Consider the following 115,343-nt stretch of genomic DNA (forward strand, 5'->3'; position numbering starts at 1 on the left):
ATTCGGTGGGCTGAGGGCAAGGTGGAGGTGTCGGGCATGATTATCTCTCATTGCGCTTTTTGCGGTTGTTCCCGCATGAGTGGCGCCGCCGAGCCCGTGCTGGATGAGGAATCATGGTCCTCATAGGGTTGACAGTACCTTAACGGCAAATAAGGGGGGGATATGGCCTTCGCCGCATATCATAAATATCCCATAACTATCGCTCAGACCGCCGTTTCGCCTCCCTTCGGCCCCCAGAAGATGGCCCAGGTCACCAGATCGCTGGTGAAGTCGACGAAGCGATGGTTGGTGTCCGCCGGAACGAACAAGACGTCACCCGTCGCAAAGCTGTGCGGCGTATCCTTGATCATCAGGGTGCCTGAACCGGCCATGACGACGTAAAGCTCGTCCTGACCGTGGGTTGTCTGGTAGTCCTGGCCACGCGGCGCGAAGACAATCACCGACATGGTCCCATGCTCGAACATCGTCTTGTCCCATACACCTTCCGGCCAAGCCGGCGTTGCGGCCAGGGGCAGATGTGACAAGGCCGATTTCAGGTCGATGCGCATGGGCGTGCCGTTAGTATAGGTGCCAAACCGTTATTGTCGTCAGATATCATGCGGAAGATCTATCCGCCAGAAGTGGGTAGCGACACCTTCGACACCGAAATCATTGTCATTGACGACCAGAATCGTGCGCGGGTCCAGCATGACGACGCCCTCCAGGTCCGCGTCGATGTCGGGGAAGTCGTCGGTCGTCAAAACCAGGGATTTCGCCAGTTGCGGCAGGGGAAAATCCACCTGATCGGCGGCGCTTAGCTCTTCGACGGTTGGCCGGGTGGTGACATCAAGATGGGCATGGTCGATAGCGCATCTGGCATCCAGTGTGACCGTGTAGAATTTGCTGGTCGCAGAGCCGCGTTCCAGCACCAAGAGCCTGTCGGGCCCAAGACAGACCAGTTCACTCACCTTCAGGTCCGCCCGATGGAAGGCGCCAAGCGCGCAGTCGCGTCGAAAGCTCGCCGGCTTGTCGAGAGGATAAAGGAATTGCGCGGCCACGGCGCCGGTCTGCGTGGTCAGTTTCCAGATCCGAACGTGGCGGCCGTGGCGATGGGCCCGCTCGTCCGGATGCGCCAGGGGGCTTTGAAAGGCGACATAGAGCCAGGCATCATCAGGCGACAGAGCCACCGCCTCAAAACCGCGGTTGAATTGCCGCCGCCCCGCGATCGCCGGCAGAGCTTCGATGACTGGATACTCAGCGTTGTCGAACAGATGCCCGTAGCCCTGCGGCACCCAGCGAACGACAACCGTCCCGTCTGGCGCGACACGCAGCAGTGACGGGCCATATTCGTCGGCGACCCAGAAGGTGCCGTCAGCCATCGCCGCGATACCCTCGCTGTCGGCGCCGGACGGATCCGGCGCGACAGAATTTCCGTCAAGATCGATGGCGGTTTCGCCCAGACCGTTGGCAATGGGCAGACCTGAAATCGCCTTGCCGTTTCGATCCCTGAGCGGGAGCGTGCGCACACAGGTGACGGTGTCGCCATCAAGGCGCAGTTCAGATAGGACCGGCCCAATGGTCGGAATCGGCATGACCTTGATGCCGTCGGTCCCGGCCAACGCTTTCAGGTGTTTCAGGCCGTAGCGCTTGACGGCGAGCGGCACTTTGAAGTTGGGCCCGCGATCACCGATGGCCCAAATCCGGTTCGGTGGATCGCCAGGGAGTCGGGTCAATCCGGAGCCTATACCGCGCACGACTTCGAGCACGCCACCCGGCAGGTCGATCCGGTCCATGATCTCGTCTGCGAAATCAAGCGGTGTAACGCGAATATGCGGAAGGGATTTGACGGTCATTTGGAGGGGCACAGCCAGCGATTAAAGGGCAGAATATCAATCGCACACTTGCCGCGCAGAAAGAAGGTGAACCCGCCGAGTGAAAAAAACAAGGAAACGCACGTGGCAGAGAACCCGGGGCGGTTTCCTGACGTCCTGATTTTCCGGCGGTGTTGAGGACCTTCCGGCGTCATTGTGCGGTTGACCGGCGGTCCCGGCGGTGAGTAAGAAGTGAGTAAGACAAGTAACGTGGTTATCGGCGTATTAAACTGGCAAGCTGTCCGGAAAGGCGGCTTGGCGCAATTCGGAGCTCCATCATGCGTGTAGTCTGTATCCTCGCCGCCCTGATCACCCTTTCCGGGTGCACGACCCTGCCGCAACAGCAGGCCGCGGTCGAGACCTGGACGCCTCTGTTCAACGGAAGAAATCTCGACGGCTGGACCGTCGCCTACGCCAATAAGGCCGTTGACAGCCGCCCGGCTTCCGCTCTGTTTGAGGTCGCGGACGGCGCCATCCACGCCTATGCCCAGGACGTTGCCGGTTCGCCGCAAAGCCAGGCCTATATTCAGACTGTCAGCGACTACAGCGACTATCACCTGCGGCTCGAATACCGTTGGGGCGAGAAGAGGTTTGCACCGCGCGTCGATGTGGTCCGCGACGCCGGCCTCCTTTATCATGTCTATGGCGCGGCGCCCGAGGCCTGGCCGCGCGGCGCCGAGTTTCAGATTCAGGAAGGCGACACGGGCGATCTCTGGGCCATTTCCACGCGCGTCAGCAGCACGACCGACCCGAAAACCGGACTGTACGCCGCGCCGGAAGCGGGCGGAATGCCCGTAACCGTGGGGGCCTATGACGGTTTTGAACGGGTCCGCCATGCGCAGCTGAACCTCGAAAAACCGGATTGGAACACAATTGACCTGATCGTGCATGGCGACAGCGCTGTGTACATGGTCAACGGAGTCGTCAATATGAAGGTTACCGACATTAAGTCCTTCGACACCGCCAGCCAGTCCTGGGTTCGTCTTGACCACGGCAAGATTGCGCTTCAGGCCGAATACGCCGAGGTCTATTACCGTAACATCGAGATCCAAAAACTCGCACCGTCGGCACCCTGAACCTGTGTTCACCGATTACCACGAATACGGATTACGGATCGCGGAATTACGGTGCAGTCCAGCCCCGGCCGTCTTTATGGAGAAAAAATGAATCTCTCTCCCTTCGTCGCCACGACTTCACCAAATTCTACGGCTCCAGCCTTAATATCATAGCTCACATAGTACGTTACCGAATTCTCAAGACAATCATCAATTTGAATACGTATCGCATCATTCAATTTGCCTGTTATTCTATCTGTCAATTTTACATCTGAGACTATGCCGACAGTATCAGCTCCTCTGTAGGCAGGTAAATTTTTTATATATTCTATAAGAGAAGTTATAACATCTTCAGATTTAGGCATAGCTTCCGAAGTGATGGCTTGTACATGAACAATACCCCCCTTTGCCATTTTCACTACAGCAAAAGGAAAAAACTCACCGCTTTTCTCGAGAAAATGCGCCGCAGTATCTATTCCTTCCTGCAAGAGATCGTCCATATCGGATTTACTCATCGTGCTTCCTATCAATAACCGGCTTTATTGAGATCTGCCTCACTGATCTTAATTGGGCTGCCTGGATTCAAATGAGCCCTAAGCAGCGGTGTGCTAACGGTAGTACGGCTGTCGATGATCACATCGACCCTTCCAGGGCGACCGTCACGGGTAACATGCGCAGCGTCATCCAATATTAGCGATGTTAGCGATTGCTGTTGAACATTCTTTGTCTCAGCCATGTAACGTTGATCAATGGGTTCAAGATGATCTGGAACACGAAACGTCTTCTTACCAGACGCTGATGGTATCCGCGTAGTATTTTTCGGAAGTCCGGTCAACTCGGTTGACGCCTGCTCTCCGACGCGCCCGAGTGCACCAAACGAACTCTCTGCGGCTACAATTCACCAAGCACCTTAGAAGAGTCTTCTGCATAGTTCGCCCTTAGCTCATCAAATCTCGGATTCCATTCCCCGAATCCTCTTAGTGCTTTCAAGGCGTTCTCGATTCGAATAGGCGCAACTACATTACGAAAACGGAGCACACTTTCTTCTTCGTCGGATGCAATCCTAGTGACAGTCCGATCGCGCGATTCTACATACATATGCCCCCCTTGCTCTACCTTGTACGCAGGTTGAGGGGTAGAACCGAGATTTTCCTTAACACTACCAATAATCGGCCAATCACCGTTATAAATCTTGGCATCCAGTGAAAGCGCAGAAAGTAATGGGCTGAGCCTGCAAACATCCTGTGGCTTGGCGTCGCGCACTGTTGGATAAGTTGCATCATAAATAATCAGGTATAGCTCCCCCTTCCAATCGCCCGCAACCTGACCGATTCCAAACGCCTCGTCACTGACCGGCACCAAAAATACATCGCCTAACATTGCTTTAATACTCATCTCGCCCTCATTGTCGTCTCGGTTCTGGCAACCCAAGGGTTGGCCGTCGAACGGCACCAACCGGATCCTTAAGATTAGAAACTAACGGAGATTTCCGCGCTAATACGCCCCCGGTCAAGTCCTGTACTCCCAAATGTTCAGCAATATCCAAATCCACGCCCGGATTCGCACGAGTGTAAATTGAGGAAGAGAATAAGGGGTCAGAGACAATTGCGGACGCTTATAGCAGTGGCATTTGGCCTTCCAGCGGCATCTCCTTCACCTGTTTTTTTCGCGGACGGCCCCTCACCGGCGGCTCAACCCGACGTCCCAGCGCGGCTTCGATCTGCCGGCGGAACCGGTCGCTGCCAGCAACCCATCCTCGCTGAGCCGAATCGCGTAGGGCGTCGACAATCTCCTCACCCAGTCCTTCGTCAAAAAGCGCCCGATACTGCGCCTGACGCGCCAGTTCCGTTGCGCCAAGCGCTTGATAGACCTGATGCCCGGTGATCAGCGAATTCCCCGCCCCCAGCGCATTGGCGCCAAAACTTGACCACGGATAGTCGTCCGCCGACACGACCATGCGCGCTCGCACTGGATTGGCTTCGATATAGCGATAGCACGCCATGACATAGTCTTCGGCATCGACGATCGTTGATTTGAAACGCCCTTCCCATAGAGTGCCGGTTCGCCCATAGCTCCGATTGATGTAGCCCACATAGCGACGACCGAGCGACTGCATAAGCTGGCCAATGGTGTCGTCCCGGCCCGGCGTAATCAGCAGGTGGATATGATTGGTCATCAGCACATAGGCGTGCAGCGCGCAATCGTATCGGATCAACCCGTCCTTGAGGTCGGCCAGAAACATCTGCCGGTCAGCATCACTGAAGAAAATAGCCTGCTTATTGTTACCGCGCTGAATGACGTGGTGCGCTTGCCCGGCAAGCGTCAGACGAGGTGCGCGCGGCATGATATTGTCTCCCGGTTACAGGCAAAATATTTGACCGATAGCCGTGTAGAAGTCAATAAATGACTCTGACCCCTTTTTTCGCGTTCAACAAGCCGGGCAGCATATTCCGCTGAAGCGTATTGAATGCCGCGATCGGAATGGTGAATAACGCCTGGCGACGGATTACGGGCCAGGATGGCCATATCAAGCGCCTGAACAGCCAATCGGGCTTCCAAATGATTGTCGAGCGCCCAACCGATGGCCTTGCGCGAATACGCGTCGAGAACGATGGCCAGATAAATGAACCCCTCACTCAGCCGCACATATGTGATGTCGGCAACCCATAACTGATCCAACCCGGTCGGAACCAGGCCGCGGGCCAGGTTCGGCACGATCGGATAAGGATGACGACTTTGCGTAGTCGGTGGCGCAAACGGATGCCGGCGCAGGCTCAGCAAGTTGTCTTCCCGCATTAACCTGAGTACGCGCTTGGCGTTGACCACAGTCCCTTCCTCCCGCAGGCGCCGGGTGATGCGCCGATAGCCTTCGAATCGGCGCTGCAGCGCCAGCCGCTGAATACGATCGCGCAAGTCGGCGTCTTCACGTGCCGACAGTTTGGGTTCAAGCCAGCGATAGTAGCTGGCGCGGGAGAGGCCCGCCGCAGCGCACAGATGTTCAACGCTCGTTGTTTCGCCTTGCGGTTCCTGGCGCGTCATTTTTTCGATGACGGCAAACAGGCAGGTGCGTCGTTCGACGGGCGCGTCTCGTCCCATGACCGCAAGGCTTCGCGAAAAAAATGGAGATCAACCTGCTGGCGTCCGACCAGCCCCTCAAGCTCAGCGATCCGCATTCGCGCTTTGGCGAGCTCTGCTTCCGGTCCCGACAGCGTCTCTTCGACCTTTTTCCGTCGGCCTGGTTTGGGCCCTCGCTTTTGGTTCAGGCCTGCAAGGCCATACAAACGGTACGCGGCACGCCATTCATACAGAGATTTGCGAAGAACGCCGGCTTCCTTGGCCAATGAAAGCACGGCTGCACCGGCCTCCAGCCGAAGAACCAGCTTTTCCTTCTCTTCTGTCGTTAAAACACGAACGGTATTCATCAGGGGGCTCCTTATAGAAGCCTTGTCACCGAAATTATTGTGTCTCACCTAAGGGGTGCAGTCCAATATCATGTCACCGTAATCGATATCATGTCACCTTAACCCTTCGTGTTGGGGCTTTAAAAGCTTGATTACATAGCTTGAGCGGGCCCTCAGTTTCGTCCCGAGGTTTTTCCTGGCACGGCAAGCGATGGACGACTGTGATTATGCCCTGCCGGTTTAACCGGCGCAGTCGCCGCAATGTCACCGAAATTATTGTGTCTCACCTAAGGGGTGCAGTCCAATATCATGTCACCGTAATTTACCGTAATTTCCGCGCCATATCACCGTAATTACCTTTTTCTTGGTTCCAGATCCCCAATATTTATGCCAAGTAAAAGGTACCATCACCCATAACTCAAAGTTTTTTCTCACTGAAATGCAACGCGTGTTAAACCATCGCTGGGATTTGTCCGAGCAAGAAGCCGAAGCGAAGCAGAGCGAATTAGCAGGACTGGTTGAAACAACGGATCGTTTGAATCCGATCGAGACTGTCGCCGGCGTTGATGTGGCCTATGACAAGAATAGCGACCAGCTTGTTGCCGCTGCCGTTGTTCTAAACGCCGAATCTTTGACAGTTGTCGACTGCGCCATCGTCCAAGATGTGGAACGATTTCCCTATATACCCGGTTTGTTTTCGTTCCGTGAGTTGCCGCCTTTGGCTAAGGCGCTGGAACAGTTGAAAACCACACCAGATTTGATTGTTTGCGACGGACAGGGCATCGCGCACCCTCGACGCTTTGGGTTGGCCTGTCATCTGGGTGTGCTGTTCGGTGTACCAACCATAGGCTGCAGCAAAACACGATTGGTTGGCGACGCTGCAGAACCAGGAAATATTCGTGGCGAGATGTCGATTTTGGTCGATCGCGGCGAGGTCGTGGGACAGTTATTGCGCACACAGACGGGCGTTAAACCTGTCTATGTATCTGTGGGCCACAGAATATCCCTGGCCACGGCATGTGAATGGATTCTTAGATTGACACCGCATTACCGATTGCCGGAAACAACTCGCTTAGCTGATCAGACCGTCAATAAACATCCGACGACTACCGGGGGCTCAAATCTCGGCAATATGCGTAATTGATCTGCGATAAACCGACGGATCACCACTTGTTATTATTCAATCATACACTTCCCTCAGCCGTAAGCGCGACCAACAAGGGGCGACGGCAACGCCGGAATTTTGGGAACGTATAGATCAAATAAAATTCTCAAAGGCAGCTCAATAGTCACATACCGAAATTATGAAATCTCCATTCCGGATCTTTGGCGCTTTCTCTAGTCTCAAGTAAAAATGCGTAGTTTACTCCCGACTCCGGCCCAAGGGTTCGATTGACACGTTCGATTCCATCTTCTGCCCACTCGACATATTTCGTTTCGATCCCGAACTCATATTCGGATAAAATATGGACCGCACCATTCGGATACCAAAATGTCATTGCCCCATGCGCTACCCCCCTTGAGAGCATTTTTTCCGTTTTTATTTGACCATTTTGATACCATTCACGCACACAGCCATGAGGAAAGCCGTTCTTGAAAGAAGCTTCATAAGAAAGCACGCCGTCAGGATAAGTATCAAACACAACACCCGTCACAGGCAAGTTCTCATACATCAGAGCATCATCGTCATTTTCTAATAAATCTAGAGAGAGTCTCATATTAATGCCCGTCCAATTTTGACATAATTACTCGCCCGTATCGTAATGCCGACGGATGAAATTTTACTCCATCAGTAATAAGTTCACAATGCGGGCATCGGGGAACGGCGCCCCCCAGTTTTTCCACCACCCTAGTTCGTAGTTGTCCACTGTTGATAGTTCGAACAACGAAGTCTTCTAATGCGGCGCCAGGACGTGCGACCATCGCGTCAGCCAGCGCATGAATCTCGGCATGAGTCCCCGCTCCTGATGTTTTTACATAAACTATACTTTTTTTCGCCACACTTACTGCTTCCTTAAGGGCCGCTGTTAAATTTTCTGGAGTAAAAAATTTATTTGTTCCAAAAAATATCTGACCAGTTTTACTATCCATCACCCCAGCTAAGACTGGCCCCATAGCATTATAGTGCTGTTTAACGGTCGTAAGACCTTTACTTAACTCGACGAATTTATCCTTAAGAGCGGCACTTAAATTGATTTTTAGATTTGCCAATTTACCGGCTTCGCTAGTCTGACGGATCCCCATCTTTTTTAGAGAGCCTATCTCGTTTAGCAATGCCTCGTCAACGAGAGGAGTCGTTGCTGCGGGTATCTCTGCCGAATGCGCAACCAATCCTTCCAGTTGAGATTGCGCGATAGCCTCCCCAGCACTTGTAATTCCACTCGCCGCCTCTGCGTGTAGGACAACATTATCCACTGCGGCAAGTTCAAGTACCCCCTTGGCTGCCAGTGCCCCCTTAGCGGGAAGTACTAAAAGTGACGCTGCAAATCCTGTGCTTGTACCGACGGCCGACATAATGGGCGATTTTGAGTAATAGCTGGCATCCAGTGCATTTTGCATACTGAGGTTGTGCTCATATTCGGCGGCACCGCGGCTGGACATTAGCGCCGCAAAATTATTAGCTAAGCCTCCGGAAGCGCCATTGGCTAGTGTACGCATAAAACCGTTGAGGCCGTCCCCAGTACGCTCTTGGAGAGATACCTCTCGAATGGTATCTGGTCGGTTCGCGCCTTCAGCATCCCATTGATCCAGGGTGGTACAGGTTTGAGTCCAAGCAGAGCACAGTATATCACCAGCCTGCCATGTTCCGGCCCGTCCAGACGGCCCGGCCCTCGTATAGTAGTCCCATTTGTAACCAGACTTGTCTTCACCCTTAATCCTAAGCAGATCAGGCGTCGATAAAAACGTCTCTTGCGTAACTGCTACATCATACGGGTCCGATGTTGGGCGTGAGTCAGACGCGTCTAAGCTTGTTCCTACGATTAGGGGTAGATTTGTTACAGTTACATGGCCATTCGGCGATGGAGTAATTTGCGGCCCGTCGTCTGCCGGTACCGCCTGTAAAATTTCTTGAGCAGGCGAAATTGATTCACCGCTCGGTCCTGTCACGCCGCCGCTCTTCGCATGGGAAATTTGACTGGCTTGTGAACGGCCCGTGGCTACCTTGCCAGACGCACGTCTCTCCTCATACGCCACACCAATCCACTGCCCAACCCGGTTACCGATCGTGCCCACCATGCCGCCAACCGCATCCGGCAGGGCTTCGCGAAGGCTCTTGCCGAAATCCTGGCCGGTCAGCAGGCTCTTTGTCGCCGCACTGGCCAGTAGATCAGCCGCACCGGTCAGAACGATTCCTGTCTTCCATCCCCCTCGTGCCGTGACCTCACTCATCGGTACGCCCTTAGGGAGCGTACCATCGATATTCAGGCCATCGACCCAGTTTTGCGCACCCAGTACCGCGGCGCCGGAGGCACCCGCAACGGCAACGGACGTCCAGTCGAATTTCTTTTGTAAGCCGTAAGCCATGTTCGTGCCCTGGTGAACAACACTGGCTTCGGCAGCGTAGATCGCGGTGTTCAGCAATTGGCTACCGGTGTCGGGAAACGGGACATACTGCATAAGGATAGCAGCAGTGCGAGCTGACTGGAGCTCTTTCAAACTGAATTTGGACTGGTTACCGACAGCGATTTCGACAACCTGATGTGAAACATTCGATGCTTGGGCGGCAAGTACGGGATCGTGCGTAACGTAGAGAACCGCGACATAGACTACCACCGACACAAACAGGGCGATCATATCGCCGATCTCGCCACAGCCGTGTTGTTTCACCGGCGGTTGCGGCTGGGTCGCGTTGGTATTGCCCTGGGCTTCGTTGGGGTCGTACGGCTTGAAGGTCGTGGTGTTGTTATGGACGTTGGTCGTCCTGCCCGGAACGGTCAGCCTCTGGCCGGCATCCAGAGTCACACTGGGGTCCAGGCCGTTGGCATCGGCCAGCAGGTACCACAGGCTGCTATCACCCCACAGGTTCTGGGCGACGGACTGCAGGCTCTCGCCGCCTGTGGCCGTATAGCTCGAGCCCGATTGATCCACCGAAGTAGAGTTGTACGCCTCGTAATTGGCGTCGAAATTGGCATTGAGCCCGACCACGGGTGTGGCGGTGTTGAAGTAGGTCCACGACTGCGTCACGCTGGTGGCATTGGCCTGGTCGTCGGCCAGTTGCTGGACATAATCGACACGGCTTGCCAGCTGGTCAGTGCCGACATCGCCGATCGAATGGCTGTTGAGATAGAAGAAGCTGCGCCGCGCGCCCGGCAGATAGACGCCCGCCAGCGTGCTGTAATTTGATTCCTGGCGCGTCAGGACCTGGCCGAAGATATCGTTCTGGTACACCACATTCCGCTTCACGCCGGTATCGGCAACCTGGGTCAGGTAGCCGTTGACGTCGTAGGTATTGGTCGATGTCCCCGTGCTGGCACCGGTCACCGTCATGCTCGCCGACTTGGCGCCCGCCCACCAGGCGTAGCTGTAGACGGCCTCCGTCGTATTGTTGGTCGTGGAGCTCCCCTGCACCCGCGTCTGGTCGGTTTTCGAATGGATCAGGACACCCTGGTCGGCACCGGTATAGGTCGATCCCACCAATGCGCGGTAATCGTTGTGAATGACATTGGTAAAGGTCGTGGCATTCCCATCGGTCGTGCCGTTGGTGACGTCGGTTTCATCGATGACGCGGTTGTCGCCGTCATAGGTCATATTGCGGGTCAGCAGGACGGTTCCGTCATCCTTGTATTCGACATAGGACCGCATCCGGCCCAACACGTCGGTGGTGCGGCCTATTCTGTAGGCGATGTTGCCGCCGGTTGTCGGGATGAGGTTGACCGCGTAGAGATAGCCGTCGGTGGTGTAGTTATAGTAGTCAGTATGGCCGTCGGCGGAGACCGTATTGACGCGTTCGCCACGCGGATTATAGGAAATGGCCGTGCCACCGGTGATGGCGTTACCCACCAGGCTGCCCTTGGTTACGGTAAAGCGGTTCATGACGTCGTATTTGTACCAGTAGGCCGTCGTGCCGCTAGCGCCCTTCTGAGTGTAGGTGCTGATGACGTTTCGCCGGTTGCCTTGGGCGTCGTAGGCATAGGTGATGCGCGTCTGGCTGTCCTTGTACTCGGTCACCCGGTTCAGTGCGTCATAGCTGATCGCCGCGTTCTCGGCATAGACCGGTGACGCGCCCAGGCTGTAATAGATCTCCCGCGTACGGTTGCCGTTGCCGTCATAGACATAGAGCGACTTCATTTGCGACACATTGTCGGTGATGGCGGCGACCTGGCCGGTCGCCGTGTAGCTATAGTCGATCGACTGGCCCGCCGTGCTGGCCTGGTGGGTCACCTGGCCGGTCAGGTTGTAGCTGAAGGTGGTCGTGTGCCCGCCCAGGTCCTGGTTCGTCGTCACCTTGCTGAAATAGTCGCTGGTGACCGAGGAGGTCCGCCCCCAGTTCGTCGTGGTCAGGGTCCAGGCGCCGGCATTCGTCTGGCCGGCCGTCACCTTGCCCGTCGCTGTCATCGCCGTCCATGTGTAGCCGTAGCCGGTCGTCTGCCCGCCGAAGGTGACAGTTGAGGACACCCGGCCCTGCAGGTCGTAATCCGTCGTCTCGCTCTGGCCGGTCAGGACGTTGTTGGTATGCTTGATCCGATGACCCAGCCCGTCATAGACATAGGTGTCGACCAACTGCGACGGACCGTAGGTAAAGCTCAGTTCGGTGCCCGTCCGCGTCGGATGGGCGACCGTCAGCAGGCGGTTATCACCGTCATAGGTATTGGTCGTCAACGCGCCGATTGTGTCGATTACCGTCAGGACATTGCCGAAAATGTCATAGCCGTTGTTGATGACACCCCAGTCCGGATTGTACTGCGTCTTGACCAGGGCCTCGGCCCCGCCATAGCCCGTGCCGGCCAGCAGGATCTGCGTGGTCAGGTTCGAATTGGCATCGCGATGGCCGACCAGGCGCCCGGACTTGTCGTAATAATAGATCTCCGTCGGATTGGCCGTCGTGGAGACCGCTCCGGTCTCGCTGACCACACTGACCTGCGGTCCGGCCTTTTGTGTCAGCTTGCCCAGGTCGTTATAGGTGAAGGACGTGGTTTTGCCATTGGCGTCGGTCTGGGTCAGGATATCGCCGAACGCATTGAAGGTCTGAAAGCTGTCGGTATAGGCCGCCGGCAAGGCCGCGGTCGACAACTGCCACAATCCGCTGACCGGCACCACTACTGCTGCAAAGACCGGTACGGCCGTGAAGGCGCCAGCGGCCGCGGTGCCGCCGGCATTGAACGTCAGGCTGCCGGCCTTGGCGTCGAGCACGCGGGTCCCGGCCGTGGCAAGATACTTGATCTCCCAGCTTGAATTGGCCATGCCGTTGAACGGCGCCGCCCGCGTGTCGCATGTGAACCCGCCGGCAACGACGGCCCCGTAGGAATCGTAAAGCGCTGCCATTGGGATGGCTGTAAAATCGCCGCTGGAACCGCTGACCCGTACATACAGGGTAAGCGCCGTCGTCATCGGATCGACACCCTGGATCTGCAGGGCGGAGCCGATAGTGTTCGAGTAGACATCCGTCGTGTACGCGCCCGACGCGTAATAGGTTGTCGGGCTCTTGAGTGTGGTCGTCGAACTGCCGGGGCCGTTCTGATAGACCTCAACGGTGTAAAAATAACCTTGCGTGGTGTTGGATGCCGGGAAAGTCAACCATTCATTCGCCAGGTCTAGCGAACCCGCAGGGCGGACAATATCCAGCGCTACCGATGGAGTGCTGGAAGTGCAAGTTATCTTGGTATGGATATCCCCGTTGCCGTTGATCAACGTCATCTGCTGCGTACTCAGCCTGACCAATATGTTCGGATGATAGGTGCTACTTTGCCCACCGCCGTAATTGACTTGGGTTACGGTCACGGTGTTCGGCGCCACCTTGACATCACTGACGCTGGTGATCGTCCCGTCGAGATTGACAGGGGCCGGCCGCTTGACGTCGACCAGTTCGTTGCGGCTGTCGTAGAGACTGATGATCCGGGTCGTACCCGTGGCCGCGAGCGCAGCCGTGAGATCGGCTACATTACGCAGATCGGTCGTGCCCAGGCTTTGCAGCACCAGGGTGGCGTTGCCATTGTCGTCATAGCCATAGACCTTGGTCACCCCGCCGTCGGCATTGCTGCGCCACACCCGGCCGGCCGCGTCATAGTCCGAATATTCCTGCGCCTTGGCCAGGACACGCCCGGTATTAGTCCCGCGCGCGACGACGTCGCCATAGGTGTTGTAGAAGGTGTCGGTCGTCGTGTCGCCGACAACCCATTGCGTGCCATTCCAGGAGCCTTTTGCGCTGGAGATGACCCGACCCAAAGCGTCATAGGTCGTCAGGTCCGCCTCGGCAACTATAGTGGTGTCCGACTTGACACGGCCGTAGCTTGCCAGGGTTACCTGTCCATTGGCGTCATAGTAATACCCGATCGCAAACCCTGTTGCATCGGTCTTGAGTGTCAACCGCCCGCCCGCACCGTAGGCATAGGTCGTCGTTTCAGTTGTCGACGTGCCATAACCGGCGATGGTCTTTAGGACATTGCCCAGACCGTCATAGGTGGTCAGGGTCGTGTTGGCATTGGCGGCGCCCGTAGCGGTCGTCATCTTTGCCACCCGGCCGAGATTATCGTAGAGATAGGTGGTGACGTCGCCCGTCGCCTCCTGCTTGGTGAGTACCTGGCCGAGATCGTTATAGGTGAAGTAGATCGTGACGTCGGCATTGGTCGTCGTGGCTACATTGTAGGTGTTGACGGTCGCGTAGTCGACACCGGTCCGCGTTTCGCTCAGGCGCTGACCGTTATGGTCGTAGGTAAAGGTCGTGGTGCGGTCGGCCGCGTTGGCGGTCGGCGCCGTCGGTGACGTGCCGCCGGCAGTGAACGGTCCCGCCAGCGCGGTGGCGTACTGGGTCTGCGACGTCACATTGCCTTCGGCGTCCAGCGTGTAGGCGGTCATATAGCCCGCCTGATCTACCGTCGCCGTCTTGCGGCCCAGCTTGTCGTACCAGGTATAGACGCTGTTGCTGTTGGCGTCGGTCTGCTTGATGACATTGCCGTTGAGATCATAAGCCATGGAACTCGTCAGAGCTTCCAAGGACGATGACCAGCTACCGTCTGTTATGTTCCCTTTGCCGGTTACAATGACCGCAGCGCTGGTAATCGTTGAGGTCAGTTGGCGGTTGGCCTTGTCGTAGGTAAAATCGGTCTCGCGGTAACTGGTGGGATCGGGTATCGGCGTCGGTGGTGTGGTTCCTCCGGCAGCCGGATCGGTCGGTGGCGTAAAGGCAGTACCATAGATCCGCTGCGACAGCTGGTTGTGGTTGGCGTCCCAGGTCCAGGTGGTCAGGGCGCCCAGGGCATCGACCTGCGCCGTTTTGTCGTTACGCAGGTTGTAATAGCTCCAGGTGACGGCGCCATTGGCGTCCTTGACACCGATCTGGTTGCCGCGCTTGTCATAGACGAAGCTCTGGGTCGGTATCACGCCCGCCGTCTGCACGCCCGCGCTGGAGGTGACCGTGACCGCATCGCCCTTTTGCTGGATCAGTTGGTCGATCTTGTCATATACATAGATCGTGTTGCGCAGCACAGTCGTGATAGTCCCGACCGTCTTGCTCTCGATCATCTTGGTGCGATTGCCGAAGGCATTATATTCATAGGTCGTGGTCGTCGCTGGCGCGATCATCGAAGCGGGATCAGTCGCGACTTCCAGCACATTGCTGGCAGGCGTGGCCTGCGTCAGAAGCAAGCCGCGCGTGTCGTAGGTGTAGGTTACCGTCGCATTGGCGGCATTCAGCATCGTCAGGCGGTTGCCGAAAGTATCATAGCTGTAGCTCGTCGTCTTGGTCTCGCCGTTGGTGCTGGTCAGCACGCGGCCGACTCCGTCGTGCGTAAAGCCGGTGACGTTATCGATGGTGTTGTTGGTCGTAACCGTCGGCGGATTCGTGGCGGAGATGTTGGTGAGATCGACCTTGGTAAAGCAGCGCCGAACCGACTTGATTTCGCCACTCAGGTCGTAATCCGTCTTGGTCGCATAGCCCTCGGTATCGATCTGCAGGGTCTGGCGGCCCAGGCCGTCATAATAGAAATAGCCGGCATTGTTGTTCGGATCGGTGATCTTTACCACGTCGCCGAAGGCATTGTAGTCGGTATAGGTTGTCGCAATGAGGCTGCCCGCCACATCGCCCGTCGGCGTGGCCACGCTCTTCACCCGGCCATCGGCGTCATAGCTGTAGTTCGTGACATATCCCTTGCCATCCGTTGCGGTCTGTTGGCGGCCGAACGTGTCGTAACTGGCGTAGGTGACCAACTGGTCAGTTCCTGTGTAAGGTGCAAATAGAGTGGTCACCTGGTCGTTGCCGTTGAAGACCCATTTTGTAATGACGACGTCAGCGGTTCCGTAGGCATTCCACACGAGGTTTTTGCGGCCGAACGTGTCGTAACCCTGCCGCATCACTATGCCCTGCGGGTCGGTGACAAAGGTCAGACGGCCCTCATTGTCGTAGGCGTAGTTTGTGGTGTTGCGGTCGTTCGTCGCATCGAGGTGCCCCGCTATCCAGGTCACCATGTCGGATGGCTTGGGGGCGGCGATTTCGGATGTGCCGTAGACGGTCGCATACTGGACCGTCTTGGTGACGCGGCCGAAGGTATCGTAGGTCGAGGCCGTGACGGCGCCGGCCGGATCGATGGTGTAGGTCAGGCGCCCGTCGTCATAGACCGCGCGCGTCATTCGGTCCTTGGCCGCGACCGTGTTGCCGGCAGCCCAGGTCTGCATGTCGGAGAGAAGCCGGACTCCGGTCACCGACGTCGCCAGGGTGGTCGAATACTGGACCGTCCGCGTCACCCGGCCTGTCGTGTCATAGCTATAGGCCGTCACGGCGTTCGTCGCATCGATGACAAAGGCCTGTTGTCCGGCGGCGTCATAGGCGTAGCGCGTCACCAGGGTTTGCGCCGGCGTTGCCGTCAGGTAGCGCGTCGCCTGGGTGACGCGGCTGTTCTTGTCGTACAGGTAGTCGGTTCTGTAGCTGCCGGCATCGATCGAATAGCTGAGGCGGCCGGCGGCATCGTAGCTGGCAGTCGTCGTGCGGCTACCCGCCGCATTGGCCGCGGTCCACGTGGCCAGGGTGGACAAGGCCTGCCCGATCGGCAGCAGGACGGCATACTGGACCGTCTGGGTCACCCGGCCATCAGCGTTGTAAATATAGGCCGTTACGGCATTGGTCGCATCGATGGAGTAGGTCAGGCGTCCGGCGGCGTCGTAAACCGCCCGCGACGTCAGGTCGCTGGTGCTGATATTGGCGGGGGTGGCGGCCCAGCCCTGCATATAGGACAGCAGTTGCGGGCCGGTTTGCGCCGTCGGGAACTTGACAAACGACTGCAGCGTCTGGGTGACCTGGCCATTACCGTCATAGCTATAGGTCGTCACGGCATTGGTGGCATCGATCGTATAGGCAACGCGACCGGCGGCGTCATAGACCGTTCGTGTCACAAGGTCGCTGGCATTGGTCGCCAGCGCCTGCACAGTGGCCAGGGTCGGCTGCGTGGGCGGTGATCCGGTCGTCGTAAGTTGGGTAAAATAGCGATAGACCTGGGTGACCCGGTCATCGCTGTCATAGGTGTAGGCGGTGACCGAGGCGGCTGTCAGGCCCGACGTGGCGCAGACCGGATCCATGGCGTAGATCACCCGGCCGTCGGCGTCGTAATACGAGAAGGTATAGAGGTCCTTGATCGTATTGTTGGCGGGCGTGTTCGCCCAGGTCGTCAGGTCGGACAGCCACTTGACGCCCGTCGCAGTGAAGGCCGTCGAATACTGGATCGTCTGGGTGACATTGCCGTCGCCATCATAGAAGCAACGCGTCACCGCACCGGCGGGATCGATCGCATAGACCAGGCGTCCGCCCAGATCGTACACCGAGCGCGTCACCAGATCGAGGGCGGCATTGCCATTGGCACCCGCCCAGGTGTTCATATCCGCGGCAACCAGGTTTCCACCCGTGCCATAGGTGGCGGCATACTGCACCGCCTGAACAACCCGGCCTTCATTGTCGTAGGTGTAGCCGATCACGGCGCCGGTCGGATCGACGACATAGACCTGACGGTTTTCGGCGTCGTAGGCACAGCGCGTCTTGTTGTTTTCGGCGTCGATCTTCGAGATGACATTGCCGTCGGGATCGTACTCGTATTGGGTCTTCAGATTGAGGCCGGCAGGATTGATGGCCTGTTGAGTCAGCCGTCCGACGGCATCGTAGGTGTATTGCGTAACGACATTGGCCGGCGACGTCACCTTCGACACGCGCCCGGCCACGTCGTACTCCGTAGTCGTGGTCAGGTTGAGCCCGCCGACGACCGAAGTCAGGACACGGCCATCGCGATCATAGGTATAGGTCGTGACGACATTGTTGGCATCGGTCGTCGTCTTGACCTGGCCCTTGCCGTCATAACTGGTGTATGTCGCCAAATCCTTGGCGGCGTTGGTATTGGATGTAACCCAGGACGTCATGTTGGCCAGGGTCTGGGTCTGGGTCGTCAGGTTGAAGGCCGCATAAACGACAGTCTTGGTCACCCGGTTGGCGTTGTCGTAGGTATAGGCTGTTACAGCACCGATCGGATCAATGACATAGGCGAGACGATCAGCAACGTCGTAGACATAGCGCGTGACATGGTTCAACGCGTCGGTTGCGGAGATCACTTTGCCATCGTCGTCATAGACGTATTTGCTGGTGAGGTTCAGCTTGCCACTGCCCGAATCGACGACCGTCCTGACCGTCTGGCCATAGGCGTTGTTGGTCGTGACCGTGGAGATGTTGTTCGGATCCTTGACTGTGATCTGGCGATCGAACAGGGTGTAGTCGTAGTTGGTCACCGCCCCGGTCCGGTCGCTTGATGTCACCACATGGCCGAAGCCGTCATAGGTGAAGCCCGCGCTGTGGATCAGGGCGTCGGTCTGCGTCTTGATCTTGCCGGTACGATAATAGTCGGTCGTCCGGATGCTGCTATTGGCGTCGGTTACCTGTTTGACCTGGCCAAAGGCATTGTAGAGATAGCCGGTGGTCAGGGCCAATCCGCCGACGTCCGCCGTCGAGGACTGCAGCAGGCCGCGACGGGTGTAGACCATATCCGTCCTGACCGTCACGGAGGCCGGCAGCGGTGCAGTCTGGCGCTTCACCTCACCAAAAGCGTTGTAGAGGTAGAATGTCGACCCGCTGACCGTGGATGTCTGGTAGTCGATGACTGTGACAACCTGACCGGCGACATCGTAATCCGTATGGCTCTTGCTGTCCTTGGCGTTATCCGTTGTGATCAGGCCCGTCAGGGACCAATCCCCCCCGCCGGCCAGGCCCGCCAGGGCGACCGGCGTGACATAGGTGAGGACATCGCTCTTTTCGCTGAATGTGGTGTAGACATACTGGACGACGCCACCGGTCGCATCGACCTGGTAGGTCAGGCGGTTGTCCAGGTCATAGAAGAACAGGGTTTTGTTGCCATTTGGGTCGCGCTGCGAGATCAGCCGCCCCCAGGTGTCGTAGCTATAGGTCGTCCCGTAGGTCGTGTAGACATTGTCGATCTGGGTCGCGGTTGGGCTCGCGCCCAGGGCCGCCAGCGCCACCGAGCCGATGCCGTCCAACCGTCCGGTCACACGCCCCAGGCTATCATAACGCGTACTGGCCGTACGGCCATCCGCCCCGCCGGCTTCTGACGTCGAGCTGCCCGTACTCTGGCTGACCAGGTTGTAGACACTGTCGTAACTGTAGGTTGTCGTTTCAGCAACGCCGCCCGTGAGAAGCTGAGGCCGGCTCGTTGCCTTGATATGGCCTTCCAGGTCATAGGTGGAAGTCGTGATTTCTGTCTTGGTCGGCACCGGGAGGCCGGTCAGGGCCGGCGCGACGGTCGGATCGACAGGGGAATCGCCGAAGCGCGTGACCGTGTCTTTGTAGGTCGTGGTGGTGTAGGTCCGACTGTAGGTTGTGACATAGCCTTCGCCATCGACACTTGCCGCCAGCATCCCGGCGTCATCATAAAGGAACCAGTTGTTGATGTCCGAAGCCGCATCCCCCAGGCCGCTGGTCAGCTGCGCCAGGGTGCCACTGGCCCGATAGGTGGCATTGGTCTGGGTGGCATAGGCAAGCGTGCGGATCTTCTCCCCGGCGCCGTCATAAAAGGTCCTCGTCAGATAACCGTCGCCGTCCAGAACCCCGACCACCCGGCTGTCCGCGTCGTAGAAGACGCGCGTGACCCGGTCATCGGTCGCATTCACCGACACTGCGACCGCCATGGCCGGCAGGAAGGTCTTGAAGCCGGTCACTGTCGCCGCTGCCAATGCCGTGGCATAGGCCGTCGTGGTGACCAGGCGATCCGCCCCGTCATAGGCATAGGTGGTCACGTCCCCCAGGCCGTCTATCGTCTGCACCATGCGCCCGTCGGCATCGTAGATCGTCCAGGTCCAGCGGTCATCGCTTGCCGAAGCCGTTGGCGTGACGGCGGACAGGTTGACCGAGGCATTGGCGTTGGTCGCATTGTAAAGCGTTGTGATCTGCGCCGCCGACAGCTTGTTGGCGTAGGCGATCGTAGCGATCACCTGGCCACTCATATTGTAGCGATAGACGACGATCGTACCGTCGGCGGCGACATCGGCCACCTTTCGGTTCAGGTCGTCATAGACAAAATAGGTCGAGCGCCCGCTCACATCCGTCGCACTACCCGGGTTGGACAGGTCCGTCGTCCGGATCAGATTGCCGTTGGAATCGTAGACATAGATCGTCTTCGCGGTCACATCGGACCCCCAGGCGGTGTACGCGATCAGATTACCAGCCAGGTCGTAGGTCGAGGTTCTAGTAGTCGTGTTATCTCCCAGAGTTACAGTCGCCCTGGCCCCCGTTGTTGTGCTGTCATAGATGGTTTTCGTCAGCACGCCGTTAAAGTCGGTGACCTTCAACACCCGCCCCAGGCCATCATAAACGAAAGTTTCCTTCGGCAGGACATTCGGATCCGTCATGGCCGGCGTCGACAGGAAGCGCTTCACCAGTTGCCCGACCGAGTTGTAGACGTAGTTAGTCGTCCTGGCCGTACCTGCGCCCGTAGCTTCGGTATCGTTGTTCTCGGCGGTATAGGTGGTCGAGGTCAGCAGCGCGCCGCGCGCGTCGTAGGTCATGTCGGTGCGGTGGGCGACCAGCTTGCTGCGGCCTGCCGCCGTCGCCCAGCTGTACATGGCCGCGTCGGCCGGATTGACCGCCGTCGAATAGATGTCGTTGACCGGGTCGGTGTATTGGACGACGCCGGTTTGCTGGCCGTAGCTGTTGTAGATGTAGCGCGTCACCTCCCCCACCGGGCTGATGACATAGGTCAGGTGGTTCTCGGCATCGTAGACATAACGCGTTGTCAGCGGCGTCGCCGGATCGGCATAGTCGGTCTTCGTCAGCAACTGGTTGTTGCTGTTGTAGGTGTAAAGCGTCTGATTGCCGAAAATGTCCGTCTGGGACAGCCGGTTACCATTGGCATCATAGGTATATCTGTAGGCTGGCACCTGTACGCCACCGTCAACCACGATGGTCGGCTGGGCGATGGCGACGTTTAGCGCCCCTGTGCCGTCGGCTGTTGCCTGAACCATCAATTCTACATAGACGGTGCCTGCCGGCGCGGTGCCGGACACTGTGGCAAATTTGGCCGTCGCCACGCCACTGGCGCCCAGCGTGCCGTTCAAAACGACATTGGTGAGGGCTGTGCCGACAGCCACGCCGCCGGCATCGCGGAACTGCGCGAAAATCGTGAGCTGACTGGCGCCCGCAGTGGCGGCGTAGAGACTTACGGTCACTGTCTGACCTGGATTAACCGGCGTTTGCCCCTGGACCGATTGTCCCAGCCGCATCACCCAGCCTGCAGCCGGTGTTGCGGTTCCTGTTGTCCGGCGATAGACGCGGACTCCTCCGTCGATCTCAGTCGTCTGGGTCGTGGCAACGCCACCTGTGTTGGCAAGGTCAGCCCAATAGGTCTCAATATCGCTGAACAGGGGGTCGCCAGTCGGACCGCTGTAAAGCAGGTTGCCATTGGCATCATAGCTGAAATACTGCGACTGCGGTGCACCGCCCGCGGAGGCGGCCGGCGAGGTCAGCTGGGTCAGCCGCTTGTTGCTGTCGTAGACGAAGGTCGTAACGGCCCCTTGGGCATCGGTCACCGTCGTCTTGCCGGCGGCATAGCTGAAGCTCGTGACACTGGTGACGCCTGCCGCGACCATCTGGGTCAGGGTCGACACGGCATAGGCCGAGCCTACCAGGACATAGGCGATGTTGAGTTGACTGGTAATATTCCCGACGCCTTCGCGCTCGACAATCGACGCGATCCGGTTGGTGGTCCCGTCATAGGTATAGGAGGTGGTGTAGATATAGTTGTCGGCGATTGTATTGTTGGCGGCATCCGTATCGGCCGGCGTCAGGTCGATCTTCACATCGGTGAGGCGGTTGGATGTGTCGTAGTAATAATAGGTCCGTGTCTGGGTCAGGCTTGCCGCGACGTGGTAAATCGTATTGACCAGATATTGGCCGTTGCTCAGGACATAGGTAAAGTTGGTGGTTTCTCCATTGGCCGTAGAAATCGTCGAGACCAGGCCGTTGCCGTTATAGGTGTAGGTCAGGGCATTGCCGTCGGAGTCAGTCGTCGATACCAGGCGACCGTTGTTGGCGCCGTCATAAACCTCGACGATCCGGCTCTTGCCTTCGGTCCACGTCCATTTGTTGTTCCCGGCATTGAAGGTCAGCGTGTCGTAGGCGCCGTCCGACTCGTTGCCGACATAGACGTTCGCCTGACCGCCATAGCTGGCGTAAAATGTATAGAGGACCTCGGAGCCGTCGGCGCCGTAATGCTTGGCCGTGCTGGGATCGCTGTTGACGGTCCCGGACACGAGCCCAACGCTGCGCAGGACGCTTTCCCGCCAGCCGTTGCCGCTGGCGACCTGGCTGTTGTAGGTATTTGTGATGACATCGTCGGGACCGCGGCCGATCAGAATGTCGTCGACGCTCTGGACAACCAGATTGCCCGTGGCGGCATTGACTGTAACATTGGTCCCGGCCTGGCCCAACCGCGCCGACCCAACTTGCCCACGGCTGCCTAAAACCGAACCGGAGCCCAAGACAAGACCCAGGCCTGCGCCCGTTACAACTGCTACCATAAACTCAATCCCCTAACCTGCCGGCCTTCGCCATACCGCTACACCGATAAGACTCAATCGGAAGATTTCGGGATTTGTTTAGCGGCCATAATGCCGAATTTGTTGATAACCCAACAAGCTATTGAAATAAAAGAAAATTAATTTTTGAAAATATCTTTTATCAGCGGCAGTGTACCGTCGTTCACACCTATCTAGTCCAGATGTCGTTTGGGGCTCTGTGACAGGACGTCGACGGATTTGATCATGCCCGGGCCGGTGATCTTGCTGAATTCCGCTGTGACGGCGGTCTTGAACTTCGGCTCGTCCAGTTGATCGCTGCGGTCGGGCTTGCCGAAGGAGACGCGATGGGCCAGACGAACCAGAGCATCACGGAACATCGGCTCCATCTCACGGAACTTGCCTTCCGGCGCCGTCATGGTCAGGTTTATGCGGATGGACAGGAACAGGTAGTTGACCACCTGACGATCGTGCATGACCGGGATGCCGATCGACGCCAGGCGAACCGACGGGTCGCTGTTGCCCTCCTTCTTCCCCTCCCCGGCAACGGCCGAAGGTGCTGAGACGAACAGGGACAGGCCAGCGCAAAGCTGACCAGCAAGCAGGAAGCGGCGATTCAAGGTCACAGGCATGACCCTATTTTGCCGTAAGACCCTTAACAAAAAGCCCTCCTGCCGGAGGGCTTTTCGCTTTCACCACGGCCTTTTGTGCCTTACCGGCGGCCTTCGTGCCAGTAACCGTCGTCATCATACCATCCGTCGCGGTTGCTGCGGCCGGAGCGGTATCCGCGGTCATAGCCGTCGCGATAGGCTTGACGCGTCTCGACCGAGTCGTAATAGTCACGGCTGGGGCGGCTGTTGTAGTAGACGACGCCATAACCGTCCGGTGCGGGCGGCGGGTCGTAATAGCCGTTCTCGTAGGAATAATACTGGCCATTATAGCATTTTACGCTGTTCTTGCCGGCGTTATGGCCGATCGAACCACCAATCACCGCACCGCCGACCGTACCCAGGCCGCGCTCGTTCTTCGAAACCTGGCTGCCGATCGCGCCGCCGATGATGGCGCCGATAATGGCACCCTTGTGGCCGGCGTCCTTCTTGCGTTGATAGCAGTAGCCGTCATAGTCCTGCGCCATGGTGGCGGCCGGGAGCAGCAGGGCCGCGCCGAAAACGGCAACCGCCAGCTTTGTACCGTGGGATAAGAATGTCATGGTCGGGTCCTTTCATTAGTAGCGGTTGCGACGGCTGGTGTCATAGCTGCTGTGCCAGACGCCATAACGGTCGTAATAGCCCTCCCGGTAGGTCGAGCGGCGGTAATAGTATCCATCGGCGTGGTAGCCGCGATCCATACCGTTCAGGCGGCGGTCGTAGTTGTCGCGGTCATGATAACCGTCGCGGTATCCGTCGCGGTAATCACCCTGACCGCCGTCCCGGCCGCGGCCATAGCCGTCGCCGTAGCGGTCATAGCCATTGCCGTCTTCGTAGCGCTCATAGCGGCAGTCGACGCTGTCGTCGCCCGCGCTGCCGCCCACCGCCGCACCGACAACCGCGCCGACGGGGCCGCCGACGGCGCCACCCACAACCGCGCCGGCCACGACACCGCCACCGGTGGCCTCCTGGTCGCGATCGTAGCAACTTTCGTTATGATAATAGGTGTTGTCATAGTCTTGCGAATAGTTTTGGGCAGCGGCTGGCAGAGCGAATGCGGCCGCGATGATCACCCCTGCTGCTGCGGATAGAGTCCAGATACGCGTCATTGAACCAAACTCCGATCTGTATCGAAGCCAATGGGCCTCGCCTTATGGCCCCAAGGTTAGGCTCAGGCCATCACCTGCGCAATTTGGCTGAACAGCGTATTAACCATTGTGGCGATAAGTTTTCTGCAAGAAAAAAACCCTCCGGATTTTTGATCCGAAGGGCGAGTTTACCGGGAGAAACCTGGGAGATCAGTGGCGGTCATGGCCATTGTGGCGACCATTGTCGTGGTGATTCCGCTTGTGGTGGTTGCGCTGGCCGTCGTGCCAGTTGCCATGGTCATCGCGCCAGCCATAGGGGTTCTGACCGTCATCGCGCCACGCGTCCTGGTAGCCCCAGGGGCCCGGGCTGGTGTGGTGATAGCGATCATAATAGACGGTCGAATAATAGGTCTGCGGCGGGCGCTGACGATAATAAACCGTGGTGTAACCGGACGGGGCCGGCGCCGGATCGTAGTACGAACCCTGATAGGAATAGTATTCGCCGTTATAGCATTTGACGCTGCTCTTGCCGGCCTGGTTGCCGATAACGCCGCCGATAACCGCACCACCTACCGTACCGAGGCCGCGTTCGTTCTTCGACACCTGGCTGCCGACCAGGCCACCAATCACCGCACCGATAATCGTGCCGTTGCGTTGGGCTTCCTTCTTCTTGGCATAGCAGTAGCCGTCATAGCTACGCAGGTCGTTGTCCTGGGCCATGGCTAATGTCGGGGCCAGCATGGCCAGGGTCAGGCCGGCAACGGTCATATAGAGCGGAAATTTTTTCATGATAACGCCTCCAGCGTCTGGCCTATGAGTACTGGAGGTGGAAGCCTCGGACAATCCGATCAGGCGGCGGAATCGATATGGTCTTTGTAAATTTCCAATAAACAGGAAATGTTGCGGTTGCGAAACCGGCGTTCAGAGCGGGTGTTTGAAACCCTTGTCCGAGACCTCGATGCGGCGACCATCCGCCCACAGTTCGGCGCCGGCCGGCGTATCTTCCGACAGGCCGAGACAGGTGCCGATTTCATAAAATCCCGACATGATCAGCGCCCGGGCGCCTGCGTCGTCGGCTGTGCACAGTATCTGATAATCGTCCCCGCCGGTCACCAGTTCGACCGGGCTGAGACCGGCGGCAATGGCGGCCCGCGCCGCCAGCGACGTCGGCACCTTGTTGAGGTCAAGGCGGATCATCAGCTTGTTGGCCCGCGCCATATGGTCGGCGTCGGCCAGGAGCCCGTCGGATACATCCATGCTGGCGCGCGCGTGGTCACGCAGGGGAGTAATCAAATCAAGACGGATTTCGGGCAGATGATAGGATTCGATGACCTCATTGCAATCGGCATGCGATACACCGACCAGCAAGCCCTGCAGCGCTTTCAGGCCGAGATAGCCCTGGCCGATATAGCCGCTGATCAGCACCTTGTCGCCCGGCCGCGCCCCAAGGCGGGACAGGGCGCGACCTGGCGCCACGCGGCCGAAAATGGTCATGGAAACGTGCAAAGGGCCATAGGTCGAGACCGTGTCGCCGCCAAACAGGTCAAGACCGAAGCGGTCCTGCTCGATCTTCAGGCCGCGGACAAAGTCCTGCTTTTCGGAATAGGTGGTGCCGCGCGGCCAGGCGGTGACCAGTTGATAGCCGAAGGGTGTCGCACCCTTGGCGATGATATCCGACAGATTGACGCGGATCAGCTTGCGCGCCACCAGGTCGAGCGGATCGTGTTCGAAAAAATGGACGCCGGCGACCAGGGCATCGGTACTGATGACCAGATCGTGGTTGGCATCGGCGGCGATGACAGCGACATCGTCCATCAGCCCCCTCGCCTCGCGGCTTAAGCCCGCCAGCGGCTTGAACAAATGATCGATGATGGAGAACTCGTCGTGATGCTCACTCATTAGCGAACTCCGCCATGAAAACAGTCGAGTTTACCCCGGATAGGGGAATTTCTAAGTGCAAAAAGCCGTGAACGTAAGGAAGAAAGTGCGCCGCCCGGCGCTTCGCGCCACCCTCCCCGCACGCGGGGTGGGCAAAGTAAGACACTACCTCAGCAATTTCACTTACTTGCGGGCGTCCTTGGCAACGCCGTCGAGGGCGGCATTGACAAAGCGGGCCTCGGTTTCGCCGAAGAAGGCCCGGGCGATTTCGACATATTCGTTGATCACCACTTCAAGCCCGACGTCGGGACGGAACTTCAGCTCCCAGGTGCCGGCGCGCAGGATGGCGCGGACCGTCGTGTCCAGCCGTTCGAGCCGCCAGTTGTTGGCCAGGCGCCCCGTAATCAGCGGATCGATCACGCCCTGCTCTGCGACAATGGCGCGCGCACCTTCGGCAAAGAAGGCTTCGTCGGCCGCCGCCAGGGGTTCGCCGTCGAGGTCGCCATCGAAACGGTAGTCGGCAAATTCGCGGATGACGGTTTCGACGCCGGTGCCGGTCAGCTCCATCTGGTACAGGGCCTGGACCAGGACGAGACGCGCCACGGTGCGGGCGCGCTTGTCGCGTTGGGTCAGGGACTTGACTTGCGGCGTGTTGAGCTGATCGATCACGGCCTTCAGGCTGGTGGGTTTAGGTGCGTCGGTCATACCGAGCCCTCCATCAGCGACTTGCGCAGGCCGATCATGGTCAGGCAGACCTTGGCGACCGTACCACCCTTGTCGCCTTCCGAGCGACGGGCGCGGACCCAGGCCTGATCCTCGTCTTCGACCGTCAGGATACCGTAACCGATCGCCAGGCGCTGCTTGTAGCTCAGGTCCATCAGGCCGCGCGCTGATTCATTGCAGACGTAGTCGTAATGGGTCGTGTCGCCGCGGATAACGCAGCCCAGGGCGACATAGCCGTCATAGGCGCGGCCCATCGGGCGATGGCCGGCGTCTTCGGCCATGGCGATGGCGGCGGGAATTTCGAAGGCGCCCGGCACGGTCACGACGTCATAGGCGACGCCGTGCGCATCCAGCGCGTCCTTGGCGCCGGCCAGGAGTTCATCGGCAATGTCGTCGTAGAAGCGGCTTTCGACGATCAGAAGGCGGAGCGGATTTTCCTGAGACAAGCGAGTCGTCCTGTTGAAAAAGAAGGGAGTGCGGCTCCATAGCGCTTAAAGGCTTTGCGACAAAGCCAAATCTCACGCAACCGGCGAGCTACAATGTTTTCCAATCGATAATGCTTAAGCCGTAACCCTCAAGCGCAGCCGGTTTCGGTCGCGTGCCGGACAGGGCGATCATGTCGCGTACCCCGAGATCGAGCAGGATCTGGGCGCCGACGCCGTAGTCACGCAAACCGCGGCTGGCGGGCCCGGTTTCGCTGTCGCCGAAGCGGTTGGACAGGACCTTCGGATCCGGATCGCGCAGCAGAACCATGACCGCCGGTCCATCGTGTTCGGCCATCAGATGCATGGCTTTTTCGACATAGGACTCACGCGTGCCCATACCCAGGCCGGCCAGGACGTCGGAAGCGATATCGAGCTGATGCATGCGAACCAGGGTCGGCTTTCCGGCCTGCGGCATCTGCGTCGCCAGGGCCAGGTGTTCGGAGCCGTCGAGCTGGTTACGATAGACGAACAGCCGGAACTGGCCGCCCCATTGGCTGGTAAAGGGCTGTTCCAGGACGCGATCGACGAAGCGTTCGGTGCGGCGGCGATAGGCGATCAGGTCGGCTATGGTGCCGATCTTCATGCCGTGGAGCTGGGCGAATTTGATCAGGTCCGGCAGGCGCGCCATGGTGCCGTCGTCATTGATGATCTCGCAGATCACCCCGGCGGGATAGAGGCCCGCCATGCGCGAGATGTCGACGGCGGCTTCGGTATGGCCGGCGCGGACCAGGACGCCGCCTTCGCGGGCGACCAGTGGGAAGACGTGGCCCGGCGAGACGATATCGCGCGAATCCTTGGTCGGATCGATGGCGACCGCGATGGTATGGGCGCGGTCCTTGGGCGAGATACCGGTCGAGATGCCGTCCTTGGCCTCAATCGAGACGGTGAAGGCCGTGCCGTTGCGCGCGCCGTTGTCGTGAACCATGGGCGGCAGACGCAGGGTTTTCGAACGCTCACCGGTGATCGACAGGCAGATCAGGCCGCGGGCAAAGCGCGCCATGAAGTTGATGACATCCGGCGTCGCCATCTGGGCGGGGATGACGACGTCGCCCTCATTCTCGCGGTCTTCGGCGTCGACCAGGATATAGGGACGGCCATTGCGGGCGTCTTCCAGGATATCCTCGATGGAGGAGATCGGGCTGTCGAGATCGTTGGGGACGCTGTGCAGGGGCATTTCAGGACTCAGTTTCAAACCAGCGGGCTGCATAGCGCGCCAGGCGGTCAACCTCAAGATTAACAACGCCGCCGACGGCTGTCTGCGACAATGTGGTATAGTGCCAGGTGTGCGGAATGATGTTGACCCCGAACGTATCGCCTTCAACCTCGTTGATGGTCAGGGATATCCCGTCCAGCGCCACCGAGCCCTTTGGCGCGATAAAGCGATGCAGCGGCGCCGGCGCGCGGAATTTGAGACGATAGCTGTCACCGTCCTTGGTCACGCTGAGCAACTCGGCCAGGCCGTCGACATGGCCGGAGACGATATGGCCGCCCAGTTCGTCGCCGATCTTCAACGCGCGTTCGAGATTGACCTGGGTACCGACCTGCCATTGGTTGAGGTTGGTGACATTGAGAGTTTCATTGGAGACGTCGAGGTCGTAGCCGTCTTCGCGGATGGTGACCACAGTCAGGCAGCAACCGGCATGGCTGATCGAGGCGCCGAGCGCGACATCGGAAAGGTCGAAGCCGACCTTCATGGTCAGGCGGACGCCGTTCGGCGATTTATCGAGGGCAGACACTGTGCCCATGCTGGTAATAATGCCCGTAAACACTATGTCCTCAACCTTTTGCGCAACGAAGCGAAGATTATTTCCCCACAGATTAACACAGATTTTCTCAGATTTTTCAGAGCTCCGGCCTGCACCTAAGGCCGCATAGGCCAAAAAGATCGCTTCGCGATCGACAGTCATGCCAAAGCCCGACCTGTCAAAATAGCGAACTGAAAAATCTGCGAAAATCTGTGTTAATCTGTGGGCAAAAACCTTCCTGCTTACGCCAATTCATAACTTTCCCAGAGATCATCTCCGACCGATTGGACGCCCAGACGCGTAAAGCGGTAGATCTGGTCCAGGCGATCGAGGTTGAGATGCCCGATGACCGGCCGGGCATCCCCGCCCAAGATGGTGCTGCTGCGGAACCATTCAAGCCGGTCGACATAGCCCGCGCGCAGGAAAGCCGTGGCCACCACGCCGCCGCCTTCGACAAACAGGCGCTCGATGCCATGGTTGTAAAGCGCGTCCAGGGCCGCATCAAGATCGACGCGCTGATGCTTTGACGGCACCTTGATCTGCTTGACCTGGGCCGCCAGCATTTCGCGCGACAGGTCCGACGTTGTCACGACATAGGTCGGGATAACCCGCGCCGTCTGGACCACCTTGGCGTTCAGCGGAAGACGCGCCCGCGAGTCCAGGATAACGCGCGTCGGCTGATAGCCTTCGTAGCCCTGAAGACGGACGGTCAGTTCGGGGTCGTCCTTTAGCGCGGTCTCGATACCGACCAGGACGGCGTCATGCCCGGCGCGAAGTTCGTGGACGCAGCGCCGAGCCTCTTCACCGGTGATCCAGCGGCTTTCACCGGCGGCCGTGGCAATGCGCCCGTCAAGCGTGGTCGCCAATTTCAGCGTGACCTGCGGTCTCACGCGTCGTCCGTCGGAGAAAGGTCTTGCTCGCCCAGACCCCGATCGATGCGCGGCGGATCCTTGAGCATTGGATTGCCCTTAGGCGACAGGGTCTGCGGCGGCTGCTCCAGGATCTTGTTCAGGCCCTCATCGCCGAGGAACTTGGCGAAGTCCGACGTCTCGCGGAAGTCACGATAGACCGAGGCGTAGCGGACATAGGCCACAACGTCGAGAGAACGCAGGGCTTCCATCACCAGGCCGCCGACGGTTTCCGACGCGATGTCGGTTTCTCCCATGCTTTCCAGTTGACGGACGATGCCCGAGACCATCCGATCAATGCGATCCTGGTCAACAGGTCGCTTGCGAAGCGCAATCGAAACCGACCGCTCAAGCTTCGAACGATCGAAGGGCGTACGACGCCCCGAACGCTTGACGATCATCAGATCGCGCAGTTGCACGCGCTCGAACGTGGTGAAACGCCCGCCGCATTCGGAACAGGACCGGCGACGGCGAATGGCGCCACCGTCTTCCGACGGCCGTGAGTCCTTCACCTGGGTTTCGGGATTACCGCAAAATGGGCAGCGCATGCTTGTCCTTGAGGCCGTCTAGGGGGGCCGTCGCCGTGTTTCAATCAGCCGTATATGGGGAACTGATCGGTCAATTGCTTGACCTTGCCGCGAACGGTTTCCTGGACGGCCAGGTCGGGTTCGCCGCTGTTCGACGCCATGCCGTCGACGACGTCGGCGATCAGGTGGCCGATGGCGCGGAACTCGGCTTCGGTAAAGCCGCGCGTCGTACCGGCCGGGGTGCCGAGACGGACGCCCGAGGTAATGGTGAAGGGCTGCGGGTCGTAAGGGATGCCGTTCTTGTTGCAGGTGATGAAGGCGGCTTCTAGGGCGGCTTCGGTCGCCTTGCCGGTCTGGCCCTTGGGGCGCAGATCGACCGACATGACGTGGCTGTCCGTTCCGCCGGTGACGATGGCCAGGCCGCGCTCGATCAGCGTGGCGGACAGGACCTGGGCATTGGCGACGACCTGCTTGGCGTAGGACTTGAACGACGGTTGCAGCGCTTCGCCGAAGGCGACAGCCTTGGCGGCAATGACGTGCATCAAGGGCCCGCCCTGCAGGCCCGGGAAGACGGCCGAATTGATCTTCTTGCCCAGGGCTTCATCATTGCTGAGAATCATGCCGCCGCGCGGACCGCGCAGCGTCTTGTGTGTCGTGGTGGTGACGACATGGGCGTGGGGCAGCGGATCGGGGTAAGCGCCACCGGCGACCAGACCGGCATAGTGGGCCATGTCGACGAACAGATAGGCGCCGACCGAATCGGCGATTTCCCGGAAACGCTTGAAGTCGATCTTGCGGCTGTAGTTCGAAGCGCCCGCGATGATCAGCTTGGGCTTGTTGGCCAGGGCCAGTTCGGCGACCTGGTCGTAGTCGATGACATTCTCGCCCTCGGTCACGCCATAGGGCACGACCTTAAACCACTTGCCCGACTGGTTGGCGGGCGAACCGTGGGTCAGGTGACCGCCACAGGCCAGGTCCATGCCCATATAGGTGTCGCCGGGTTGCAGCAGGCTGAAGAAGACAGCCTGGTTGGCCTGGGCGCCGGAGTGCGGCTGGACGTTGGCGAAGTTGCAGTTGAACAGCTGCTTGGCGCGTTCGATGGCCAGCTTCTCGACCTCATCGACATATTCGCAGCCGCCATAATAGCGTCGACCGGGATAGCCTTCGGCGTATTTATTGGTCAGGACGGAGCCTTGCGCTTCCAGGACGGCCTTCGAGACGATGTTTTCCGACGCGATCAGTTCGATCTGTTCCTGCTGGCGGTGCAGTTCGCCCTTGATGGCGTGCAGCACGGCCACATCGGCATTGGCGAGGTCGTTATGGAAAAAGCCTTCCGGCCGGAAAGACGAAGCATTCGCGGGAGCGTTCACGGGCACATCCTGTGGCTTGCATGGGAAAGAGGAATGACGCAGCGTTTACGCCGATAGGCCGCCGGGGGCAAGGGCTTAGCCGACACGATAGAGCATCAGACTACGAATCTGAGGTTCGGTGTCCCGCTCAGGTGCCGAAGAAACCCCAACCGTCCGCCCTGCCCTCGCACGTCACGGCCAACGCACCCAGTTTTTCCTCGATGTCCGTAATGACTTGGCATGTGGGAATCATCACGGTGGTAACGGTGACATCCCAAGGGAGGTCGAGATCGTCAACCTCCTCGACTTCAGTCTTGAAACCCTGCTGCTTCGCTTGGCCAGCAAAAATTTCCGCCATGGCTTTGCTACGGAAGATGAAAGAAAAATCGACTGCGCGCGGGCTCGAGAGTTCCACTCTTTGGGCAACAAAGTCCTTCAAGATTGCCGCGTTCTCTTCAAACAGCGTCATACGCTGATGCCAGGCTTGCCCGGCTTCTTGCCGGCTAGCTTATTCTTCAGCTTGAGCACGGCCAGGCGCTTGACACCTTCGGGATCGTTCAGCGGACCGATGGCCACGGCCTCCTCCGCGGTAGCCGCGTCGATTGCCGTGCATTTCAGATAGGCGCCGTTGCGCTGAAGTTCGAGATAGATCTCCGACATGGCACTAAATGTGGTGTGACTCACCGTTTCGCGCAAGTCCGCAGACGCCTCAGGGGGCCTAGGCGACCGCCGGCATGCGGGCAACGTTGCAGTGCGTCCACAGCTTGTCCATGGCCTGGACCAGATGGTCCATCATCTTGTCGTCGTGGTCCGGCGACGGCGTGAAGCGCAGGCGCTCGGTCCCCTTGGGTACGGTCGGGTAGTTGATCGGCTGGACATAGATGCCGAAGTCGTTGAGCAGCACATCCGAGATCATCTTGCAGTGAAGGGCCGAGCCGACAAGGACCGGGACGATATGCGACACCGACGGGAAGACCGGAATGCCGACCGATTTGAAACGCGCCATCAGGGTCTGGGCGCGTTCCTGATGGGCGATGCGCTTTTCGTTGTGGGCTTTCAGGTAACGCACACTGGCAGCGGCACCGGCCATGATGGACGGCGGCAGCGATGTGGTGAAGATAAAGCCTGACGCCCAAAGGCGGATGGCGTCGATAATATTGGCATTGCCCGCGATATAGCCGCCCATCATGCCGAACGCCTTGCCCAGCGTGCCTTCGATAATGTCGATCTCGCCCATGATGCCGTCGCGTTCGGCGACACCTGCCCCGCGCTCGCCATACATGCCGACCGCGTGGACTTCGTCGATATAGGTCAGGGCGTGGTACTTCTTGGCCAGGGCGACCGTGGCGCGGATATCGGAGATATCGCCGTCCATCGAATAGACCGACTCAAAGGCGACCAGTTTCGGCGCATCGGCCGGCGCCGCGGCCAAAAGCGATTCGAGGTGCTCAAGGTCGTTGTGACGATAGATATGACGTTCGCCGCGGCCGTTGCGGATACCTTCGATCATCGAGGCGTGGTTGAAGGCGTCGGAAAAAACGATCAGGCCCGGCAATATCTTGTACAGGGTAGACAGTGCTGCTTCGTTGGCGACATAGCCGGAGGTGAAGACCAGGGCGGCTTCCTTCTGGTGCAGGTCGGCCAGTTCGGCTTCGAGGGCATTATGGTAGAAGGTCGTGCCGGAAATATTGCGTGTGCCGCCAGAGCCTGAGCCGACTTCATCAATCGCCTTATGCATGGCGTCGAGCACGACCGGGTTCTGGCCCTGGCCGAGATAATCGTTGGAACACCACACCGTGACGTCCTGTTCGCTACCATCGTCGCGAATCCAGGTAGCCTGCGGAAACTGACCGCAGTGACGCTTCAGGTTGGCGAACACGCGGTAACGGCCTTCGGAACGTACCCGGTCGACAGCAGCCTCAAAAGCGGCATTATAATCCATTATCCAACTCCGGCGCCGGTCCCGCGGCACTGATATCTCACTTTTCGAGCCGAAATAGCCCGCCAAGCCTGTACATACAAGACGCAGCCGTCTTAAAATTCAACGACTGGTCCATTTATACAGCAGATTTTGCCAGTTTGTGGCAAATCGCTGTTAAATGCCAATGCAATTTATGATGCCTTTTGTCGCAGGACCTTGATCGATGTCAAAAGTTGGAAAAATCTGGATCGGACTCTTTCGCGGTATCAATATCGGCGGCAACCGCATGCCCATGAAAGACCTGGTCAAGCTTATGGAAGCCCATGGCATGACCGATGTGAATACCTATATCGCCAGCGGCAATGTCGTCTTCCGCTCGGACAAGAGCGAAGCCGAACTGGAGCAGGAGATCCTCGATCTGGTGGAGGCGAATTTCGGCTTCAGAACCAAGTTGGTACTGATCGGCCACGAGCGCATACGAAAATTGATGGCCGCCAATCCGTTCAGAGACCACGAACACAAGGGCAAGGCGCAACACGTCTTCTTCCTCAAGGCGCCGGCCAGCAAGGTCGACAACGACCGCATGCAGCAATTGAAGGCTGAGTCGGAAGACTATGCCCTGACTGACGAAGCCTTCTACTTCTATGCACCGGACGGGATCGGCCAGTCGAAACTGATCGAAAAGCTGGGCCAGTGTATTAAGGCCGACATGACAGCCCGCAACCTGAATACCGTCGAAACCCTGGCCGATATGGCGCAGGACCTTGAAGCCAGGGCCTGATCGGCCTAAAGCGAGCCACATGAGCTACAATCCCATCCTTGCCCCCTTCCCTGCCGGCCGGCCGCGCCGCCTGCGCCAGTCCGCCTGGGTCCGCGACCTGGTCGCCGAGAATCGCCTGCATGTGTCAGATTTGATCTGGCCGATCTTCGTCCACGATCGCGACGTCGCGCGCGAGCCGATCACGTCCTTGCAGGGGGTCGATCGTCTCAGCATTGCCGAGGCGGTGAAGGAAGCAAAGGAAGCCCAGGCCCTGGGCATCAAGGTGCTGGCCCTGTTTCCGCATCTCGACGAACGTCTGCGCACGGCCGACGCCAGGGCCGCCATCGATCCCAACGGCCTGATCCCGACAGTGTGCCGCGCCATCAAGTCCGAAGTACCGGACATCGGCCTGCTGGTCGATGTGGCGCTGGACCCCTATACCGATCACGGTCATGACGGGCTTCTGGTCGACGGCAAGATCGTCAATGACGCGACGGTCGAGATGCTGATCCAACAGACCCTGGTCCAGGTGGCCGGCGGCGCCGATATCGTCGCCCCATCGGACATGATGGATGGCCGCATCGGTTCGATCCGCATGGCGCTGGAAGCGGCCGGCCACCAGGATACGTTGATCATGTCCTACGCCGCCAAATACGCTTCGGCGTTTTACGGGCCCTATCGCGATGCCATCGGCGTCAAGGCGCTGAAAGGCGACAAGAAGACCTACCAGATGGACTCGTCGAACAGCGACGAAGCCCTGCGCGAGGTCTCGATCGATATCACCGAAGGCGCCGACATGGTCATGGTAAAGCCCGGCCTGCCCTATCTCGACATCGTGCAGCGCGTATCGGAGACTTTCCGCGTTCCAACATTTGTTTACCAGGTCAGCGGCGAGTATGCCATGATCATGGCCGCCGTCGAAAAAGGCTATATGGACCACGACCGCGGCGTCATGGAAACACTTCTGGCCTTCAAGCGCGCCGGCGCCGCGGGCATACTGACCTATTTCGCTAAACACGTCGCCCAACTGTTGAAAGCCTGAATATCATGTCCGCCAAAAACGACCTCCAGCAGGCCCTGGAGACCGGCAGCTATGTCCGTCTCAATCTCGAAGACGGTGGCCATGAAGGCTTTGTCATCGGGTTGAGCAACAGTTTCGTCATGCTTCAGGCCATCTATGAATGGCAGGACTACGGCGCCATGGTCATCCGCCTCGACGCCGTCGAAAGCTGCGACGTCTCCGAATACCAGCAGGATCAGTTGAAGATCATCGAGTTCAACAGCGTCAAGCGGACCAAGCGCTACGGCTGGGTTAACCTGACCGGCTTTGAGGCCCTGTTCAAATCGCTGGCACCGAAAAACAAGTTCGTCGTCCTGTCGATCGACGACGAGGCCGAGGTCGGACTGATCAGCGAAATCACCAACGACGCTGTGACCTTGAAAGCGGTCGATCCGGGCGGCAACTGGATCGATGAGGCGGAGGAATGCCCCTATGATGACATCGTCTCGGTGCAGTTTGACGACAATTACAGCCGCGTCCTGCAACGCTATGTCGAACGCAGCCCATCGCTGAATTGAGCAATCGGTCACATCCGATCAATTATAGACAAAATCGCTTGACGAATTGTGCTCGCCGGACATTATAACCGCTGCCGGGGAACGAAACATCAAGCGGGGGCATCCATGCCTGGATTCAAAATCTGTGCGTCGGTCCTGTGTACCATTCTCTGGCTAACCGCGGCAGGGGCATCGGCGCAAACCGCGCCGCCGGCAGCTTCACCCCAAACGAGCGCCCCTGACACAGCGACCAAGGGTGACGAAGCGCCCGACGCCACGACGGTCACTATTCTTGGCAAAAAGCAGCGCCGCGACCGCCAGCAGGTCCGCATCGATACACGCAGCGCCGGATCGTGCGGTTTCGCGCGCGGTTATAATGCAGCCGACGATGAGGTGGTGCAGAACTATCTCGACGATTTCGGCGGCCGCGACAGCATCAACCAGGACGACTTCGGCAATACGACGACGGACGACGACGGCACGACGACCAGCGACAACAGCGATCCGCTGCGCCCGGGCGCCCAGGTCCGCGACACCAGCCCCAACGGCAATGCCACCCAAAACAGCAGCAACGCCGATCCGAACAGCAATTTCGTCTCGAAGGAAGCCGGTGGCTGTACCTCGGCCGACGTCGCCTTTGCCGCCGGCCGCAACTATATCCTGCGCAAGGACCATTCGTTGCAGGACGCCTATGACGCCTTCGATGCCGGCGACTACGTCAAGGCTATCGACCTGTTCAAGGCGTCCTACAGCAAGATCGGCTACGACCAGGCGGCCTTTATGGTCGGCAAGATGTATCTGTCGGGTCTGGGCGTCCCACGCGATACGGCCCAGGCGATCGTCTGGTTGAAAAAGGTGGCCGAAGCCAAGTTCGCGCCCGGCGACGAACAGGGCTTCGATCCCGCTGCACCCTACGATATGAGCACGCGGTCCGACGCGACCATGACCCTGGCCAAGATCTACATGATGGGCTGGGACGTGCCGCGTGACCCGAAGGAGGCGCGCAAATGGTACGCCCAGGCCGATAAGGTCGGTTACATCCCGGCCGCCCATCTTCTGGGCAAGATGTATCAGAGCGGCTATGCCGGCGAGAAGAGCCTGAGCAAGGCCATGACCTATTTCGACAAGGCCGGCCATGCTGGTTTTACGCCATCACAGTATGAATTGGGCCTGATCTATTATGATGGCGAAGAGGGCGTACCGGAAGACCGCAAGATCGCTGCGCAGTGGCTGATGGCGGCGGCCAGCGGCGGTCATCCGGATGCCTTATACGAGGTCGGGCGGATGTACGACATGGGCGACACCCTGCCCCAGGATTCGCAAAAGGCCCTCGTCTATTACAAGGACGCCGCGTTGAAGGGCCAAGCCGAGGCGCAGAACGCCTTGGGCACCTATTTCTATTCCGGTGAGATGGTCGGCAAAGACCTGGGCGTGGCGCGCAAATGGTTCGAACTGGCGGCCAAACAGGGCCAGGTCGACGCCATGTTCAACCTGGCGGTCATGATCGCCCACGGCGAAGGCGGCAATAAGGACCTGGCGATCGCTTATGTCTGGTTCAAGCTGGCGGCGCAGGCTGGCCACGACAAGGCCGACGCGGCGGCCCGGGCTTTGGAGCCACAGATGACGGCCGAGGACAAGGCGACGGCGGCGAAGGTGCTGAACCCGGCATGAGGTTTACGCTACCCATTCGGCTGTAAATCCGTCATGGTGTGGGTGAGATGACGACAGACATTCGCGATACCGAAACCTACGCCATTATTGGCGCGGCGATGGAAGTCCATCGCATCCTTGGTCATGGATTTACGGAAACGGTATACCAGCACGCTTTAGCCGTGGAATTCGGCCTGCGGAACTTGCCATTCAGGCGTGAAACGCCCTTACCCATCACATATAAGCACACGGTTCTGCCATGTAGTTTCCGTGTTGATTTCATCTGCTTCGAAGCCGTACTTGTTGAGATAAAGGCCCTTCCCGCCCTCACGCCTATCGAAGACGCTCAGGTCATCAATTACCTGAACGCTTCCGAGATCAGCAAAGCCTTGCTGATCAATTTTGGCACGCCTAGTCTGCAGCATAGGCGACTAATTGTTTAATCGCACGGACGTCGGGATTAAAGAAAGAGATTTTTCCCACAGATTAGCACAGATTTTCACAGATTATTTTTCAATATTCTTTCGTCGACCAACGAGGTAATATATTGATCGCGAAGCGATCTTTATAGATTTAGTGCGGCGTGCACCAAATCTAATCTGTGAAAATCTGTGCTAATCTGTGGGAAAAATTCCTTCCTTATCTTACAAACAATGCCCGGGGATCGCTATCGACTGTCGATCCATCGCTACGCGTGGCGCGGATCGTCAGTTGGTGATTACCCGGTTTCAACGACCCAGCCGGGAAGTCGAATTCATACTGCACCTTCGGATAGTTGGGATCGTAAGCCAACACGTCCGGCGCCAGGACCGCCCGTGGATCGACGGCATGTGGGTCCAGGCCGTAATGGGCCGCCGTCACAAACTGACCATCGATCAGCACATCGACCGACTTGATGCCAATCGGATCGGCCGCCATGCCGAAATAATGGCCCTTGTCGTCGTGCCCGAGGAACTCGGCACGGAACGGATGGGCCAGATTGACCGCCGGCAGCAGCGCACATTGGCCCGTTACCGCGACCGGTGCCGTCCGCACCCGCGCCGTATACATATGCAGGGCGACCCGGCCCGGTGGCAAGGTCGTGACGCTAACCGGCTCAACCTCGTCGAACAGGCCGCAGATCGCCTTGTAGAAGGCCGCCTCATCGGCGTCATGATAGACGAATTCCGGCTCGGTCAGGATCAGGACGACACCCTTGCCGGCCTGCCCCTGCATGAGCGCAGCACGATCGAGCCCCCACTTATGGCGCGCCTGGACAAAGCGCGTCTTGATGTCGTCGGGATCGTCCAGCGTGTAGACGCGCCGGCCCTTGACCGCCGGAAACTCGATATGGACCGCGCTGGCGTGACCGTTGGAAACCAGCGCCGGCTCAGCGCCGAAGCGTGCCTTCGCCCGCGCCACCGCCTTGGCCAGGTCGGGCTCGATCAACAACCAGTTCTCGCTCTTGTCGGTGCTGAAGCCGCGCAGTTCCGGCGGCATCTGCAAGGCGTGCGAATTGATAAACATGATGATCGTGATCAGAACGCCCAGCAATACCGTGACCGTGGGCGCCACAGCGACCGCGATGACGCGGATCAACCGTCCACCGGACGAAGTCGCCTTGTCGACCCAGCCGGTCAGGACTTCGGGCGCAAAGGCCAGCAACGGTACAAAGGCCAGCCACGGCCAGTGCGGCATGATGCGCTTATTGACGAAGGCCTGAAGGCAATAGAAGACGAAAATGCCGGCGCCCAGCCAACCCAACAGGGTTTCCGGCCTGTCGCGCCGGTCCCAGATGGCCAGTTTGGCGCCAAAGGCAAAGGCGATGAAGAAGACCGGATTGGCGATACCGAACTGGGTGAACAGGAAGCTGAAGACATAGGTCGGGTAGAATTCGAACTTCGGCCGATTGAGGATATGGAACTGCACGGCCGGCCAGTCATTGAGCGCATTGTAAGCCAGGGCCGGCAACAGCCCCAGGGCGGCGATCACTGCCGTCACGTAAAGGCCGGGACGCTTCCACAATTGCCGGCCGACCGGAGAGGCCACCAGGAAGACGACCATGGCAACGCCCGGAATGATAAACCGGTAGTGGACCAACAGCCCCAAGGCGCCACAAACGCCCGCCCAAATCCACCATTTAAGTTTATCTTCAAGGATGGCACGCAACAGGCAACCAGCCATCAACGGCAGCAGAAGTTGCAGCCCCCCCTCCGGATAGAAGATCGGTCCGTTGTTGGTGATCGCAGGACAGAGCAGCGAGATGATCGCCGCCCAGATGGCGTTGCGCTCGCTGGTCGCCGGTTTGGCCATGAAATAGACGGCAAAAGGAATGGCCGTGGCGATCGCCAGGGCGACAATGCGCAACGGAAGGATCGACCAGCCGGCGATCGAGGTGATCAGCCGCGCCAGCCACGGATAGCCGGCTGGAATATCGGGATAGGCCAGGTCGAGATACTGGCCCGACATGACGAAATGCGCCTCGTCCCACAGCACATTGGTGATGGTCGAAACATAGAGCTTCCACACCGTCAGCAGGGCCAGCAGGATCAGGCCGGCACGCAACAGTTGACGATCGTCGCCGATCAACTGGCGCTGCGGTTGCGCTGTCGGTCGCTCGGCGTTCAACTCGTAAAATTGCGTCATGGTAGGGGTTTGCGCCTGGCTTCCAGCCGGGCATGCAGCGACGATGTATCCCACCGCGCACCGCCCATGGCTTGGACCTCGGAATAGAATTGATCGACCAGAGCCGCCAGAGCCAGATGGGCGCCATTCGTGCGCGCCTCGTCCAGCGCTATCCCCAGGTCCTTGCGCATCCAGTCGACGGCAAACCCGAACTCGTACTTGCCCTCGCTCATCGTGCCCCAGCGGTTCGACATCTGCCACGAACCGGCCGCACCGGCCGAGATGGCGTTGAACACCAGTTGCGGATCCAGATCGGCGCATTTGCTGAAATGCAATGCCTCGGCGATTCCCTGGACCACGCCGGCGATGGCGATCTGGTTGGCCATCTTAGCCGTCTGACCGGCCCCCGCCTCGCCCAGCCGGGTAATCGAGCGCGTATAGGGCTTGGTCAACCTTTCCACTTCCAGAAAACGAGAAACATCTCCGCCCACCATGACGGAGAGCTGGCCGTTGACCGCCCCCGCCTGTCCGCCCGACACCGGCGCATCAAAAAACGTCACGCCGCGTTCGGCGCAGGTGACGGCCAGTTCGCGCGCCAGCTTGGCCGAGGTCGTGGTGTGGTCGATGATCATACTGCCCGATTTGAGGACCGGAAGGGCCGCGGTCACAACCTCGCGGACGTCGTCGTCGCGCCCGACACACACGATCAGAGCATCGACGCCGCAGGCGGCATCCTCGATCATCGTCTGTGCCGTAGCCGCATTCGCCCATGCCCAGTCCGCTGCCTTGGACGGGGTGCGATTATAGCCGATAACTTCGTGGCCGGCCTTGGACAGGTGCCCCGCCATCGGCCCGCCCATAATCCCCAAACCTGCAAAGCAAAGCTTCATGCGACGCCGCCGATCTGGCCGTAGCGGCCGCGGAAGAAGGTCAGTCCGCCGACATCGGGGTTCATGTCGAACTGCGTCACCTGACCGACAATAACAAGATGGTCGCCCACCGGACGGGTTTCAAAAACGTCGCAGGCGATGAAGCCGATGACGTCGCGCAGGCGCAACGGATGTGTTTCGCAGATCAGCATCTCTTCCGGGACGATATGGGCATTTTCGCGGGCAAAGCGGCGCGACAGGTCTTCCTGGCCTGCGCTTAAAATATTGACGCCAAACTTCATCGCGGCGGAATAGACGGTGTAGCGGTGCGCCTTGAAATCGATGCACCACTGGATCAGAGGTGGTTCAAGCGAAACCGAACTGAAGGAATTGGCGGTCATGCCCAGGACGTGACCTTCGACGTGGTCGGAATCGGCGACCGTCATGACGCAGACGCCGGTGGCGAAACTGCCCAGGGTGTGCCGCAAGCTCTTACTGTCCATTTCGATCCTCTTGCTCCCACGCCTAAAGGGAGCGCGCCTCAAAGGCAAACGAAAAAAGCCCGAAAACGCAGCGACTTCAACGCGGTCTTAACCTTAACCGGCCTAGGGTGGTGCGACCTGAACTTGAGAGCGCTCTACCCGCATGGCCAGCCGCGACGCCCCGATTGTCATCAAGAAGATCAAGAAGATCAGCGGTGGCGGCCACCACGGCGGCGCCTGGAAGGTCGCCTATGCCGACTTCGTGACGGCGATGATGGCATTCTTCCTGCTGATGTGGCTGATCAACACGACCTCACCCGAGCAAAAGCGCGGCGTTGCCGATTATTTTGCGCCTGCCAATGTGTCCCAGTCGACGTCTGGCTCGGGCGGCATTTTGGGCGGCACGGCACTAGGCACAGACGGCGACAAGAACGAAGGCACCATGTCGTTCATCGAACAGATGGCGCCGAAACCGCCCGACACCCAGGACCGCGACGGCCAGAGCGACGACGCCGGCCAGCAGGCGACCACGGGTGCACCGTCTGAAACCATCGACGATGCCCAGGCGAAGGAAAAGCAGGCCTTTCAATCGGCCGCCGAATCGCTGCGCCAGGCCTTGCAGGACATGCCGGAACTGGCCGAACTGTCGAAGAACATACTGGTCGACCAGACCCCGGAAGGCCTGCGCATCCAGTTGATCGACCAGGAAGGCCGGTCGATGTTCGGCGAGAATTCATCCGTGCCAAACGATCGCGCCAAGCTGTTGCTGCGCGCCGTGGCCAAGGTAATCAACAATCTCCCCAACCGCATCAGCATCACCGGCCATACGTCGGGCGTGGCGGGTCAGTCGGGGCAAAACCCGAAAGACTGGTCGCTGTCCATGGGCCGTGCGGATCAAGCCCGCGCCTTGCTGCAATCGGCGGGTATCGACGACGACCGCATTGCGCAGGTCCAGGGCAAGGCCGCCAAGGAACCGTTGTATCCTGACGACCCCTCCCTGGCTGGCAATCGTCGCATCGCTATCGTTCTTCTCCGGGAAGCACCCGTGCTCCCCCAAAACCCTGCCCTATAACCCGTTTCTGTAGAGTCTCTTTTGATTTGGCCCTTGCCCCGTGTTAGGATTTGGGTTCAACTGATCTTCTGAGAGTCTCCGGCGCGCAGCCCGGTCAAAGAGTATGCAAGGCCATGAGTGAGCATTTTCCCGGTCGCAAGCTCAGATATTATCTGACCATCCCCGGACCGTGCCCGTATCTCCCTGGCCAGGAGGAGCGGAAAGTCTTCGTTCACCTGCCTCCGCTCGAAGCCATCAGCGTCAATGATCAACTGTCGGCCATCGGGTTTCGTCGCTCCCAGAACATCGCTTATCGGCCCGCCTGCCAGACCTGCCGCGCCTGTCAGAGCGTGCGCATCCCGGTCAAGCGCTACGTCATGTCGAAATCCGACCGCCGGGTGATGAAGGCCAATACCGACCTCACCAAGGCCTTTGTCGAGGCCGAGGCAAGTCGCGAACAGTTCGAACTGCTGCAAAAATACCTGAAGGCCCGCCACCCCGACGGCGGCATGATGGATATGAGCTGGCCCGACCTGGTCGCCATGATCGAGGACACCCTGGTCCGCACCCATCTGATCGAATATCGCCTGGACGGACAACTGGTCGCCTGTGTCCTGGTCGACGCGCTGAACGACGGCCTGTCACTGGTTTACAGCTTCTATGATCCCGACATGATGACGCGCTCTCTGGGCCGCTTCATCATTCTGGATCATGTCGACCAGGCCGTGCGCGCCGGCTACGACTACGTCTATCTCGGCTATTGGGTGAAGGGTTCGCCCAAGATGGATTACAAGGCGCGCTACCAGCCGCTGGAAGGCCTGACCGATCTCGGCTGGCAAACCATCCAGGGGTCAAAGGTTCAGGACTGAACGACCTGACTGTATCAGCCCCAGGCCCACCACCAGACGAATGGCAAGGCGGCAAGGGCCGTGGCGACACTGATCAGCAACGGAATGGCGGCGCGCAAACCGGTTTTCATGCCGCCGACCGTGGCGGCAATTCCCGCCTTGACCAGCGTATTAAGCAGGACGGGCGCGGCCAGTATAAGCCCAGCCATCCGGTCATCGAGACTGCCCATGGGAAGCCCGCCCATCGTCATGATGGCCGAATCAACGTCGATGAAGCCTGAGATCGTCAGCACAGTCGCCAGGCCGCCGCTGCCGAATTGATGCTGCATCCAACGTCCCAGTAGCGACAGGCACATGACCAACCCTGCCAGGAGCAACGCCGGGCCGAATTCGAAAGGATTGCGGACAGGCAGGGCCTCCGCCTCGGCTTCGGCGGGCTTGCCGGCCAGGCGCAATAGCCACACGACACAAACCAGGCTCACCAGTGCAGCGGGGCCGATCAACATTGCGAGCGTTACCCAGGCAAACGGTGCAAGCAAGGCCGTCAGGATCAGCACGCGCACAAACATGACCGCCGATGCTATGGCGATCCCGGCAACCAGTACCGGGCTACGGCCAGGGTCTGTCCGCAATCTCGCCGCCAGGGCTCCGGTAACCGCTGTCGAGGAGACAATGGCGCCCGCCGCGGCTATCGCCAGTATTCCGCGTGATGGGCCAAACGCCTTGCCCGCCACATAGCCACCCAACGAAATGGCGGATACGAAAACCACAACCAACCAAAGCTGGCGCGGGTTCCAGGCATCGAAGGGGCCGAATGCCTGATTTGGCAGCACCGGCAAGATGGCCAGCGTGATCAGCGCAAAACGGGCAATGGCCTGGACCTCAGCCTCGCTGAGTTGGCCAATCCAGCCGTGCAATTGGCGTCTCGAAGCAAGGATCAGGATGGCAACGGCTGCAATCACTGAAGCCAGGACGCCCTGCCCCACCGCTGCAAACATCCCGATGGCCAGGGTCAGAATGCCGACCAGGGCCGTGGTCGCACTGATATCACCGCTGCGCGAAGCATCTACCCAGTAGCCGATCAGTAGAGCGACGATGGCTCCGGCAAGGATCAGGATCGCCAGCCAGGGTATCGACTGCGACCAGGCTTCTCCCGCCATTCCACCCGAAAGACCCAGGATCGCGAAGGTCCGTATGCCGGCCACGCGCGTACCGTCCGGGTCGTTGCGGTGCGACCAACCCCGTTCTATGCCGATCAGCAAACCCAGCGCGAGCGCGAGTCCGACGCCCATAAATGGCGCTATCAGCATGAGCAAGGCATTTGACATGGCGCAATCATGCGCCATGTCATACGGGTGTCAATGATTACCAGACCATTTGGCTGGTGACGTCGGCCGTCACAGTGTTGAGCACGGTGATGCTGTTGCCGCCGCCAAGCGTAATGACGGTATCGGCGCCGACCTGAGTGAAAATGATACCGGCGCCATTGACCACACCATGAGCCAGGGCATGGACATTGATCCGGTCGTTCTGTGCCGCGCTGAAGTCAAGGATCTGGTCGATGCCCGATCCCGCGCCAAAGACGAACTGATCCGCCCCCAACCCACCGGTCAGGCTGTCGTTGCCGGCGCCACCGGTCAGCAGGTTGTTGCCCGACGTGCCACTCAGGTGATTGTTGAGCCCGTTGCCAACGCCGTTGATATTGTCCACACCGGTCAGGATCAGGTCTTCGAAATAGTCCTTGAGCGAATAGGACACAGACGCCCGAACCTCATCGATACCGCCGGCGTCGACGCCGCCCAGCAGTTCGGAGATGCCCATGGCGGCATTATCGACGATATAGGTATCATTGCCGCCGCGGCCGTAGAGCTTGTCTGCGCCGCCGCCGCCGATCAGGAAGTTGGCCCCGGCATTGCCGTAGATAGTGTTGGCCAGGGCATTGCCAATGCCGTCGATGGCGGCGCTGCCCGCCAGAGTCAGGTTCTCGACATTGTCACCCAGGATGTAGGTGACCGCCGACTGGACCGTGTCTGTGCCGGCATTCAGCCCTTCGATCACCACGTCGCCGATGTTTTCGACGATATAGATATCATGGCCTGCCCCGCCGCTCATCGTATCGGCGCCGGAACCGCCGTTGAGAATATTGTTGCCGGAATTGCCGTTCAGCATATTGGCCAGGGTGTTGCCGCTGGCATTGATATGGGCTGTTCCGGTCAGGGTCAGGGTCTCGATCGACTGGGCATTTGTCAGGGCGAAGGTCACGGAGGAGAGCAATGCATCGCTGCCCTGATTGTTGCCTTCCGTGACGATATCGCCGGCATTGTCGATGACATAGGTGTCGTCACCCGGCCCGCCCGCCAGGGTATCGGCGCCGGATCCACCATCGAGGCGATTGTTGCCGGCATTGCCGGTCAGTGCATTGGCCAGGTTATTGCCCGTGCCGTTGAGGTCGCTGGTCCCGGTCAGGATCAGGGCTTCGATATATTGCGCGCCCAGGCTGTAGGTGATCGAGGCCTTGACTGTGTCGGTGCCCTGGCCCGTCCCATCGCGGACGATGTCGGCGATATCATCGACGATATAGGTGTCATTGCCCAGTCCGCCGGTCAGGCTGTCGCCACCCGCCCCGCCATCGAGGACATTGTTACCGTCATTGCCGGTGATGATGTTGACCAGGCCGTTGCCGGTACCGTTGATATTGGCCACACCCGTCAGCAGCAGGCGCTCGACATTGTCACCCAGGGTAAAGCGCACGGATGACTGCACCTGGTCCACACCGGCCGAAGCTGCTTCAATCACCACATCGCCGAGATTGTCGACGATATAGACGTCGTTGCCCGTCCCGCCCATCAGGGTATCGGCCCCGGTCCAGCCATCGAGGACATTGCTGCCGCTGTTGCCGGTCAGCACATTACCCAGCCCATTACCGGTCGCCGTCAAGCCGGCCGTGCCCGTCAGGGTGAGGTTCTCGATATATTGGCCTCCGAGATTGAACGACACGCTGGAGAGGACGGTGTCATTGCCCTGGTCCTTCACTTCCTTGACCACATCGCCGGCATCGTCCACGACATAGGTATCATCGCCCAGGTCACCGGCCAGGGTATCGGCCCCTGCCCCGCCATCGAGGCGATTGCTGCCGCTATTGCCGTTGATCAGGTTGCCTAGCGCGTTGCCCGTACCATTGATGTTCGAGGCACCGGTCAAGGTCAGGTTCTCGACAAACTGGCCCAGGACATAGTTCAGCGAAGCCAGCACCGTATCGCTGCCAGCACCATCAGCCTCAACCACGCTATCGCCAGCCGTGTCGACATAATAGGTATCGTCGCCAGCGCCACCGGTGAGGGTGTCCGAACCGGCGCCGCCGTCGAGGCGGTTTCCAGCCGCATTGCCCGTGACGGCATTGTTCAGGCTGTTGCCCGTGCCGTCGATCGCCGCAGAGCCACCAAGCGTCAGGTTCTCGACATTGCCGCCCAGTACATAGCTGACCGACGCATTGACCAAGTCGGTACCCTCGCCGCCGATTTCCGTCACAAGATCGCCAGCGGTGTCGACAATGTATGTGTCATCACCGGCTCCACCGCCCAGACTGTCCGCGCCCAGGCCGCCGACAAGGCGGTTACCCGCCACATTGCCCGTAATGGTGTTGCTCAGGCTATTGCCCGTGCCATCGATCGCCGCAGTGCCGCCCAGCGTCAAGTTCTCGACATTGGCGCCCAAACCGTAGCTGACCGAGGCATTGACCAGATCCGTGCCTTCGCCGGCCAGTTCCGTTACAAAGTCGCCGGCTGCGTCGACAGTATAGGTGTCATCCCCGCCAAGACCAGCAAGGGTGTCAGCGCCGGTTCCACCGTCAAGTCGATTTGCAGCGGCATTACCCGTGATGGTATTGTTCAGGCCATTGCCCGTGCCATCGATCACCGCCGAACCGGTCAGCGTCAGATTTTCAACATTACCGCCCAAACCGTAGCTGACCGAGGCATTGACCAGATCTGTGCCTTCGCCACCCTGTTCGGTAACAAGATCGCTCGCGGTGTCGACAATGTAGGTGTCATCACCGGCACCACCGCTCAGACTGTCCCCGCCCAGGCCGCCGTCAAGGCGGTTACCCGCAACGTTACCCATGATGGTATTGTTCAGGCCATTGCCCGTACCATCGATCACCGCCGAACCGCTCAGCGTCAGATTTTCAACATTACCGCCCAACACGTAGCTAACCGAAGCACTGACTAGGTCGGTGCCTTCGCCGGCCAACTCGGTAACAACGTCGCCCACAGTGTCGACAGTGTAGGTGTCATCCCCGACGCCGCCGCTCAGACTGTCCGCACCGGCCCCACCGTCGACCAGGTTATGACCAGCATTCCCGATCAGAACATTGCCAAGTCCGTTGCCGGTCGCCGTGAGATCGGATGTTCCGGCCAGAGTCAGATTCTCGACATATTGGCTCAATGCAGAGCTTATCGAGGCAACGACGGTATCAATCCCATTGTTGTCGGCCTCGACCACACTGTCGCCAATGTTGTCGACAGAGTAGGTGTCATCCCCGGCACCACCGCTCAGACTGTCCGCCCCCAAGCCGCCGTCAAGACGGTTACCCGCGACATTGCCAATAATGGCATTGTTTAGGCCATTGCCTGTGCCATCGATCGCCGCAGAGCCACCCAGCGTCAGGTTTTCGACATTAGCGCCCAGCGCATAGCTGATCGAGGCATTGACCAGATCGGTACCTTCACCGCTAAATTCGGTCACCAGATCAGCGGCATTGTCGATCCAATAGGTATCATCGCCTGCCGCACCGATTAGATTGTCGGCACCGCCGCCTCCATCAAGCCGGTTGCCTGCACCGTTGCCCGTAATGATGTTGTTGAGACCATTACCTGTGCCATCGATCGCCGCAGACCCACCCAGCGTCAGGTTCTCAACATTGCCACCCATGACATAGCTGATCGAGGCATTGACCAGATCGGTACCTTCACCGCCAAGTTCGGTCACCAGATCTGCAGCATTGTCGATACTATAAGTGTCATCACCAGCGCCACCGGTCAGGCTATCCGCGCCAATTCCACCATCCAGGACGTTATGGCCGCTATTCCCGATCAATCCATTGTCCAGACCATTGCCGGTCGCCGTCAGATTGGCCGCTCCCGTCAGGGTCAGGGTCTCAACAGACTGGCTCAGCCCATAGCTCACCGACGCCAGGATAGCATCGTTCCCATTACTATCGGCCTCAACCACGGTGTCGCCAGCACTGTCGACAAGGTAGGTATCATCGCCGGCAAGTCCGGCAAGCGTGTCTGAACCCGCGCCACCGTCGAGACGGTTCGCGCCCACATTACCGGTGATAGCATTGTTCAGATCGTTGCCCGCGCCATCGATCGCCGCGGCGCCACCAAGCGTCAAGGTCTCGAGATTGTTGCCCAGAACAAAGCTGACCGAGGTATTGACCAGATCCGTACCTCCACCACCCAGTTCCGTCACCAGATCGGCGGCATTATCGACCCAATAGGTATCGTCGCCAGCTGCGCCCGTCAGGCTGTCGGCGCCCAAGCCGCCATCCAGCACATTGCTACCCGTGTTACCGGTCAGTCCATTGGAAAGCGCATTACCTGTCGCCGTCAGATTGGCCGTGCCCGTCAGGGTCAGGTTCTCGACAAATTCGCCCAACCCGTAGCTCACCGACGCATTGACCAGGTCATTGCCGCCATCGCTGGTTTCGACGACGCTGTCTCCTGCGCTGTCGACATAATAGCTGTCGTCTCCACCCAGGCCCGTCAGAGTGTCGCTACCCACGCTGCCGTCCAACCTGTTGCCTGCCGAATTGCCCATAATGGCATTGCTCAGGCTGTTGCCTGTACCGTCAACGGCCGCAGCACCGCCGAGAATGAGCGTCTCGATGTCGCTTCCCAGAACGTAACTGACCAACGTATTGACCAGATCATTCCCTCCGCCGCCCAGTTCGACGACCAGATCGCCGGCATTATCGATCCAATAGGTGTCGTCACCCGCACCACCCGTCAGACTGTCCGCGCCCACGCCACCGTCGAGACGGTTACTGGCCGCGTTACCCGTAATGGCATTGTTCAGGCTGTTGCCCGTACCATCAATCGCGGCCGCAGCCCCCAGGGTGAGATTTTCGACGTAGCTACCCAATGCGTAGCTGATCGAGGCATTGACCCGATCCATGCCTTCACCGCCCAGCTCGGTCACAAGGTCGCCAGCATTATCAACCCAATAGGTGTCATCCCCCGCACCACCCGTCAGGCTATCCGCACCCACGCCACCGTCGAGCCGATTGCCGGCTGCGTTACCCATGATGGCATTGTTCAGGCCGTTGCCGGTGCCATCGATCGCCGCCGCACCGTTAAGCGTCAGAGTCTCGACATTGTCGCCAAGGACAAAGCTTACCGAGGCCAGGACCATATCATTGCCGCCACCAATGCCCTCGACCACACTATCGCCGGCGCTGTCGACCGAATAGGAATCGTCGCCAGCCAGGCCGGTCAGGGTATCGCTGCCCACGCCACCATCCAGCCGGTTACTGGCCGCGTTACCCGTAATGGCATTGCCAAGACCGGTGCCCGTTCCATCGATCGCCGCGAGCCCGCCAAGGACAAGATTTTCGAGATTGTCGCCGAGGGCAAAACTGACGAGGCTGGTGACCAGGTCGGTGCCTTCATTGGCCGCTTCGTTCACCACATCGCCGGCAATATCGACGAAATAGGTGTCATTGCCGGCAAGTCCGGCCAGGGTATCCACACCGGCTGCACCGTCGAGAACGTTATCACCGCCATTGCCGGTTATAAGATTGGCCGCCGAATTACCGCCCGCCGTCAGATTGGCGCTACCGCCAAGCGTCAGGTTCTCGATATTGCCGCCCAAAACGTAGCTGACCGACGCATTGACGCGGTCGGTGCCGTCACCGCTCAGTTCCGTCACCAGATCACCGGCACTATCGACCAGATAGGTGTCGTCGCCGGCGCCACCGGTCATGGTATCCGACCCGATACCGCCATCGAGGAGATTGCTGCCGCTGTTGCCTGTCAGGGAATTGGCCAGGCCATTTCCGGTCGCCGTCAGATTACCCGCACCCGTCAGGGTCAGGGTCTCGACAAACTGGCTGAGCCCGTAACTGGTCGCGGCCAGGACCGCATCGTTACCGCCAGCGCTCATCTCGACGACGCTGTCAGCGGCATTGTCGACATAGTAGGTGTCGTTACCGCCCAGACCGCTCAGCGTATCCGCACCGACCGAACCATCGAGCAAATTGTCACCGCCGTTGCCTGTAACGACATTGGCTAATCCATTGCCGGTCGCGGTCAGGTTGGACGCGGCCCCCAAGGCCAGGTTTTCGACATTGTCACCCAGGACATAGCTAACCAGGCTGTTGACCAGGTCCGTACCGCCATTGGCCGCTTCACTGACCACATCGCCCGTCACGTCAACGAAATAGGTATCGTTGCCGCCCAGTCCCGCCAGCGTATCCGCGCCCGCCGCGCCGTCGAGCAGATTGTCACCACCATTGCCCGTCAGGCTATTGGCCGCGGCATTGCCAGTCGCGGTGATATTGGCCGTCCCGCTCAAGCTCAGATTTTCGAGATTATCACCCAGCGCAAAACTGACCAGGCTGTTGATCAGGTCGATTCCGGCGTTGCCAGCTTCGCTGACCACATCGCCCACGGTGTCGACATAATAGGTGTCGTTGCCGCCAAGCCCGATAAGGGTGTCCGCCCCGGCACCACCGTCAAGAACGTTGTCAGCACCCGTTCCGGTCAGGCTGTTGCCCAGTTCGTTGCCGCTTGCCGAGAGAGCGCCGCCGGTCAGGACCAGATATTCGACGGCCTGTCCGACTGCCAACACATAGCTGACCGAAGCCAGGACGGTGTCCGAACCACCTCCGGCGGCCTCAATCACGCTATCGCCGGCATTGTCAACCGTGTAGCTGTCGTTATCCGCGCCGCCCAACAGGGTGTCCGCGCCCAGGCCACCGACCAGGGTGTCATTGCCAATGCCGCCGTCCAGCGCGTCATTGCCACCCCAGCCAAAGATGATATCCGCTCCCGCGTCGCCATACAGCGCGTCGCTGCTGGCATCGTTCAGGTCGTCATTGGCCAACAGTTCGAAATCACCCAAGGCCAGAGGCGAGCCCGGCTGTGCGTTGGGATCGAACTGAGCCAGATAGGTAGCGACCGTGCCGATATGGTCGTCGCCCGACCCGCCACGAAGCGTGTCGGCACCCAGACCACCGAACAGCCAGTCGATGCCGTCGCCGCCGTCGGCGGAATCATTGCCGGCTCCGCCCATCAACGCGTCATCGCCGGCCATGCCCGACAGGGTATCATTGCCGCCCAGCCCGGCGATTTCGCCATTCCAGTCCGCGTCGGTAATGGTGTCGGCCGCCTCGGTGCCCCACACTGTAAGACTTTCCAGGCCGGCAATCGAGCCGCCGGTTATGAAGGCGACCGTTCCGCCGCCCAGTGCCGCAGTCAGGTTGAGCGTCACGCCCAGGTGGTTGATGTTGTAATAGCTTTCGAAATCGATGCTGGCGCGATCGATGCCGGCGCCGCCGTCGATGACTTCATAGGCGTCGGCATCGAAAACATCATTGCCGTTGCCGCCATTCAGAACATCGTGATTTGCACTCGTCCCGCCTTCGAAATCGGCGATGATGTCGTTGCCGTCACCGCCCGCCAGGCTATCGCTGCCCAGCCCGCCCAGCAGGGTATTGTCGCCGGTATTGCCGGCAATATTGTCGTCGCCCGCCGCACCCGTGCCGTTCAGATTGGCTGCACCTGTCAGGGTCAGGCTGCGGAAGCCGCCGGCCAGCACATAGCTGTAGGCGGCAAAGACGGCGCCTTCATTGTCGTTGATCGCGTCGCCGGCCGTGTCGACATAGAAGCTGTCGAAGCCCGCCCCGCCGTTCAGCGTATCCGCGCCAAAGCCGCCGTCCAGGACGTCATTCCCGTCATTGCCGGTGAGTGCATTGGCGGCCGCATTGCCGGTCAGCAGGTCGTCGCCGGCCCCGCCGATGGCGTTTTCAATGACTACGCCCGCATCGATCGTTATGCCCGAGGCAATCCCGGCCATATAGGACACGGCTCCGCCACTGGCCGGACCGCTATAGAACATGCTGGCCGGGCGCAGGTCGATTACGGCCCTGACCGCCGACGCGGTATTGGCGACCGTCAGCGTATCATTGCCGCTCGTATCCCAGATGCTTAAATAGCCAGGCCCCGCCGTCGTCGCGCTCAGCGTATAGACGCTATCGCCACTGTTCCAGTTCGGATTGGCGCCATACTTGGCCTGAAGCACGGCGATGTCGATCGCCATTGGGGTCGACGAATAGCCGCTGGTTCTGCCCACCGTATCCGGCACGGGGCCTCCGGGCCAGCCGTCATTATACGACATGACGGTATAGACGCCTTGGTTCTGCCAGCCATAGCCGGCATAGTCGTCCTGATCGAGCACGCCGGTCATGATGGTCGAGGTGCCCCCCGTATCGAACGGGTGAGCGAGGCCCAGGCCATGGCCCAGTTCGTGGATCAAGGTGGCGTAGCCAAGACCGCCGGGTTCGAGACCGCCATTGCCACCCTCATCCCAGCCCACGCCGTCGCGGGCAAAGACGCCAAGACCGGCATCCGTTTCGCCCGGCGGATTCATGTAGGCCAGAACACCCGGATCCAGGTCGTTGGCCACAACCAGTTTGAACTGCGCCTCCGCCTGATTGGTCGTCTGGACAAAGGTCAGGTTGATATAGTGCGAATAGGTGCTGAGCACCGCCATGACCTGCTGGATCTCATAGGCGTTCCAGCCCAGCGAGGCGTGGCCATCGATGGTTTGCGAACCCGGCGCGAAATAGACCTTGACCACGGAACCGGGCGCGGCCGCCTGCGTCCCCCAGTCGATCGACTGGGTCAGCAGCGGGCGGTCGCCCTGGGCCGCCGAAATCGTATATTGGCCATAGGCCGCGTCACTGACGCCGTGAGCCACCAGGTAGTAACGGCCGGTGGTCTCAGGTTCGAAGTCGACATGGCCGTCCGTGCCGGTACCGAAATCATCGCTGCTGGCGATCAGGGTGCCGTTCGCGTCATAGACCATCAATTCGACATCGAAGCCACCGCTGCCCATGAGGTCGAAATCGTAGCCCGTGCCGGCTGTGAGATCGACGGCGAACCAGTCGTGATCGGTCGGCGTATCGATGCGATTGGTCTGGGCCACGCCGACCACCAACGTCGCCGCAGTCGCCAGGTTGTCGCCGATCGTATCGCTTGTCGCCGCCACGCCCAGGCCGGCCGTCAGGGTATAGCCACCCTGATAGGTCAGGCTGCCATCGTCTTCGGTCCACGATTCGGCGGAAATATAGTAGGTACCCGATACCGTGACGTAAAAGGCCAGGTGGGCATTGCGCCCCGGGCCGCCGTCGTCGTCGCTGGCCAACTCGACGCCTGAGGCGTTGAACAGTTCGAGGAAGGGGTCCTCCAGCGGTGTCGCGCCCGTGCCGTTCATCGAAAAGTCGTAGATCAGGCCCGCCTGAAGCGTCACGGCGAACCAGTCGTGGTCGTTGTCAAAATCGATAACGGAGCTGACCGTCCCACCAGGGGCAATCGTGCCAGTGGTCAAGGTCGTGGCGGCGTAAACATCGTTGGCCATGCTGCTGATCGTGCTGTTGACCGGAACCGTCTTCAGTGTCTCGAGATCAACCGATTCGGTCACGTTCGACACCGTCCGCGACACGGTAGACAGGCTATGGCCTTCCTCGGCTTCTGAAACGGCCATGACGTGTCTTCCCTGTCGTTTTTTATTAATACTATAATTCAGCAAACCTTACTTTATACAGAGATTTATGGTCTCGAAAAGGGAAATCCGGCGGTCCCGCGAGGCCGCCGGATCAAAGTTATATAACAATCAAGCGATGACGTGCGACGCCACGTCGGCGGAAGTCGCATTCATCACCGTGATGACATTGCCGCCGCCGAAATCGACGGTAACATTGGCACCCGACGTGTTGATGACATAGGCACCCAGGCCGGACAGCTGGATGACGTCGCCTTCAGCGCTGTTGAAGTCCTTGATAATGTCGCCGCGGCAGGCGGCGGAGAACTGGAACACATCGGCGCCCAGCCCTCCGGTCAACTGATCGTTGCCGGCGCCGCCATTCAGGATATTGCTGCCGTCATTGCCGTAGATCAGGTTGTTCAGGCTGTTACCCGTGCCGTCGATATTATTGCTGCCCGTCAGTTGCAGGCGTTCGATATAGTTGCCCAGCCTGACGCTCACCGAGGCCTGGATAAGGTCCGCTCCACCATTGTCCGTCCCGCCATAGGCTTCCGACACCGCGTCGCCGGCATTGTCGACGTAGTAGGTGTCATTACCCGCGCCACCATACATCGTGTCCGCGCCGGCTCCACCGTCGAGCAGGTCGTTGCCGCCCATGCCATTGAGGCGATTGGCGCCAGCGCCACCGGTCAGCGTATTGTTCAGGTCATTGCCGGTGCCATTCAGGGCGGTATCGCCCAGGAGAAACAGGCTTTCGAGATTGGCGCCCAAGGTCAGGGAAACAGACGAACGGACCGTGTCGGTCCCTTCGCCGAAGCTTTCGATCGCAACATCGCCGGCGTCATCGACGTAGTATGTGTCGTTGCCGTAGCCGCCGATCATCCTGTCCGCGCCGCCGAGGCCATTGAGGATATTGTTTGCTGCATTGCCGGTCAGCATATTATCGAGCGTGTTGCCGGAACCGTTGCGGGCGCCGTCCATCAGGACCAGGTTTTCGAGGAAGGCGCCGAGCGTATAGTTGACCTGCGAAAAGACCGTGTCCTCACCGCCAGCGTCGCCCCCCAGCCAATATTCCGACACCACATCACCGGCCACATCGACAAAATAGCTGTCGTCTCCGGCCCCGCCGCGCAGATTGTCGGCGCCAAGACTGCCATCCAGGACATTATTGCCGGAGTCGCCGCTCAGGGTGTCGTTGTACTGGCTACCCTGCAGGTTTTCGACGTTGGTAATGAAGGCCGTCCCGCCGTCATAGACCGCGCGGCCATTGGCCAGGCTTGCGGCGACGCCATTATTGATGAAGACAAACGCCAGAGTGTCCTGATCGGCACCACCATTGATAAAATCGACGCCTTCCGACGCATACAGCGTGTCGCGGCCGGCATCGCCATTCAGGTCGTCAGAGCCCGAGGCGCCGTACAAAATATCGTTGCCGTCGCCACCGCTCAGTTGATCGTCACCGATACCGCCATCCATATTGTCGTTGCCGCCCGCGCCACGCAGATCGTCATCTCCGTTCATCCCGGCGATGTAGTTGGCGCGGTCGTTTCCAACAATGAGGTTATTGCTGGCATTGCCGCTGCCCAGAATGGCCGCGCTACCGCCCAGGATCAGGGTTTCGACATCGGCGCCCAAGGTGTAGGTGACGGTGGAGATGACCGTGTCGTCGCCCTGCCCGGCCTGCTCACCAACCACGTCACCGGTGGAATTGACGTGATAAATATCGTCGCCATGGCCGCCGTACATGACATCGGCGCCGGCGCCGCCGTCGAGATCGTCGCTGTCGACAGTACCGAACAGATACTGGGTGCCGTTCAGCGACACAGTCGGCGAAAATATCTTCTGGAAAACACCCGAAAAGTTGCCGTCTGTAGCCAGGTAGGTCAGGACGAAGCCACCGTCGGATAGGGCTGAAACCTGCGGTGCCCCGACAAAGCTGCCCGGCCCGGCCTTCATTTCGGGTCCGATGGCGTGGCCTTGGGCGTCATAGCGCTGCAAATAGGTCCCATCCAGGCTGGAGCCATGATTGTCGGTGTACCAGGCAATGACGAAACCGCCATCATCCAGAGCGCAGATCGACTGGCGCGACTCGTCGCCGTCATTCAAGGTGTTGACACGGAAGACCGCGCCCAGCTTATGACCGTCGGCGTCGAAGCGTTGGGCCATGATGGCATTGTCGGAACCCTTACCGGCGGAGTCCGTCCAGGACAGGACATAACCGCCATCGGCCAGGGTGGCGCCCTGGGGGGTGGCCAGGTTACCGCCTGACGCGCTGTCGACGCGGACCAATCCGCCCAACTTATCATTACCGGTGTCGTAGGCCTGCTGGTAGATGCCCCACTTGCCATCGACATAGCCCGGCCAGGCAACGATATAACTGCCGTCGGGCTGCGCCATGACGGTCGGGCCGAAATTGCTGGTCGTGGCATAGGTCGTGACCGTCGTCTCGCCGCTGACCATAGTGCCGTCCCCCAGATAGCGCTGGCTGTGGATTTCGAAGTCGCCGGTCGCCGGATTGGCGCAGTGCCAGACAACGACAAAGCCACCGTCCGCCAGGCCCGTCACCTGCTGGCCATATTGATGGCTGTTGGTGATGGAGTTGACGCCAAACTCGGCGCCCTGGGCATGGCCCTGGGAATCGTAACATTGCGCGAAGACGCCGACACTGCTGCCGTCCTGGCCATTGCTGACCCAGGCGACAACGTAACCGCCGCCATTCAGCGCCGCCACCGTCGGGGTCATCTGGGTGTTGCCGACAAAGGTGTTGACATGGGTCTCACCGCCGATCTTGTGGCCCTGGGCGTCATAACGCTGGGAATAGATACCCCAACTGTTATCGCTCTCCATGCTTTGCCACGCAATGACATAGCCGCCGTCGGCCAGGGTGGCGACCGATTGGGCCATTTGATAGCCGGTGCCGGTCGTGTTGACCTGGGTACCCTGAGTAAGATTCAATACGCTCGTCATAACAGTCATCCTTCCAAAAAGGACCGCGTCGCCAGTCGATCCGGCGCCGTCGGTCGTGATGGCGGCGGCTGCTATCACGGGCGTCTCAAGGGAAATACTGAATTGTCGGCAAGGTTCCGGGTGGCTTCGGCCGAATCCATGGCATCCGCGTGAATTTTGAGAACCGTTTGCAATCGACGCCAAAACGTTTCCCGACAAGGTGCGGACCGGCTTTTTGAGAGCATCATATGCGCGGCAATGTATCACCGCATACGGGCGATGCTAAAACTTTCCTAAGCGCGCCGTGCCGCGACAAGAGCATGTGACGCGCGGGCCAGGAACAGGGCGACGCAGAGGCAGATAAGGGCGCCGCCCAGCAGGACCAGCAGCAGGCTGCGCGCCCCCATTGTCGTCAGAATCCACGCCGCAACGGTCGGTGCGATCGCCTGCATAACCAGCGATACGCGCCGCAACCGGCCAACCAGCGGTGGATAGCGCTCCGGCCCGAAGACCAGCAAGGGCACGGTCCCCGCGGTAATCGATACCACGCCCAGACCCGCGCCGTAGATAACCAGGGCCGGCGCGCTGATCCCGGGCGCAAATGCCAGCAAGCCAAGCCCAAGCGTCACGCCGACGACTCCCAGACACAGCGACAAATAGGCAGGCCAGCGTCGTCCTATGGTCAGTTCGGCCAGGCGCGCCAGAACCTGTGACGGCCCGACAATGGCGCTGAGCGCAACGGCAGCTTCGGGTGACAGTCCACGGCTGCGCAGAAGTGAGTGCATATGGACGGCAATCATCGCCACCAACGACATTTCCAGGGTCAGGACGATGCCCAGGGCAATATAGACTGGCCATTCTCCGCCCTCGGGTCGGACAGCAGGTCGGGCCCGCACCTCGGCAGCAGTCGTCGCGTCGTGCGGCTTGGGTACTAGGAAAAGATAAATCGGCAGACAGACCAAAAGATGAATTCCGGCAAACACAGCCAAGGTCATGCGCCAGCCAACCAGACCTTCCAGCAGGTGACTGAGCGGCCAGAACAGCGTGCTGGCAAAGCCGCCCCACAGGGCGATCTGGATGATCGAGGCGCGTGCCGATTGGCCATACAGCCGGCCGACGGTGCCGAACGCGGCATCGTACAGACCCGAGCCCATAGCCAGCCCCATGATCACCCAGCCCGCAACATAGATGGGCAGATTACGCGCCAGGGCCATAACGCCCAAACCCAGGGCGAACAAGACTGAGCTGATGGCCAGGACGCGATGGCCCCATCCGGCCCCGATATAGCGCCCGGCCACGGCCGAGACGCCGGCCGACACCAGCACGCCGGCGGAATAACCGCCGACCACCCAGGCCAGACTCCAGCCCGTATCGGCAACAATCGGCCCGGACAGGGCCGTCAGGAGGTACAAGGAGGTCCCGAAGGCGATCAACTGGCAGAGCCCAACTCCGGAAACGACGGTGAGGCGGCGGAGGTCCATTCCCAGCGCTTTCCAAAAAGTGTGACGCATCTTTTTGGGTTAATAGCGCGTCACAAAAATAAAAGCAGCATAGACATCGTCGCCGGCGCTACTGATGAGGCTGGCGGTCACCGTTGACGGTTTCGCGGTATCTGTCGTGACAGCGGCGACGTGCGACAGCGACAGGCTGCGGAAGGCGGCCTGCGCCGTCAGGGGAGTGTCGGCGGACGCGCGTTGAAGTACGGCTGAATCGGCCGGCGCCACGGCCAGGACGGAATGGTCAACCGCCCGTCACGAAGCAAAAACGTCGCCCGGAACTCCCCGTTATCTCAACTGAAGGAACGCACGAAGCTCTTTACAACTTAAGTACTATAAATGGTCCAAGCTCCATCTATACAGAGAATTGAAGGGCGGAAAAGCAAATCCGGCTGCCGTGACTGACAGCCGGATCAAGGTTCGGTGGAGTTTAGGGCTACGCAGTGATAATATGGCTGCTGACATCCGCCGCCGCAGCGTTCTGCACGGTGATGATATTGCCGCCGCCCAAATCGACCGTGACATGGGCACCGGCCTGAGCGACGACATAGCTGCCCAGACCAACCAACTGGATGACGTCACCCTGGCCGGAATTGAAATCCTTGATGATATCCGAGCGGAAATTGGTCCCGAACTGGAAGGTGTCGGCCCCGGTCCCGCCGGTCAGCTGGTCATTGCCGACACCGCCATTGAGGATATTGGCGCCGGTATTACCGAACAACAGGTTATTCGCCGCATTACCGGTTCCGTTGAGATTTGCGCTGCCCATCAGAATCAGGGTTTCGACATCGTCCGCCAGACCGAAGCTGATTGTGGCGCGGACGGTATCGGCACCCTCCCCGGCCTTTTCGACGACGACGTCGCCGGCATTGTCTGCATAATAGAGATCGTCGCCCGTCCCGCCGATCAGGGTGTCGATCCCCGCCGCGCCGTTCAGAGTATTGGCGCCGCTGTTGCCGGTGATGACATTGGCCAGGCTGTTGCCCGTCCCGGCCAGGGCCGCTCCAATCAGGGTCAGGTCCTCGACGTAATTGGCCAGGACAAAGTTGACCGAGGCTACAACCAGGTCCTCGCCGCCGGCGTCGGCGCTGTTGAGCAGTTCAGACACCAAATCCCCGGCATCGTCGACGGCGTAGGTGTCATCACCGCCGACGCCGCGCAGATTGTCGGCACCGGCGCGGCCGTCCAGCGTATTGTTGGCGGCATTGCCGATGATTGTGTCGGCCAGGCCGCTCCCGATGACGAATTCGATCCCGTCGAAGAACTGGACATTGCCGGCGCCCTGCAACCCGCGGCCAGACAGCAGATTGATGACCGCGCCGATCGCCAGGCCGGAGGCGTCGTAATAGTCGATGCCGGCGCCGCCGTTAATGGTGTCGTAGCCGGTGCTGACGGCGAACAGGTCATTGCCTTCGCCGCCGTACAGGTCGTCTTCGCCGGCGCCGCCGCTCAGCAGGTCGTTGCCCGCCCCGCCGTCGAGATAATCGCCTCCGTCGCCGCCGACCAGCTGGTCATTGCCGCCAAGGCCGCTCAGGTCGTCATTGCCGGCGCCACCGGTCAGGACGTTGCGCCCGGCATTGCCAATCAGGATGTTGTCGCTGGCATTGCCGGTGCCGTTGATAGAGCTCAAGCCCGACAGGATCAGGTTTTCGAGATAGGTCGATAAGGTCAGGCTTACCAGGGATTCGACCGTGTCAGTGCCCTCATTGCTTCGTTCCGAGACCGCATCTGACGCGCTGTTGACGACATAGGTGTCGTCGCCGAAGCCGCCATACATCAGGTCGGCGCCGGAACCGCCGTCCAGCCGGTCGGCATCGGCCGTACCGAAAAGATATTGCGCCCCGTTGCCGGCGTCGCCGGGCCGGAAGGCGCGGCCATAGACGCCGAAACCCTGGCCGTCTTCATCTTCGCTGTGCCAGACCCCAACATAGCCCCCTCCCGTCAGCCCCGTCACGGCCGAATAGGTCTGGTCGCCAGTGGTGAAGGTGTTGAGACGGCTGGCGCTGCCGATGACATGCCCCTGGGCGTCATAACGCTGGGCGTAGATACCGTAGCCTGAGCCGTCCAGTATCGTGGTCTCCCAGGTAATGACGAAGCCGCCGTCGTCGAGCCCGGCGACGGCCGGCTCCCTCTGGACGCCGATGATGCCGCTGTTGACGCGGAACTCGGCGCCAACGGCCGCGTGACTGCCATTGTAGCGCTGGGCATAAACGCCTTCGGCCGAGCCATCCTGGCCGGCGCTGGTCCAGGTCACTATGAACCCGCCGTCATCCAGCGCGGCCACAGCCGCCTGGTTCTGGTCGCCGGTGGTAAAGCTGTTAGCCCTGATATCGCCTGACAAGGCCGTGCCGCTGGCGGAGAAATGACGGAAATAAACGCCCGCGCCGTCGCCGTCGACCCCCTCGGATATCCAGGTGACGACGTAGCTGCCGTTGGCCAGCGTTACGACATCCGCTTCAACGGGCGCACCCGCCGTGCCAGCATTGACGCGGGTCGGCGCACCGACCATTTCACCCGCCGCATTGTAGATCTGGCTGTAGACTCCGGCGTGGACATCCCAGACAGCGACAAAACCGCCGCCGATCAGCCCGCTGACATGCGGAACATAACCGCTTGCCGGCCCCAGAGCGGAATCAACGGCCAGTTCACCCCCGACCTTTGCGCCGTTGACGGTGAATTTTTGCCCGAAAATCTCCGTGCCCGTCCCATCGCGCGAATCCCAGACGATAACAAAACCGCCGTCACTGGTCGCAGCTACGTCCGACCACCTTTGCACGTCCGCGGTGGTGGTATTGGCCCGCACCTCTCCGCCCAGCCTGGTTCCTTCCGCGGAATAACGCTGAAAGTATATATCGTACTCCGAGCCGGCGGTTGGTCCGAACCAGCAGACGACGTAACTGCCGTCCGCCAGTGTGGTTATCGACGGTAAGGCTTCGTCAAGGGCCGCCGGGGTACTGATCTGGGTTTCCGGGTCAAGGTTCAGAATGCTGGTCATGGTGCCGCTCCTGTCGATTGCCTCTCCCCTGGCGAAAGCAAGATAGCACCGGGTTAGCGAACGACCAAGCTAATCTCGGCGCGCGCGAACCAGATCACGGCCGGTCCGCGCAAGGAACAGCGCCACCGCGACACAGATCATGGCCAAGCCCAGCAGGCCGAACACCAAGACATGCGTCCCGATCACATCCAGCACCCAGGCCGCACCCGCCGGCGCCACCGCCTGAACCACCAGCGACTACAACCTCAGCTTTCTCAGGCCCCGCGGCGCCATCTTGCCCGCCGTGGCGCGGCGCCCGACAAAATCCTTGATGTCCTTGAAGTCACGTGCCTTGCCCGCCCCGTCATACCACTGCGGCTGGCCGTTCGAGTCATAGATGGTGATGTCCTTGACGCCGCCATCCTTGTAGGCCTGAAGCTTGACGCCCTTACCCCTCGCCATTTCCGGAAGTTCGGAAACGGGATAGACCAGGACCTTGTTGTTTTCACCCAGCACGCAGATCAGGTCCCCGGTGACCGGCAGAGCCGCCAGGGCTTCGGTGCCGTCGACAGTCATGGTCTGCTTACCGGCGCGCTTGTTGGCGACGGCGTCTTCCTCGTTCATGACGAAGCCATAGCCGTTTTTCGCCACCATCACGCGCTTGGCGCCCGCCGTATAGGTGAACATGGTGACGATCTTGGCCGATTCCTCGATGTCCAGCATCAGGCGCAGCGGCTCGCCATGGCCGCGCGCCGACGGCAGCTTGTCGCAGGTCAGGGTCAGGAAGCGGCCGTCCGAGGTCAGGATCAGGATCTTGTCCGTCGTGTTGGCCGGCACCAGGAAGTTCAGTTCGTCGCCTTCCTTGAACTTCAGTTCCGACGGATCCTCGACCTTGCCCTTGGCAGCGCGAATCCAGCCGCGCTTGCTCAGTATGACGGTGATCGGTTCCTTGGGCAGGTAGGATTCGATGGCGGCGACCTCGATACCGACCGGCGCATCGGCAAAGGTCGTGCGGCGCGGCGACGGCAGCTTCTTGCGTACCTCGACCAGTTGCTGGTCTATGCGCTTCCATTGCAGTTTCTCACTGCCCAGTAGCGCCAGTATGCCGTCGCGCTCTTCGACAAGCTTCTTGTGCTCGTCCTGAATGACCATCTCTTCGAGACGGGCCAGTTGGCGCAGGCGGGTGTCGAGGATGTAGTCGGCCTGGACCTCGGTCAGGGTGAAGCGCGCCATCAGCACGTCGCGCGGCTTCTCGTCCTCACGGATGATGCGGATCACCTCATCGAGATTGAGGAAGGCGATCATCAGACCGTCGAGCAGGTGCAGGCGCTTTTCGATGCGTTCGAGACGCCAGTTGGATTGGCGCAGCAGCACCACGCGGCGGTGATCGAGGAAGGCGATCAGGCAGGCACGCAGGCCCATGACACGCGGCGTCCCCGTGGCATCCAGCACGTTCATGTTGACGGCAAAGCGCGTTTCAAGATCGGAGATCTTGAACAGGCTTTCCATCAGGACTTCGGGTTCGATATTGCGCGTCTTCGGTTCCAGAACCAGGCGGATATGCTCGTCGGATTCGTCGCGGACATCGCCCAGCAGAGGCGCCTTCTTGGCTTCGATGAGGTCAGCCAACTGCTCGATCAGTTTCGATTTCTGCACCTGGTAGGGAATTTCGCGCACGATAATGCGCCATTGGCCGCGTCCCAGGTCCTCGACCTCGTAGCGCGCCCGGGTGCGAATCGAACCGCGGCCGGTCTCATACGACTCGAGGATCGACTTGCGGCTTTCGACGCAGACGCCACCGGTCGGAAAATCAGGACCGGGGATGAATTCCATCAGTTCCTGGGTCGTGGTTTCCGGTCGCGCCAGCAGCTTGCGCGTCGCATCGATCAGTTCGGCGACATTGTGTGGCGGGATCGAGGTCGCCATGCCCACCGCGATACCGACCGCGCCATTGGCCAGCAGGTTCGGAAAGGCCGCCGGCAATACGACTGGCTCTTCGTCCTGGTCGTCATAGGTGGCGCGGAAATCGACGGCGTCTTCATTGATGCCGTCCATCAACAGCATGGCGGCCACGGTCAGGCGGCACTCGGTGTAGCGCATGGCGGCGGCGTTATCACCGTCGATATTGCCGAAATTGCCCTGGCCTTCGACCAGTTGATAGCGCTGGGCAAAGTCCTGCGCCAGGCGGACCAGGGCGTCATAGATCGACTGGTCGCCGTGCGGGTGGAAGTTACCCATGACTTCGCCGACCACCTTGGCACACTTGCGCGCCGCCGCGTCGGGCGTCAGCCGCATATTGCTCATGGCGTACATGATGCGGCGGTGGACGGGCTTCATGCCATCGCGCACGTCGGGCAGCGCCCGGTGCATGATGGTCGACAGGGCGTAGGCCAGGTAGCGCTTCGACAGGGCATCGCCCATCGGTTCGTCGATGACGCGCCCGCCGGGATCGTCGGGAATCAAAATATCACTCATGGAATTACGCTAGAATGAGAACGAAGGGAAAACAAGAGTCAGAGATGCTTACGCAGGCTCATGTTCTGGTGAAGAATGCGGACAATGACAACTGTCTCGCCTTTACGTTTGTAAATGATCAGGTGAGCCCCGACTCCAAAGACACGTTGGCCGGCTTTCAAATCCGGATGGATATGGCCAGCCTCCGGATGTCGGCACAACATCAGAATTGTTGAATGGATGTTCCGGGCATAGGTCACCATCTGATCGGCTCCCCAGCGCGTCTCCGTGCGCTCGAGAATATCCCTGATGTCGCGTCGCGCCTGATCGGAATAGGACCGCGTCAAGACATCAGCCACGCGACGTCTTCCGCTTTTTGTCTTCGCGTTCGCTCAGCACTTCGGCGATGATCTCATCCATAGTATCCTCGGTGTAAGGATACACACGCCCGGCTTCGATATCCGCCTCCCCCTCGTCTACCGCTGCTTGGAAGGCCGCGATACGCGTTTCGTCTTCCTGCATGCGGCGAATGGCGTCGCGGATAACTTCCGTCGCATTTCCGTAGAATCCTGTGGCCACCTTGCTTTTGATAAAGGCTTCCATTTCCTTGGACAGATTGACATGCATGGTCATGACGCGACTCCGTTATGTACATGGAATGTACATAACATGGCCATCATCCGCAAATCACGCTTTTAGAACAGCGCGTCGACTTCGCGTTGCAGGTTGGTTTCCATGCGCTCGGCGCGGCCATGGATATGCGAATCCAGCTCGACCACCAGGGCCTTCATATCGCGCAGACGTTCGACCAGGTCGGCCCGCGCCATCTCGTCTGTCAGATTGGAACTGAGAAGGATATCGATCGACGAGTCAAAGCTGGCCAGGGCCCGCTCGCAGCATTCGTCGAAGTCGCAGCGGATATCGGCCAAGGTGTGACGATAGGCTGAAATCACAACGTCCTTCAGCTCAAAGCCCGATTTTTCAAAGTGCTCGATATAGCCGCGGCGGTGCCAGTCGGCCAGTTCCTCGGCCATGTCCGGCATGTCGAGGCCCATCTCGAACAGCATAATGGCTTCATTGAACAGGTTCAGGTAGTCGGTCGCCAATCCGGTGGCCGGATTGACGTTGGCAGCCTGTAATTCCTGATCACTATAAACGGTCATGCGTTCGTACAACCTTGATTCGTAACATAGTTATGGCACACAGGCGTTACCAAACCGTGAGGGTGTGGGCTCAGCGTGATTCGCCCCCCTGCGCAAGCGCCTCGGCCAGACGCAGCCGGACATCGGGCAGAGGCCGGTTGTGTGGGTGAAAGACATAACGTTCCAGAAAAAACGCCGTCAAATCCATACCCTTGCCGATATCGCCAGCCGACAAACCGCCCTGGCTCGACAGCAAAAATTGTGGCAAGGCCAGCAGCTTGTCGCGATACGGTTCCCCCGCCTTGCGGCTGACCGCGCGAGCCGATTTGGGGCTGACATAGATCAGATCATCATGCGATCCGGTCACGGCGCAGGCACTGAGGTCAAGGCCATAGCCCAGTTCTTCCAGCAGACCGGCTTCATAGCGCACATAGATGGCTGGCCAGATATCGGGGAAGCTCAGCACGCCCAGCAGGGCCGTCAGGGCATGAAAGGCGCCGGCGTGCGGCTCGCGTTCCGGCAGGGCTGCCCGCGTCATCAGACACGCGGCCTGAAGCCCCAACAGCGCCACGGCATCATCCAGGACATCCGGACCGCTGCCGGAAGCTTCGACGGTGGCAGCCCCCAGTTGCTCGGCATGGCGCGACCGGAAACGGAACTGAACCGTGGCACCCGGTTGCAGGGCGGATTTCATGCGCCGCGACGCGCCGCCGGCGACGTGGGCGGCATAGATACCGTGGTCCTGCGTCAGGACATGAACAATCGCCCCGCTCTCACCGTGCGCTTTGGCGCTTAAAACAATCGCTTCGTCTTCAAATTCTTGCATTTGTGAAAACTGTTATGGTGAGTCGAAAACCGTTAGCTATCGAGAGGCGAAGCGGAGCGTACTCCAGTACGTGAGCATCGCATCGCAGATAGATGGCGGTTTGCAGACCACCATAACAGTTTTCAGCTGTCGTATTGAAGGCCGAACTGAGCGTACAGAGCGCGATCGTCGCTCCATTTTTCATCGACCTTGACGGTCAGGAAAAGATGGACCTGCTTATCCAGCAGTTTGCCCAGTTCCTCGCGCGACTTCTGGCCGATCCATTTCAGCGTCTGGCCGCCCTTGCCCAGCACGATGGCGCGTTGCCCGTCACGCTCGACGAAAATAGTCTGTTCGATGCGTACCGAGCCATCGGTCTTATCGGTAAATTCCGTCGTCACGACGGCTGCCGCATAGGGCAGTTCCTCATGCACGCGCAGAAACAGCTTCTCGCGCGTAATCTCGGCCGCCAGGATACGCACCGGCGCGTCGGCCGCCTGGTCTTCCGGGTACAGCCACGGACTGTCCGGCATACGCGCCGCCAGCAGCTTGCGCAGGTCCTTGACGCCGTGGCCCTTCTCGGCCGAGATCATCAGCACGTCCTCGACCACGCCGGTCTTGAACAGGTCGTCGGCGATGGACAACAGATTCTCGCTCTTCATCAGGTCGATCTTGTTGAGCGCCAGGATAGCCTTGCGCTTGGCCGCCTGAAGCCCGGCGATGATCATCTCGACATCCTCGACCGCCTTGTAATCAGCGCCCGTGGCTTTCGTCTCACCGCCGCCCTTGACCGCCAGTTGCGCCGCCGCGTCGACCAGCAGGACAACGCAGTCAGCATCTTCCGCCCCGCCCCAGGCCGAAGCGACCATGGCGCGATCGAGCCGGCGGCGCGGCTTGAAGATACCCGGCGTGTCGACCAGGATCATCTGGGCTTCATCGGCCATGGCGATACCGCGCACCGGAAAGCGCGTCGTCTGCACCTTCTGGGTGACGATCGACACCTTCGTGCCGACCAACTGGTTGACCAGCGTCGATTTGCCGGCATTGGGCGCGCCGATGATGGCGACAAAGCCGCAACGTGTCTGGGTTTGGGTCAATTGAGGTGTTCTCGTTCGATAAGGCTCAAGGCGGCAGTCTTTTCGGCTTCCTGCCGTGACTTGCCTGAGGCCGATTGGGGAGCGAGATCGCCTATGACGACCTCGATGGTGAAGATGGGCGCATGGTCGGGGCCGCGCCGGCCGAGCAGATTGTAGACGGGTGCGCCCTTGCCATTGGCGACGGCCCATTCCTGCAGGAAGGATTTCGGATTGCTGCGCGATACATTGCCGCTTGCGTGCAGCGCTTCGCTCCACAGCGGCCCGAATGCCGTGACGACCGCGTCATAGCCGCCATCGAGATAGACTGCGGCCATCAGTGCTTCGCAGGCATCGCCCAGAATGGTGGGGTTGGACCGGCCGCCGCTCTTGGTTTCGCCGGCCGCCAGACGCACTGCGCTGCCCAGGTCGATCTTGCGGGCGACATCGGCGCAGGCTTCGCGGCTGACCAGGGAATGAAAACGCCGCGACAACTCGCCCTCCTCGGCCTCGGGGAAGGCATCCATCAGGGCTTCGGCGATCATCAGGCCCAGAATCCGGTCGCCGAGAAATTCGAGTCGCTCATTGTCGGCCTGCTTGCGCGCCCCTTCGGCCACGCTGGCATGGGTCAAGGCCAGCTCAAGCAACGCCTTATCACGAAAGCGATAGCCGAGCTTGTCCTGAACCGTGTCTATGGCCGTCAGGCGGGTATTTTGCGAACGGGCGTTCATCGGCTGGCTTTACATCAGCCCGCCTCAAAAAGAAAGGCGCCCGAAGGCGCCGTGGAATGCTGAAAATAAATTCTAGGCAATCCGTCGCTTTCGATTACCAGCAGGCATCTCGAAATGCGTCAGGCCAATGCCAGTAGGGCACGACCATGGTAGCATCTAGCTTCGGATGCGCCAGCATCGGCATCAGGCCGCCGCGCAGTACCCCGTCCGGCAGGTGGAGCCGATCGAACATGACGGAGGTGAAAAAGGTTTCCAGACCATGCGTCAGTTCTCCCGGAACCTTTACCTTCATAAGGCGCTCAAGTTCATCCGCCAGGGTCTGCGAAAAAACCTGCATTTCGGCGCTCACGTCCTTGTCGCCCTTGACGGAGAATAACTGGTGTGCCGCCGCCATCAGTACGCCAGGCATGGAAAAACTGGCCGGATCCAGAGAATAGATGACGTTACCGGGATGATTCTCGGGGCCGTCGGCGAAGAGCTGCCTGTTGGCCTGAACCAACGCTCCCCAAACCACCTCACCCTCGCGCAGTAGCTTATCCTGCTGACTGTATATGTCGGAAAGGCGATCACCCTTGAGCGACCACTTGGGTGCATGAAGTTTGTGTCGCGGATGCAGTTTCCGCGGAGTCTTTCCCAGTGACGCACGAATGTACGCCAGCACATGTTCGAAGTCCAAGACAGCCCCCTTTGGCCGCAGAAAGGCGCCCGAAGGCGACTCTCCCTATCAATGCAAGGACTTGAAGAAACGGCCCCAGTTGAAGTTCAGCCAGGTCCACGGCTTCCACAGGGACGAACCCGGTTTCCACGACATCAGGACCAGGACAGCACGACCCTCGAGATTTTCGGCCGGCACGAAGTCGACACCGCCGACGCTCATCGGGAAGCGGCTGTCTTCCGAATTGTCGCGATTGTCGCCCATCATGAAGTAGTAGCCTTCGGGGACGGTATAGACGTCGGTATTGTCGACCGGGCCATCCTGGACAAAGTCCTGCATGACGTGGGTGCGGCCGTCGGGCAGCTCTTCGCGCTGCAGGGTCGCCGTGTCGCCACGGAAGCCCGAGCCAGGCGCCGTGCCGTCAACGGCGCCGAGAGTCGTCGTCGGCACCACCTCGTTATTGAGATAAAGCTGATCGTTCTTCATCTGGATCGTGTCGCCCGGCAGGCCGACGACGCGCTTGATATAGTCGGTCTTGTTGTCGACCGGCAGTTTGAAGACGACGACATCGCCGCGCTTAGGCGCATGGTTGAACAAGCGTCCCTTGAACAAGGGCGGCGAGAATAGGATCGAGTGTTTCGAAATACCGTAATCCCACTTCGAGACGATGATGTAGTCGCCCTGGTACAGGTTGGGCTCCATCGACGCCGAAGGGATGGTGAAAGGCTGGAACAGGAAAGTGCGCAGAACCATGACCAGCAGGATGGCGACACCGACAACGGCGCCGATTTCCTTCAACTCGTCGATGGCGATCTGCTTGACCGAACGCGTATCGACGATTTCGGCGGTTTCCGGTTCATCGGAGTCCGATACGATTTCTGCGGTTTCGGTGTCTTCGACCTTCGGCGCCGCGGCGGCGGCCTGAATGGCGTGATCCGGCGCTTCCGGCTTATCGTTGTCGTTTTTAGTCATAAGGATTTGCCCCATGCGTCCTTGATGTGGGGCACGCCCCGTATTCGTTCAAAATGAACTAACCACAGAATATGGCAAGCACAAGGCTTCATTTTGTTGGTTAAACGCGTTACCAGACGTTCATGATTTGCAGAACGCCTTGCTCTACAAGGCTTCGATAATGGCCTGGGCAATCGCATAAGGGTCGTCGTCACTCAGCGACAGATGAATATGCGCCACCCTGCCCTCTGGGACGATGGCGCGCAGGCGGTCGGCCGCGCCGCCGTGCAGCAGCACATGCGGCTTACCCAGGGCGTCGGAGGTGACTTCGATATCGACAAACAGGAAGCCGCGCACACCGGTACCCAGGGCCTTGGCGACCGCTTCCTTGGCGGCGAATCGCTTGGCAAACGACAGATGAGGCCGCGCCGCGCCCAGGGCGTGCTTTTTCTCATCGGCGGTGAAGATGCGGTCGACAAAACGGCCTTCGAACCGCGTCACCGAGGTCTCGATACGGCGTGCATCGACGATGTCGACTCCGGTCCCGACGATCACACCAGGCTCCGCACGGCATTGTCCATCAGCTCACGCATGCGCCCTATCGCGGCATCGAGCCCGATGAAGATCGCCTCGCCGATCAGGAAATGGCCGATATTGAGCTCACGGATATGGTCGATCTCGGCGATAAATGGCACCGTGTCGTAATCGATACCGTGGCCGGCGTGGACTTCGATGCCCAGTCCATACGCCTGGGCGACGGCTGCCTGCAGGCGCTTCAGCTCGGTGTCGAACTGAAGCCGCTCCTGCTCGCGCCAGGCATCGCACAGGGCACCGGTGTGGAACTCGACGACCGGCGCCTGAACCCTGGCCGCCGCCTCGATCTGCACTGGATCGGTGGCGATAAACAGCGAGGCGCGAATGCCGGCCTTGTTGAACAGCCGTACAGCTTCGCCGACATTGTCGATCTGGCCTGCGACATCCAGACCGCCTTCAGTGGTGCGTTCCTGGCGGCGTTCCGGCACCAGACAGGCGGCATGCGGCTTCAGTTTCAGGGCCAGGGCGACCATCTCGTCGGTCACCGCCATCTCGAAGTTCAAGGGCTTGCCGAAGGTATCGCACACCTCCTTAATCGCCCAGACATCCTTATCGATGATATGGCGCCTGTCTTCGCGCAGGTGCGCCGTGATGCCGTCGACCCCGGCCTGCAGGGCCAGGCGCGCTGCCCGGATCGGGTCGGGTGCGTGACCGCCACGCGCATTGCGCACGGTGGCGACGTGATCGACATTGAGCCCCAGGCGGATACGGTCGCGCATGATTCAGACTTTCGCTAAACGACGTGATCCGGGATCTTCGACCGGGATGGCGGCGAGTTCCGGCGGCAGGGCGTCGGCGGGATAGGCTGGCACCTTAAGGCTGGCCAGGGCGATCAAAGGCACGCCCACATCAGCTTCACCGCCGGAGCGGTCGACGATACAGGCCGCCGCGACGACTTGGCCGCCGGCCTTCTGGATCGCGGCGATACATTCGCGCGACGACAGCCCGGTGGTGACGATATCCTCGACCATGACGACCCTGTCGCCGGGCTCGATGGAAAAGCCGCGGCGCAGCTTGAACTCGCCACCCTCGCGTTCGACATAGAGCGACGGCACCTTCAGATGGCGGGCGGTTTCATAACCCGGGATGATTCCGCCAACGGCCGGCGAGATACAGACATCGACCTTGCCCACGGCCGCGGTGATCTTCTCGGCCAGTGCCTTGCATAGCCGCTCGCAGCGCGCCGCGTCCATAAAGACCAGGTTCTTTTGCAGGAACATTGGGCTATGCAGCCCGCTCGACAGCACGAAATGGCCTTCGCGCAGGGCGTTGGCGGCGCGGAATTCGTTGATTACGTCTTCGGATGTCATGGCGGCAGAATCCTTGGCAATTTCGTCGCCGGTTTAGCGCGTTCGCAGGGGATTTGAAACCGGAATACGCGTCGTTTTTTCACCGATCCTCACCTTACATCCAACCTTGCTGCCTCCGTACCAATCATGTATGATTTATGCTCACAATATGCACAAATAAGGCGCATAAAATGAACATAAACTTCCCCCCTGTTGATGACAGCTATATCAAGACCAAGGTGGCTGAGGGATTTTACAGCAACGCCACAGAGCTTGTCCGTGATGCCGTGCGTCGCCTGCGTGAACAGGATGGTGAACAGTATAGCCGGATGATCGCCGCGCTGCACGAAGGTGACAAGGCGATTGCCGAGGGGCGCCATAAAACCTATACCCCGGCCCTTCTCGATCAAATCGAACAGGACGCTCGCCGTCACGCCGCCGAAGCTGGCCAGATCGGGACCGATGTCAGGCCCTGAATTCCGGCTCGAACTCTCGGAACCCGCCCAACGTGATTTTCGCGATATCCTGTCCTACACTTTGCAAACATGGGGCGAAGCGCAATTCGCCACCTATCGCGAGCGCATCGATGCTGCGTTGATGGCTATTGCCGTGAAGCCACATGCCGGCCGCAAGGCCTACGGCCTCCTGGTTCAGGCCGTCGAACGCCATCGCATCTACTACCGGATCGAGGACCGCGTCATCTTTATCATCCGTATTCTGCACGAACGCATGGACGCACCGCGCCATTTACGCTGACGCGCTGCGAGGCCTTCACTATCGAAGGCGCAGTCGCGGATGCCATCGGCATCCGTCGCCTCGAGCCGGTGGCGTTACACCTCGGCCCGCTTCCGGCGCTTCGGCAGGTGCTCGACGATCAACCAAATGACCATGGCGACAATCGGGAACAGCACCGGCGCATATTGCCACAGGCTGCCGACCATCGCTGGTGGCAAGAGTTGCTGTTGCCCGAGGAAGAACGATCCCGACGCAATGAACAGCGACAGACACATCCGCCACAGATGGCGCGAGATGCGTGATACCCCGGTAATCGAACGGCGAAAGATTACGTGCATATCGCCCATGGCCGCCACGGCGCCCACCGCAATAAACAGGATAAAGGCCTGGGGCGGCGAACCGTCGACGGTCCGGGAATGACTGGACCCAGCTTGAACCATGAACAGGACGCCGGCGGCGACAACCGACAGGGCCGCAGCCAGACTGACATATTCGATCGGGCCGACCTTCGGGTCGCGCCGCCACGCCGCCAGCCCGGCCGTGACCAGAAGGCACAGCGCCAGGATACCGGCAACAAAGTTCGGACGCTGACCGTCGATCAGAAAGGGCGCCACGCCCGCGCCGATGGCATAGGCTGTAAACATTGCCCCGAAAAAGAACTTTCCCGCCATACGATGAACCGGCCGGCCCTTCGGCGCCAGAATTGCCACTGTCCCGGACAGCAGGCCCAGTGCGCCACCGCCGATATGCAGCCATAGCAGCAGCTTCGCGCCCAGTTGCATCCACAGCGGTGCGCCGGGCGCGGCCTGGAGCGTATTCGCCAGGGCCGGCGCGGCCATAACCACGCCGACGGCAACTACGCCCGCAAGCATCAGACGATACAAAACAACCTGTCGTGCCACATGTCCCCCTTTCGGCCGGTCAATGACCGCCGACAATATGTCTTGCGCCCGCCCGGCGCAGTGTTAGAGCGTGGCCCTGAGGCTAACGAGAATCGATGGCGGCGCAATGTTCCTGCGTTGCACGCCCGTTGATCGCAGGTAACAGGGAGCGGTTTTCTTGATCCATCCGACCATTTCCGCGGGCCTGATGTCGGGGCTTATCGATTTCGCCGCCGGCCGCGGGGCCGACCGCGACGCTTTGATCGCGCAGGCGGGCGTCGCCGCCGAACGCCTGACCGACCCCGATAACCGTGTGCCGTTCCCGCAATATGTCGCCGCCATGCGGGCGGCCCAGGCGGCGACCGGCGACCCGGCCCTGGCGCTGCATTATGCCGAAGAGGTCGGCATGTCCGAACTCTCGATCGTCGGACTGATCATGGAGGCGTCGGCCACCATGGGCGAAGCCTTCCTGCAACTTCAGCGTTACGGACGCCTGGTGACACAGATCGACGAGACACCCGAAGGGCAGCGTGTCCAGCTGATCCCGAAGGATGGCAAGCTGTACATGGTCTTTCAGCAACCCGATCCAAACGCCTTTCCCGAATGGACCGAGGAGGCTTTCGTCCGTCTCGTCTGCGGACCACGTCGCTTCCTGGCGCAACCGCACGTCCTGGCTGTCCATGTTACCCAGGCCGCGCCGTCCTACAGTGCAGAGTATGAGCGCATTTTCCGATGCCCCGTGCATTTCAACAGTCCGTGGAACGCCATGGAGCTTCACCCCGAAATCATCGGTTGGAAGGTGGCGCAGAATCCGCGCTATGTCTTTGGCATACTGACGCGGCACGCTGACAAACTGCTCACCGAACTGGACAGCACTGCATCGGTGACGAACCAACTTGAGGCCATACTGTTGTCGATCCTGCACCAGGGCGATGTCGGGATCGAAGCCATCGCGACCCAGATGGGTTTCAGCCGCCAGACGCTGTTCCGCAAACTAAAGGACGAGGGCACGACCTTCGCCGCTGTGCTGGACAGCCTGCGCCAGCGCCTCGCCAAACAATATCTGCGCGGGAGAAAGGCTTCGGTCAACGAGACCGCCTATCTGGTCGGGTTTTCCGACCCAGCCGCCTTCAGCCGCGCCTTCAAGCGCTGGACGGGTCAGACGCCCGGGCAGTTTTATCGCGACAACCGGCCGGCGGGATAGGTCGCCACGCCTGCTCCAATCCTATTCGTGGACAGGTTTCCTGGCCTTGAGCGCAGCCTGAACGCTCGCCCGCCAATAGCCATGAACCGTCGTGTAAAACCGGTCCTGTTCGTCTCGGTTCTCAAAAGTGCGGGCCGGAATAATGACGCCAGAGCTGGAATCGGTCATGACATAGATCGCCGCGTGGGTATTTCGGATGTCGTAGACCCTGTCCCACCTGTACACTTGGCGGGAGTCTTCACGCTCGATTCTGAACTTTATCAGGTCGATCTCAACTTGCGATACTTGCTCCAACGCCGTGCTGCGTTTCAGATATCAAGAAGCGTCAGGTGTCCCAGCCAAGGCACATAAAGATAGTAGATCGCAAAAGCGACAATCACGGCATAGCCGAGGTAACTCCAGTCGTTAGCCTCGTAAAGCGCCTTTACGGCAAACACCAAGGCTACGGGAATCAGGAACAGCAGACTACTCAGCAGGGATTGCGGCCGCAAATACGTATTCGTCCGAAACTTCATATAGTCCGCGCGTTCGAGCCTGAAACTCAAGACGCGCCAATCGGCGTTGCCGGCCATACCCCCTCCTTATCCTGTTGAATGCCGGTCAGCCCCGCACCCGGTCAACACTCTCGATCATCGGCGATGTCTTCAGGGCCGCCGAGATATTGGTGATATGGCGCGCATCCACGACCTCGATATCGAAGTCGATATCGAGAAAGTCGACTGCATTGGGCGCGATCTGGATATTGACGATATTGCCCTTGGCCTCGCCGATCAGCGTGCAGGCCTGGCCCAGCACACCCGGCTCGTTTTTCATATTGACCCGGATGCGCGCCACGCTCAGCGTGTTCTTTTCGGCGTTCAGCGTCCAGTGCAGATCGATCCACGCTTCCTTGTCGTCGTCCAGGGCTTCCAGCGTCTCGCAATCGATCGAATGGACATGAACGCCGTCGTCTTCAACAATGCCGACGATCCGGTCGCCCGGCACCGGCCGGCAGCACTTGGAAAACAGGATGTTACGCGATCCGCGCAGGGCCGAGCCGCGCACGAAGGCCAGTCCGCCTTCACCGTCACGAATCCGAGTCAGGGTATCGGCCGACAACAACAGCGGCAGTTTGAGCCCCGGGAAGATGGCTTCCAAAATCTTGGCCGGGAATATCTTGCCGCGGCCACACAGTTCGAACAGTTCGTCCTCGCTGGAGACGTGGAAGCGCTCGAAGGCCGTGCGCCAGCTGATATCGTTCAGCCGCTTATCGACCTGGGCCGCTGCCCGCTCTATGGCCGTGCGGCCGACCTTGATAAAGTCGCCGCGCTCCGACTGACGCATATGGCGGCGGATGGCCGAGCGCGCCTTGCCCGTCACGGTCAGCGAGAACCAGTCCTGATTGACCCGTGCGTCCTGGCCGCGGATGATTTCGACCTGGTCGCCGTTCTGCAGCACGGTGCGCAGCGGACGGTGCTCGCCATTGATAATGGCGCCGATGGCCGTTTCGCCGATCTCGGTGTGCATAGCGAAGGCGAAATCGAGCGGCATGGCGCCGCGCGGCAGGGACACCAGCTTGCCCTTGGGCGAAAAGACAAAGACCTGGTCGAGGAACATCTCCATCTTGGCATGTTCGACCCAATCCTCGGAATCGCCGCCGTTCTCGACGATGCTGACGATATCGCGCAGTGAATTCATCGGGTTGCGCCCGCCGTCGGCCGTCGCCGCTTCTTCGTCGAAGCCATAGGTGGCGTTCTTGTAGCCCCAGTGCGCCGCAACCCCCTCTTCGGCGACCCGGTCCATCTCCTCGGTACGGATCTGCAGTTCGATGCGCAGGCCCTTGTGCCCGACCACCGTCGTGTGCAGCGACCGGTAATTGTTGCTCTTCGGCGTCGAGATGAAGTCCTTGAAGCGTTCCTGGACGACCGGCAGGGCGCGATGGATGATGCCTAAGGCGCGGTAGCAATCGTCGGGCGTGCTGACCACGACGCGGAAGGCATAGATGTCCGACAACTGGTTGAAGCCCTGCGACTTGCGCTGCAGCTTTTTCCAGATCGAATAGGGCGACTTTTCGCGCCCGGACACGCGGGCGAACATGCCCTGCTTTTCCAGCTTGGCCGCGACGTCCTTGGCGATGGCGCGCACGGCGTCACCCTTTTCGCGCCGCATCTCTTCCAGACGCTGGACGATGGCCTGGTGCGCGAGCGGGTTGATAAACGAGAAGGCCAGGTCTTCCAGTTCAGTGGCAAAGCGGTTGCAGCCGATCGAGCGGGCCAACGGCGCGTAGACTTCCAGCGTTTCGCGCGAAATGCGCTCGCGCTTCTCCGGCGCCACGAAATGCAGTGTGCGCATATTGTGCAGCCGGTCGGCCAGCTTGACCAGCAGGACGCGGATGTCCTTGCTGATGGCCAGGATGAACTTGCGCAGATTTTCCGACTGCTTGGTATATTCCGACTGCAGTTCCAGCCGCGTCAGCTTGGTCACGCCCTCGACCATCTGGGCGATGTCCTCGCCGAACTTTTCGGAAATCTCTTGATGCGTTGCCGGCGTGTCCTCGATGGTGTCGTGCAGCAGGGCGGTGGCGATGGCTGCCGCGTCCAGCTTGTAATCGGTCAGAATGCCGGCGACCTCGATCGGGTGGGCGAAATAGGGATCACCCGACGCCCGCAGCTGCGCCCCGTGCATCCGCATGGCATAGACATAGGCGCGGTTCAGCATGGCCTCGTCGACGGTCGGGTCATAGGCGGCAACGCGATCGATCAATTCGACCTGGCGCAAAAACTTCGGCCGGGGCACAGGTTTGACAGCCGCCGGCGCAACCTCGCCTGTACGCACGGCAACGTCCACCGGATCGGGGGCCGGTGTTTCCGTCATATCGAGATGTTCACCTTCTGCGGACATAGCCGTCAATTGAGCCTGAAGAGTGTAAACGAAAAGTGTCGCATGCTTGCGAATTAAGGCAAGCGCGAAAAAGGCCCGGACCTTAGTCCGAGCCTTAAATATATGTAAGCCTGTGGATGGATTTAACCCCTCCGGCCGGGCCTTACTTAGTAACGTTCTCAGTAACGCTCTTCCTGGCCGCCATCGCGGTCGGATTGCAGGGCGCGGATCAGTTCGCTTTCCGACATCTGCTGGTGCTGCGGGTCGGCCAGCAGGGCCAGGGTTTCGGCCTCTTCCTCGGCTTCGGTGCGTTCATCGACGCGTTGCAGCGACGCGATCAGGCTTTCGGTCAGGCTCTGCGGCGCGATGGCCTTGTCGGCGATTTCACGCAAGGACACGACCGGGTTCTTGTCGTTGTCGCGATCGACCAGAATGGCCGAGCCCGACGAGATGGCGCGGGCGCGGTGGGCCGCCAGCAGGACAAGGTTGAAGCGGTTGTCGATCTGTTCGACGCAATCTTCGACGGTAACGCGAGCCATATGTGACCTCAACAATAGGAAAAGGGCGCCATGGGCCACGACTCATCGTCGCGTCCCGGCGCTCAAAACAGGTTGTGCCGTCTATATAGGCTACGCGCGCGGAAAACAACACCTACTTGGAGTCTTGAAGCCGGCCCGCGCCGCATCCCTATGTTCCCCGCTTCTGACATGACTGCATAAGGCGTGGCCGGGAGAACCGCCGGGTGACGGAGCGCGCATTCCACGAAACAAAATGCGATTTGCTTCCCCCGCTTTTTGCTCTAAGAGCCTGCCCCATGTCGATGCTCCCCAATCCCGAATCCAAGTACCGCCCGTTTTCGCTGGGCGTGGACATGTCCGACCGGACCTGGCCGTCGAAGACGGTAACGGCGCCGCCGCGCTGGCTGTCGACCGATCTGCGCGACGGCAACCAGGCCCTCGCCGATCCGATGGATGTCGAGAAGAAGATGATCTTCTTCAACATGCTGCTGAAGGTCGGCCTGAAGGAGATCGAGGTCGGCTTCCCGTCGGCTTCGCAGACCGAGTTCGACTTCGTGCGCAAGCTGGTCGAGGAAAACCTGATCCCCGACGACGTGACGATCCAGGTCCTGACCCAGTCGCGCGAAGACCTGATCAAGCGCTCGTTCGAGTCGCTGCGCGGGGCGAAACAGGCCATTGTCCACCTCTATAACGCCACCTCCCCCCTCTTCCGCCGCGTCGTTTTCGGCCTGGACCGCGCCGACGTGCTGGCCCTGGCGGTCAAGGGCGCGACCCTGCTGCGCGACGAGGCCGCGAAACAACCGGACACCGACTGGCGCTTCGAATACAGCCCCGAAACCTTCACCGCCACCGAACCGGAATTCGCCCTCGAAGTCTGCGAAGCGGTGATCCATGTCATCCAGCCGACACCGGACAAGCCGCTGATCCTCAACCTGCCGGCAACCGTCGAGGTTGCCGGTCCGCACACCTATGCCGACCAGATCGAATGGTTCTGCCGTCACGTCAGCCGCCGCGACAGCGTCGTCATTTCGCTGCACCCGCATAACGACCGCGGTACCGGCACCGCTGCCGCCGAACTGGGCCTGTTGGCCGGCGGCGACCGCATCGAAGGCTGCCTGTTCGGCAATGGCGAGCGGACGGGCAATGTCGACCTGATCACGCTCGGTCTCAACCTGTACAGCCAGGGTATTTCGCCGAAGCTCGATTTTTCGAATATGCGCGAAATCGTCCGCACGGTCGAATATTGCAACAATATTCCGGTTCATCCGCGCCACCCCTATGCCGGCGAACTGGTTTTCACCGCCTTCTCGGGCTCGCACCAGGACGCCATCCGCAAGGGTTTTGCCGCCCATGAACAGCGCAATGACGGCATCTGGGACATGCCCTACCTGCCGGTCGATCCGGCCGATCTCGGCGAGAGCTACGAAGCCGTCATCCGCGTCAACTCCCAGTCCGGAAAGGGGGGGATAGCGTGGATACTTGAGCAAAATCATGGTCTGAAGCTTCCCCGCCGCTTTCAGGTAGATTTCTCGCGCAAGGTCCAGGAGATCACCGACGCCTCGGCGCGTGAGCTGTCGTCGAACGAGATCTGGGAGGCCTTTCGCCAGACCTATCGTCTCGACGGCGCCCAGACCTACGAACTGATCGAGTATGAACAACAGGGCGGTCCCATGCGTTCGGGCGCCGAACGCGTCTTCGTCGGCCGCATCATCCATAACGGCATCGAAGCCTCGGTCATGGGCCGCGGCAACGGCCTGATCTCAAGCGCCATCAAGGCCCTGAACGATCATTACGACCTGGGTCTCGAAGTCATCGACTATGCCGAACATGCCCTGCACAAGGGCGCGCTCAGCCAGGCGGTGGCCTATATCGAATGCAAGACGCGCGACGACCGCCGGGTCTATGGCGTCGGCATCGATGCCGATATTGCGACCGCCAGCGTCAAGGCGGTCCTCAGCGCGGCCAGCGGATTGTAAAACCCGCCAGGGCTACAACCATCAGTCCCGCCGCGACGGCAAAGGTTATAGTGATGCTGCCGGTCACCGCGAATACGGTCCCCATCACCGAGGCGCCACCGATCAGTCCGATATTGCGCGACAGGCTGAGCAGGCCCGATATGACACCGCGCCGGTCTGTCGCCACATCGCGCATAACCGTTGTGGTATTGGCCGTCAGGAACAGCTGATAGCCCGGCGTCACCATCGCTATGGCCGCGATATAGCCCGCAACACCCAACAGAACCGGCAACACGCATAGCCCGGCCAATCCGGTCGCCATGGCGCCCAGACCGGCGATGATCATGATTTTGGTACCCAACCTGTCGACCAGTCGTCCGGCGACGATCCCGCTTATCGCCGAGATGACCGGTCCGACCGACATGACGAACCCGACCAGAGCGGGACCGAGATCCAGGGTCCGGGACAGATAAAACGGCCCGACGACCAGGGTCGTCATCATCACCATGGCGACCAGCAGGTTCATCGCCAAACTGCCACATAAACCCCGGTCGCGAAAAACGGACAACGGGATCACGGCTGATGATGTCCGCTCGACCTGGCGGTCATGCGGCAGATACCGCCACGCCAGCGCCAGATTGATGATGCCCAGCGGCACATTGATAAGGAAGATGGTCCGCCAGCCAAACCCGGCGATCAGCAGCCCCCCCAGAGACGGCCCGAGCGCTGTACCAAGCGCCGACATGGCGCCAAGCAGCCCCATGGCGCTGCCGGTCTTCGCTTTCGGCACGGTTTCGCCAACCATGGCCACGGTCAGGGCCATCATGACCGCCGCCCCCAGCCCCTGCGCCGCGCGCGCAGCGATCAGCAGCCCGAGCGTAGGCGCCGCGCCACAGGCCAGCGATGCCAGGGTGAACAGGCCGATCCCGCCCAACAGCAGGCGACGCCGGCCGAACAGGTCACCCAGCCGGCCGGCGCCGACGATCAGGGTGGTGATGGCCAGCAGATAGGCGACCACCACCCACTGCACGGCGGAAAACGGCACAGCGAAGGCCTGAGCCAGGCTCGGCAGCGCGACATTGGCGATGCTGGTATCCAGCGACGGCATCAGCATGGACAGCGCCAGACACGCCATAGCCCACCGCGCCCGCGTGGTCGGTAACGCTTCGATATCCGTAGTGGGAACAAGCGGCTTCAACATGGCATATCTCCCTGTCTGTATTCCACTTCGTAGCTCAAGGCCGAACATGGCGACAGGCGCACCAATTACACTTTATCCATGCATTGAACGCCACATATGTTACCCTGCGGGATGTTTCCCGATCTCAACCTGCTGGTAACCCTCGACGTCCTGCTCACCGAAGGCAGTGTCGCCCGCGCCGCCAAGCGCCTTCAGCTCAGCCCGTCAGCCATGAGCCGCGCCCTGTCACGGCTGCGCGACACCCTCGGAGATCCTTTGCTGGTCAGGGCCGGTCGCGGCCTGGTCGCCACGCCGCGCGCCCTGGAATTGCGCGAACGGGTCAGCCATCTCGTTCAGGAGGCCCAATCCGTCCTGCGCCCCGCCGACACGCTCAACCTAGCAAACCTGGCAAGAACCTTCACGTTTCGTACCCGTGACGGCTTTGCCGAGACCTTCGGTCCAGCCCTGCTGGCCCGCATCGCGGCGGACGCTCCCGGCGTCCGCCTGCACTTCCTGCAAAAGCCCGACAAGGACAGCACCCCCCTGCGCGAGGGCACGGTCGATCTGGAAACCAGCGTCGTCAGCGCCGCCATCGGCCCCGAGGTTCGCGCCCAGGCATTGTTTCGCGACCGCTTTATCGGCGTAGTCCGCCCCGGCCACGTGCTTCTGCAAACCGACATCACGCCGGCCCGTTATGCGGCCGGCCAGCACATTTCCGTGTCACGTCGCGGTACGGACAGGGACCATATAGGCGACCAGGTTGACGAAGTCCTGGCGCCGCTTGGGCTGACCCGCGACATAACGACCTTGGTTGGCGGCTTCTCGACCGCCCTGGCCCTGGCGCGTGCCTCGGACCTGATAGCCACGGTTCCGGAACGCCACACCGCCGGCCTGCGCGACGGCCTGCACAGCTTTACCTTGCCGGTTGACGTACCGGAGTTCACCGTATCTCTGCTATGGCATCCACGCATGGACGCCGACCCGGCCCACCGCTGGCTGCGCGGCTGTGTCCGCGAAGTCTGCACCGTAATCTAAGCGGCGTCGGTCTATTCGAACAGGGTACTAAGCCCGAGCAGTTCGGGCTCGACGGCGGCGATCTTATAGACCGGAATATCGCGCACATAGCTCGTCACGCGGCCCTTGGCGTAAAACCGCCGGGCGAAGACGTCATGGTCGAACAGATCGCCCAGCGCGTCGAGGTGGCAACCGCTAAGATAGACCCCGCCCTTCGCTCCCATGGTCAGGGCAAAATCCGAGGCAACGCCGGCGAACAGCTCAGTCTGAACCTGGATCGCCTTGCGGGCACGGGGTTCATCAATATAAGCCATGGCCATGATCTCTTCGGGCGACAGCTCGGCGTCATCGTCGCCATCCAGCACCGACAGGCAGCGCCACAGCTCCGACAGCCCCGGCGCCGACACGGCCCGCTCGCGCGATACATGGCCGTAGCGCGCCATCATCAGCTTAAGAATGTCGATCTCGAGTTCGGTGCACGGCGCGAAATCCGAATGGCCGCCCTCGCAGTGAGTCGCAACCCAGCCGCCACGGCCGTCCGGCGACAAAAAGGCGCCGCCCAGACCTGCCGTCGGACCGACCACGGCGACAACGTCACGCGGCCGCACATAGTCGCCGCATACCTGAATACGCTCGTTCGCTTCCAGGACGGGTACGGCCAGGGCCTTGGCGACAAAGTCATTGACCACAGTCAGGCGTTGAACACCCAGCAATTTTGAAATGTGGTGGCGGTTAAGGGTGAAACCGTAATGGACCAGGTCGATCTGCCCATCGACCTCCCAGCCCGAGGTCGAAAAGGCCGCACTGCTCAATTGCGGTTGGCCGTTGTCAGCGAGAAACGTCAGGACAGCGTCCTCGAAGTCGGTGAGACTGCCACAACCATAAAGCCCGGCCTTTTCCGGACGGCCGCCCGGCTCAGCCAGGGCCAGCTTGAAACAGTCGCCGTTGCTCAGATCTGCGAGCAAAACCTTGGTCGACATGTCTGTCCTCATTTCCCGCCGTGAATCGTGAATCTCAGCATTGGTCATTGAGGTTAAAAGAGTATTTCATATCTACAATTGAGGTTGCTAATTTATCTTAAGGATGTCTCAACCATGAGTGTTGCATTCTAGGGACATTCGCATAAGGACGAAGTATGTCCGTTATTAACCCAGGTGAGGCCGCCGCCGGCGAAATCTTCGCCGACTCGAGCGGCCGACTATTCCTGAATTTGCTTCAGGATGACGCCACCGATGTCATCGAGCGGCTGCGGGAGACTCATGCCGACGACATGGGCCGTGCCTATCTCCTGCGCCTCGACCAGTTGATCGAGCGGCTGGGTGCCAAATGGGAAGCCAAACGGGATCTGGTTTTCGCTCATCTGAAGACAAGTTTCGAACGCAAGTTCCAGGAACCCAACTGGTGTATCCGCATCAACGACGATTCGTTCCTGGCGGTTATCCTGACCATGGGTGAGTACAAGGGCGCGCTCAATGCGGCGGAGTTGTGGTATTCGGTCGGCCAGTTTTTCGTCGGCGACGTGTCGAAGCTGACGCCCCCGCTATATGAGGCCCTGGCCGACGATGTCGACCGTTTGCGCGTCATCCCGATCGATCTCAGCAAATATTTCGACCGGGCCGAAGCCCGTCCGTTCCGCGACGACCCCGCCCCGCCCATCGCGACCACGGCGGAACCGGTTCGCCAGGCCAGTGTTGCGCCCGGTGTGATGACCGAAATGCGCCGGACAGCACCGACCGCCGGCGTAATGGTCGCCAGCGGGCGAGCCTTGCGCGTGGCCAGTTCCATCGAGCCGGTGTTCGAAATGAAGAAACTGGCCATGATCGGCCATCGCTTCGAACCCCTGGTCATCGAAACCGCCACCGGTGCCCAGCTCGATTCCCGCGCCCTGTCGCAAATGAGCTGGGCCGATCGGGAACAGGTCGATATCGCCAATATCGAACAGGGTCTCAAGCTGATGATGATGCGTTCGCCTGGCCAGCGCAAGATGCTGATGGTCGTGCCGGCGTCGTTCTCGTCCTTTGCCTCGGCGCGGACACGAACGCGCATAACAACCGCCGTGGTCGCCGGCGCGAGAGAGATGGGCCTGAAGGTCCTGTTCGAAATCCGTCACCTCAACGGCGTGCCACCGGGACGGATCGTTGACGTGGTGTCGATGCTCAAGCCGTTCTGCATGACCTTGATGGGTCATGTCGGTCCCGATCAGCGCGCCATTAACGGCCTGAAGGGATGCGGCCTGGCCGGCACCTGTGTCGACTATGACGGTGTCCGGCGCGACGACGCCGCTCTTGAAATCTACCTGTCCGCCTACAGCGCTGCGGCAAAGGCCGCCACCGGCGCCTGTATGATCCAGGGCTTTGACAACCTGCATCAGATGGCAGTGGCCCGCCTGTCCGGCGTCACCCATGCCACGGTCAGGTCCTCGGCTCTGCTGACGTCGCGGAACTGATCGGCAGCGCGAGGTCGGTCATTCGGTGCGGATGCAATTCATACGAAGTTCAGGAGCGGCGCTGCAACCAGTACTGCAAAGTTGTCAGCCCGTAGGCCGAGTCCTTGGCATCCAGCAACGCCAAGGCAGACTCGGTAGGCGGCTTGGCGCCCAGGTGCCGAACCATCCAGGCAATATGGGCCGCATTCTGGCGCGGAGAGGTCAGGAGGTAGTAGACGCACATTGCCAGCGCGACCGGGCCGATCCATCCAAGTCCGGTAACAATGGCCATATATTTGCCGGGACGGAACAAATGGTCAGCGACAGCCTCACCCTGCGTCCTGAAAAACAGTAGCCCTGCCAACAGAACGGCCACTATCAGGCCGATTATCAACAGACGTTTGAAATCGCGAATTTTCAAATCCTGATACTTCATTACCGTCGTCACCGCTTCAATCTGGTCGACCACAGGTCCGGCCGCGCTTCCAGCCACACGGTCAGCCAGTTGGCGATCTTGCGGTGATCGGCCAGGCTGCCGTGATAATCGCACGCCGCACTTTCCAGTTCGAACTTCGGCGGACTCACGAATTCCAGCCACGTCAGGCCAACGCGCCGGGCGGCGCCTTCGATGCTCTCACGGCCAATCCTGAACATCTGGCGGGTTTCGGCGTCGGGCAAATATTCAGACCCGGGCCACTGGATCAGTATAGTCGCCGCCGGATAGCGTTTGTGCAGGTCCGCGACAAAGCGGCCGTAGGTGACAAAATAATCCTCAGCCAGCTTCTGCTGCGACGGCCATTTTTCGCCTGGTTTGACGTCCTTATAGAAATCATTGCCGCCCAGGGCCACGACGACGATCTGCGGCGCCCAGCCCTTGCCGGCATAGGGCACGGTTTTGTCGAAGAAGGTAAAGGGATAGGTGTCCGACATGGCGTAGTCCGGCGCCACGCCGTCATAGTTGCGCACCATGCCGCGTCCGGAAATAGCGTTGACCTGGTAGTCCGCGCCCATGCGCTTCGCAACCAGGGCCGGATAGGCCTGCTGGGTATCGCTGGTCAGCCGCACCTCGTCCTGGGTGCACTGCCGGGTCGTCGACCGGATGCCATATCCGGTCATGCCGGAATCGCCGATGAATTCGATACGCCGCCCGGGCGCCACGGCCGGACCATCGCCTTGCGGCGCATAAAACCCGCCGAAAACGCCGACATGATCGATGCTTTCCGTGACCTTCTCCAGCCGCACCTGATGCGCGCCCGGTCCCAGATCGCCGATCAAGATGGCACCCTGGCCAGGCTGAGCGATCGCCACCGGCGCGAGGCCGTCGACCGTCGCACGATACTCATTGGCAGGATCGTCGAAGGTCAGCGCGACATGATCGCCGCGAAACCGCGTCTCGAAATACACGCCCGGCCACTGGTGTCGGTAGACTGTAGCCTTGGCGGTCGTTTCCATCTGCACCCGGCCGACAACACGGACGGGAAGCTGCTTGTCATTTGGCGCGATCGCGGCCTGCCGCGCTACCGTCTGACCTTGGGCGCTGCCGAGAGTGGCACAGGCGATCACCACGGCCAAAGCGTAACGACCGACTTTCCTGAACAATCGCATGACATCCCCTTTGAGGGTTGTAATCTATAGTCCGCGGCATCCGGGTCAAGGTTAAGACACTACGATATTTTTTTGCCATCAGGTCCGATCGACCACGTGGAAAAGTGTGTCGTCCCCCCTCTTCCAATGGTTCTGGTTATGGTTCTGGTTGCTTAAGCAAAACCCAAGCTTTGCTAGCCAAATCCCTTCATTATTTCAGATACTTGCCAAACTTGAGCTCCGAAGCGCCCGCGAGGCTTCCCGTTTTTTGTCGGCCAACTTGCCGTCTTCTCCTTGCGTCTATGTTCGACACGGGCAATATCATCGCAAGGCATACTGCACTCCGTTTCTTCGCAAATGATCGAATCCATAACCGTGTCCGTCGAGTCGACATCAGATATGCTTCTCAAGGGGGCCCAAGCCGGCCCATCGCTTGATGTCCAATTGGAAGACGGCCGCTTCGCCTGCGAGCCTCGGCAATTGGGCGCGATATTGGAAGCTGCGCCGGCTGTCCCGTCGTATCAGGCCCGCGTCGCCGAATGGATGATGAAGTGTTTCGGCGCCGATATCACCAACAGTCTCGCGGAGCGCTGCTTCCGGTTCTTTGAAGAGGCCGGCGAATTGTGCCAGGCGCTCGGCATGACCGAGGACCAGGCCCGCGACCTCGTGACCTATACCTGGAGCCGTGACAAAGGCGAGCCGTCGCAGGAAGTAGGCGGCGTCATGGTCACGTTGGCGGCAATGTGCCACGCCGCGAACCTGGATATGGCCGCTGGCGGTGAAGCCGAGCTCGCACGGATCGACACGCCCGAGACCATCGACAAGATCAGGCGCAAGCATCAAGCCAAGACGCTGCGGACACCGCATAGCGCGCTGCCCGGCACAGCTGATGAGTCCTAGATCATGCCTGCTTGATGCGGGACCTTACGGCTGACGTGTGAGTTCGATCTTGCGCACAATGGTCTTGACCTTTTGATCCGAGCATTGCGTCAGAGCTACATCCGTGCAGGTGCGCTCAACGGTCTGGACAGGGTTGTCCATGGTCGCCCTCTCAATCCGGCCATCGACCAAACTGACCGTAATTTCCACGTCAAAATATTCCTTGCCGGCGGCGGCCCGATAAGTTCCGTCCTCAAGTTTGCGCACCTCAACCCAGTTATTTGCGGTATCCGCCACTGGCTTTTCCATCCATGCCGCCGGAAAGCTGATCCTCGGCTGTTGCGGCGGCAGATGACGCACCAGCAGAACGGCCACCTGGTTTGCCGTGTCTACGCTCTTCAGGGTCATATCGAAATCGATCGCATCCTGTCCCGTCAAGACAAACGTGCCATCGGCCCAGGACGCCGTCATCGGGTTTGAAAATGTGAAGTGGTCGCCGGGCGCCTTTAAACTGTTGAATTTCGCGGCCAGCCAAAGATCGACATAAAAGGTCATCATGTCCGTGACGGGGCCGATCATATTGGGATCCACGGCCCGTAAGTCCGGCGGCGATGGCGGCAGGCTGGGGTCGAGGGACAGTTGCTGCCGGTAGTCCGCCATGGCCGGCGAAAGCGACATTGGCTTGCCGTCCGAAACAAGTCCGGACCATGATATGTCTTCGTGGTAAGCGCCGGCTGCGTCTTTCTTGACAAGGCTTTGGGCATCGACGGCGTAAGTCCAGCCGTCATTGTCTCCGGTCATGTGATAGGCCAGAATTTGACCTTCACGATAGTCGCGATGCAAGGGCGCTGTCGGGTTGGACGTTTGCGCGTCAGCCGCCGCAGGTAAGGCAGCAAAGACGAATGCAACTGCAATTCCAGCCAGCTTCATGATCCATACCTTCAAATACAACCGCCCTATGGGAAACAGGTCGGTTCAGGTTTACAGGATTCAATTTAGTACGAACCGTACTACGGGTCAATTATCGACAGGTTATTTCATGCCTTTGCAGCCTAAAATACGTTTAGATATTGATCTCCGGCGACGGCACCGCTGCAGAATGATTGCATTCTTACGATCGCTCGGCAGAGCCACCGGCGCCACGACTGAACACGACACGCTCAATCGTCGCCTTGGGATAACAGCCAAAATTTGCCAGTAGACCCAGTTGTAAGCCTGTCGCCTTCAGGTAGTTTATGACCTGGGCCCGATGTACCCCTGCGATCTCACGAACGGCTTTCAGTTCAATTATGATTTTGCCATAGCATACCAGGTCCGGGACATAGGTCTGCTCCAACTGTGTTCCTCTGTAACTCAATGTCAACACTGGCTTTTTGACATAAGGAATGTTGCGCCGAAGGAATTCAAGAATGAGGCACTCTTCGTAGACGTTTTCAAGAAATCCAACGCCCATTTCGCGGCTAACGTCGAAGATCGCGCCTTGAATTGCAAACACTTCGTCGCGGTAAAGCAGTTCTTCCATAAAATCCCCGGTCCATTTTCGTCTATGATAAAAAAGGTTTTTGCCGCGAAAAGCGCGAAAAGCGCGAATAAGGTTCATCGGATTCTTGCGCGAAGCGCTGTCAACTATCAGCCACGGCCACAATCACATAGCCCTGCGGACGCAAGACGTTCACTTCTTTTTCGCGCTTTTCGCGCTTTTCGCGGCAAAAATTCTTTATACTTTCAGCCGCATGGTCCTTGTCAGCCATTACCAAGCTTCCTTATGCGCCTGACGCCAGCGATAGGGATTCTCAAACTTGAACGCCCAAGCGCCTTGCTTATGCGCCTTGGCCCAGTCCTCATCTGCCGCATATTTCAGCGAGTAATAGCGATAGGCCAGGGCCAGTCCGCGGCGGACCATCTCACGCCCCAGATCGACCCCGGCGGCCGTACAGATGGCGATCGTACGACCATAGTCATCCGTGTCCTGCTTTTCACAACGCACCACCTTATGCGCAATCAGCCCATCCATGGCCGCCCTGGCCTTGTGACCGCAGGCCATCACACCGCACATCTGATCGTTTTCGAACGCGTCGGCGCCATAGATCCGGATATGGACCCTGCCGATCAGGATCGTGTCGCCGTCGAAGGCCCGCGCAGGTCCAGTTATCACCTGGCGGTTATGGGCGCGCGGCCGGGCCTGGGCGGGACCAGCCAAGCCAATGGCCACACTCAGGATCAGGCAAAGCGAAACACGAAGTGAAGTCAAGGAATCCCCTTCCACGGTTGCCATTGCAACCAAAACTGGCTAGACGCACGACCATGATCACGCAATTCGCCAACCGTCACGTCCTGATTCAGCTCGACATCATGTCCAAACTCATTTGGGCCGTAAAGGCCGTGCGTCTTAATCCGTTCAAATCCAAGGCCCTGTGATCCTGTCGTAACGACCTGTTTGCAGCGCCTCCTCACCCGGGCGCCGCACTTGAAAACCGGCGCCGTCCCAGAAAGACCGCACCGATGCCGTTCCAGGCCGACGCACCCGCCCCTGCCGATACCACAACTGCAAGAGCGCGTTTTCTCGCGACCTGGGGTGGCTATATTCTGGCGGCCCTGGGCGCCTTCCTGTTCGCCAGCAAGGGCATCTGGATCAAGGTCGCCTACACCTACCACGTCGACGCCTCGTCGCTATTGGCCCTGCGCCTGATGATGGCGACGCCCTTCTTTGTCGCCGGCGGCATCGCCACCTGGCTGCGCCAGAAGGCGCGCGGTGACGAAGGCCCGCCAAGGATCGCCGCGCGGCCCGACCTCTACGCCAAGGCCCTCGCCGTCGGTGCGTTGGGCTACTGGGTCGCCAGCTATACCGACTTCGAAAGCCTGGTTACCCTGTCGCCGCAGTTCGAACGGCTGATTATCTTCACATATCCTTTGTTCGTTATCCTGTTCGGCGCGGCGTTCTTTCATCAGCCCATGCGGACCTCGGCGCTGTGGACCTTCGCCATTGCCTATGCCGGCATCGCTTTCATCTTTGTCACCGACGTGCGCACCCAGGGCTCCGCGGTCGTCGGCGGCGTCCTGTGGTGCCTGGCCTCTTCCGTCGCCTTTGCCCTCTATCTCCTGCTGGCCAAGCCACTGATCAAGCGCCTGGGACCGTCGCTGTTCACATCCTGGGCGATGAGCGGCGCGGCCCTGGCGACCTTTGTTCACTTTTTCATCGTTCACCGCCTCAGCGATATCCCGTGGAGCCAGGGCCTGATGACCCTGACGCTTGGCCTGGCCATAGGCGCTACGGTCGCGCCCAGTTACCTGACCAATTTTGCGCTCAACCGCATCTCGTCCCAGGCCAATGCGGTGATCAGCTTTATCAACCCGATTTTCACCCTGATGCTCAGCATGCTGATCCTGCGCCAGCATGTCAGCCTAGCCGACTTTATGGGCACCTTGCTGGTTCTGGTCGGTGTCGGGCTGTATACGTGGCTGGATCAACGGGCCAGTCGGGCGGTTCAGGCTTCGCCCGCCAAAGGATGAGCGTCTGTCGCGACCGTCGCGGCGGCATAAAGCTCCACGGCGGTGCGTTGCAAAACAGGATGAACCCAGTCCGGCCAGATCTCGGCCAGCGGTCCCATCACAAAGCCGCGAGCCGCAGCACGCGGGTGTGGTAACACAAGCCCGCTTTCGCCTGTTATAACATGGTTCCCATAGGCAATCAGGTCCAGATCGAGCGTACGCGGAGCATTTTTCACCTCGCCGCGCACCCGTCCGGCCTCGGCCTCTAGGTCGTGCAGAAACGATAACAAATCAATGGGTTGCAGGTCTGTTTCGGCGCGTAAAACGGCGTTGATATAGGGCGGATCGGTCGGGTCCGGCCAGGCCTTCGACGCCCACAAACGTGAAAAATTGTTAACAATCAGACCGCGTTTCTGCAATGTCTTGACAAGGTGGTCAAAAGACTGCGATGCAGACCGCGTGCCCGAAGACAGGTTGGAACCGTAGGCAATTAAAACTGTCTCAGTGTCGTCGCTCACAATTCACCCGTTATTTTTCAACCGCTTATTTTAAGAGAGTATTTGAAATGAGCTTTTATCCTACCGATCGTATCGCGCTTTTCATCGACGGTGCCAATCTTTATTCAGCCGCCAAGGCGCTGAACTTTGACATCGATTACCGCAAGCTGCTCGATGAATTCCGCAAGCGCGGAATCCTGATCCGCGCCTACTACTATACTGCCCTGGTCGAAGGCGATGATTATTCGCCGATCCGTCCCTTGGTAGACTGGCTCGACTATAACGGCTTCGCCCTGGTGACTAAGACCGCCAAGGAATATGTCGACAGCCAGGGCCGCAAGCGCTGGCGTGGCGACATGGATATCGAAATCGCCTGCGACATGATGGAAATGGCCGGCAATGCCGATCATCTCGTCCTGTTTTCGGGCGATGGTGACTTCCGCCGCCTGATCGAAGCCGTCCAGCGCAAGGGCTGCCGCGTCACCGTCGTCTCGACCGTCAAGTCGCAGCCGCCGATGACCTCGGACGAACTGCGTCGCCAGGCGGACACCTTTGTCGACCTGGCCGATCTGGCGACCGTCGTCGGTCGGCCGCGTCAGGCGCATACCAATGCGCCGAAGTTCGTCAACGCCGACGCTGACGATTTCGACGAGGCTTAGGTAGAGGCTTCTTCAGTGCTCAAGTGTGGATGCGCGTCTTCGATAGTGGAATTTTTCGGCACGAAAAACGCGAACGAAGTCGAAAAGCACGAACGCAGAGCACCGAACTTCCTGCGCCCGAAGGGCAATCGATCATGAAACCGCATCAACGCGTCAAGGCGCTGCGCGCGGTAGCATGTCCATATTCTAAATGTTCGTGCTTTTCGTTTTTTCGTGTTTTTGGCTTCGCCGAACGTTGTTTCGTGTCGAAAAAATTCCATTGTCGAGGACGCGCCGCCACCGTGTTGCGCGAACCTGCCCGTAGTTCTGCGTTCCATTTTAGGCTAGCTTAGACGATACCCAGAGTCGGAGGCTGTCATGTTGCGGATTGCTAACCCCGTCGGTTTTATTGCCGTCCGCGACTTCACCGTCGCCCGCGATTTCTATGAAGATATCCTTGGGCTCGAATTCGTCCGCAATGACGGTTTTGCCCTGGTGTTTCGTTCGGCTTCAGTCATTTTGCGCCTGACCGTACCGCCTGAATTCACGCCGGCGGCCTACACGGTCTTCGGCTGGGACGTCATGAACATCGAACGCCACGTGGCCGATTTACGGTCGAGTGGCGTGACCTTTGAACGCTATGGCTTCCTCGGCGACGACCAGGACGAGGACGCCATCTGGACCACACCCAACGGTGACAAGGTGGCATGGTTCAAGGACCCGTTCGGCAACCTGTTGTCACTGTCGCAGAATGTCGATCCCTGACGCGGCTCCGCCGCGCGATTGCCCGTTGTGCCCGCGCCTGGTCGCCTACCGGTTATATAACCAAAAGGTTATGAACGACTGGCACAATGCCCCGGCGCTACCTTTTGGCGATCCTGACGCCCGATTGCTGATTGTCGGCCTGGCGCCGGGCCGTACCGGCGCCAATCGCACCGGCCGCGTCTTTACCGGCGATTCCGCAGGACGCCTGCTTTTCGAAACCCTGATCGCGACCGGATATGCCTCAGGCGAATACTGTGATAGCGGCCGTGATAACGTGAGTTTGCACGACTGTATGATCACCAATGCCGTGCTCTGCGCCCCGCCCGGCAACAAACCCACGTCGACCGAAGAAAACACCTGCCGGCCGCATCTGACAAAATTGATCCAAGCCATGCCCAGGTTGCGCGTCATTGTCACCTTGGGCGACGTCGCACGGCGCAATGTGTTGAAGGCGTTGGGCCGACCGGCTTCCGCCATGCCATCGGGCCACGCGGCCAAAGCTACCCTTGGAGGCCTGACCCTGATCAACAGCTATCACTGCTCGCGACTGAACCTGAACACCGGCAGACTGACGCCGGATAGGTTCACGGCCGTCTTTCACCAGGCGCGGACGGTCTATTCGCCGCCGACATAGGCGTCAGCCCTTGTCGCGCATAAGCCGCGCTTTATCGCGGTTCCAGTCGCGTTCGGCGGTGGCTTCGCGCTTGTCGTGGTTCTTCTTGCCCTTGGCCAGGGCGATCTCGATCTTTACCCGGCCCTTGTCGTTGAAATAGAGCTTTGTCGGGATAATGGTCAGGCCTTCGCGCTGGACCGAGATCATCAACCGGCTGATTTCCTTGCGATGCAGCAGCAGCTTGCGCTGGCGCCGAGGCTCATGATTGAAGCGGTTCGCCTGGGTATAGATCGGAATATCGGCATTGATCAGGCACAGTTCGTCGCCATTCTCGATACTGACATAGGATTCGGCGATATTGGCCCGCCCCAGGCGCAGCGACTTGACCTCGGTGCCGGTCAATTGCAGGCCAGCTTCGATCGAGTTTTCGAGGAAATAGTCGAACCGTGCCCGGCGGTTGTCGGCGATCACCTTATAGGTGGAAATCGGTTCCATCAAAGGCCCGCCAATTCCATCGCCGCATCGACCAGAGGCCGCACGGCCTCGCTGCACGGGGTAATCGGCAGACGCACCTCATCCGTGCACACGCCCAGGCGGCTAAGGGCATATTTGGTCGGCGACGGCGATGCGTCGGCGAAAAGAACCTTGTGCAGCTTGATCAACCTGTCCTGCCACTGGCGGGCGCTGTCGAAGGCGCCCTGGTTGGCGGCATTGAACATGGCCACGACCTGGGCCGGCGCCACATTCGACGTCACCGAAATCACGCCATGGCCGCCATGCGCCATGTAGCCCAGCAGGGTCGGATCATCGCCGGAAATATAGGCAAAATTGCCATCGATCTCGAGCCGCATCAGGCTCAGCCGGTCGATGTCGCCGGTGGCGTCCTTGATGCCGACGATATTGGGCAGCCTGGCCAGGCGCGCAATGGTTTCGTTGCTCAGATCGACGACCGTACGTCCGGGCACATTATACAGCAGGACCGGGATCTGGACCGCGTCGTTGATCGCCTTGAAATGCTGGTACAGGCCTTCCTGCGATGGCTTGTTGTAATAGGGCGCTACGACCAGAACCGCATCGGCGCCGACCGCCTTGGCGTGCTGGGCCAGCTCGATCGCCTCGGCGGTATTGTTGGAACCGGCGCCGGCGATCACCTTGATCCGCCCGGCCACGCGTTCGACGCAAAAGCGCACGACGGCCTTGTGCTCTTCGAACGACAGGGTCGAGGTCTCGCCCGTCGTTCCGACCGGCACGACGCCGTGCACGCCGGCGGCGATCTGCAGCTCGATCAGTTTCTCAAAGGCGGCGAAATCGACCTCGCCGTCCTTGAACGGCGTCACCAGGGCTGTAATTACGCCGGAAAAAGCGGGGCGGAGCGGCATATCGGTCATCAGTCAGGCGCCTGGAGTACGGTTCGTGTGTGGCATTTCGCCATCGCATACGGAAGATTGTCGAAAAAATAGCCATAGATAAGCCGGGCGCGGGCTGCAATCACTTTATAAAAAGAAACTATCCCGTATAGTCCCAAGTCAGTAGCCAATTTCCGGATGTTTTGATGCCCTTTACGACACAACGCACCCTCGCCCGCTTTTCACGCAAAGCCCTGCTGATTTGCGGCGTCTGCGCCCTGAGCTTCAGCCTCCTGCAGCCCGTGTCGGCGCAGGACGATCCGGCATCGGGCCTGCCCGAAAACGCGGCCCCGGCGGCGACGGCACCGGCACAAGATACGGCCAGGCCGTATGTGGCGTCGCAACTGTCCGATTCGGATCAGCAAATGCTGGCCTCGGCCCTGCAATCGGTGAAGACACGTAATTTTGCACAGGCCGACAGCCTGGCCCATACCCTGGCCAATCCGGTGGCGCGCAAGATCGTCACCTGGGCTATCATCAATAACGACGGCAATATCTACAGCTTCGCCGCGCTCGATGCCGCCCGGCGGGACCTCTGGGGCTGGCCGCGCGAAGCCAAGCGCCAGATCGCTGCCGAAAAAATGATCGGCATGTCGGGCATGACCGCCCAGCAGACGGTCGAATGGTTCAATGGCGCGCCGCCGCAAAGCGTCGAGGGCGCTTCGGCCCTGATCACCGCCTATGGCAACCTGGCGCGCACGGATGACGCCGCCAAACTGGCCAAGACGTGGTGGCGCAGCGAAACCTTTGACAGCGGCGCCCAGGCGAATTTCTACCAGGCCTTCGGTCAATACCTGACCCAGGACGACCACAAGGCGCGGCTGGCCTGCCTGGAGCTGAACAGCCAAAGCGGCAGTTCGCAGGCCATCCGCGACCTGTTCCCCTATGTCGACCAGCATCAGCGCGACGTCGGCAATGCCGTCATCGCCATGCGCACCAGCTCTGCCGGCAGTGATGGCCTGTACCAGCAGGCCCTGGCCGGCGATCCGCATAATCCCGTCCTCGCCTATTCGCGCGCCAAATACCTCTCCGGCAAGGGCCTGGAAGCCTTGGGCTACGGCATTCTGAACGATCTGCCGCCGGCGTCGATGAGTCCCGATGCGGCCAGCCAGATGTACAGCCTGCGCCTCGCCTATTTCAAATCGGCGCTTAAAGCACACGATTACCGTGCGGCCTATAATGCGATGAACGGCGGCGGTTTCGAGAACGGGGAAAGCAAGGCCGAGTCCGAATTCTTCGCCGGCTGGATGGCCCTGATCAAGCTGAACGACAAGGACGCGGCGATCTCGCATTTCCAGAACCTGGCCACCGCCGGGACATCACCGATTACCCAGGGCCGCGCCAACTACTGGCTCGGCCGTGCCTACGAAGCGCGCAACAACCCGAGCAACGAATTCGGCCAGAGCGACGCCAACTCGGCCCAGGGCTATTATGCGAAGGGCGGCCAGTTCATCTACGCCTTCTACGGCCAGTTGGCCGCCGAGAAGGCCGGCGTCAAGGAGATCGTGCTGGGCAAGGACCCGGTGCCGACCCAGGCCGATCGCGACCGCTTCAACAGCCGCGACCTGGTCCAGGCGGCTCGCATCCTTGGCAATATGGGCGAAATCGACCTGTTCCGTCAGATTATCCTGCTGCTCGACACCGTCCTGCCCAATGGCGAGGAAGAGGCGCTTCTGGTCGACATGACGGCCATGTACGACACCCAGATCGTTGCCATGAAGGTCGCCCGCATGTCGATGCAGCGTGGCTTCTACCTGCCCGAACGCGCCTATCCGGTGCGTGACGTGCCAGGCGCCACCTCTGCAGAAAAGGCCTTTGTCCTGGCCATTGCGCGCCAGGAAAGCGGCTTCGACCCGACGGTCCGGTCGCACGCCAATGCGCGCGGCATGATGCAGATGATTCCGTCGACGGCGCGCGCCGTGGCGCGTCGCCTGTCGATGCCGTACAGCGAATCCAAGCTGTATGAGCCTGAATATAATATGACCTTGGGCGCCTATCACCTGGGCGAACTGGTCGACCACTTCGACGGCTCCTACATCATGGCCGCTGCCGGCTATAATGCCGGCCCCAGCCGGATGAAGCTGTGGATCAGCGACTGCGGCGATCCGCGCGGTCCCGGCGCCGATGCCTTGTCGTTCATCGAATGCCATCCGTTGCGCGAAACCCGCGACTATATGATGCGCGTGACGGAGAACACCCGCGTCTATCGCGCGCGCCTGAATGGCGGCCGGGCGCCCTTGACGGCCATGGCCGATGTGACGCGCGGTATTCCGGCGCCGATCGGCGGCTTCGACGCGGAAGAATTCGGTGACATTGGAGACGGCGGCGCGGACGGCGCACCGGATCAACCGATCGGTTATCTCGACTATCAGAAACAAAGCGCCATGACCGCAGCCGCGGTTGCCGCGCCGGCGGTGGCGACCATGAAACCGCTGGCCAATCCGAAGCCTGTCGCCAAGCCTGTGTCGAAAAAGAAGGCCACCCCGGCCAAGGTCAAGCGCAGCACCAAGGCGACCAAGAAAAAGAAGAAGCACGGCTGATGGACGGCATTGGCGTTCGCGTAGTTTTTTGAAATTACAGCAATTTTCAACGCGGAAAGCGCCGAAAAGACGGACAAGGCACGGAAACAAAGTTCGGCGAAGCCAAATCTAGGGTGCAACCGCTCCCGCGCGAAGCGCCTTCTTTTCATGAGCGTTGACACAGGAGTGGTATGAAGGCCCTTCGGGCAAGAACCTGTCAGCCTGCTCCATTTCCGCGCCTTGTCCGCCTTTTCTGCGCTTTCCGCGTTCAAACTTACCGTAAGTTCAGGAACGTCACAAATTAGTGGCCAAACGCGGACGAAAGCCTCCCGCCTTATAGCAAAGGCATGAAATCCAGCCGCAAGGTCCGGCGGCCCTCCGACTCGATCAGTTCGCCCTTGAGGTTGAACACCTCGGACAGATATTCCGGCGAGAAGATAATCTCCGGCCCTGCCATCTTGACCAGGCGACCGTGATGCATCAGCAGCACCTCATCGGCGAACTGCGCCGCCAAGTGCAGGTCATGCAGGCTCAACACCACAGTCTGTCCGGCCGCCGCCTTTTCACGCAACCGGATCAGCACCATCCGCTGCCACGCAGGATCCAGCGCGATCAGCGGCTCGTCAAGCAGGTAGATCTGCGCCGGGCTGACCAAAACCCGCGCCAGCAGGACACGCGCCCTCTGGCCACCCGACAGGCCGAACACACCGCGGTCGCTGACCTCCTGAAGCCCCAGCGCCTGAAGCTCGGCAAACGCCTTTTGCCGCGCCAGTTCCGGTGTCAGGTGCTGACAGCCGAGCGACGCGATATCGACCGACGCCAGGTCCCAGGCGACACTGCGTTCCTGCGGCAGGTAGGCTATATGCCCTGCCCGCCGCGCCGGCGCCATCTGGGCCAGGTCATCGCCGTCCAGGCTAATCGCGCCCCCGGCCAGCGGCAGCAACGACGCCATGGCCTTTAACAGGGTCGTCTTGCCGGCGCCATTGGGCCCGACCAGGACATAGAGCTTGCCCGGAGTCAGGTTGGCGCTGACGTCGTGAACGACATCGACACCGCCCAGTTTCACGCCGACATCTGTAAGTTCCAGCCCCGACATCGCCTAATCCTGCATCCATGAACGGGCCGAACGATAGGCGAGGATGGCGAACAGGGGCGCACCGATCAGCGAGGTCAGGACGCCCAGCCGCAATTCACCCGAGGCGTGGATGACGCGGATCAGGCCGTCCGCCATCAGGACCATCAGGCCGCCGGTAAGGGCCGACGGCCAGATCAGGCGATACGGATCCTTGATGCCCATGGCGCGAACAAAGTGCGGTGACGCCAGGCCGACAAATCCGATCACTCCCGCCACCGCAACGGCCAGGCCAGCCAGCAGCGACGAGCCAACGACGATGACCTGGGTCAGGCGCGTCATATCGATGCCCATTGACCGCGCTGTTTCTTCGCCCAGGGTGAGGAAACGCAGGCCGCGGCCGAGACGAAGGCACAGAAAACTTACCATACACAGGCCGAAGATACTCATCAGCACATCGAACCAACTGCGGTTTTCAACACTGCCCATCATCCAGCCCATGATTTCGGACTGCGTCACCGGCGACGGCGCCAGATTGAAGATCAGCGACATCAGCGCGCCGCACAGGCTGGACAGCCCGACACCCAGCAGGATCAGGGCCTGGCGCTGCGGAAACCTCTGGACGAAGACCAGCAGCAGAATAGCGATACCCGCCGCCCCGACCAGCGCAAAGCCTTCGATGACGAACGGAATCAGGCCCAGGCCGGCGACAATGGCGATCGCAGCGCCCAGCCCGGCGCCAGCCGACACGCCCAGCAGTCCAGGCTCGGCCAGCGGGTTGCGCAGCAGCCCCTGCATCAGGGCGCCGCTCATCCCCAACATGGCGCCGACGCCGACAGCCGTCAGGTTGCGCGGCAGGCGAATGCCCCAGACGACTTCGGCGCCCAGCGACCTGGGGTGCAACATGGCGTCGCCCCAGGCGTGCAGACTCAGCGGCACGTCACCGAGAAACATCAGGCCAATCAGCAGGACGGCAATAGCGACGCCGAGCGAGACATTCAGGGCAAAGGTCGAAGCATGCATCAACCGCCCCTTCCCGGTGTCAGCGGTTCCTGGGACAGGTTCTCCAGATCGTAGGCGGTGAACCAGCCGGCGCAGCTCAGGGCCCGCGCCGGGATAACCAGGCTGGGCCTGGCTGCTATAGCGGCGCGGACCAGCGGATGCCGCCCGGGCACGCGGCGCATGGCATAGCGGTCGTCGTAAAAGCCGAGGGCGAAGACGTCGGGTTTCAAGCTCAGCAATACCTCCGGCGACAGGTAGAAGAACCCCTTATCCTGAGTCTCGAGCCGAAAACCCAGATGTTTCAACATATCCCCGACCATGGTGTCGGGCCCGGCGCTGTAACCGCCCGGTGTATAGTAGAGGACGGTACGCCCCGCCCCGATCGGCTGGATATTCGCCATGGCCTTGTCGAAACGGTGCGCCTCTATGCCGGCGCTGGCCGCCTGGTCGAGGGCATCGCCGACGCGAAACAGCTCGTCGCGCGCCTGGTCATAGCTGTGGACGTCATTGATACTGACGATCTTGACGCCATAGTGCGCCAGGCGCTGCAGCAGGCGGGCATCGCCGCCCCAGGTGCGCACGACGACATCGGGTTGCAGCGCCAAAATGGTCTCCAGCTTCGGCTTGACGCGCGGAATGCCGACCACGCGGTCGCGAAAATAGGAATCTTCGAGCGTCGCCCGGTCGGACAGGGCCACGACCTCGCTGCGCGGCACCAGGCCCAGCACATATTGGTCGGCGCAGCCGTCGAGCGAGACGACGCGCGGCGGCGTTTCGGCTTGGGCCGGGCTCGTGACGGCCAGCATACCGGCCAGAAGTCCGCAGGCGGCGCTCGCGATAGCCGCCCGGAATGGACTTCCTTTGTGCCTGCGCCTCGCACCCATCTGTAGCCCGCCTGATCCCCTGGGACGTGAAGCCAAAAACCGTAAAAGGATTCTGCTGCGCTGCACAGCCGATAAAGCGCTTGCCGAAGCCACGACCAACCCTTATGGCCAAAACATGATCATAGCCGACATGCCCACCACCCTGCGCACCGAAGCCTGGAGCGATTACGCCCTGGTCGATTCCGGCCATGGCAAGAAGCTGGAACGCTATGGCGACTACCTGGTCGTGCGTCCCGAACCGCAATGCTGGTGGCAGCCGAAATACCCATCTCTGTGGGAGCGGGCAGACGCTATTTTCGATCCGGCGGTAGACGAGGACGAAGGGCGCTGGACCTTTACCCGCCAGCCGGCCGAGCAGTGGAGCCTGGGCTGGGGCGATGTCAAATTCAACGGCCGCTTCACCAACTTCCGTCACCTCGCCTTCTTTCCCGAACAGGCCGCCAACTGGGCCTGGCAGCAGCAGGCCGTGGCAGCGCGCCCGGGCATGCGCGTGCTCAACCTGTTCGGCTATACCGGTGTGGCCAGCCTGGTCGCCGCGGCGGCCGGCGCCAAGGTCACCCATGTCGATGCGTCAAAAAAAGCCATCGGCTGGGCGCGCGACAATGCCGCTCTGTCCGGCCTTAGCGAAGCGCCGGTGCGCTGGATCTGCGAGGACGCGCGCAAATATGTCCAGCGCGAGGTCAAGCGCGGCTCGAAATACGAAGGTATTATTCTCGATCCGCCAAAATACGGCCGCGGCCCGACCGGCGAAGTGTGGCGCCTGTTCGAAGACCTGCCCGAGATGATCAACCTGTGCGCCCGCCTGCTCAGCGACGACGCCGCCTTCCTGCTGCTCAACGCCTATGCTGCGCGGGTTTCCGGCCCTGCTCTGGCACACCTGGTCGCCGAAGCCGTCGGCCAGGCTAAGGGCGGAGTTGTCGACCACGGCGAACTGACCCTGCGCGAAGACAGCAAGCCGCCCAAGGGGCAAAAGCCTGTCGCCGTCGCCCCGCGGGAAATCGGCCTGTCCTTCTTCGCGCGCTGGCAGGGCGACGCATGATCAAGCAGGTCACCTCGCTCACCAACCAGACGGTGAAGGACATCCGCGCCCTGCATATGCGCAAGGAGCGCGAGGCGACGGGCCGGTTCCTGGCCGAGGGGCTGAAGATCATTATCGACGCGCTCGACCAGGGCTTTGCGCCTCTGATCCTGGTTTATGGCCGCACAGACGATCCGCATCCGATGCTGCAACGAGCGATCGGCGAGACCCTGGCCGCGCACGGCGAAGTTCTGGAAGTCACGCACGAAATCCTCGAAAAGATCTCGCGCAAGGACAATCCGCAGATGGTCGTCGCGGTCTTTCCGCAGGTTTACAAGACCCTCGCCGACATCGATCCGGCCAGCAATGATGTCTGGGTCGCCCTGGAACAGGTGCGCGATCCCGGCAATCTCGGCACCATCATCCGCACGGCTGACGCGGCCGGCATCGGTGGGGTCATCCTGATCGGCGACTGCGTCGATCCGTTCAGCGTCGAAACCGTCCGCGCCACCATGGGATCGATCTTCGCCCTGCCCGTCGTAAAATGTACGCGCGAAGCCTTCCTGGCCGACCGCGCACGTTGGACGGGTTCCGTGGTCGGCACCCTGCTCAGCGCCACGCACAATCACCGCACCGCCGAGTATCGCCGCCCGACCCTAGTCCTGATGGGAACGGAGCAGTCCGGCCTGACGCCCGACATCGCGGCGGCCTGCGACACCCACGTCAAGATTCCGATGAAGGGCCGTGCCGACAGCCTGAACCTGTCGGTCGCCACCGGCATCATGATCTATGCCGCGGCGGGGCTTTGATCCGAAAATATTAAATGAATTTAATATTGTAGCCGGTTCATCCGGCGTTCATCCTGCCTTGCGTAGCTTGAGCCCGCACGGCTATCCAAGGGGCTTATCCAATGACACACAAAACGGCATCCATCGCCATCAAACTCACCTGCATGGCGGTTCTCGCAGCCTGCCTGTCGGGTTGCATCATCTATGTCGACCACGACGATGACCTGCGCAAGACGCCGACCTCGTCTGACGAAAAACCGGCCCAGACCGGCAGTTTCTAACCTATCATAAAGTAAAGGCACACACCATGAAGACGATCGCTATCCTACTGACCGCCGCCCTGTTGGCCGCCAGCCTGTCCGGCTGCATCATCATCGACCGCAGCGATTCACCACAGTCGTTCCAGGCGCGTTGAGTTGCTCCAACGGCAAGTGAATTGACGCGCTCGCCGTTGGCAAGGGCGACCGCCCGCCGCGCATGTTTGCGCGAGCCATGCGGCGCCTGAGCTCTATTAAGCATAGGCGTAAGGACCGCCTCGCTCGAGGGCGCGCTTGTAGGCCGGTCGCGCATGAATGGTTTTCAGCCATTCACTGATGTGCGGCCGGTTTCCTATTCCACCACGGCTGCCGGCTGCCTCGACCGGAAAACTCATCATGATATCGGCGGCGGTGAAATCCTCGCCGGCAAACCACGGCGTTTTCGCCAATGTACCTTCCCACAGGTTCAACATATTGGTCAGGTTGGCGGTGACCAGGGTGGCTTCAATCGTCTTGGCAATGCCCGAGGCAATGGGCTTTACGAAGAAGGGCGCGCGCTTGCGTATATTGGTCGTGATCAGCTTCAGCACCAGGGGCGTCATGAAGCTGCCTTCGGAAGCGTATATCCAATAGGTATAGGCACGCCGCTCCGCGCCCGCCGTCGGCACCAGGCGCCCACCGCCATAGGTCGTCAGGATATAGTCGATGATCGCGCCACTCTCAGCGATAGTCAGGTCGCCATCGGTAATGACCGGCGACTTGCCCAGCGGGTGCACGGCCTTCAGTTCCGGCGGCGCCAGATAGCCCTTGTCGCGCTTATAGACCTTGATCTCGTAAGGCAGGCCCAGTTCTTCGAGCAGCCAGAGGATGCGTTGCGAGCGCGAATGGTCGAGGTGATGGACGACAATCATGACAACTCCTGTTCGAGCTATACGCTTGGCGCGAGACAACAGATTTGGGTCGCGTTGACGTTTACGTCAAGTGCAATTGTCAGGTGCCGCGCGGTTTGGCGCGTGTCGTCGGATCGGCTTCGCGCGGGTTTTCCGGCCAGACATGGCGCGGATAGCGGCCCTTCATGTCGCTGCGCACATCCGACCACGATCCGTTCCAGAAGGCCGGCAGGTCCTTGGTGATCTGGATCGGCCGGTGAGCCGGCGACAACAGGGCCAGGGTTATCGGCGTCTTCCGTGGCCCAACGGTGGGATGGGCGGTCGTGCCGTACAATTCCTGGACGCGGACATCGACGCGTGGCCCGCCTTCGGCGTCATAGTCGACACGGATATTGGAACCGGTCGGCATGCGCAGGCTTTCCGGCGCCAGCTTGTCGAGGCTGCGTTGCTGGTCATGGTTTAGCCGCGCCCTCAGCGCGTCGCGCACCTCATGGGCCGCTAAGGACAGCATGGACCGCCCGGCAGCATAGGGCCCAAGCCAGGTTTCCAGATCGGCCAGCAGGGCGTCATCCGACATGTCCGGCCAGGCATCGTCCTGACCGCGCAGGAAGGTCACCCGGGCGCGCAGGGCTTGGGCCTCTTCCGACAGCTTTAGCGCCCTCAGCCCCTTGGCCTGGATCGCCTGCGCCTCGGCATGTAGCAGCAGTTCGGGCGGCACCTTGTCGAGGGGTTTGCTACTTAGGATAACAGCGCCCAGCCGCACCTGGGCAAAGGCGCGGAAACGGCCGCTGCTGTCATCGAGCACAGTCGAACGATCCAGCCGGTCGGCAAACAGGCTGAGAATGTCGGCTTCGCTGAGCGGCGCTGCCAGCAGGATACGGTCGCGGTCCTTGCCACCGCCGAGATCACCGATCGCCAGATAGGGCGCACGCGCCAGAATATCGTGCTCGTCGACATAGGCGCCGCGGCCATTGGCCATGACGAATTCCCTGGGCTTGCCGCGTGCCTTGGCGATCCGTTCGGGAAAGGCTTCCGCCAACAGATGATGCGCCACGGCCCGGGCGGGACCGCGCCCGGCCTTGACCAACTCTTGAGCCTGCCGTGCCCAGCCCTGCGCCAGTTGCCGCGCCTGGGTTACCTTGGGCGTACGGTCGCGCGACAGGGCTTCGAGACGAAGGTCGAGATCGGTAGCCTTGCCGCCCAAGCCATTTTCCGACAGCAGCGCCGCCAGGCTGGCGCCAACCTCGGCTGCGCCCTGCTCGGCCGCCTTCAGCAGCATATTGGCCAGGCGCGGCGCCATCGGCAGTTGCGCCATGCGCCGGCCGTGCCCAGTCAGGTCACCGGCGACATCGAGCGCGCCCAGGTCACGCAACAGCTTGACGGCCTCAGCCATGGCGGCCTTCGGCGGATGATCGAGCAGAGCCAGGTCGTCGGTCGATTTCGCGCCCCACATGCGCAAGCTTAGCGCCAGTTGCGACAGGTCGGTTTCGAGGATCTCCGGCTTGGCAAACGGGATCAGCGAGCGGTCCTGCTCTTCATCCCACAGCCGGTAGGCATCGCCCGCCTGGGTGCGCCCTGCCCGGCCGCGCCGCTGGTCGGCTGAGGCTTTCGATACGCGTTCGGTTACGAAGCGCGTAACACCGCGCGCCGGATCGAATCGGCCCAGGCGCGACAGGCCGCAATCGACAACCATGCTGACCCTGTCCAGGGTCAGGGAGGTTTCAGCAATGGCTGTCGCGAGAACGATCTTGGGATGGCCGGGTTCATTGCGCGCCAGAACCCGGGCCTGGTCGCGGAAATCCATGGCGCCATACAGCTTGTGGACGTCGATATACGGCGCCAGCTTGGCATCGTCGAGATAGCGGCCGACGCGGTGGATTTCGCCCTGGCCTGGCAGAAAGACCAGCAGGGTTTCGGCGCGCTCGGGCGCCAGTTTGCTTGACAACCGCGCCACGTGGCGGGCCAGATCGGCCTCCATCATCTGGTTCTGGTCACGGCCAAGATAGTGGGTGGTGACCGGGAAGCTGCGGCCCAGCGACTGGAAGCTGTGACCTTCGGGCAGCAGGTTGAGAATGCGTTCGCCGTCCAGGGTCGCCGACATGACCAGCAGACGCAGGTCATCGCGCAGCAGCGACTGGCTTTCGCGGGCAAAGGCCAGCCCCAGATCGGCGTCGAGACTGCGTTCGTGAAATTCGTCGAAGATGACGCATCCAACATTATCGAGACCGGGATCGGACAGGATACGACGTGAAAAAATGCCTTCCGTCACGACCTCAATGCGCGTCCTCGCCGACATCTTCGACTCGCCGCGCACCCGAAAGCCGACGGTCTGGCCGACAGGTTCGCCCAGGGTCTCGGCCATTCGCGCCGCCGCCGCCCGCGCCGCCAGCCGGCGCGGTTCGAGCAGGATGATCGACTGTCCGACCAGCCACGGCTCATCGAGCAGGGCAAGCGGCACGCCCGTGGTCTTGCCGGCACCGGGCGGCGCGATGATCACCGCCGTGGTGTTGTCACGCAAAAAGGCCTTGAGGGGCGGGAATATCTCTTCGACGGGCAGCATGGGGCGTGAGTAGCAGAGGCCAGTGGAGTCGGCAGCCTATTTTTTTGGGTGTCAGGGTAGACATTGACATCCATTTGATATATTTAAAAAGCTCATTTGGAGATTTCCATGTCCAAGCACGCGCAACCAGACGAGACATTCAAGCCTGCGCAAGACTCCGCTAAGGCTACCGGTGTGGCGGAAGCCGGCGTCGCGTTTCACGGATTGTCCGAATTCAGCCTGCTGTACAGGAACGGCCGGGACCGGCACGTCAGGACGATCCGTACCGGCGTACCAGCGACCTATATCAAGGACTTGGGCGGTCGCCTGAAGCTGCAGCAAAAAGAGCTTCTGAATGCCCTGAATATCTCGCAGGCGACGATGAGCCGCAAAGCGGCGTCCGATGTCGCCTTGTCGTCGTCGGACAGTGAACGGGTTCTGGGCGTAGCCAAGCTGATCGGCCAGGTCGAGACCATGATGGCGGAATCGAGCGATGTTCGCGACTTCGACGCTGCCGAATGGGTCGGGCGGTGGCTGACCCGGCCGGCACGCGCATTGGGCGGAGTAAAGCCGATCGACTATCTCGACACGATCGAGGGGCAGGGTCTGTTGTCCGACCTCCTGGCCAAGCAGCAGAGCGGCGCCTACGCGTGAGCCGGACGGTCTGGCGAATCGGCACGGTGACGCCCGCCTGGTCGGCCGATGACACGACCGGGATCGGCGCCTACATCACCGGCGGCCGGTGGAACTACAAAGACACGCACATGTTGTATTGCGCCGAGACCCGGGCGATGTGCTGTCTCGAGACCTTGGTCCATCTCGATGACGACCCGCTGCCGTTTAACCGTTTCCTGGTGCGATACGATATTCCGGACGATATGTGGGATGCACGGGCGATCATCGATGCCCGCAGCGCGCCGGGCGGATGGGACACCCTGCCCTTCGGTATGCCCAGCATGAAATACGGCACGGACTGGGCCAAGCGCTGCGCACAGGCGGTTCATGTCGTGCCATCGGTGGTCATCCCCGAAGAGACCAATGTCCTGATCAATCCGGCGCATCCGGATGTGAAGCGGATAACGGCAACCATAATTCGACGGTGGACCTATGATACCCGGTTCCGGCCATAGGGGCACTTGAGACAAGCCGTTTGCGCCCTTGCGAAAGGAATGGTAAAGCGAAGGGGAGTGCATTGCGACGCCACACAGCAGCGAAACACTAATCCTGTTCACCCGCTGCTGGAGGCTCACATGACGCATGTGTTCGAAGTCATCCGACCCGACGACAAGGCTATCTGGTTCAATCTGCGGCAAGAGGCCGCCGATGCCTTACAGGCCGAACCGGGACTGGCTTCGATGCTACATTCCACCATCCTGTCGCACGACGATATGGCCAGCGCGCTGAGCTATCATATCTCGCGCAAGATGGGCGACGACACCATCCGTGGCATGACCCTGCGTGAGATCATCAACAGGGCCTACGCCGCCGACGCGACGCTGGTCGACTATGCCCAGGCCGATCTGCACGCCGTCTATGAGCGCGATCCGGCCGCCACGGGCTATCTGCAGGCCTTCATGTTCTTCAAGGGCTTCCTCAGCCTGCAAATCTATCGCGTGTCGCACTGGCTGTGGCGTCAAGGTCGTTTCACGATCGCCCATTTTCTGCAAAGCCGCGTGTCGGAACTGTTCCAGATCGATATCAACCCAGCGGCGCGAATTGGCAAGGGCGTCCTGCTGGATCACGGCACCGGTATTGTCATCGGTGAAACGGCTGTGGTCGGCGACGACTGTTCGATCTTGCAGGGTGTGACCCTGGGCGGGACCGGCGCCGAACGCGGCGACCGCCACCCCAAGATCGGCCGCGGCGTGCTGCTGGGCGCCGGGGCCAATGTGCTGGGTAATATTACGGTCGGCGACTACGCCAAGATCGCGTCCGGCTCGGTTGTTTTGATTCCTGTGCCGGCGCACTGCACGGCGGCCGGCGTGCCGGCACGGTTGGTCAATTGCCGCACAGCCGACGATCCGGCCCGGGCGATGGATCACACCCTGTCGGATATCTATCTCGACTATTCGATTTAAGACGAAAAAGAACCCAGCGGACAGGCATCCGCCGGGTTGCTGCTATTTCTGAACGCTCAACCGGCGCACAACCTTGGCCAAAGCGTCGAGGTCTTCGAACGTATTGTACAGGGCCAGTGACGGCCTGACGGTCGCCTCCAACCCCATACGGCGCAGGATCGGTTGCGCGCAGTGGTGGCCGGCCCGCACAGCAATGCCTTCCGAGCTCAAGGCCTTGCCGATTTCCGGCACCGAAATATGGTCCATGACGAAGGAAATCACGCCCGCCTTTTCGGCCGCCTGCCCTATGATGCGGACGCCCTTGATGTCGGTCAGCAGGTGTGTCCCGTAGACCAGCAGATCATGCTCGTGCGCGGAAATCGCGTCCATGCCGATCTGCATCACGTAATCGAGGGCGGCGCCCAGACCCACCGCGTCGGCGATGTTGCCCGTACCGGCCTCGAATTTCCATGGTGCGCCATGGTATTTGATATGCTCGAACGTCACGTCGGCGATCATGTTGCCGCCGCCCTGCCAAGGCGGCATGTCGTCGAGGATATCCGACTTGCCATACAGAACCCCGATACCGGTCGGGCCGAATACCTTATGGCCTGAGAAGACGAACAGGTCGGCATCGAGCGCCTGAACATCGACCGCCATGTGCGAAACGCTCTGGGCGCCATCGAGCAGGACCTTGGCGCCGTGGGCGTGGGCCATGTCGATCATTAGTCGGGCGGGCGTCACGGTGCCCAGCGCATTCGATACCTGGGTGAAGCTGACCAGCTTGACCTTGTCATTGAGCAGACGGGCATAGTCGTCGATCAGGATTTCACCCCGGTCGTTGACGGGCGCGACCTTCAGCTTGAAGCCCAGTTCGTCGGCCAGGCGGACCCATGGCACGATATTGGCGTGGTGCTCCAGATGGGTGACGATGACCTCGTCGCCAGGGCCCAGATTGGCGCGTCCCCAGCTTTGAGCCACCAGATTGATGGCTTCGGTCGTGCCACGGACAAAGACGATATTGTCGGTCGACGGTGCGTTGAGGAACCGGCGGGCGCTTTCACGGGCCGCTTCGTAGGCGTCGGTCGACCGCGCCGCCAGTTCATGCGCCGCCCGATGGATATTGGAATTCTCGTGAGTATAGAACTGGCTGAGCCGGTCGATCACCGCCTGCGGCTTTTGTGTCGTGGCGGCATTGTCGAGCCAGACCAGAGGCTTGCCGCGGACGGTTTCCGCCAGGATGGGGAAATCCCTGCGGTAACGGCGGGCGTCGAAATGCGACACGCCGGCCACCGGCAAGGTCGGCGTCGCGGCGGGTGGTGTGCCGGGCGTTGTCGCAGGCGCGCCACCCGATTCCGGGCGTGGCTTCAGGAAATAAAAGCCATCGTCGGCGCCCTGGGCCGGCGGTGAGAAACCCGACGGAGCGGTCGGGCGACCGAGGTTCGGCATGCCGGCCCCAGGCTGCAGACCGCTTTCACACGGTATATCGAAGCCAAGCGTCAGGACATTAAGCTGCGGCGACGCCGGCAGGCCCGGCGTCCTGCCGAAGCCACCCAGAGCGGGACTGACCGGTTTGGCCGGCGTATCGGCCGTCGGCAGGGTCGAATAGTGCGGCAAGGTATCCGGAAAATCCGGAGTCGCGGCCGGCGACGGAGCTGTTGGCAAAGGACCGGCAGGCATGGGCGAGGCCATCGTCGGATTGACGCCACCGGATGGCAGGGCGGCAAACAGATTTTTCGCCATGCCGGCAATCATAGCCAATTCGGCCGCGTCAACACCTTGGGGCGTATTTGGGGGCATATCAGGCGTAGTTGTAGACATGATACTGGTCCACTTCTACGTCTTCCAGAACAGCGAGCGCGTCGTTGGTCAGAACGGCAGCCGAGCAGTAGAGCGAGATCAGATAGGACGAGATCGCCTTGTTATTGATGCCCATGAAACGCACCGACAGACCCAGGGATTGTTCACCCGGCAGGTTCGGCTGGTAGAGGCCGATAACGCCCTGGCGTTCCTGACCGGTGCGCATCAGCAGGATCTTCGACTTGCCGTTCTCGATCTTGACCTTGTCGGACGGCACCAGCGGGATGCCGCGCCACGTCAGGAAGGGCGAACCGTAGATCGACACGGTGGGGGGCGGTACGCCGCGGCGCGTGCATTCACGGCCGAAAGCGGCGATCGCCTTGGGATGCGCCAGGAAGAAGGCGGGTTGCTTCCAGACACGCGAAATCAGTTCGTCGAGATCGTCCGGGGTCGGGCGTCCGGCGCGTGTCTTCAGGCGGAACTCGGGCGCGGCATTGCTCAGCAGGCCATATTCGGCATTGTTGATCAGTTCGCTTTCCTGGCGTTCCTTGATCGTCTCGATGGTCAGGCGCAGTTGCTCGGCGATCTGGGGATGCGGGACGCTGTACAGATCGGAGACGCGGGTGTGGATTTCGACCACGGCATTGACGGCGCTGAGCAGAATTTCGCGCGGATTTTCTTCGTAATCGACGAAGGTTTTGGGCAGGATGCGTTCGTCGCGCGAGGAACAGTCGACTTCGATCGTGCTCTCGTCCTTGACCTTGTTAAGGCGGAAAATACCGGCCTCGACAGGCACCCATTCCAGGAAGTGGACGAGCCAGCGCGGCGTGATCGTCGACAGTTGCGCGGTTGTCTTGGTTGCGTTGGCCAACTGGCGCGCGGCAACGTCACCCAAGGCGGTGGGCGGGGTAAAGTCTTCAGCCATGTGAGAAAAAAGCCCTTTAAGCGTAAGTTGAGGGGAGGAAAATACCTGCCTGCCCTCATAGGCTCGTCGGGATTATCAGAATTTCATAAGGAGAATAATTGCTTCGCGCAAGCACAATAATACAGCTAATTTCAGTATTTTTTCCTTTAAAACCAAACTGTTTAAGTGTCCTATAAACTGCATCATCCATGTGCAAATTGACATTCGTTACTGCTTTCGAGGTGATGACAGAACGCAGCGACGCCCTCTTTGGATTTGTGTGCGGCGCCTTATAAGCCGGGAAAGTTACAACGTCACGCCGCGCCTTAGGTTGACCTCAAGCCACCGCTTTACGCCGCTGCACTCAAAAAAAACGCCCGGTCGAAACCGGGCGTTTTCATCATTTTTAGGTGGTGCCCGGAGGCGGCGGCAGGTCCGCGTCGTTTTCGTGGTCTTCGATGACGCCCTTACGGACGTGTGAATTCCAGAAGCCGTAGGCGAAGTAAAGTACCAGGCCGATCAAGGCCCAACCGATGAAAACCAGTTTCGACTCCATGCCCAGGCTGAAGAACAGCAGCAGGCACCCGACGATCGATAACGGAGCGACGACAAATACCAGAGGAGTCCTGAATGGCCGTACGCGGTTCTTGTCGGTGATACGCAGGACCATGACGCCGACGGAGACAGCCGCGAAGGCAAACAGCGTACCGGCATTGGAATAGTCGGCCAAGGCACCGACCGGCAGGAAAGCGGCCGCTATGGCCACGACAACGCCGGTGACGATCGTGATGACCCAGGGGGTCTTGAACTTCGAATGGACGGAGCTCAGAACCTTAGGCAGCAGGCCGTCACGCGCCATGACGAAGAAGACGCGCGTCTGGCCATACATCATCAACAGGACGACGGAAGGCAGGGCAATCGTCGCGGCGAGCCCAACCAGGTAGCCAAAGATCGGGTTCGGGTTCACTTCACGCAGCACGTAAGCCAGGGCTTCCTTGGAGCAGACGAGCGGCGAATGGGCGGATTGGCAGGCGGCGCTGGCATATAGTTCCGGGGAGCCGTCAGCGAAATAGGTGCCCGTTGCCGGATCGATCAGCGGCTGGCCGCCAAACGAACCGATAACACCGCTGGCGACCAGCAGATAGAAGACGGTACAGATGAGCAGCGAGGCAATCAGGCCGATCGGCACGTTGCGTTGCGGGTTCTTTGTTTCTTCAGCCGCCGTCGACACAGCGTCGAAACCGACATAGGCGAAGAAGATCGAGGCCGCCGCACCCAGCACACCGGTGCCGGTCGAATCGAAGGGGTTACCCCAACCGCGCGGCGTGAATGGGTGGAAATTGCTCATATGGCCGGTGACCAGGGGCAGGGTGATCACGATGAACAGGGTCAGGGCCGCGATCTTGATCGCCACCAGAACCGCATTGAACGTGGCGCTTTCCTTGGTGCCGATAACCAGAAGGGTCGTGACCAGGGCCGTGATCAGAACGGCTGGCAGGTTGATCACGCCACCGATTTCACCGCCGTGGATGAAGCCGACCGAAATCGGCGGCCCCACCGTCAAGGCGTGTGGTAGATTTATGCCCAGGGCCTCGAGGAAGCCGACAATGTGTCCGGACCAGCCAACGGCCACGGCGCTGGCGCCCAAAGCATATTCCAGAATCAAGGCCCAGCCGACCAGCCAGGCCATCAATTCACCCATAACGGCATAGGAATAGGTGTAGGCCGAACCGGCCACCGGCACCATCGAGGCCAGTTCGGAGTAGCACAGCGCCGCCAGAGCGCAGACGATACCGGCGATGATAAACGAGACCATCATACCCGGGCCGGCCTTTTGCGCCGCCGTGGCGGTCAGCACGAAGATACCGGTGCCGATAACCGCGCCTATGCCGAGCAAGGTCAGTTGGACAGCACCGAGAGATCTGTGCAGGGATTTCTTTTCGGCTGTCGCCAGGATCGCATCCAGCGGCTTAATGCGCCAATTGATCATTTTTCACCCTTTTATTTTATTGAGCCTTGTGCGGGCATCCCCGGCACAGGCTGATCGGGCGAGACTATAACGCAAAAGTTAAGTCTGCAACTGCTTTGCGGAGTCTTGAAATATAAGGCGTTGATCCTAAGGCGGGCACACGCCATATAGGGCGGACCTTAACCAAGAGCGTTGCGACCATGACCCCGCCCGAGCCCCCCGTCCGCCTGTTTGTTGCCCCCGTCACGCCGCTGGAGCAGAATTGCACGGTCGTCTGGTGCACAAAGACGGGCAAGGCGGCGATCATCGATCCAGGCGGCGACATCGAACCTGTGTTGGAGGAAATCGCCCGTCGCGGCCTGACGGTCGAGAAGATCTGGGTCACCCACGGTCACGCCGACCACGCCGGCGGCACGAAGCGGTTGAAGGCACTGACGGGCGTCCCGATCGAAGGCCCGCATCGCGACGACCAGTTCTGGATCGACCGTATCCCTGAGGATGGCATGCGTTGGGGACTGGTCGGAGAAAGCTTTGTACCCGACCGCTGGCTGGAAGACGGCGACACGGTCACCCTGGGCGAGACGACCTGGGACGTCATTCATTGTCCGGGCCATACACCGGGCCACGTCATCTTTTATCACGCGCCGACTCAGTTCGCCCAGGTCGGTGACGTCCTCTTCGCCGGATCGATCGGACGGACCGACTTTCCGCGCGGCAACCACGCAGACCTGATCGCGTCGATAACCCAGAAGTTATGGCCCTTGGGTGATGTCCGTTTCGTGCCGGGACACGGGCCGATGTCGAGCTTCAACCGTGAACGGCAAAGCAACCCCTATGTCGGCGACCGCGTCGTCGGTCGAGCTGGACCGAATACGACGGGCGCTGGTTGAGGAAGAAAAAGGCAAGAGAGCACGATCCGTCGGCGGACCCCGGCACATTCAGAGTTAACTCGCGCTCCCAGTTGTGGGGTCCGCCGACGGACCGTGTCCCCTTGCCTTCCTTCTTAGCCCTTCAACAGCGGCGCCAGTTTCTGGGCCACAGACATGTCACCCTGTATCTTCATCTTGCCCATCATGAAGGCCATCATCGGGTCCAGCGAACCGGCCGCCATAGCTTTCAGGTCGTCGATGCTGATCTGGATGGTCGTATCGGCGGCGCCGTCATCATTGCTGACGATGTTCGGCACGACGGCGGCATTGATCAGGATCTTGCCGACATCGCCGAAGTCGAACTTGACGATTTTGCCCAGCCCGGAGTTGTGGCCAACCGCTGTGGTGATTTTTTGCGTGATGGTTTCGAGATCGGACATGGCGTTTCTCCTGATGTGCGCCTAAAGGTGGCGCGACCTTAGCGAAGTTTTCGCGCACGGCAAGATAGACGTCGCGTCAAGTCCCCGTGATTTTTAAGGTCAGTGATTTTCAGGAGTTACCTTGGCCCGATCCAACGACATGACCTTCGACGCCGTAATATTGGGCGCCGGCGCGGCCGGGCTGATGTGCGCCATCGAAGCCGCGCGGCGCGGCCGGCGTACCCTGCTGATCGATCACGCCGCCAAGCCGGCCGAGAAGATTCGCATCTCGGGCGGCGGCAAGTGCAACTTCACCCACCTGAAGGCCACGCCGAAGAACTTCCTGTCGCAGAACCCGGCCTTCTGCATCTCCGCCCTGAAACGCTACACAGCGTCAGATTTCCTCGACCGCGTCACCAAGCGCGGCATCCCCTATTTCGAAAAGACCGAAGGCCAGCTGTTCTGCGAAAACTCGGCCAACGACATCATCGACATGCTGCTGGACGACCTGCGGGCTGCCGGCGGTATCCTGTGGCTTGGAACAACGGTTACCGCCATTGAACACTCCGCCACGGGCTTTGAAGTCGTGACCAACCGCGGCACGGTGCGCTGCGCCAAGCTGGTCATGGCGACCGGCGGGTTGTCGATCCCCAAGATGGGCGCCACCGGCTTCGCCTACGAGATCGCACGCCAGTTCGGCCACAGCATCGTCGATACGCGCGCTGGCCTGGTGCCGTTTGCCCTGGGCGACGACAAGCTGGCGGTTTTGAACGGCTTGGCGGGAGTCTCGCTGACGGCCAGCGTTACAGTTGACAAGACGAAATTCAGCGACGGCTTCCTGTTCACCCACCGCGGCCTGTCGGGTCCGGCTGTGCTGCAGGCGTCCAACTACTGGCATGTCGGCCAGCCCGTCACTGTCGACCTGATGCCGGAAGTGGACGTCATGACCTGGCTGCTCGACAAGAAGCGCAACCGGCCCAAGGCGCAGTTGGGCACGATCATCGGCGAATTGCTGCCTAAGCGGCTGGCCGAGCGCTGGATCGACATTTTCAAACTGCCCAACGAGGGCCGGATGGCCGAACTGTCGAATGCCACGCTGACCCAGGTTGCCGATGCTGTGCGGGCCTGGACCTTTACGCCCATGGGCACGGAAGGCTATCGCACGGCCGAAGTGACGCTCGGTGGGGTCGATACCCACGGGCTGTCGTCCCAGACCATGGAAAGCCAGATCGTGCCGGGCCTCTATTTTATCGGTGAGTGCGTCGATGTCACCGGCTGGCTGGGCGGCTATAATTTCCAGTGGGCATGGTCGTCAGGCTGGGCGGCGGGACAAGCAATCTAACATCAGGCGGCGGAAAAATCGCCGCTATGCATCTCTGTAGTGTGAAGGGACGAAAAACGTCTCTCGCTGAACAGGGAGCCAAACATCATGAAAAGCCTATTCAGGCGCGCCGCACTTGCCGCGGCGGCGCTGATCCTTACCCTATGCCCGTTTACCGCCGCCCAGGCTCAGACCTGGGCCGGCGGCGCTGACGTCGGCTGGGTCGACCAGGAAGAAGCGTCAGGGTACAAGTTTTACAACAGTTCCGGCGTTCAGACCGATCCCTTCCTGTTGCTGAAAAATCTCGGCATCGAATCGATCCGGCTGCGGGTCTGGGTCAATCCGTCCGGCGGCTGGAATGACGCGGCCGATGTGCTCTACAAGGCCAAGCGCGCCAAGGCCCAGGGCCAGCGCATCATGATCGACTTCCACTACAGCGACAGCTGGGCCGATCCCGGCAAGCAGACAATTCCGTCACAATGGACCGACCATTCGCTGGCCGCCCTGAAGACCAAGGTCTATCAGCATACCTATGACGTACTGAACTATCTCAAGTCGAACGGCATCACCGTCACCTGGGTCCAGGTCGGCAATGAGATCAATTCGGGCCTGTTGTGGCCGACCGGCAGCACGTCGAATTTCAGCAATGTGGCGGGCCTGCTCAACCAAGGCTATGCCGCCACCAAGGCCGTCTATCCCAGCGCCCTGGTCATTGTCCATCTCGCCAATGCCTATGACAATGCCGCCTTCCGCTGGTTCTTCGACGGATACAAGGCCGCCGGCGGCAAATGGGACGTGACCGGCATGTCGCACTATCCGACCACCTCCAACTGGTCGACACGCAACGCCCAGGCGGGCACCAACATGAACGACATGGCGTCGCGCTACGGCAAACAGGTCATGATCGTC

Annotated in this window: 101 protein-coding genes and 1 pseudogene (2 of these 102 only partly in view); 30 read left to right on the plus strand and 72 right to left on the minus strand. The window is 60.3% G+C overall.

Annotated features, from left to right (window positions below; genetic code table 11):
* The 3 genes from AC1DXO_RS19995 to AC1DXO_RS20005 form a co-directional block, all read right to left on the minus strand.
* Positions 1 to 38: the beginning of a response regulator gene (locus AC1DXO_RS19995; protein WP_476979948.1), read on the minus strand. Its footprint begins 349 nt before the window's first position; 38 of the gene's 387 nt are visible here — the first part of the coding sequence; it begins with the start codon at positions 36 to 38; its stop codon lies beyond the left edge, outside the window.
* Positions 39 to 203: 165 nt separating this feature from the next.
* Positions 204 to 548 (minus strand): cupin domain-containing protein, encoded by a 345-nt coding sequence (locus AC1DXO_RS20000; RefSeq protein ID WP_476979949.1) that lies wholly within the window; start codon positions 546 to 548, stop codon positions 204 to 206.
* A 39-nt stretch (positions 549 to 587) separates the two neighbouring features.
* A complete protein-coding gene (locus AC1DXO_RS20005; protein WP_476979950.1) occupies positions 588 to 1,832 on the minus strand; it encodes an esterase-like activity of phytase family protein in 1,245 nt (414 codons plus the stop codon).
* Positions 1,833 to 2,128: 296 nt separating this feature from the next.
* On the opposite strand from AC1DXO_RS20005, the gene AC1DXO_RS20010 reads away from it, so the two are divergent.
* Complete coding sequence (locus AC1DXO_RS20010; RefSeq protein WP_476979951.1) at positions 2,129 to 2,926, plus strand: 3-keto-disaccharide hydrolase; 798 nt, start codon at positions 2,129 to 2,131, stop codon at positions 2,924 to 2,926.
* A 74-nt stretch (positions 2,927 to 3,000) separates the two neighbouring features.
* Here AC1DXO_RS20010 and AC1DXO_RS20015 read toward each other — a convergent pair whose 3' ends face one another.
* The 6 genes from AC1DXO_RS20015 to AC1DXO_RS20040 all read right to left on the minus strand — a co-directional run bounded on the left by AC1DXO_RS20015 (position 3,001) and on the right by AC1DXO_RS20040 (position 6,327).
* Positions 3,001 to 3,420 carry a hypothetical protein gene (locus AC1DXO_RS20015; RefSeq protein WP_476979952.1) on the minus strand — a complete coding sequence of 140 codons (420 nt, stop codon included), beginning with the start codon at positions 3,418 to 3,420 and terminating at the stop codon, positions 3,001 to 3,003.
* 11 nt (positions 3,421 to 3,431) lie between these two features.
* Positions 3,432 to 3,740, minus strand: a complete 309-nt coding sequence (locus AC1DXO_RS20020) for a putative toxin (protein WP_476979953.1) — start codon at positions 3,738 to 3,740, stop codon at positions 3,432 to 3,434.
* Between the two features lie 56 nt (positions 3,741 to 3,796).
* On the minus strand, positions 3,797 to 4,300 hold the full coding sequence (locus tag AC1DXO_RS20025; protein ID WP_476979954.1) for an Imm26 family immunity protein: 504 nt from the start codon (positions 4,298 to 4,300) through the stop codon (positions 3,797 to 3,799).
* Between the two features lie 220 nt (positions 4,301 to 4,520).
* Complete coding sequence (locus AC1DXO_RS20030; RefSeq protein WP_476979955.1) at positions 4,521 to 5,249, minus strand: transposase; 729 nt, start codon at positions 5,247 to 5,249, stop codon at positions 4,521 to 4,523.
* Positions 5,228 to 6,001, minus strand: coding sequence for an IS3 family transposase (locus AC1DXO_RS20035; protein WP_476979956.1), 774 nt, complete (start codon positions 5,999 to 6,001; stop codon positions 5,228 to 5,230). Before AC1DXO_RS20035 ends, AC1DXO_RS20030 begins: the two co-directional genes overlap by 22 nt.
* Positions 5,941 to 6,327: a helix-turn-helix domain-containing protein gene (locus AC1DXO_RS20040; protein ID WP_476979957.1), complete on the minus strand. Its 387-nt coding sequence runs from the start codon at positions 6,325 to 6,327 to the stop codon at positions 5,941 to 5,943. Before AC1DXO_RS20040 ends, AC1DXO_RS20035 begins: the two co-directional genes overlap by 61 nt.
* 343 nt (positions 6,328 to 6,670) lie before the next feature.
* Here AC1DXO_RS20040 and nfi point away from each other — a divergent pair, with 343 nt between their 5' ends.
* The gene (gene nfi, locus AC1DXO_RS20045) at positions 6,671 to 7,450 is read left to right on the plus strand and encodes a deoxyribonuclease V (protein ID WP_476979958.1); all 780 of its coding nucleotides are present in this window, start codon (positions 6,671 to 6,673) and stop codon (positions 7,448 to 7,450) included.
* A 145-nt stretch (positions 7,451 to 7,595) separates the two neighbouring features.
* Here the strand turns inward: nfi and AC1DXO_RS20050 are convergent, their stop codons facing one another.
* From AC1DXO_RS20050 to hemA, 17 genes and pseudogenes are all read right to left on the minus strand, one after another.
* Positions 7,596 to 8,024 carry a toxin-antitoxin system YwqK family antitoxin gene (locus AC1DXO_RS20050; RefSeq protein WP_476979959.1) on the minus strand — a complete coding sequence of 143 codons (429 nt, stop codon included), beginning with the start codon at positions 8,022 to 8,024 and terminating at the stop codon, positions 7,596 to 7,598.
* Position 8,025: 1 nt separating this feature from the next.
* Complete coding sequence (locus tag AC1DXO_RS20055; protein WP_476979960.1) at positions 8,026 to 22,518, minus strand: YwqJ-related putative deaminase; 14,493 nt, start codon at positions 22,516 to 22,518, stop codon at positions 8,026 to 8,028.
* A gap of 191 nt (positions 22,519 to 22,709) precedes the next feature.
* Positions 22,710 to 23,147 carry a hypothetical protein gene (locus AC1DXO_RS20060; RefSeq protein ID WP_476979961.1) on the minus strand — a complete coding sequence of 146 codons (438 nt, stop codon included), beginning with the start codon at positions 23,145 to 23,147 and terminating at the stop codon, positions 22,710 to 22,712.
* Between the two features lie 80 nt (positions 23,148 to 23,227).
* Positions 23,228 to 23,725, minus strand: coding sequence for a glycine zipper 2TM domain-containing protein (locus AC1DXO_RS20065; RefSeq protein ID WP_476979962.1), 498 nt, complete (start codon positions 23,723 to 23,725; stop codon positions 23,228 to 23,230).
* 15 nt (positions 23,726 to 23,740) lie between these two features.
* A complete protein-coding gene (locus AC1DXO_RS20070; protein ID WP_476979963.1) occupies positions 23,741 to 24,271 on the minus strand; it encodes a hypothetical protein in 531 nt (176 codons plus the stop codon).
* A 189-nt stretch (positions 24,272 to 24,460) separates the two neighbouring features.
* Positions 24,461 to 25,039, minus strand: coding sequence for a glycine zipper 2TM domain-containing protein (locus tag AC1DXO_RS20075; protein ID WP_476979964.1), 579 nt, complete (start codon positions 25,037 to 25,039; stop codon positions 24,461 to 24,463).
* A gap of 132 nt (positions 25,040 to 25,171) precedes the next feature.
* Positions 25,172 to 26,149, minus strand: coding sequence for a thiamine-phosphate kinase (thiL, locus tag AC1DXO_RS20080; RefSeq protein WP_476979965.1), 978 nt, complete (start codon positions 26,147 to 26,149; stop codon positions 25,172 to 25,174).
* 162 nt (positions 26,150 to 26,311) lie between these two features.
* Complete coding sequence (nusB, locus tag AC1DXO_RS20085) at positions 26,312 to 26,833, minus strand: transcription antitermination factor NusB (protein ID WP_476979966.1); 522 nt, start codon at positions 26,831 to 26,833, stop codon at positions 26,312 to 26,314.
* Positions 26,830 to 27,297, minus strand: a complete 468-nt coding sequence (locus AC1DXO_RS20090) for a 6,7-dimethyl-8-ribityllumazine synthase (RefSeq protein WP_476979967.1) — start codon at positions 27,295 to 27,297, stop codon at positions 26,830 to 26,832. Before AC1DXO_RS20090 ends, nusB begins: the two co-directional genes overlap by 4 nt.
* Positions 27,298 to 27,385: 88 nt before the next feature.
* Complete coding sequence (gene ribB / locus AC1DXO_RS20095; protein ID WP_476979968.1) at positions 27,386 to 28,510, minus strand: 3,4-dihydroxy-2-butanone-4-phosphate synthase; 1,125 nt, start codon at positions 28,508 to 28,510, stop codon at positions 27,386 to 27,388.
* Between the two features lies 1 nt (position 28,511).
* Entirely contained in the window at positions 28,512 to 29,105 is a 594-nt protein-coding gene (locus AC1DXO_RS20100) for a riboflavin synthase (RefSeq protein ID WP_476979969.1), read from the minus strand.
* 218 nt (positions 29,106 to 29,323) lie between these two features.
* On the minus strand, positions 29,324 to 29,971 hold the full coding sequence (locus tag AC1DXO_RS20105) for a RibD family protein (RefSeq protein ID WP_476979970.1): 648 nt from the start codon (positions 29,969 to 29,971) through the stop codon (positions 29,324 to 29,326).
* A 116-nt stretch (positions 29,972 to 30,087) separates the two neighbouring features.
* Positions 30,088 to 30,537 (minus strand): annotated as a pseudogene (nrdR, locus tag AC1DXO_RS20110) (transcriptional regulator NrdR); the annotation flags it as partial.
* Positions 30,538 to 30,581: 44 nt separating this feature from the next.
* Positions 30,582 to 31,886, minus strand: a complete 1,305-nt coding sequence (gene glyA / locus AC1DXO_RS20115) for a serine hydroxymethyltransferase (protein WP_476979971.1) — start codon at positions 31,884 to 31,886, stop codon at positions 30,582 to 30,584.
* A gap of 127 nt (positions 31,887 to 32,013) precedes the next feature.
* The gene (locus AC1DXO_RS20120; RefSeq protein ID WP_476979972.1) at positions 32,014 to 32,334 is read right to left on the minus strand and encodes a ribonuclease E inhibitor RraB; all 321 of its coding nucleotides are present in this window, start codon (positions 32,332 to 32,334) and stop codon (positions 32,014 to 32,016) included.
* Entirely contained in the window at positions 32,331 to 32,561 is a 231-nt protein-coding gene (locus AC1DXO_RS20125) for a DUF6898 family protein (RefSeq protein WP_476979973.1), read from the minus strand. Before AC1DXO_RS20125 ends, AC1DXO_RS20120 begins: the two co-directional genes overlap by 4 nt.
* 22 nt (positions 32,562 to 32,583) lie before the next feature.
* The gene (gene hemA, locus AC1DXO_RS20130) at positions 32,584 to 33,807 is read right to left on the minus strand and encodes a 5-aminolevulinate synthase (protein ID WP_476979974.1); all 1,224 of its coding nucleotides are present in this window, start codon (positions 33,805 to 33,807) and stop codon (positions 32,584 to 32,586) included.
* 202 nt (positions 33,808 to 34,009) lie between these two features.
* Here hemA and AC1DXO_RS20135 point away from each other — a divergent pair, with 202 nt between their 5' ends.
* From AC1DXO_RS20135 to AC1DXO_RS20155, 5 genes are all read left to right on the plus strand, one after another.
* Positions 34,010 to 34,567, plus strand: coding sequence for a DUF1697 domain-containing protein (locus AC1DXO_RS20135; RefSeq protein WP_476979975.1), 558 nt, complete (start codon positions 34,010 to 34,012; stop codon positions 34,565 to 34,567).
* 19 nt (positions 34,568 to 34,586) lie between these two features.
* Positions 34,587 to 35,588: a porphobilinogen synthase gene (gene hemB / locus AC1DXO_RS20140; protein WP_476979976.1), complete on the plus strand. Its 1,002-nt coding sequence runs from the start codon at positions 34,587 to 34,589 to the stop codon at positions 35,586 to 35,588.
* 5 nt (positions 35,589 to 35,593) lie between these two features.
* Entirely contained in the window at positions 35,594 to 36,124 is a 531-nt protein-coding gene (locus AC1DXO_RS20145) for a hypothetical protein (protein ID WP_476979977.1), read from the plus strand.
* Positions 36,125 to 36,229: 105 nt separating this feature from the next.
* Complete coding sequence (locus AC1DXO_RS20150; RefSeq protein ID WP_476979978.1) at positions 36,230 to 37,774, plus strand: SEL1-like repeat protein; 1,545 nt, start codon at positions 36,230 to 36,232, stop codon at positions 37,772 to 37,774.
* 47 nt (positions 37,775 to 37,821) lie between these two features.
* The gene (locus AC1DXO_RS20155; RefSeq protein ID WP_476979979.1) at positions 37,822 to 38,196 is read left to right on the plus strand and encodes a GxxExxY protein; all 375 of its coding nucleotides are present in this window, start codon (positions 37,822 to 37,824) and stop codon (positions 38,194 to 38,196) included.
* 196 nt (positions 38,197 to 38,392) lie between these two features.
* Here AC1DXO_RS20155 and AC1DXO_RS20160 read toward each other — a convergent pair whose 3' ends face one another.
* Genes AC1DXO_RS20160 through AC1DXO_RS20170 form a run of 3 tightly spaced genes read right to left on the minus strand, consistent with a single transcriptional unit; the run spans position 38,393 to position 41,729 of the window.
* Entirely contained in the window at positions 38,393 to 40,378 is a 1,986-nt protein-coding gene (locus AC1DXO_RS20160; protein WP_476979980.1) for a glycosyltransferase family 39 protein, read from the minus strand.
* On the minus strand, positions 40,375 to 41,247 hold the full coding sequence (locus tag AC1DXO_RS20165) for an NAD(P)-dependent oxidoreductase (RefSeq protein ID WP_476979981.1): 873 nt from the start codon (positions 41,245 to 41,247) through the stop codon (positions 40,375 to 40,377). The genes AC1DXO_RS20160 and AC1DXO_RS20165 overlap by 4 nt, the downstream gene beginning before the upstream one ends.
* Positions 41,244 to 41,729, minus strand: a complete 486-nt coding sequence (locus AC1DXO_RS20170; RefSeq protein WP_476979982.1) for a flavin reductase family protein — start codon at positions 41,727 to 41,729, stop codon at positions 41,244 to 41,246. The genes AC1DXO_RS20165 and AC1DXO_RS20170 overlap by 4 nt, the downstream gene beginning before the upstream one ends.
* A gap of 142 nt (positions 41,730 to 41,871) precedes the next feature.
* On the opposite strand from AC1DXO_RS20170, the gene AC1DXO_RS20175 reads away from it, so the two are divergent.
* Entirely contained in the window at positions 41,872 to 42,780 is a 909-nt protein-coding gene (locus AC1DXO_RS20175) for a flagellar motor protein MotB (protein ID WP_476979983.1), read from the plus strand.
* Between the two features lie 113 nt (positions 42,781 to 42,893).
* Positions 42,894 to 43,628, plus strand: coding sequence for an arginyltransferase (locus AC1DXO_RS20180; protein WP_476979984.1), 735 nt, complete (start codon positions 42,894 to 42,896; stop codon positions 43,626 to 43,628).
* A gap of 14 nt (positions 43,629 to 43,642) precedes the next feature.
* Here AC1DXO_RS20180 and AC1DXO_RS20185 read toward each other — a convergent pair whose 3' ends face one another.
* The 18 genes from AC1DXO_RS20185 to pyrE form a co-directional block, all read right to left on the minus strand.
* Positions 43,643 to 44,935 carry an MgtC/SapB family protein gene (locus AC1DXO_RS20185; RefSeq protein WP_476979985.1) on the minus strand — a complete coding sequence of 431 codons (1,293 nt, stop codon included), beginning with the start codon at positions 44,933 to 44,935 and terminating at the stop codon, positions 43,643 to 43,645.
* A gap of 37 nt (positions 44,936 to 44,972) precedes the next feature.
* Positions 44,973 to 54,374: a hypothetical protein gene (locus tag AC1DXO_RS20190; RefSeq protein WP_476979986.1), complete on the minus strand. Its 9,402-nt coding sequence runs from the start codon at positions 54,372 to 54,374 to the stop codon at positions 44,973 to 44,975.
* A 129-nt stretch (positions 54,375 to 54,503) separates the two neighbouring features.
* Entirely contained in the window at positions 54,504 to 57,341 is a 2,838-nt protein-coding gene (locus AC1DXO_RS20195; RefSeq protein WP_476979987.1) for a calcium-binding protein, read from the minus strand.
* Between the two features lie 272 nt (positions 57,342 to 57,613).
* Complete coding sequence (locus AC1DXO_RS20200; protein ID WP_476979988.1) at positions 57,614 to 58,801, minus strand: MFS transporter; 1,188 nt, start codon at positions 58,799 to 58,801, stop codon at positions 57,614 to 57,616.
* Between the two features lie 39 nt (positions 58,802 to 58,840).
* Positions 58,841 to 59,044 (minus strand): hypothetical protein, encoded by a 204-nt coding sequence (locus tag AC1DXO_RS20205; protein ID WP_476979989.1) that lies wholly within the window; start codon positions 59,042 to 59,044, stop codon positions 58,841 to 58,843.
* A 208-nt stretch (positions 59,045 to 59,252) separates the two neighbouring features.
* Positions 59,253 to 61,811, minus strand: coding sequence for a hypothetical protein (locus tag AC1DXO_RS20210; RefSeq protein ID WP_476979990.1), 2,559 nt, complete (start codon positions 61,809 to 61,811; stop codon positions 59,253 to 59,255).
* Between the two features lie 237 nt (positions 61,812 to 62,048).
* On the minus strand, positions 62,049 to 64,265 hold the full coding sequence (parC, locus tag AC1DXO_RS20215; protein WP_476979991.1) for a DNA topoisomerase IV subunit A: 2,217 nt from the start codon (positions 64,263 to 64,265) through the stop codon (positions 62,049 to 62,051).
* Positions 64,266 to 64,303: 38 nt separating this feature from the next.
* On the minus strand, positions 64,304 to 64,603 hold the full coding sequence (locus tag AC1DXO_RS20220; protein ID WP_476979992.1) for a type II toxin-antitoxin system RelE/ParE family toxin: 300 nt from the start codon (positions 64,601 to 64,603) through the stop codon (positions 64,304 to 64,306).
* Positions 64,596 to 64,877, minus strand: coding sequence for a type II toxin-antitoxin system ParD family antitoxin (locus AC1DXO_RS20225; RefSeq protein WP_476979993.1), 282 nt, complete (start codon positions 64,875 to 64,877; stop codon positions 64,596 to 64,598). Before AC1DXO_RS20225 ends, AC1DXO_RS20220 begins: the two co-directional genes overlap by 8 nt.
* A gap of 62 nt (positions 64,878 to 64,939) precedes the next feature.
* Positions 64,940 to 65,407, minus strand: a complete 468-nt coding sequence (locus tag AC1DXO_RS20230) for a hypothetical protein (RefSeq protein ID WP_476979994.1) — start codon at positions 65,405 to 65,407, stop codon at positions 64,940 to 64,942.
* Between the two features lie 70 nt (positions 65,408 to 65,477).
* On the minus strand, positions 65,478 to 66,212 hold the full coding sequence (gene recO / locus AC1DXO_RS20235; RefSeq protein ID WP_476979995.1) for a DNA repair protein RecO: 735 nt from the start codon (positions 66,210 to 66,212) through the stop codon (positions 65,478 to 65,480).
* A gap of 122 nt (positions 66,213 to 66,334) precedes the next feature.
* The gene (gene era / locus AC1DXO_RS20240; protein WP_476979996.1) at positions 66,335 to 67,288 is read right to left on the minus strand and encodes a GTPase Era; all 954 of its coding nucleotides are present in this window, start codon (positions 67,286 to 67,288) and stop codon (positions 66,335 to 66,337) included.
* A complete protein-coding gene (rnc, locus tag AC1DXO_RS20245; RefSeq protein ID WP_476979997.1) occupies positions 67,285 to 67,995 on the minus strand; it encodes a ribonuclease III in 711 nt (236 codons plus the stop codon). The genes era and rnc overlap by 4 nt, the downstream gene beginning before the upstream one ends.
* A gap of 94 nt (positions 67,996 to 68,089) precedes the next feature.
* Positions 68,090 to 68,671, minus strand: a complete 582-nt coding sequence (locus AC1DXO_RS20250) for a hypothetical protein (RefSeq protein WP_476979998.1) — start codon at positions 68,669 to 68,671, stop codon at positions 68,090 to 68,092.
* A 48-nt stretch (positions 68,672 to 68,719) separates the two neighbouring features.
* Positions 68,720 to 69,622, minus strand: a complete 903-nt coding sequence (lepB, locus tag AC1DXO_RS20255; protein ID WP_476979999.1) for a signal peptidase I — start codon at positions 69,620 to 69,622, stop codon at positions 68,720 to 68,722.
* A gap of 144 nt (positions 69,623 to 69,766) precedes the next feature.
* Complete coding sequence (acpS, locus tag AC1DXO_RS20260) at positions 69,767 to 70,156, minus strand: holo-ACP synthase (protein ID WP_476980000.1); 390 nt, start codon at positions 70,154 to 70,156, stop codon at positions 69,767 to 69,769.
* The gene (locus AC1DXO_RS20265; protein WP_476980001.1) at positions 70,153 to 70,914 is read right to left on the minus strand and encodes a pyridoxine 5'-phosphate synthase; all 762 of its coding nucleotides are present in this window, start codon (positions 70,912 to 70,914) and stop codon (positions 70,153 to 70,155) included. The genes acpS and AC1DXO_RS20265 overlap by 4 nt, the downstream gene beginning before the upstream one ends.
* 3 nt (positions 70,915 to 70,917) lie before the next feature.
* Entirely contained in the window at positions 70,918 to 71,505 is a 588-nt protein-coding gene (gene pyrE, locus AC1DXO_RS20270) for an orotate phosphoribosyltransferase (RefSeq protein ID WP_476980002.1), read from the minus strand.
* 170 nt (positions 71,506 to 71,675) lie between these two features.
* Here pyrE and AC1DXO_RS20275 point away from each other — a divergent pair, with 170 nt between their 5' ends.
* The gene (locus tag AC1DXO_RS20275; RefSeq protein ID WP_476980003.1) at positions 71,676 to 71,960 is read left to right on the plus strand and encodes a ribbon-helix-helix domain-containing protein; all 285 of its coding nucleotides are present in this window, start codon (positions 71,676 to 71,678) and stop codon (positions 71,958 to 71,960) included.
* Positions 71,947 to 72,240, plus strand: coding sequence for a type II toxin-antitoxin system RelE/ParE family toxin (locus AC1DXO_RS20280; RefSeq protein ID WP_476980004.1), 294 nt, complete (start codon positions 71,947 to 71,949; stop codon positions 72,238 to 72,240). Before AC1DXO_RS20275 ends, AC1DXO_RS20280 begins: the two co-directional genes overlap by 14 nt.
* A gap of 74 nt (positions 72,241 to 72,314) precedes the next feature.
* On the opposite strand, the gene AC1DXO_RS20285 is transcribed toward AC1DXO_RS20280, so the two are convergent.
* Complete coding sequence (locus AC1DXO_RS20285; RefSeq protein ID WP_476980005.1) at positions 72,315 to 73,121, minus strand: DUF2306 domain-containing protein; 807 nt, start codon at positions 73,119 to 73,121, stop codon at positions 72,315 to 72,317.
* Between the two features lie 157 nt (positions 73,122 to 73,278).
* Here AC1DXO_RS20285 and AC1DXO_RS20290 point away from each other — a divergent pair, with 157 nt between their 5' ends.
* Positions 73,279 to 74,304: an AraC family transcriptional regulator gene (locus AC1DXO_RS20290; RefSeq protein ID WP_476980006.1), complete on the plus strand. Its 1,026-nt coding sequence runs from the start codon at positions 73,279 to 73,281 to the stop codon at positions 74,302 to 74,304.
* A 21-nt stretch (positions 74,305 to 74,325) separates the two neighbouring features.
* Here the strand turns inward: AC1DXO_RS20290 and AC1DXO_RS20295 are convergent, their stop codons facing one another.
* The 4 genes from AC1DXO_RS20295 to rpoZ all read right to left on the minus strand — a co-directional run bounded on the left by AC1DXO_RS20295 (position 74,326) and on the right by rpoZ (position 77,702).
* Complete coding sequence (locus tag AC1DXO_RS20295; RefSeq protein WP_476980007.1) at positions 74,326 to 74,598, minus strand: YcxB family protein; 273 nt, start codon at positions 74,596 to 74,598, stop codon at positions 74,326 to 74,328.
* A gap of 14 nt (positions 74,599 to 74,612) precedes the next feature.
* Entirely contained in the window at positions 74,613 to 74,876 is a 264-nt protein-coding gene (locus AC1DXO_RS20300; RefSeq protein ID WP_476980008.1) for a hypothetical protein, read from the minus strand.
* 28 nt (positions 74,877 to 74,904) lie between these two features.
* The gene (locus tag AC1DXO_RS20305; protein ID WP_476980060.1) at positions 74,905 to 77,157 is read right to left on the minus strand and encodes a RelA/SpoT family protein; all 2,253 of its coding nucleotides are present in this window, start codon (positions 77,155 to 77,157) and stop codon (positions 74,905 to 74,907) included.
* Between the two features lie 185 nt (positions 77,158 to 77,342).
* Positions 77,343 to 77,702 carry a DNA-directed RNA polymerase subunit omega gene (gene rpoZ / locus AC1DXO_RS20310; RefSeq protein ID WP_476980009.1) on the minus strand — a complete coding sequence of 120 codons (360 nt, stop codon included), beginning with the start codon at positions 77,700 to 77,702 and terminating at the stop codon, positions 77,343 to 77,345.
* A 275-nt stretch (positions 77,703 to 77,977) separates the two neighbouring features.
* On the opposite strand from rpoZ, the gene leuA reads away from it, so the two are divergent.
* Positions 77,978 to 79,657: a 2-isopropylmalate synthase gene (gene leuA, locus AC1DXO_RS20315; protein WP_476980010.1), complete on the plus strand. Its 1,680-nt coding sequence runs from the start codon at positions 77,978 to 77,980 to the stop codon at positions 79,655 to 79,657.
* Here leuA and AC1DXO_RS20320 read toward each other — a convergent pair.
* Positions 79,635 to 80,837 (minus strand): MFS transporter, encoded by a 1,203-nt coding sequence (locus AC1DXO_RS20320; protein ID WP_476980011.1) that lies wholly within the window; start codon positions 80,835 to 80,837, stop codon positions 79,635 to 79,637. The genes leuA and AC1DXO_RS20320 overlap by 23 nt on opposite strands.
* A gap of 96 nt (positions 80,838 to 80,933) precedes the next feature.
* Between AC1DXO_RS20320 and AC1DXO_RS20325 the strand changes: the two genes are divergently transcribed.
* Positions 80,934 to 81,851, plus strand: coding sequence for a LysR family transcriptional regulator (locus AC1DXO_RS20325; protein WP_476980012.1), 918 nt, complete (start codon positions 80,934 to 80,936; stop codon positions 81,849 to 81,851).
* Positions 81,852 to 81,862: 11 nt separating this feature from the next.
* Here AC1DXO_RS20325 and AC1DXO_RS20330 read toward each other — a convergent pair whose 3' ends face one another.
* Entirely contained in the window at positions 81,863 to 82,810 is a 948-nt protein-coding gene (locus AC1DXO_RS20330) for a glucokinase (protein WP_476980013.1), read from the minus strand.
* Positions 82,811 to 82,965: 155 nt separating this feature from the next.
* On the opposite strand from AC1DXO_RS20330, the gene AC1DXO_RS20335 reads away from it, so the two are divergent.
* Entirely contained in the window at positions 82,966 to 84,276 is a 1,311-nt protein-coding gene (locus AC1DXO_RS20335; protein WP_476980014.1) for a hypothetical protein, read from the plus strand.
* 49 nt (positions 84,277 to 84,325) lie between these two features.
* On the opposite strand, the gene AC1DXO_RS20340 is transcribed toward AC1DXO_RS20335, so the two are convergent.
* Together AC1DXO_RS20340 and AC1DXO_RS20345 are read right to left on the minus strand one after the other, a co-directional pair.
* Positions 84,326 to 84,724 carry a hypothetical protein gene (locus tag AC1DXO_RS20340; protein WP_476980015.1) on the minus strand — a complete coding sequence of 133 codons (399 nt, stop codon included), beginning with the start codon at positions 84,722 to 84,724 and terminating at the stop codon, positions 84,326 to 84,328.
* Positions 84,700 to 85,860 carry an SGNH/GDSL hydrolase family protein gene (locus AC1DXO_RS20345; protein WP_476980016.1) on the minus strand — a complete coding sequence of 387 codons (1,161 nt, stop codon included), beginning with the start codon at positions 85,858 to 85,860 and terminating at the stop codon, positions 84,700 to 84,702. Before AC1DXO_RS20345 ends, AC1DXO_RS20340 begins: the two co-directional genes overlap by 25 nt.
* Before the next feature lie 336 nt (positions 85,861 to 86,196).
* Between AC1DXO_RS20345 and AC1DXO_RS20350 the strand changes: the two genes are divergently transcribed.
* Positions 86,197 to 86,739 (plus strand): nucleoside triphosphate pyrophosphohydrolase family protein, encoded by a 543-nt coding sequence (locus tag AC1DXO_RS20350; protein WP_476980017.1) that lies wholly within the window; start codon positions 86,197 to 86,199, stop codon positions 86,737 to 86,739.
* 24 nt (positions 86,740 to 86,763) lie between these two features.
* Here AC1DXO_RS20350 and AC1DXO_RS20355 read toward each other — a convergent pair whose 3' ends face one another.
* The 4 genes from AC1DXO_RS20355 to AC1DXO_RS20370 form a co-directional block, all read right to left on the minus strand.
* Positions 86,764 to 87,648 (minus strand): hypothetical protein, encoded by an 885-nt coding sequence (locus AC1DXO_RS20355; protein ID WP_476980018.1) that lies wholly within the window; start codon positions 87,646 to 87,648, stop codon positions 86,764 to 86,766.
* Positions 87,649 to 87,829: 181 nt separating this feature from the next.
* Entirely contained in the window at positions 87,830 to 88,318 is a 489-nt protein-coding gene (locus tag AC1DXO_RS20360) for a GxxExxY protein (RefSeq protein WP_476980019.1), read from the minus strand.
* A gap of 22 nt (positions 88,319 to 88,340) precedes the next feature.
* Entirely contained in the window at positions 88,341 to 88,469 is a 129-nt protein-coding gene (locus AC1DXO_RS20365) for a hypothetical protein (RefSeq protein WP_476980020.1), read from the minus strand.
* On the minus strand, positions 88,469 to 88,969 hold the full coding sequence (locus AC1DXO_RS20370) for a thermonuclease family protein (protein WP_476980021.1): 501 nt from the start codon (positions 88,967 to 88,969) through the stop codon (positions 88,469 to 88,471). Before AC1DXO_RS20370 ends, AC1DXO_RS20365 begins: the two co-directional genes overlap by 1 nt.
* Before the next feature lie 251 nt (positions 88,970 to 89,220).
* On the opposite strand from AC1DXO_RS20370, the gene AC1DXO_RS20375 reads away from it, so the two are divergent.
* The gene (locus AC1DXO_RS20375) at positions 89,221 to 90,228 is read left to right on the plus strand and encodes a DMT family transporter (RefSeq protein ID WP_476980022.1); all 1,008 of its coding nucleotides are present in this window, start codon (positions 89,221 to 89,223) and stop codon (positions 90,226 to 90,228) included.
* Here AC1DXO_RS20375 and folK read toward each other — a convergent pair.
* Entirely contained in the window at positions 90,204 to 90,725 is a 522-nt protein-coding gene (gene folK, locus AC1DXO_RS20380; RefSeq protein ID WP_476980023.1) for a 2-amino-4-hydroxy-6-hydroxymethyldihydropteridine diphosphokinase, read from the minus strand. The two genes, AC1DXO_RS20375 and folK, sit on opposite strands and share 25 nt — an antisense overlap.
* A gap of 47 nt (positions 90,726 to 90,772) precedes the next feature.
* Here folK and AC1DXO_RS20385 point away from each other — a divergent pair, with 47 nt between their 5' ends.
* The 3 genes from AC1DXO_RS20385 (at position 90,773) to AC1DXO_RS20395 (ending at position 92,741) form a co-directional block, all read left to right on the plus strand.
* A complete protein-coding gene (locus AC1DXO_RS20385) occupies positions 90,773 to 91,363 on the plus strand; it encodes a LabA-like NYN domain-containing protein (protein ID WP_476980024.1) in 591 nt (196 codons plus the stop codon).
* 357 nt (positions 91,364 to 91,720) lie between these two features.
* Positions 91,721 to 92,107 (plus strand): VOC family protein, encoded by a 387-nt coding sequence (locus AC1DXO_RS20390; RefSeq protein WP_476980025.1) that lies wholly within the window; start codon positions 91,721 to 91,723, stop codon positions 92,105 to 92,107.
* Positions 92,094 to 92,741, plus strand: coding sequence for a uracil-DNA glycosylase (locus tag AC1DXO_RS20395; RefSeq protein WP_476980026.1), 648 nt, complete (start codon positions 92,094 to 92,096; stop codon positions 92,739 to 92,741). Before AC1DXO_RS20390 ends, AC1DXO_RS20395 begins: the two co-directional genes overlap by 14 nt.
* A 3-nt stretch (positions 92,742 to 92,744) precedes the next feature.
* Here AC1DXO_RS20395 and smpB read toward each other — a convergent pair whose 3' ends face one another.
* Together smpB and dapA are read right to left on the minus strand one after the other, a co-directional pair.
* Positions 92,745 to 93,215, minus strand: a complete 471-nt coding sequence (gene smpB, locus AC1DXO_RS20400) for an SsrA-binding protein SmpB (RefSeq protein ID WP_476980027.1) — start codon at positions 93,213 to 93,215, stop codon at positions 92,745 to 92,747.
* A complete protein-coding gene (dapA, locus tag AC1DXO_RS20405) occupies positions 93,215 to 94,108 on the minus strand; it encodes a 4-hydroxy-tetrahydrodipicolinate synthase (RefSeq protein WP_476980028.1) in 894 nt (297 codons plus the stop codon). Before dapA ends, smpB begins: the two co-directional genes overlap by 1 nt.
* Positions 94,109 to 94,272: 164 nt before the next feature.
* On the opposite strand from dapA, the gene AC1DXO_RS20410 reads away from it, so the two are divergent.
* Positions 94,273 to 96,666 carry a lytic transglycosylase domain-containing protein gene (locus AC1DXO_RS20410; RefSeq protein WP_476980029.1) on the plus strand — a complete coding sequence of 798 codons (2,394 nt, stop codon included), beginning with the start codon at positions 94,273 to 94,275 and terminating at the stop codon, positions 96,664 to 96,666.
* 313 nt (positions 96,667 to 96,979) lie between these two features.
* Here AC1DXO_RS20410 and AC1DXO_RS20415 read toward each other — a convergent pair whose 3' ends face one another.
* Genes AC1DXO_RS20415 through AC1DXO_RS20425 form a run of 3 tightly spaced genes read right to left on the minus strand, consistent with a single transcriptional unit; the run spans position 96,980 to position 99,525 of the window.
* Positions 96,980 to 97,741, minus strand: coding sequence for an ABC transporter ATP-binding protein (locus tag AC1DXO_RS20415; RefSeq protein WP_476980030.1), 762 nt, complete (start codon positions 97,739 to 97,741; stop codon positions 96,980 to 96,982).
* 3 nt (positions 97,742 to 97,744) lie between these two features.
* Positions 97,745 to 98,740 (minus strand): FecCD family ABC transporter permease, encoded by a 996-nt coding sequence (locus AC1DXO_RS20420; protein WP_476980031.1) that lies wholly within the window; start codon positions 98,738 to 98,740, stop codon positions 97,745 to 97,747.
* Positions 98,740 to 99,525 carry an ABC transporter substrate-binding protein gene (locus AC1DXO_RS20425; protein WP_476980032.1) on the minus strand — a complete coding sequence of 262 codons (786 nt, stop codon included), beginning with the start codon at positions 99,523 to 99,525 and terminating at the stop codon, positions 98,740 to 98,742. Before AC1DXO_RS20425 ends, AC1DXO_RS20420 begins: the two co-directional genes overlap by 1 nt.
* Positions 99,526 to 99,718: 193 nt before the next feature.
* On the opposite strand from AC1DXO_RS20425, the gene AC1DXO_RS20430 reads away from it, so the two are divergent.
* From AC1DXO_RS20430 to AC1DXO_RS20440, 3 genes are all read left to right on the plus strand, one after another.
* Positions 99,719 to 100,642 (plus strand): class I SAM-dependent methyltransferase, encoded by a 924-nt coding sequence (locus AC1DXO_RS20430; protein WP_476980033.1) that lies wholly within the window; start codon positions 99,719 to 99,721, stop codon positions 100,640 to 100,642.
* Positions 100,639 to 101,430 (plus strand): TrmH family RNA methyltransferase, encoded by a 792-nt coding sequence (locus AC1DXO_RS20435; RefSeq protein ID WP_476980034.1) that lies wholly within the window; start codon positions 100,639 to 100,641, stop codon positions 101,428 to 101,430. Before AC1DXO_RS20430 ends, AC1DXO_RS20435 begins: the two co-directional genes overlap by 4 nt.
* 101 nt (positions 101,431 to 101,531) lie before the next feature.
* Positions 101,532 to 101,690, plus strand: coding sequence for a hypothetical protein (locus AC1DXO_RS20440; protein ID WP_476980035.1), 159 nt, complete (start codon positions 101,532 to 101,534; stop codon positions 101,688 to 101,690).
* A 230-nt stretch (positions 101,691 to 101,920) separates the two neighbouring features.
* Here AC1DXO_RS20440 and AC1DXO_RS20445 read toward each other — a convergent pair whose 3' ends face one another.
* A complete protein-coding gene (locus AC1DXO_RS20445) occupies positions 101,921 to 102,577 on the minus strand; it encodes a glutathione S-transferase family protein (protein ID WP_476980036.1) in 657 nt (218 codons plus the stop codon).
* A gap of 79 nt (positions 102,578 to 102,656) precedes the next feature.
* The gene (gene hrpB, locus AC1DXO_RS20450; protein WP_476980037.1) at positions 102,657 to 105,116 is read right to left on the minus strand and encodes an ATP-dependent helicase HrpB; all 2,460 of its coding nucleotides are present in this window, start codon (positions 105,114 to 105,116) and stop codon (positions 102,657 to 102,659) included.
* Positions 105,117 to 105,224: 108 nt separating this feature from the next.
* On the opposite strand from hrpB, the gene parS reads away from it, so the two are divergent.
* The 3 genes from parS (at position 105,225) to cysE (ending at position 107,173) form a co-directional block, all read left to right on the plus strand.
* A complete protein-coding gene (gene parS, locus AC1DXO_RS20455) occupies positions 105,225 to 105,749 on the plus strand; it encodes a type II RES/Xre toxin-antitoxin system antitoxin (protein WP_476980038.1) in 525 nt (174 codons plus the stop codon).
* A complete protein-coding gene (locus AC1DXO_RS20460) occupies positions 105,746 to 106,225 on the plus strand; it encodes an RES family NAD+ phosphorylase (RefSeq protein WP_476980039.1) in 480 nt (159 codons plus the stop codon). The genes parS and AC1DXO_RS20460 overlap by 4 nt, the downstream gene beginning before the upstream one ends.
* 120 nt (positions 106,226 to 106,345) lie before the next feature.
* Positions 106,346 to 107,173, plus strand: a complete 828-nt coding sequence (cysE, locus tag AC1DXO_RS20465; RefSeq protein ID WP_476980040.1) for a serine O-acetyltransferase — start codon at positions 106,346 to 106,348, stop codon at positions 107,171 to 107,173.
* 42 nt (positions 107,174 to 107,215) lie between these two features.
* Here the strand turns inward: cysE and AC1DXO_RS20470 are convergent, their stop codons facing one another.
* From AC1DXO_RS20470 to AC1DXO_RS20480, 3 genes are all read right to left on the minus strand, one after another.
* On the minus strand, positions 107,216 to 108,895 hold the full coding sequence (locus AC1DXO_RS20470) for a family 2A encapsulin nanocompartment cargo protein cysteine desulfurase (RefSeq protein WP_476980041.1): 1,680 nt from the start codon (positions 108,893 to 108,895) through the stop codon (positions 107,216 to 107,218).
* Positions 108,896 to 108,953: 58 nt separating this feature from the next.
* Positions 108,954 to 109,877, minus strand: coding sequence for a family 2A encapsulin nanocompartment shell protein (locus tag AC1DXO_RS20475; RefSeq protein ID WP_476980042.1), 924 nt, complete (start codon positions 109,875 to 109,877; stop codon positions 108,954 to 108,956).
* Between the two features lie 385 nt (positions 109,878 to 110,262).
* On the minus strand, positions 110,263 to 111,846 hold the full coding sequence (locus AC1DXO_RS20480) for an amino acid permease (protein WP_476980043.1): 1,584 nt from the start codon (positions 111,844 to 111,846) through the stop codon (positions 110,263 to 110,265).
* A 179-nt stretch (positions 111,847 to 112,025) separates the two neighbouring features.
* On the opposite strand from AC1DXO_RS20480, the gene AC1DXO_RS20485 reads away from it, so the two are divergent.
* Positions 112,026 to 112,715, plus strand: coding sequence for an MBL fold metallo-hydrolase (locus AC1DXO_RS20485; RefSeq protein ID WP_476980044.1), 690 nt, complete (start codon positions 112,026 to 112,028; stop codon positions 112,713 to 112,715).
* 113 nt (positions 112,716 to 112,828) lie between these two features.
* Here AC1DXO_RS20485 and AC1DXO_RS20490 read toward each other — a convergent pair whose 3' ends face one another.
* Positions 112,829 to 113,134 (minus strand): SCP2 sterol-binding domain-containing protein, encoded by a 306-nt coding sequence (locus tag AC1DXO_RS20490; protein WP_476980045.1) that lies wholly within the window; start codon positions 113,132 to 113,134, stop codon positions 112,829 to 112,831.
* A 139-nt stretch (positions 113,135 to 113,273) separates the two neighbouring features.
* Between AC1DXO_RS20490 and AC1DXO_RS20495 the strand changes: the two genes are divergently transcribed.
* Both AC1DXO_RS20495 and AC1DXO_RS20500 read left to right on the plus strand, forming a co-directional pair.
* On the plus strand, positions 113,274 to 114,455 hold the full coding sequence (locus tag AC1DXO_RS20495) for a BaiN/RdsA family NAD(P)/FAD-dependent oxidoreductase (protein WP_476980061.1): 1,182 nt from the start codon (positions 113,274 to 113,276) through the stop codon (positions 114,453 to 114,455).
* Between the two features lie 87 nt (positions 114,456 to 114,542).
* On the plus strand, positions 114,543 to 115,343 hold the 5' portion of the coding sequence (locus AC1DXO_RS20500) for a glycoside hydrolase family 53 protein (protein WP_476980046.1). 201 nt of this gene lie beyond the right edge of the window; 801 of the gene's 1,002 nt are visible here — the first part of the coding sequence; it begins with the start codon at positions 114,543 to 114,545; its stop codon lies off the right edge, out of view.

It is taken from the genome of Asticcacaulis sp. P2_C5 (genome assembly GCF_056404555.1).

Excerpts from the sequence above, each read along its gene's own strand:
- AC1DXO_RS20225 (WP_476979993.1), bottom strand. The coding sequence starts at position 64,877 with ATGACCATGCATGTCAATCTGTCCAAGGAAATGGAAGCCTTTATCAAA.
- AC1DXO_RS20365 (WP_476980020.1), bottom strand. The coding sequence starts at position 88,469 with ATGGCTGACAAGGACCATGCGGCTGAAAGTATAAAGAATTTTTGCCGC.
- AC1DXO_RS20445 (WP_476980036.1), bottom strand. The coding sequence starts at position 102,577 with ATGATTGTCGTCCATCACCTCGACCATTCGCGCTCGCAACGCATCCTC.
- smpB (WP_476980027.1), bottom strand. The coding sequence starts at position 93,215 with ATGGAACCGATTTCCACCTATAAGGTGATCGCCGACAACCGCCGGGCA.
- AC1DXO_RS20055 (WP_476979960.1), bottom strand. The coding sequence starts at position 22,518 with ATGGTAGCAGTTGTAACGGGCGCAGGCCTGGGTCTTGTCTTGGGCTCC.
- hemA (WP_476979974.1), bottom strand. The coding sequence starts at position 33,807 with ATGGATTATAATGCCGCTTTTGAGGCTGCTGTCGACCGGGTACGTTCC.
- AC1DXO_RS20325 (WP_476980012.1), top strand. The coding sequence starts at position 80,934 with ATGTTACCCTGCGGGATGTTTCCCGATCTCAACCTGCTGGTAACCCTC.
- AC1DXO_RS20180 (WP_476979984.1), top strand. The coding sequence starts at position 42,894 with ATGAGTGAGCATTTTCCCGGTCGCAAGCTCAGATATTATCTGACCATC.
- AC1DXO_RS20035 (WP_476979956.1), bottom strand. The coding sequence starts at position 6,001 with ATGGGACGAGACGCGCCCGTCGAACGACGCACCTGCCTGTTTGCCGTC.
- AC1DXO_RS20070 (WP_476979963.1), bottom strand. The coding sequence starts at position 24,271 with ATGACGCGTATCTGGACTCTATCCGCAGCAGCAGGGGTGATCATCGCG.
- AC1DXO_RS20025 (WP_476979954.1), bottom strand. The coding sequence starts at position 4,300 with ATGAGTATTAAAGCAATGTTAGGCGATGTATTTTTGGTGCCGGTCAGT.
- AC1DXO_RS20065 (WP_476979962.1), bottom strand. The coding sequence starts at position 23,725 with ATGACATTCTTATCCCACGGTACAAAGCTGGCGGTTGCCGTTTTCGGC.
- AC1DXO_RS20060 (WP_476979961.1), bottom strand. The coding sequence starts at position 23,147 with ATGCCTGTGACCTTGAATCGCCGCTTCCTGCTTGCTGGTCAGCTTTGC.
- AC1DXO_RS20390 (WP_476980025.1), top strand. The coding sequence starts at position 91,721 with ATGTTGCGGATTGCTAACCCCGTCGGTTTTATTGCCGTCCGCGACTTC.
- AC1DXO_RS20160 (WP_476979980.1), bottom strand. The coding sequence starts at position 40,378 with ATGACGCAATTTTACGAGTTGAACGCCGAGCGACCGACAGCGCAACCG.
- AC1DXO_RS20355 (WP_476980018.1), bottom strand. The coding sequence starts at position 87,648 with ATGAAGCTGGCTGGAATTGCAGTTGCATTCGTCTTTGCTGCCTTACCT.
- AC1DXO_RS20190 (WP_476979986.1), bottom strand. The coding sequence starts at position 54,374 with ATGGCCGTTTCAGAAGCCGAGGAAGGCCATAGCCTGTCTACCGTGTCG.
- parC (WP_476979991.1), bottom strand. The coding sequence starts at position 64,265 with ATGAGTGATATTTTGATTCCCGACGATCCCGGCGGGCGCGTCATCGAC.
- AC1DXO_RS20490 (WP_476980045.1), bottom strand. The coding sequence starts at position 113,134 with ATGTCCGATCTCGAAACCATCACGCAAAAAATCACCACAGCGGTTGGC.
- AC1DXO_RS20375 (WP_476980022.1), top strand. The coding sequence starts at position 89,221 with ATGCCGTTCCAGGCCGACGCACCCGCCCCTGCCGATACCACAACTGCA.
- thiL (WP_476979965.1), bottom strand. The coding sequence starts at position 26,149 with ATGAGTGAGCATCACGACGAGTTCTCCATCATCGATCATTTGTTCAAG.
- AC1DXO_RS20170 (WP_476979982.1), bottom strand. The coding sequence starts at position 41,729 with ATGGACAGTAAGAGCTTGCGGCACACCCTGGGCAGTTTCGCCACCGGC.
- AC1DXO_RS20335 (WP_476980014.1), top strand. The coding sequence starts at position 82,966 with ATGTCCGTTATTAACCCAGGTGAGGCCGCCGCCGGCGAAATCTTCGCC.
- AC1DXO_RS20345 (WP_476980016.1), bottom strand. The coding sequence starts at position 85,860 with ATGCGATTGTTCAGGAAAGTCGGTCGTTACGCTTTGGCCGTGGTGATC.
- AC1DXO_RS20415 (WP_476980030.1), bottom strand. The coding sequence starts at position 97,741 with ATGTCGGGGCTGGAACTTACAGATGTCGGCGTGAAACTGGGCGGTGTC.
- hrpB (WP_476980037.1), bottom strand. The coding sequence starts at position 105,116 with ATGCTGCCCGTCGAAGAGATATTCCCGCCCCTCAAGGCCTTTTTGCGT.
- AC1DXO_RS20410 (WP_476980029.1), top strand. The coding sequence starts at position 94,273 with ATGCCCTTTACGACACAACGCACCCTCGCCCGCTTTTCACGCAAAGCC.
- AC1DXO_RS20150 (WP_476979978.1), top strand. The coding sequence starts at position 36,230 with ATGCCTGGATTCAAAATCTGTGCGTCGGTCCTGTGTACCATTCTCTGG.
- AC1DXO_RS20470 (WP_476980041.1), bottom strand. The coding sequence starts at position 108,895 with ATGGCGAAAAATCTGTTTGCCGCCCTGCCATCCGGTGGCGTCAATCCG.
- AC1DXO_RS20075 (WP_476979964.1), bottom strand. The coding sequence starts at position 25,039 with ATGAAAAAATTTCCGCTCTATATGACCGTTGCCGGCCTGACCCTGGCC.
- rpoZ (WP_476980009.1), bottom strand. The coding sequence starts at position 77,702 with ATGGCTCGCGTTACCGTCGAAGATTGCGTCGAACAGATCGACAACCGC.
- hemB (WP_476979976.1), top strand. The coding sequence starts at position 34,587 with ATGAGCTACAATCCCATCCTTGCCCCCTTCCCTGCCGGCCGGCCGCGC.
- AC1DXO_RS20210 (WP_476979990.1), bottom strand. The coding sequence starts at position 61,811 with ATGACCAGCATTCTGAACCTTGACCCGGAAACCCAGATCAGTACCCCG.
- AC1DXO_RS20320 (WP_476980011.1), bottom strand. The coding sequence starts at position 80,837 with ATGTTGAAGCCGCTTGTTCCCACTACGGATATCGAAGCGTTACCGACC.
- ribB (WP_476979968.1), bottom strand. The coding sequence starts at position 28,510 with ATGCCCCTGCACAGCGTCCCCAACGATCTCGACAGCCCGATCTCCTCC.
- AC1DXO_RS20200 (WP_476979988.1), bottom strand. The coding sequence starts at position 58,801 with ATGGACCTCCGCCGCCTCACCGTCGTTTCCGGAGTTGGGCTCTGCCAG.
- AC1DXO_RS20155 (WP_476979979.1), top strand. The coding sequence starts at position 37,822 with ATGACGACAGACATTCGCGATACCGAAACCTACGCCATTATTGGCGCG.
- rnc (WP_476979997.1), bottom strand. The coding sequence starts at position 67,995 with ATGAACGCCCGTTCGCAAAATACCCGCCTGACGGCCATAGACACGGTT.
- AC1DXO_RS20395 (WP_476980026.1), top strand. The coding sequence starts at position 92,094 with ATGTCGATCCCTGACGCGGCTCCGCCGCGCGATTGCCCGTTGTGCCCG.
- AC1DXO_RS20040 (WP_476979957.1), bottom strand. The coding sequence starts at position 6,327 with ATGAATACCGTTCGTGTTTTAACGACAGAAGAGAAGGAAAAGCTGGTT.
- AC1DXO_RS20420 (WP_476980031.1), bottom strand. The coding sequence starts at position 98,740 with ATGCATGCTTCGACCTTTGCCCTGAATGTCTCGCTCGGCGTCGCTATT.
- AC1DXO_RS20485 (WP_476980044.1), top strand. The coding sequence starts at position 112,026 with ATGACCCCGCCCGAGCCCCCCGTCCGCCTGTTTGTTGCCCCCGTCACG.
- nusB (WP_476979966.1), bottom strand. The coding sequence starts at position 26,833 with ATGACCGACGCACCTAAACCCACCAGCCTGAAGGCCGTGATCGATCAG.
- AC1DXO_RS20030 (WP_476979955.1), bottom strand. The coding sequence starts at position 5,249 with ATGCCGCGCGCACCTCGTCTGACGCTTGCCGGGCAAGCGCACCACGTC.
- AC1DXO_RS20475 (WP_476980042.1), bottom strand. The coding sequence starts at position 109,877 with ATGGCTGAAGACTTTACCCCGCCCACCGCCTTGGGTGACGTTGCCGCG.
- AC1DXO_RS20265 (WP_476980001.1), bottom strand. The coding sequence starts at position 70,914 with ATGCGCGACCGTATCCGCCTGGGGCTCAATGTCGATCACGTCGCCACC.
- AC1DXO_RS20175 (WP_476979983.1), top strand. The coding sequence starts at position 41,872 with ATGGCCAGCCGCGACGCCCCGATTGTCATCAAGAAGATCAAGAAGATC.
- parS (WP_476980038.1), top strand. The coding sequence starts at position 105,225 with ATGTCCAAGCACGCGCAACCAGACGAGACATTCAAGCCTGCGCAAGAC.
- AC1DXO_RS20425 (WP_476980032.1), bottom strand. The coding sequence starts at position 99,525 with ATGCTGGCCGTCACGAGCCCGGCCCAAGCCGAAACGCCGCCGCGCGTC.
- AC1DXO_RS20330 (WP_476980013.1), bottom strand. The coding sequence starts at position 82,810 with ATGTCGACCAAGGTTTTGCTCGCAGATCTGAGCAACGGCGACTGTTTC.
- AC1DXO_RS20120 (WP_476979972.1), bottom strand. The coding sequence starts at position 32,334 with ATGACGCTGTTTGAAGAGAACGCGGCAATCTTGAAGGACTTTGTTGCC.
- cysE (WP_476980040.1), top strand. The coding sequence starts at position 106,346 with ATGACGCATGTGTTCGAAGTCATCCGACCCGACGACAAGGCTATCTGG.
- AC1DXO_RS20000 (WP_476979949.1), bottom strand. The coding sequence starts at position 548 with ATGCGCATCGACCTGAAATCGGCCTTGTCACATCTGCCCCTGGCCGCA.
- AC1DXO_RS20495 (WP_476980061.1), top strand. The coding sequence starts at position 113,274 with ATGACCTTCGACGCCGTAATATTGGGCGCCGGCGCGGCCGGGCTGATG.
- AC1DXO_RS20360 (WP_476980019.1), bottom strand. The coding sequence starts at position 88,318 with ATGAACCTTATTCGCGCTTTTCGCGCTTTTCGCGGCAAAAACCTTTTT.
- pyrE (WP_476980002.1), bottom strand. The coding sequence starts at position 71,505 with ATGACATCCGAAGACGTAATCAACGAATTCCGCGCCGCCAACGCCCTG.
- AC1DXO_RS20385 (WP_476980024.1), top strand. The coding sequence starts at position 90,773 with ATGAGCTTTTATCCTACCGATCGTATCGCGCTTTTCATCGACGGTGCC.
- AC1DXO_RS20430 (WP_476980033.1), top strand. The coding sequence starts at position 99,719 with ATGATCATAGCCGACATGCCCACCACCCTGCGCACCGAAGCCTGGAGC.
- AC1DXO_RS20165 (WP_476979981.1), bottom strand. The coding sequence starts at position 41,247 with ATGAAGCTTTGCTTTGCAGGTTTGGGGATTATGGGCGGGCCGATGGCG.
- AC1DXO_RS20010 (WP_476979951.1), top strand. The coding sequence starts at position 2,129 with ATGCGTGTAGTCTGTATCCTCGCCGCCCTGATCACCCTTTCCGGGTGC.
- AC1DXO_RS20195 (WP_476979987.1), bottom strand. The coding sequence starts at position 57,341 with ATGACGAGCGTATTGAATCTTACTCAGGGTACCCAGGTCAACACGACC.
- AC1DXO_RS20350 (WP_476980017.1), top strand. The coding sequence starts at position 86,197 with ATGATCGAATCCATAACCGTGTCCGTCGAGTCGACATCAGATATGCTT.
- AC1DXO_RS20440 (WP_476980035.1), top strand. The coding sequence starts at position 101,532 with ATGACACACAAAACGGCATCCATCGCCATCAAACTCACCTGCATGGCG.
- AC1DXO_RS20230 (WP_476979994.1), bottom strand. The coding sequence starts at position 65,407 with ATGACCGTTTATAGTGATCAGGAATTACAGGCTGCCAACGTCAATCCG.
- AC1DXO_RS20185 (WP_476979985.1), bottom strand. The coding sequence starts at position 44,935 with ATGTCAAATGCCTTGCTCATGCTGATAGCGCCATTTATGGGCGTCGGA.
- AC1DXO_RS20275 (WP_476980003.1), top strand. The coding sequence starts at position 71,676 with ATGAACATAAACTTCCCCCCTGTTGATGACAGCTATATCAAGACCAAG.
- AC1DXO_RS20435 (WP_476980034.1), top strand. The coding sequence starts at position 100,639 with ATGATCAAGCAGGTCACCTCGCTCACCAACCAGACGGTGAAGGACATC.
- AC1DXO_RS20135 (WP_476979975.1), top strand. The coding sequence starts at position 34,010 with ATGTCAAAAGTTGGAAAAATCTGGATCGGACTCTTTCGCGGTATCAAT.
- lepB (WP_476979999.1), bottom strand. The coding sequence starts at position 69,622 with ATGACTAAAAACGACAACGATAAGCCGGAAGCGCCGGATCACGCCATT.
- recO (WP_476979995.1), bottom strand. The coding sequence starts at position 66,212 with ATGCAAGAATTTGAAGACGAAGCGATTGTTTTAAGCGCCAAAGCGCAC.
- leuA (WP_476980010.1), top strand. The coding sequence starts at position 77,978 with ATGTCGATGCTCCCCAATCCCGAATCCAAGTACCGCCCGTTTTCGCTG.
- AC1DXO_RS20145 (WP_476979977.1), top strand. The coding sequence starts at position 35,594 with ATGTCCGCCAAAAACGACCTCCAGCAGGCCCTGGAGACCGGCAGCTAT.
- AC1DXO_RS20305 (WP_476980060.1), bottom strand. The coding sequence starts at position 77,157 with ATGACGGAAACACCGGCCCCCGATCCGGTGGACGTTGCCGTGCGTACA.
- AC1DXO_RS20015 (WP_476979952.1), bottom strand. The coding sequence starts at position 3,420 with ATGAGTAAATCCGATATGGACGATCTCTTGCAGGAAGGAATAGATACT.
- AC1DXO_RS20280 (WP_476980004.1), top strand. The coding sequence starts at position 71,947 with ATGTCAGGCCCTGAATTCCGGCTCGAACTCTCGGAACCCGCCCAACGT.
- AC1DXO_RS20005 (WP_476979950.1), bottom strand. The coding sequence starts at position 1,832 with ATGACCGTCAAATCCCTTCCGCATATTCGCGTTACACCGCTTGATTTC.
- dapA (WP_476980028.1), bottom strand. The coding sequence starts at position 94,108 with ATGACCGATATGCCGCTCCGCCCCGCTTTTTCCGGCGTAATTACAGCC.
- AC1DXO_RS20300 (WP_476980008.1), bottom strand. The coding sequence starts at position 74,876 with ATGGCCGGCAACGCCGATTGGCGCGTCTTGAGTTTCAGGCTCGAACGC.
- AC1DXO_RS20480 (WP_476980043.1), bottom strand. The coding sequence starts at position 111,846 with ATGATCAATTGGCGCATTAAGCCGCTGGATGCGATCCTGGCGACAGCC.
- AC1DXO_RS20050 (WP_476979959.1), bottom strand. The coding sequence starts at position 8,024 with ATGAGACTCTCTCTAGATTTATTAGAAAATGACGATGATGCTCTGATG.